The sequence below is a fragment of the Micromonospora sp. NPDC049274 genome (genome assembly GCF_040678875.1).
Taxonomy (GTDB): Bacteria; Actinomycetota; Actinomycetes; order Mycobacteriales; family Micromonosporaceae; genus Micromonospora.
Genome location: NZ_JBFAQS010000002.1, coordinates 298,330 through 409,351, shown reverse-complemented (window position 1 = coordinate 409,351; position 111,022 = coordinate 298,330). Strand labels below are relative to the sequence as shown.

Annotated in this window: 113 protein-coding genes and 2 tRNA genes (2 of these 115 running past the window's edge); 63 read left to right on the top strand and 52 right to left on the bottom strand. The window is 71.5% G+C overall.

What is annotated here, in order from left to right:
- Nucleotides 1-908: the 3' portion of a redox-regulated ATPase YchF gene (gene ychF / locus AB0K10_RS05480; RefSeq protein ID WP_363680220.1), read on the top strand. It extends 178 nt beyond the left edge of the window; only the last 908 of its 1,086 coding nucleotides appear in the window; the start codon falls outside the window, past its left edge; it ends in the stop codon at nt 906-908.
- A gap of 140 nt (nt 909-1,048) precedes the next feature.
- On the opposite strand, the gene AB0K10_RS05475 is transcribed toward ychF, so the two are convergent.
- Both AB0K10_RS05475 and AB0K10_RS05470 read right to left on the bottom strand, forming a co-directional pair.
- Nucleotides 1,049-1,336 (bottom strand): hypothetical protein, encoded by a 288-nt coding sequence (locus AB0K10_RS05475; protein ID WP_363680218.1) that lies wholly within the window; start codon nt 1,334-1,336, stop codon nt 1,049-1,051.
- Between the two features lie 50 nt (nt 1,337-1,386).
- Nucleotides 1,387-2,052 carry a GAD-like domain-containing protein gene (locus tag AB0K10_RS05470; RefSeq protein WP_363680216.1) on the bottom strand — a complete coding sequence of 222 codons (666 nt, stop codon included), beginning with the start codon at nt 2,050-2,052 and terminating at the stop codon, nt 1,387-1,389.
- A 261-nt stretch (nt 2,053-2,313) separates the two neighbouring features.
- On the opposite strand from AB0K10_RS05470, the gene AB0K10_RS05465 reads away from it, so the two are divergent.
- Nucleotides 2,314-3,075 (top strand): class I SAM-dependent methyltransferase, encoded by a 762-nt coding sequence (locus AB0K10_RS05465; protein ID WP_363680523.1) that lies wholly within the window; start codon nt 2,314-2,316, stop codon nt 3,073-3,075.
- Between the two features lie 12 nt (nt 3,076-3,087).
- Here the strand turns inward: AB0K10_RS05465 and AB0K10_RS05460 are convergent, their stop codons facing one another.
- Nucleotides 3,088-3,459: a hypothetical protein gene (locus AB0K10_RS05460; RefSeq protein ID WP_363680214.1), complete on the bottom strand. Its 372-nt coding sequence runs from the start codon at nt 3,457-3,459 to the stop codon at nt 3,088-3,090.
- 192 nt (nt 3,460-3,651) lie between these two features.
- Here AB0K10_RS05460 and AB0K10_RS05455 point away from each other — a divergent pair, with 192 nt between their 5' ends.
- On the top strand, nt 3,652-4,095 hold the full coding sequence (locus AB0K10_RS05455) for an SRPBCC domain-containing protein (protein WP_363680212.1): 444 nt from the start codon (nt 3,652-3,654) through the stop codon (nt 4,093-4,095).
- Here the strand turns inward: AB0K10_RS05455 and AB0K10_RS05450 are convergent.
- A complete protein-coding gene (locus tag AB0K10_RS05450) occupies nt 4,079-5,338 on the bottom strand; it encodes an MFS transporter (RefSeq protein WP_363680210.1) in 1,260 nt (419 codons plus the stop codon). The genes AB0K10_RS05455 and AB0K10_RS05450 overlap by 17 nt on opposite strands.
- Nucleotides 5,339-5,478: 140 nt before the next feature.
- Between AB0K10_RS05450 and AB0K10_RS05445 the strand changes: the two genes are divergently transcribed.
- Nucleotides 5,479-6,225: a hypothetical protein gene (locus AB0K10_RS05445; RefSeq protein WP_363680208.1), complete on the top strand. Its 747-nt coding sequence runs from the start codon at nt 5,479-5,481 to the stop codon at nt 6,223-6,225.
- 102 nt (nt 6,226-6,327) lie between these two features.
- Here the strand turns inward: AB0K10_RS05445 and AB0K10_RS05440 are convergent, their stop codons facing one another.
- The 3 genes from AB0K10_RS05440 to AB0K10_RS05430 all read right to left on the bottom strand — a co-directional run bounded on the left by AB0K10_RS05440 (nt 6,328) and on the right by AB0K10_RS05430 (nt 8,012).
- On the bottom strand, nt 6,328-7,059 hold the full coding sequence (locus tag AB0K10_RS05440) for a class I SAM-dependent methyltransferase (protein WP_363680207.1): 732 nt from the start codon (nt 7,057-7,059) through the stop codon (nt 6,328-6,330).
- 236 nt (nt 7,060-7,295) lie between these two features.
- Nucleotides 7,296-7,658 carry a PH domain-containing protein gene (locus AB0K10_RS05435; RefSeq protein ID WP_007464929.1) on the bottom strand — a complete coding sequence of 121 codons (363 nt, stop codon included), beginning with the start codon at nt 7,656-7,658 and terminating at the stop codon, nt 7,296-7,298.
- 45 nt (nt 7,659-7,703) lie between these two features.
- Nucleotides 7,704-8,012, bottom strand: a complete 309-nt coding sequence (locus AB0K10_RS05430) for a 4a-hydroxytetrahydrobiopterin dehydratase (protein ID WP_007464924.1) — start codon at nt 8,010-8,012, stop codon at nt 7,704-7,706.
- A gap of 183 nt (nt 8,013-8,195) precedes the next feature.
- Here AB0K10_RS05430 and AB0K10_RS05425 point away from each other — a divergent pair, with 183 nt between their 5' ends.
- Nucleotides 8,196-8,636 (top strand): (deoxy)nucleoside triphosphate pyrophosphohydrolase, encoded by a 441-nt coding sequence (locus AB0K10_RS05425; RefSeq protein WP_363680204.1) that lies wholly within the window; start codon nt 8,196-8,198, stop codon nt 8,634-8,636.
- A 156-nt stretch (nt 8,637-8,792) separates the two neighbouring features.
- Here the strand turns inward: AB0K10_RS05425 and AB0K10_RS05420 are convergent, their stop codons facing one another.
- From AB0K10_RS05420 to AB0K10_RS05395, 6 genes are all read right to left on the bottom strand, one after another.
- Entirely contained in the window at nt 8,793-9,860 is a 1,068-nt protein-coding gene (locus AB0K10_RS05420) for a succinate dehydrogenase/fumarate reductase iron-sulfur subunit (RefSeq protein ID WP_344354645.1), read from the bottom strand.
- Complete coding sequence (locus tag AB0K10_RS05415; protein ID WP_363680202.1) at nt 9,857-11,785, bottom strand: fumarate reductase/succinate dehydrogenase flavoprotein subunit; 1,929 nt, start codon at nt 11,783-11,785, stop codon at nt 9,857-9,859. The genes AB0K10_RS05420 and AB0K10_RS05415 overlap by 4 nt, the downstream gene beginning before the upstream one ends.
- 12 nt (nt 11,786-11,797) lie before the next feature.
- Nucleotides 11,798-12,604 carry a hypothetical protein gene (locus tag AB0K10_RS05410; RefSeq protein ID WP_363680200.1) on the bottom strand — a complete coding sequence of 269 codons (807 nt, stop codon included), beginning with the start codon at nt 12,602-12,604 and terminating at the stop codon, nt 11,798-11,800.
- A gap of 247 nt (nt 12,605-12,851) precedes the next feature.
- Nucleotides 12,852-14,258: a metallopeptidase TldD-related protein gene (locus AB0K10_RS05405; protein ID WP_363680198.1), complete on the bottom strand. Its 1,407-nt coding sequence runs from the start codon at nt 14,256-14,258 to the stop codon at nt 12,852-12,854.
- Nucleotides 14,255-15,691, bottom strand: coding sequence for a TldD/PmbA family protein (locus tag AB0K10_RS05400; RefSeq protein WP_363680196.1), 1,437 nt, complete (start codon nt 15,689-15,691; stop codon nt 14,255-14,257). The genes AB0K10_RS05405 and AB0K10_RS05400 overlap by 4 nt, the downstream gene beginning before the upstream one ends.
- 32 nt (nt 15,692-15,723) lie before the next feature.
- Nucleotides 15,724-16,275 (bottom strand): Uma2 family endonuclease, encoded by a 552-nt coding sequence (locus AB0K10_RS05395; protein ID WP_363680194.1) that lies wholly within the window; start codon nt 16,273-16,275, stop codon nt 15,724-15,726.
- 301 nt (nt 16,276-16,576) lie between these two features.
- On the opposite strand from AB0K10_RS05395, the gene AB0K10_RS05390 reads away from it, so the two are divergent.
- The 8 genes from AB0K10_RS05390 to AB0K10_RS05355 all read left to right on the top strand — a co-directional run bounded on the left by AB0K10_RS05390 (nt 16,577) and on the right by AB0K10_RS05355 (nt 25,893).
- A complete protein-coding gene (locus AB0K10_RS05390; protein ID WP_363680192.1) occupies nt 16,577-17,620 on the top strand; it encodes an ABC transporter ATP-binding protein in 1,044 nt (347 codons plus the stop codon).
- Nucleotides 17,617-18,735: a dipeptide ABC transporter ATP-binding protein gene (locus AB0K10_RS05385; RefSeq protein ID WP_363680190.1), complete on the top strand. Its 1,119-nt coding sequence runs from the start codon at nt 17,617-17,619 to the stop codon at nt 18,733-18,735. Before AB0K10_RS05390 ends, AB0K10_RS05385 begins: the two co-directional genes overlap by 4 nt.
- Nucleotides 18,732-19,739, top strand: a complete 1,008-nt coding sequence (locus tag AB0K10_RS05380) for an ABC transporter permease (protein ID WP_363680188.1) — start codon at nt 18,732-18,734, stop codon at nt 19,737-19,739. The genes AB0K10_RS05385 and AB0K10_RS05380 overlap by 4 nt, the downstream gene beginning before the upstream one ends.
- A 10-nt stretch (nt 19,740-19,749) precedes the next feature.
- Complete coding sequence (locus AB0K10_RS05375) at nt 19,750-20,736, top strand: ABC transporter permease (protein WP_363680186.1); 987 nt, start codon at nt 19,750-19,752, stop codon at nt 20,734-20,736.
- Between the two features lie 145 nt (nt 20,737-20,881).
- Nucleotides 20,882-22,624 (top strand): ABC transporter substrate-binding protein, encoded by a 1,743-nt coding sequence (locus AB0K10_RS05370; RefSeq protein ID WP_363680184.1) that lies wholly within the window; start codon nt 20,882-20,884, stop codon nt 22,622-22,624.
- A gap of 1,200 nt (nt 22,625-23,824) precedes the next feature.
- Nucleotides 23,825-24,283: a hypothetical protein gene (locus tag AB0K10_RS05365; protein ID WP_363680182.1), complete on the top strand. Its 459-nt coding sequence runs from the start codon at nt 23,825-23,827 to the stop codon at nt 24,281-24,283.
- A 468-nt stretch (nt 24,284-24,751) separates the two neighbouring features.
- Entirely contained in the window at nt 24,752-25,126 is a 375-nt protein-coding gene (locus AB0K10_RS05360; RefSeq protein WP_363680180.1) for a DUF805 domain-containing protein, read from the top strand.
- Nucleotides 25,127-25,254: 128 nt separating this feature from the next.
- On the top strand, nt 25,255-25,893 hold the full coding sequence (locus tag AB0K10_RS05355) for an ATP-binding protein (RefSeq protein ID WP_363680178.1): 639 nt from the start codon (nt 25,255-25,257) through the stop codon (nt 25,891-25,893).
- Between the two features lie 212 nt (nt 25,894-26,105).
- Here AB0K10_RS05355 and AB0K10_RS05350 read toward each other — a convergent pair whose 3' ends face one another.
- Nucleotides 26,106-26,462: a nitroreductase family deazaflavin-dependent oxidoreductase gene (locus AB0K10_RS05350; RefSeq protein WP_363680176.1), complete on the bottom strand. Its 357-nt coding sequence runs from the start codon at nt 26,460-26,462 to the stop codon at nt 26,106-26,108.
- Nucleotides 26,463-26,547: 85 nt separating this feature from the next.
- Here AB0K10_RS05350 and AB0K10_RS05345 point away from each other — a divergent pair, with 85 nt between their 5' ends.
- Complete coding sequence (locus AB0K10_RS05345) at nt 26,548-26,904, top strand: VOC family protein (protein WP_363680174.1); 357 nt, start codon at nt 26,548-26,550, stop codon at nt 26,902-26,904.
- A 118-nt stretch (nt 26,905-27,022) separates the two neighbouring features.
- Nucleotides 27,023-27,391 carry a nuclear transport factor 2 family protein gene (locus tag AB0K10_RS05340; protein WP_363680521.1) on the top strand — a complete coding sequence of 123 codons (369 nt, stop codon included), beginning with the start codon at nt 27,023-27,025 and terminating at the stop codon, nt 27,389-27,391.
- Nucleotides 27,392-27,419: 28 nt separating this feature from the next.
- Here AB0K10_RS05340 and AB0K10_RS05335 read toward each other — a convergent pair whose 3' ends face one another.
- The 3 genes from AB0K10_RS05335 to AB0K10_RS05325 all read right to left on the bottom strand — a co-directional run bounded on the left by AB0K10_RS05335 (nt 27,420) and on the right by AB0K10_RS05325 (nt 30,994).
- On the bottom strand, nt 27,420-27,632 hold the full coding sequence (locus tag AB0K10_RS05335) for a DUF1737 domain-containing protein (protein ID WP_363680172.1): 213 nt from the start codon (nt 27,630-27,632) through the stop codon (nt 27,420-27,422).
- Nucleotides 27,633-27,841: 209 nt separating this feature from the next.
- Nucleotides 27,842-28,762, bottom strand: a complete 921-nt coding sequence (locus AB0K10_RS05330; RefSeq protein ID WP_363680170.1) for an alpha/beta hydrolase — start codon at nt 28,760-28,762, stop codon at nt 27,842-27,844.
- A gap of 87 nt (nt 28,763-28,849) precedes the next feature.
- Nucleotides 28,850-30,994 carry a prolyl oligopeptidase family serine peptidase gene (locus tag AB0K10_RS05325; RefSeq protein ID WP_363680168.1) on the bottom strand — a complete coding sequence of 715 codons (2,145 nt, stop codon included), beginning with the start codon at nt 30,992-30,994 and terminating at the stop codon, nt 28,850-28,852.
- An 86-nt stretch (nt 30,995-31,080) separates the two neighbouring features.
- Between AB0K10_RS05325 and mshB the strand changes: the two genes are divergently transcribed.
- The 3 genes from mshB to AB0K10_RS05310 all read left to right on the top strand — a co-directional run bounded on the left by mshB (nt 31,081) and on the right by AB0K10_RS05310 (nt 33,006).
- The gene (gene mshB / locus AB0K10_RS05320) at nt 31,081-32,007 is read left to right on the top strand and encodes an N-acetyl-1-D-myo-inositol-2-amino-2-deoxy-alpha-D-glucopyranoside deacetylase (RefSeq protein ID WP_363680166.1); all 927 of its coding nucleotides are present in this window, start codon (nt 31,081-31,083) and stop codon (nt 32,005-32,007) included.
- 17 nt (nt 32,008-32,024) lie between these two features.
- Nucleotides 32,025-32,462 (top strand): hypothetical protein, encoded by a 438-nt coding sequence (locus AB0K10_RS05315; RefSeq protein WP_363680519.1) that lies wholly within the window; start codon nt 32,025-32,027, stop codon nt 32,460-32,462.
- A 79-nt stretch (nt 32,463-32,541) separates the two neighbouring features.
- A complete protein-coding gene (locus AB0K10_RS05310) occupies nt 32,542-33,006 on the top strand; it encodes a hypothetical protein (protein ID WP_363680164.1) in 465 nt (154 codons plus the stop codon).
- 121 nt (nt 33,007-33,127) lie between these two features.
- Here AB0K10_RS05310 and AB0K10_RS05305 read toward each other — a convergent pair whose 3' ends face one another.
- Entirely contained in the window at nt 33,128-34,081 is a 954-nt protein-coding gene (locus tag AB0K10_RS05305) for a GNAT family N-acetyltransferase (RefSeq protein ID WP_363680162.1), read from the bottom strand.
- A gap of 79 nt (nt 34,082-34,160) precedes the next feature.
- On the opposite strand from AB0K10_RS05305, the gene fdxA reads away from it, so the two are divergent.
- From fdxA to AB0K10_RS05280, 5 genes are read left to right on the top strand one after another with little or no spacing between them, the layout of a single operon-like run.
- Nucleotides 34,161-34,487 (top strand): ferredoxin, encoded by a 327-nt coding sequence (fdxA, locus tag AB0K10_RS05300; RefSeq protein ID WP_091422126.1) that lies wholly within the window; start codon nt 34,161-34,163, stop codon nt 34,485-34,487.
- Entirely contained in the window at nt 34,484-35,590 is a 1,107-nt protein-coding gene (gene dapC, locus AB0K10_RS05295; RefSeq protein ID WP_363680517.1) for a succinyldiaminopimelate transaminase, read from the top strand. The genes fdxA and dapC overlap by 4 nt, the downstream gene beginning before the upstream one ends.
- A 15-nt stretch (nt 35,591-35,605) precedes the next feature.
- The gene (locus AB0K10_RS05290; RefSeq protein WP_363680160.1) at nt 35,606-36,694 is read left to right on the top strand and encodes a prephenate dehydrogenase/arogenate dehydrogenase family protein; all 1,089 of its coding nucleotides are present in this window, start codon (nt 35,606-35,608) and stop codon (nt 36,692-36,694) included.
- A 10-nt stretch (nt 36,695-36,704) separates the two neighbouring features.
- Nucleotides 36,705-37,349 (top strand): SIMPL domain-containing protein, encoded by a 645-nt coding sequence (locus AB0K10_RS05285; protein ID WP_363680158.1) that lies wholly within the window; start codon nt 36,705-36,707, stop codon nt 37,347-37,349.
- On the top strand, nt 37,349-37,996 hold the full coding sequence (locus AB0K10_RS05280) for a nucleoside/nucleotide kinase family protein (RefSeq protein ID WP_363680156.1): 648 nt from the start codon (nt 37,349-37,351) through the stop codon (nt 37,994-37,996). Before AB0K10_RS05285 ends, AB0K10_RS05280 begins: the two co-directional genes overlap by 1 nt.
- A 13-nt stretch (nt 37,997-38,009) precedes the next feature.
- Here AB0K10_RS05280 and AB0K10_RS05275 read toward each other — a convergent pair whose 3' ends face one another.
- Complete coding sequence (locus AB0K10_RS05275; RefSeq protein ID WP_363680154.1) at nt 38,010-38,642, bottom strand: dihydrofolate reductase family protein; 633 nt, start codon at nt 38,640-38,642, stop codon at nt 38,010-38,012.
- A 9-nt stretch (nt 38,643-38,651) separates the two neighbouring features.
- Entirely contained in the window at nt 38,652-39,209 is a 558-nt protein-coding gene (locus tag AB0K10_RS05270; protein ID WP_363680152.1) for a sugar O-acetyltransferase, read from the bottom strand.
- 137 nt (nt 39,210-39,346) lie between these two features.
- On the opposite strand from AB0K10_RS05270, the gene AB0K10_RS05265 reads away from it, so the two are divergent.
- On the top strand, nt 39,347-42,697 hold the full coding sequence (locus AB0K10_RS05265) for a S8 family serine peptidase (RefSeq protein ID WP_363680150.1): 3,351 nt from the start codon (nt 39,347-39,349) through the stop codon (nt 42,695-42,697).
- A 51-nt stretch (nt 42,698-42,748) separates the two neighbouring features.
- Here AB0K10_RS05265 and dapD read toward each other — a convergent pair whose 3' ends face one another.
- On the bottom strand, nt 42,749-43,708 hold the full coding sequence (dapD, locus tag AB0K10_RS05260; protein WP_363680149.1) for a 2,3,4,5-tetrahydropyridine-2,6-dicarboxylate N-succinyltransferase: 960 nt from the start codon (nt 43,706-43,708) through the stop codon (nt 42,749-42,751).
- A 78-nt stretch (nt 43,709-43,786) separates the two neighbouring features.
- Between dapD and dapE the strand changes: the two genes are divergently transcribed.
- Entirely contained in the window at nt 43,787-44,860 is a 1,074-nt protein-coding gene (gene dapE, locus AB0K10_RS05255) for a succinyl-diaminopimelate desuccinylase (RefSeq protein ID WP_363680147.1), read from the top strand.
- A gap of 51 nt (nt 44,861-44,911) precedes the next feature.
- Here the strand turns inward: dapE and AB0K10_RS05250 are convergent, their stop codons facing one another.
- Complete coding sequence (locus AB0K10_RS05250) at nt 44,912-45,088, bottom strand: hypothetical protein (RefSeq protein WP_363680145.1); 177 nt, start codon at nt 45,086-45,088, stop codon at nt 44,912-44,914.
- 154 nt (nt 45,089-45,242) lie between these two features.
- On the opposite strand from AB0K10_RS05250, the gene AB0K10_RS05245 reads away from it, so the two are divergent.
- The 7 genes from AB0K10_RS05245 (at nt 45,243) to AB0K10_RS05215 (ending at nt 56,362) form a co-directional block, all read left to right on the top strand.
- Nucleotides 45,243-46,106, top strand: coding sequence for a TIGR00730 family Rossman fold protein (locus AB0K10_RS05245; protein ID WP_363680143.1), 864 nt, complete (start codon nt 45,243-45,245; stop codon nt 46,104-46,106).
- Nucleotides 46,106-46,651, top strand: coding sequence for a TIGR00730 family Rossman fold protein (locus tag AB0K10_RS05240; protein ID WP_363680141.1), 546 nt, complete (start codon nt 46,106-46,108; stop codon nt 46,649-46,651). The genes AB0K10_RS05245 and AB0K10_RS05240 overlap by 1 nt, the downstream gene beginning before the upstream one ends.
- A gap of 131 nt (nt 46,652-46,782) precedes the next feature.
- On the top strand, nt 46,783-50,520 hold the full coding sequence (locus tag AB0K10_RS05235; RefSeq protein WP_363680139.1) for an ATP-dependent DNA helicase: 3,738 nt from the start codon (nt 46,783-46,785) through the stop codon (nt 50,518-50,520).
- Nucleotides 50,517-53,945, top strand: coding sequence for a UvrD-helicase domain-containing protein (locus AB0K10_RS05230; RefSeq protein WP_363680137.1), 3,429 nt, complete (start codon nt 50,517-50,519; stop codon nt 53,943-53,945). Before AB0K10_RS05235 ends, AB0K10_RS05230 begins: the two co-directional genes overlap by 4 nt.
- Before the next feature lie 226 nt (nt 53,946-54,171).
- The gene (locus AB0K10_RS05225) at nt 54,172-54,375 is read left to right on the top strand and encodes a cold-shock protein (RefSeq protein WP_007464836.1); all 204 of its coding nucleotides are present in this window, start codon (nt 54,172-54,174) and stop codon (nt 54,373-54,375) included.
- 222 nt (nt 54,376-54,597) lie between these two features.
- Nucleotides 54,598-55,911, top strand: a complete 1,314-nt coding sequence (locus AB0K10_RS05220) for a DEAD/DEAH box helicase (RefSeq protein ID WP_363680135.1) — start codon at nt 54,598-54,600, stop codon at nt 55,909-55,911.
- Nucleotides 55,912-56,161: 250 nt separating this feature from the next.
- A complete protein-coding gene (locus tag AB0K10_RS05215) occupies nt 56,162-56,362 on the top strand; it encodes a hypothetical protein (RefSeq protein ID WP_363680133.1) in 201 nt (66 codons plus the stop codon).
- 108 nt (nt 56,363-56,470) lie between these two features.
- Here AB0K10_RS05215 and AB0K10_RS05210 read toward each other — a convergent pair whose 3' ends face one another.
- Genes AB0K10_RS05210 through AB0K10_RS05195 form a run of 4 tightly spaced genes read right to left on the bottom strand, consistent with a single transcriptional unit; the run spans nt 56,471 to nt 59,651 of the window.
- The gene (locus tag AB0K10_RS05210; RefSeq protein ID WP_363680131.1) at nt 56,471-56,935 is read right to left on the bottom strand and encodes an Rrf2 family transcriptional regulator; all 465 of its coding nucleotides are present in this window, start codon (nt 56,933-56,935) and stop codon (nt 56,471-56,473) included.
- A gap of 1 nt (nt 56,936) precedes the next feature.
- Nucleotides 56,937-57,821, bottom strand: a complete 885-nt coding sequence (locus AB0K10_RS05205) for an ABC transporter permease (RefSeq protein ID WP_363680129.1) — start codon at nt 57,819-57,821, stop codon at nt 56,937-56,939.
- A complete protein-coding gene (locus tag AB0K10_RS05200) occupies nt 57,811-58,590 on the bottom strand; it encodes an ABC transporter ATP-binding protein (RefSeq protein WP_363680127.1) in 780 nt (259 codons plus the stop codon). Before AB0K10_RS05200 ends, AB0K10_RS05205 begins: the two co-directional genes overlap by 11 nt.
- Nucleotides 58,587-59,651, bottom strand: a complete 1,065-nt coding sequence (locus AB0K10_RS05195) for an ABC transporter substrate-binding protein (protein WP_363680125.1) — start codon at nt 59,649-59,651, stop codon at nt 58,587-58,589. Before AB0K10_RS05195 ends, AB0K10_RS05200 begins: the two co-directional genes overlap by 4 nt.
- 141 nt (nt 59,652-59,792) lie before the next feature.
- On the opposite strand from AB0K10_RS05195, the gene AB0K10_RS05190 reads away from it, so the two are divergent.
- The 4 genes from AB0K10_RS05190 to nudC are packed head-to-tail and all read left to right on the top strand — an operon-like array spanning nt 59,793 to nt 64,548.
- Nucleotides 59,793-60,908, top strand: a complete 1,116-nt coding sequence (locus tag AB0K10_RS05190) for an LLM class flavin-dependent oxidoreductase (RefSeq protein WP_363680123.1) — start codon at nt 59,793-59,795, stop codon at nt 60,906-60,908.
- A gap of 10 nt (nt 60,909-60,918) precedes the next feature.
- Nucleotides 60,919-62,229, top strand: coding sequence for a pitrilysin family protein (locus AB0K10_RS05185; RefSeq protein WP_363680121.1), 1,311 nt, complete (start codon nt 60,919-60,921; stop codon nt 62,227-62,229).
- Entirely contained in the window at nt 62,226-63,551 is a 1,326-nt protein-coding gene (locus AB0K10_RS05180; protein WP_363680119.1) for a pitrilysin family protein, read from the top strand. Before AB0K10_RS05185 ends, AB0K10_RS05180 begins: the two co-directional genes overlap by 4 nt.
- Before the next feature lie 37 nt (nt 63,552-63,588).
- A complete protein-coding gene (gene nudC, locus AB0K10_RS05175; RefSeq protein ID WP_363680117.1) occupies nt 63,589-64,548 on the top strand; it encodes an NAD(+) diphosphatase in 960 nt (319 codons plus the stop codon).
- A 126-nt stretch (nt 64,549-64,674) separates the two neighbouring features.
- Here the strand turns inward: nudC and AB0K10_RS05170 are convergent, their stop codons facing one another.
- The 3 genes from AB0K10_RS05170 to AB0K10_RS05160 form a co-directional block, all read right to left on the bottom strand.
- Entirely contained in the window at nt 64,675-64,950 is a 276-nt protein-coding gene (locus AB0K10_RS05170) for a hypothetical protein (RefSeq protein ID WP_363680115.1), read from the bottom strand.
- Between the two features lie 212 nt (nt 64,951-65,162).
- Complete coding sequence (locus tag AB0K10_RS05165; protein WP_363680113.1) at nt 65,163-65,402, bottom strand: DUF397 domain-containing protein; 240 nt, start codon at nt 65,400-65,402, stop codon at nt 65,163-65,165.
- A gap of 74 nt (nt 65,403-65,476) precedes the next feature.
- On the bottom strand, nt 65,477-66,457 hold the full coding sequence (locus AB0K10_RS05160; protein WP_363680111.1) for a helix-turn-helix transcriptional regulator: 981 nt from the start codon (nt 66,455-66,457) through the stop codon (nt 65,477-65,479).
- A gap of 217 nt (nt 66,458-66,674) precedes the next feature.
- Between AB0K10_RS05160 and AB0K10_RS05155 the strand changes: the two genes are divergently transcribed.
- The gene (locus tag AB0K10_RS05155; RefSeq protein WP_363680109.1) at nt 66,675-67,973 is read left to right on the top strand and encodes an MFS transporter; all 1,299 of its coding nucleotides are present in this window, start codon (nt 66,675-66,677) and stop codon (nt 67,971-67,973) included.
- Nucleotides 67,974-68,040: 67 nt separating this feature from the next.
- On the opposite strand, the gene AB0K10_RS05150 is transcribed toward AB0K10_RS05155, so the two are convergent.
- Entirely contained in the window at nt 68,041-68,283 is a 243-nt protein-coding gene (locus AB0K10_RS05150) for a mycoredoxin (RefSeq protein WP_363680107.1), read from the bottom strand.
- 93 nt (nt 68,284-68,376) lie between these two features.
- Between AB0K10_RS05150 and AB0K10_RS05145 the strand changes: the two genes are divergently transcribed.
- From AB0K10_RS05145 to AB0K10_RS05135, 3 genes are all read left to right on the top strand, one after another.
- The gene (locus tag AB0K10_RS05145) at nt 68,377-70,542 is read left to right on the top strand and encodes an ATP-dependent DNA helicase UvrD2 (RefSeq protein WP_363680105.1); all 2,166 of its coding nucleotides are present in this window, start codon (nt 68,377-68,379) and stop codon (nt 70,540-70,542) included.
- A 122-nt stretch (nt 70,543-70,664) separates the two neighbouring features.
- Nucleotides 70,665-70,916 carry a hypothetical protein gene (locus tag AB0K10_RS05140; protein ID WP_363680103.1) on the top strand — a complete coding sequence of 84 codons (252 nt, stop codon included), beginning with the start codon at nt 70,665-70,667 and terminating at the stop codon, nt 70,914-70,916.
- Nucleotides 70,917-71,045: 129 nt separating this feature from the next.
- Nucleotides 71,046-71,411, top strand: coding sequence for a WhiB family transcriptional regulator (locus AB0K10_RS05135; protein ID WP_007464802.1), 366 nt, complete (start codon nt 71,046-71,048; stop codon nt 71,409-71,411).
- A 307-nt stretch (nt 71,412-71,718) separates the two neighbouring features.
- Here the strand turns inward: AB0K10_RS05135 and AB0K10_RS05130 are convergent, their stop codons facing one another.
- From AB0K10_RS05130 to AB0K10_RS05120, 3 genes are all read right to left on the bottom strand, one after another.
- Complete coding sequence (locus AB0K10_RS05130; protein ID WP_363680101.1) at nt 71,719-73,065, bottom strand: AarF/ABC1/UbiB kinase family protein; 1,347 nt, start codon at nt 73,063-73,065, stop codon at nt 71,719-71,721.
- Nucleotides 73,062-74,174 carry a hypothetical protein gene (locus tag AB0K10_RS05125; RefSeq protein WP_363680099.1) on the bottom strand — a complete coding sequence of 371 codons (1,113 nt, stop codon included), beginning with the start codon at nt 74,172-74,174 and terminating at the stop codon, nt 73,062-73,064. The genes AB0K10_RS05130 and AB0K10_RS05125 overlap by 4 nt, the downstream gene beginning before the upstream one ends.
- A gap of 208 nt (nt 74,175-74,382) precedes the next feature.
- Complete coding sequence (locus tag AB0K10_RS05120) at nt 74,383-74,550, bottom strand: DUF5679 domain-containing protein (RefSeq protein WP_007464795.1); 168 nt, start codon at nt 74,548-74,550, stop codon at nt 74,383-74,385.
- A gap of 526 nt (nt 74,551-75,076) precedes the next feature.
- On the opposite strand from AB0K10_RS05120, the gene AB0K10_RS05115 reads away from it, so the two are divergent.
- Both AB0K10_RS05115 and AB0K10_RS05110 read left to right on the top strand, forming a co-directional pair.
- The gene (locus tag AB0K10_RS05115) at nt 75,077-75,607 is read left to right on the top strand and encodes a M48 family metallopeptidase (protein WP_363680097.1); all 531 of its coding nucleotides are present in this window, start codon (nt 75,077-75,079) and stop codon (nt 75,605-75,607) included.
- Nucleotides 75,608-75,759: 152 nt separating this feature from the next.
- Nucleotides 75,760-76,368 (top strand): hypothetical protein, encoded by a 609-nt coding sequence (locus AB0K10_RS05110; RefSeq protein ID WP_363680095.1) that lies wholly within the window; start codon nt 75,760-75,762, stop codon nt 76,366-76,368.
- Between the two features lie 188 nt (nt 76,369-76,556).
- Here the strand turns inward: AB0K10_RS05110 and AB0K10_RS05105 are convergent, their stop codons facing one another.
- Nucleotides 76,557-77,789 carry a zinc-dependent metalloprotease gene (locus tag AB0K10_RS05105; protein WP_363680515.1) on the bottom strand — a complete coding sequence of 411 codons (1,233 nt, stop codon included), beginning with the start codon at nt 77,787-77,789 and terminating at the stop codon, nt 76,557-76,559.
- A gap of 184 nt (nt 77,790-77,973) precedes the next feature.
- Here AB0K10_RS05105 and AB0K10_RS05100 point away from each other — a divergent pair, with 184 nt between their 5' ends.
- The 6 genes from AB0K10_RS05100 (at nt 77,974) to AB0K10_RS05075 (ending at nt 84,025) form a co-directional block, all read left to right on the top strand.
- Complete coding sequence (locus tag AB0K10_RS05100; RefSeq protein ID WP_363680093.1) at nt 77,974-78,987, top strand: PDZ domain-containing protein; 1,014 nt, start codon at nt 77,974-77,976, stop codon at nt 78,985-78,987.
- A 96-nt stretch (nt 78,988-79,083) separates the two neighbouring features.
- Nucleotides 79,084-82,074, top strand: a complete 2,991-nt coding sequence (locus AB0K10_RS05095) for a UPF0182 family protein (protein ID WP_363680091.1) — start codon at nt 79,084-79,086, stop codon at nt 82,072-82,074.
- 187 nt (nt 82,075-82,261) lie between these two features.
- Nucleotides 82,262-82,771: a SigE family RNA polymerase sigma factor gene (locus tag AB0K10_RS05090; RefSeq protein ID WP_363680089.1), complete on the top strand. Its 510-nt coding sequence runs from the start codon at nt 82,262-82,264 to the stop codon at nt 82,769-82,771.
- Complete coding sequence (locus tag AB0K10_RS05085; RefSeq protein WP_363680087.1) at nt 82,761-83,690, top strand: hypothetical protein; 930 nt, start codon at nt 82,761-82,763, stop codon at nt 83,688-83,690. The genes AB0K10_RS05090 and AB0K10_RS05085 overlap by 11 nt, the downstream gene beginning before the upstream one ends.
- A gap of 60 nt (nt 83,691-83,750) precedes the next feature.
- A tRNA-Met gene (locus AB0K10_RS05080) sits at nt 83,751-83,824 on the top strand.
- A gap of 124 nt (nt 83,825-83,948) precedes the next feature.
- Nucleotides 83,949-84,025 (top strand) — tRNA-Met (locus AB0K10_RS05075).
- Nucleotides 84,026-84,145: 120 nt separating this feature from the next.
- Here AB0K10_RS05075 and AB0K10_RS05070 read toward each other — a convergent pair.
- Nucleotides 84,146-84,631 (bottom strand): hypothetical protein, encoded by a 486-nt coding sequence (locus AB0K10_RS05070; protein WP_363680085.1) that lies wholly within the window; start codon nt 84,629-84,631, stop codon nt 84,146-84,148.
- Between the two features lie 69 nt (nt 84,632-84,700).
- On the opposite strand from AB0K10_RS05070, the gene AB0K10_RS05065 reads away from it, so the two are divergent.
- Nucleotides 84,701-84,955, top strand: a complete 255-nt coding sequence (locus AB0K10_RS05065; RefSeq protein WP_363680083.1) for a hypothetical protein — start codon at nt 84,701-84,703, stop codon at nt 84,953-84,955.
- A gap of 149 nt (nt 84,956-85,104) precedes the next feature.
- Here AB0K10_RS05065 and AB0K10_RS05060 read toward each other — a convergent pair whose 3' ends face one another.
- Nucleotides 85,105-86,436: an extracellular solute-binding protein gene (locus AB0K10_RS05060; protein WP_363680081.1), complete on the bottom strand. Its 1,332-nt coding sequence runs from the start codon at nt 86,434-86,436 to the stop codon at nt 85,105-85,107.
- A 134-nt stretch (nt 86,437-86,570) separates the two neighbouring features.
- Here AB0K10_RS05060 and AB0K10_RS05055 point away from each other — a divergent pair, with 134 nt between their 5' ends.
- Nucleotides 86,571-87,404 carry a phosphoribosylaminoimidazolesuccinocarboxamide synthase gene (locus AB0K10_RS05055; RefSeq protein WP_363680079.1) on the top strand — a complete coding sequence of 278 codons (834 nt, stop codon included), beginning with the start codon at nt 86,571-86,573 and terminating at the stop codon, nt 87,402-87,404.
- 22 nt (nt 87,405-87,426) lie between these two features.
- On the opposite strand, the gene AB0K10_RS05050 is transcribed toward AB0K10_RS05055, so the two are convergent.
- Together AB0K10_RS05050 and AB0K10_RS05045 are read right to left on the bottom strand one after the other, a co-directional pair.
- Complete coding sequence (locus AB0K10_RS05050; protein WP_363680077.1) at nt 87,427-88,323, bottom strand: hypothetical protein; 897 nt, start codon at nt 88,321-88,323, stop codon at nt 87,427-87,429.
- Nucleotides 88,324-88,340: 17 nt separating this feature from the next.
- Complete coding sequence (locus AB0K10_RS05045; RefSeq protein ID WP_363680075.1) at nt 88,341-88,634, bottom strand: hypothetical protein; 294 nt, start codon at nt 88,632-88,634, stop codon at nt 88,341-88,343.
- A gap of 104 nt (nt 88,635-88,738) precedes the next feature.
- Here AB0K10_RS05045 and AB0K10_RS05040 point away from each other — a divergent pair, with 104 nt between their 5' ends.
- Nucleotides 88,739-89,182 (top strand): hypothetical protein, encoded by a 444-nt coding sequence (locus tag AB0K10_RS05040; RefSeq protein ID WP_363680073.1) that lies wholly within the window; start codon nt 88,739-88,741, stop codon nt 89,180-89,182.
- 24 nt (nt 89,183-89,206) lie between these two features.
- On the opposite strand, the gene AB0K10_RS05035 is transcribed toward AB0K10_RS05040, so the two are convergent.
- The 3 genes from AB0K10_RS05035 to glpK form a co-directional block, all read right to left on the bottom strand.
- The gene (locus AB0K10_RS05035) at nt 89,207-89,656 is read right to left on the bottom strand and encodes a YbaB/EbfC family nucleoid-associated protein (RefSeq protein WP_363680071.1); all 450 of its coding nucleotides are present in this window, start codon (nt 89,654-89,656) and stop codon (nt 89,207-89,209) included.
- Between the two features lie 71 nt (nt 89,657-89,727).
- Nucleotides 89,728-90,150, bottom strand: coding sequence for a DUF3592 domain-containing protein (locus AB0K10_RS05030; RefSeq protein WP_363680069.1), 423 nt, complete (start codon nt 90,148-90,150; stop codon nt 89,728-89,730).
- Nucleotides 90,151-90,197: 47 nt separating this feature from the next.
- Nucleotides 90,198-91,682 carry a glycerol kinase GlpK gene (gene glpK / locus AB0K10_RS05025; protein WP_363680067.1) on the bottom strand — a complete coding sequence of 495 codons (1,485 nt, stop codon included), beginning with the start codon at nt 91,680-91,682 and terminating at the stop codon, nt 90,198-90,200.
- A 77-nt stretch (nt 91,683-91,759) separates the two neighbouring features.
- Between glpK and AB0K10_RS05020 the strand changes: the two genes are divergently transcribed.
- Nucleotides 91,760-92,698, top strand: coding sequence for a ribose-phosphate pyrophosphokinase (locus tag AB0K10_RS05020; protein WP_344358057.1), 939 nt, complete (start codon nt 91,760-91,762; stop codon nt 92,696-92,698).
- Between the two features lie 45 nt (nt 92,699-92,743).
- Here AB0K10_RS05020 and AB0K10_RS05015 read toward each other — a convergent pair whose 3' ends face one another.
- The gene (locus AB0K10_RS05015) at nt 92,744-93,199 is read right to left on the bottom strand and encodes an ATP-binding protein (RefSeq protein WP_363680065.1); all 456 of its coding nucleotides are present in this window, start codon (nt 93,197-93,199) and stop codon (nt 92,744-92,746) included.
- 118 nt (nt 93,200-93,317) lie between these two features.
- On the opposite strand from AB0K10_RS05015, the gene AB0K10_RS05010 reads away from it, so the two are divergent.
- Entirely contained in the window at nt 93,318-94,442 is a 1,125-nt protein-coding gene (locus AB0K10_RS05010; RefSeq protein ID WP_363680063.1) for a DUF5931 domain-containing protein, read from the top strand.
- 14 nt (nt 94,443-94,456) lie between these two features.
- Nucleotides 94,457-95,104, top strand: a complete 648-nt coding sequence (locus AB0K10_RS05005; RefSeq protein ID WP_363680513.1) for a response regulator transcription factor — start codon at nt 94,457-94,459, stop codon at nt 95,102-95,104.
- Between the two features lie 5 nt (nt 95,105-95,109).
- Here the strand turns inward: AB0K10_RS05005 and AB0K10_RS05000 are convergent, their stop codons facing one another.
- The 3 genes from AB0K10_RS05000 to AB0K10_RS04990 form a co-directional block, all read right to left on the bottom strand.
- Entirely contained in the window at nt 95,110-95,682 is a 573-nt protein-coding gene (locus AB0K10_RS05000; RefSeq protein WP_266245898.1) for a DUF5709 domain-containing protein, read from the bottom strand.
- Between the two features lie 89 nt (nt 95,683-95,771).
- On the bottom strand, nt 95,772-96,578 hold the full coding sequence (locus AB0K10_RS04995) for an ATP-binding protein (protein ID WP_363680060.1): 807 nt from the start codon (nt 96,576-96,578) through the stop codon (nt 95,772-95,774).
- A complete protein-coding gene (locus AB0K10_RS04990; protein ID WP_363680058.1) occupies nt 96,578-97,573 on the bottom strand; it encodes an SDR family oxidoreductase in 996 nt (331 codons plus the stop codon). Before AB0K10_RS04990 ends, AB0K10_RS04995 begins: the two co-directional genes overlap by 1 nt.
- Nucleotides 97,574-97,802: 229 nt before the next feature.
- On the opposite strand from AB0K10_RS04990, the gene AB0K10_RS04985 reads away from it, so the two are divergent.
- On the top strand, nt 97,803-99,002 hold the full coding sequence (locus tag AB0K10_RS04985) for a glycosyltransferase (RefSeq protein WP_363680056.1): 1,200 nt from the start codon (nt 97,803-97,805) through the stop codon (nt 99,000-99,002).
- Nucleotides 99,003-99,117: 115 nt separating this feature from the next.
- Here the strand turns inward: AB0K10_RS04985 and AB0K10_RS04980 are convergent, their stop codons facing one another.
- The 4 genes from AB0K10_RS04980 to aroA are packed head-to-tail and all read right to left on the bottom strand — an operon-like array spanning nt 99,118 to nt 103,335.
- On the bottom strand, nt 99,118-99,972 hold the full coding sequence (locus AB0K10_RS04980) for a hypothetical protein (RefSeq protein WP_363680511.1): 855 nt from the start codon (nt 99,970-99,972) through the stop codon (nt 99,118-99,120).
- Nucleotides 99,973-100,031: 59 nt separating this feature from the next.
- Nucleotides 100,032-100,850, bottom strand: coding sequence for a histidinol-phosphatase (gene hisN, locus AB0K10_RS04975; RefSeq protein ID WP_363680054.1), 819 nt, complete (start codon nt 100,848-100,850; stop codon nt 100,032-100,034).
- A 28-nt stretch (nt 100,851-100,878) separates the two neighbouring features.
- On the bottom strand, nt 100,879-101,991 hold the full coding sequence (gene rsgA / locus AB0K10_RS04970; protein WP_363680509.1) for a ribosome small subunit-dependent GTPase A: 1,113 nt from the start codon (nt 101,989-101,991) through the stop codon (nt 100,879-100,881).
- Between the two features lie 45 nt (nt 101,992-102,036).
- Entirely contained in the window at nt 102,037-103,335 is a 1,299-nt protein-coding gene (aroA, locus tag AB0K10_RS04965; protein WP_363680052.1) for a 3-phosphoshikimate 1-carboxyvinyltransferase, read from the bottom strand.
- A 102-nt stretch (nt 103,336-103,437) separates the two neighbouring features.
- Between aroA and AB0K10_RS04960 the strand changes: the two genes are divergently transcribed.
- The 5 genes from AB0K10_RS04960 (at nt 103,438) to rsrA (ending at nt 106,733) form a co-directional block, all read left to right on the top strand.
- Nucleotides 103,438-104,148: an SOS response-associated peptidase gene (locus tag AB0K10_RS04960; protein WP_363680050.1), complete on the top strand. Its 711-nt coding sequence runs from the start codon at nt 103,438-103,440 to the stop codon at nt 104,146-104,148.
- Between the two features lie 197 nt (nt 104,149-104,345).
- Nucleotides 104,346-104,738, top strand: a complete 393-nt coding sequence (locus tag AB0K10_RS04955) for a WhiB family transcriptional regulator (protein ID WP_358104262.1) — start codon at nt 104,346-104,348, stop codon at nt 104,736-104,738.
- A gap of 53 nt (nt 104,739-104,791) precedes the next feature.
- Complete coding sequence (locus AB0K10_RS04950; RefSeq protein ID WP_363680048.1) at nt 104,792-105,409, top strand: alpha/beta family hydrolase; 618 nt, start codon at nt 104,792-104,794, stop codon at nt 105,407-105,409.
- Between the two features lie 207 nt (nt 105,410-105,616).
- A complete protein-coding gene (locus AB0K10_RS04945; RefSeq protein WP_363680046.1) occupies nt 105,617-106,444 on the top strand; it encodes a sigma-70 family RNA polymerase sigma factor in 828 nt (275 codons plus the stop codon).
- A 1-nt stretch (nt 106,445) separates the two neighbouring features.
- Nucleotides 106,446-106,733 carry a mycothiol system anti-sigma-R factor gene (gene rsrA, locus AB0K10_RS04940; RefSeq protein WP_030490399.1) on the top strand — a complete coding sequence of 96 codons (288 nt, stop codon included), beginning with the start codon at nt 106,446-106,448 and terminating at the stop codon, nt 106,731-106,733.
- 123 nt (nt 106,734-106,856) lie between these two features.
- Here rsrA and AB0K10_RS04935 read toward each other — a convergent pair whose 3' ends face one another.
- The gene (locus AB0K10_RS04935; RefSeq protein ID WP_363680044.1) at nt 106,857-107,081 is read right to left on the bottom strand and encodes a hypothetical protein; all 225 of its coding nucleotides are present in this window, start codon (nt 107,079-107,081) and stop codon (nt 106,857-106,859) included.
- A gap of 71 nt (nt 107,082-107,152) precedes the next feature.
- Here AB0K10_RS04935 and AB0K10_RS04930 point away from each other — a divergent pair, with 71 nt between their 5' ends.
- Together AB0K10_RS04930 and AB0K10_RS04925 are read left to right on the top strand one after the other, a co-directional pair.
- The gene (locus tag AB0K10_RS04930) at nt 107,153-107,374 is read left to right on the top strand and encodes a biotin/lipoyl-binding carrier protein (protein ID WP_007464729.1); all 222 of its coding nucleotides are present in this window, start codon (nt 107,153-107,155) and stop codon (nt 107,372-107,374) included.
- Nucleotides 107,371-107,880 carry a GNAT family N-acetyltransferase gene (locus AB0K10_RS04925; RefSeq protein ID WP_363680042.1) on the top strand — a complete coding sequence of 170 codons (510 nt, stop codon included), beginning with the start codon at nt 107,371-107,373 and terminating at the stop codon, nt 107,878-107,880. The genes AB0K10_RS04930 and AB0K10_RS04925 overlap by 4 nt, the downstream gene beginning before the upstream one ends.
- Before the next feature lie 85 nt (nt 107,881-107,965).
- Here the strand turns inward: AB0K10_RS04925 and AB0K10_RS04920 are convergent, their stop codons facing one another.
- Nucleotides 107,966-108,577: a helix-turn-helix domain-containing protein gene (locus AB0K10_RS04920; RefSeq protein ID WP_363680040.1), complete on the bottom strand. Its 612-nt coding sequence runs from the start codon at nt 108,575-108,577 to the stop codon at nt 107,966-107,968.
- 112 nt (nt 108,578-108,689) lie between these two features.
- On the opposite strand from AB0K10_RS04920, the gene AB0K10_RS04915 reads away from it, so the two are divergent.
- Nucleotides 108,690-110,276, top strand: coding sequence for an MDR family MFS transporter (locus AB0K10_RS04915; protein WP_363680038.1), 1,587 nt, complete (start codon nt 108,690-108,692; stop codon nt 110,274-110,276).
- A 58-nt stretch (nt 110,277-110,334) separates the two neighbouring features.
- Here AB0K10_RS04915 and AB0K10_RS04910 read toward each other — a convergent pair whose 3' ends face one another.
- On the bottom strand, nt 110,335-111,022 hold the 3' end of the coding sequence (locus AB0K10_RS04910) for a tetratricopeptide repeat protein (RefSeq protein ID WP_363680036.1). It continues 1,142 nt past the right edge of the window; the window shows 688 of its 1,830 coding nt (coding positions 1,143-1,830); its start codon lies beyond the right edge, outside the window; its stop codon occupies nt 110,335-110,337.

The following is a 111,022-nucleotide window of genomic DNA, read 5'->3' as shown; positions in this document are numbered from 1 at the left end:
CGCAGAAGGTGCTGCCGGCCCCGGTGTCGTTCGTCGACATCGCCGGCCTGGTTCGCGGCGCGTCGAAGGGGCAGGGCCGAGGCAATGCCTTCCTGGCGAACATCCGCGACGCCTCGGCGATCTGCCAGGTGGTCCGTGCCTTCTCCGACCCGAACGTGGTGCACGTCGACGGCAAGGTGTCCCCGGCCGACGACATCGAGACGATCAACACCGAGCTGATCCTCGCCGACCTGCAGACCCTGGACAAGGCGCTGCCCCGGTTGGAGAAGGAGGCCAAGCTCCGCAAGGACCGCTCGGCCGCGGTCGCCGCCGCGAAGGCCGCCATCGAGGTGCTCGACGGCGGCACCACCCTGTACTCTGGGGCCGCCGCCGCCAAGATCGAGCTGGAGCACCTGCGCGAGCTGCACCTGCTCACCACGAAGCCCTTCCTGTACGTCTTCAACGTCGACGAGGCCGAACTGGCCAACGAGACGTTCCTCGACGAGCTGCGCGCCCTGGTCGCCCCCGCCGAGGCCGTCTTCATGGACGCCAAGATCGAATCCGAGCTGGTGGATCTGCCCGAGGAGGAGGCCCGCGAGCTGCTGGAGTCGATCGGGCAGAACGAGCCCGGCCTCAACCAGCTCGTCCGCGTCGGTTTCCGTACGCTCGGCCTCCAGACGTACCTCACGGCCGGCCCCAAGGAAGCGCGCGCCTGGACCGTCCCGGTCGGCGCCACCGCGCCGGAGGCCGCGGGTGTCATCCACTCGGACTTCCAGCGCGGCTTCATCAAGGCCGAGGTGGTCTCCTACGCCGACCTGATCGAGCACGGATCGATGGCGGCGGCCAAGGCGGCGGGCAAGGTCCGCATCGAGGGCAAGGAGTACGTCATGCAGGACGGCGATGTGGTGGAGTTCCGCTTCAACGTCTGACCCCCGCCCGCTTTGCCCGAAACAGGCCCTAACCGTTGATCGTCAAGATGATCAGTACCGGCAGGGTCAGTAGGTAGGCGCTGCCGCGGACCCGGAACGCCTGGTCCATGGCACGACCTGACGGTCCACGACTACCGCGGTCACCCTTCCACTGCCTCATCGCGTACGGCGAGCTGGTCAAACCTGATCCGCGCAGTCGTCGGCGCGGCGTCCCCATCGGTCCGCACCTTCAGAGTGGCTGTCGGACTGACAGCGTCCTCGACGATGACCACTTCCGTCGCACCGGCGGGCAGATCCGCCGGCCATCCCGCGTCGTCGGTCGGCTCGCTGGTCAGGAGACGCGCGGTACGTCCATTCAGGCCCGTGTCGGTGGCCCGCACCGGCCGCCACGCCGCCGACGTCGGCCTTGCCGGCTGTTCGACGGGCACGCGCCGGTGGTGCTCGCTCGCCGGCCGGTCTTCGGCAGCGCCTGGGCCGGTCACTGGCCGATCCACATGTGCAGGAGGTCTTCTTCGTTCACGATGCGACGCTCGGATAGTTCGGCGAGCAGCTCCAGATGGACGGGTCCGTCGACGATCTCCGCCCGGTCGGGAAGCAGCGCCCCGCCGAGACCCAGGGCCGGGACGAAGCCGTAGATGGTGTCGGGTCCCACCGGGCCACGCAGTGCGAGGATCCGGTCGAACAATGGCTTCTTGTCGGCGCCGTGCAGGTCGACACTGCGGCGGTCCTGGCACATCAGCATCGCGTAGAGCCGGTCATTGCGGCCATCGTCCGTCAGCACGCGGTCCGGCCGATCCGTGTGGACCACCCACCCGTACTGCGCGGTGATCGTCAACCGTGAACCCGTCTGCTGCCCCCACACCTGCAGATCGCCGAACGCGCTGCGGCTCACCGCAATCCATCGTTCCTCTCTCGGCAGGGCAAGGCCGTTCGTACAAACGTCGACCGCCGGCTGCCACACCTCGGGATCGCACAACCAGAACAACCCGTTACCGAAGCCGGCGAAGCCGTACCTACGCCAGTACGCCAGCAGCAGATCGGGCACCACACCTGCGAACTGAGCCAGCCGGCTGGCATGGACCGGAGTGGAATGGGTTGGAGGCCCCCACCTCTCAGCCAATTCCGCTACGTCGTCCTGCGCCATCGCCGCGCCCTCCCCTCGTGTCACGAATCAACTTCCTGCCCGATCAGAGCGCCGCAGTCCACTCGCCGAGCCCGGGCCGGCGACGGTCGAGGTACGCGACCAGTTGCCGGTCTCCCACGACGAGTCGGTGGTGGTGCGGGAGACGAACCTGGCATCGTAGCCGGGCCTGATCAACTCGGATTCCTGGAAAGCGGGTTCTCGGGGCGGCCGGGACACCGCGACATCCAGAAATCCGAGAGGATGGGCGCCGTGGAGGAACGGATGTCGCTCAGCTCGTCGTTCGGTTCGGCGGCGTCCGCGTACGCCCGGCATCGCCCGGATTACGCGCAGGCCGCGGTGCGGTGGGCGCTTGAGTTCGCGCCCGGCCCGCGAGTGCTCGACCTTGGTGCCGGCACCGGCAAGCTGGCCGCCACGTTGGTCGCCGTTGGCGCGGACGTCGTCGCGGTGGAACCCGACCCTGCGATGCTCACCGAGCTGCGCCGCGCGATGCCGGCCGTTCGTGCCCTGCCGGGGAGCGCCGAGGCGATCCCGTTGCCGGACGCGTCCGTCGACGCCGTGGTTGCCGGCAACGCCCTGCACTGGTTCGACATGGCCGTCGCGGGGCCGGAAATCGCCCGGGTCCTTGCGCCCGGAGGTGTCCTGGCAGGCCTGTGGAACATCATGGACGACCGGATCGGCTGGGTCGCCGACCTCGAACGGGTCAGCGGAAGTGCGGCGATCGGCCCGCGGGACACCCTCACCAGGTGGCGCGCGGCGACCGCCGGCATGCTCATTCCGAGCGATGGCGTGGCGGTCCGGTTCGGTTCGGCGGAGCAGGCCGACTTTCCGCACGGACAGTGCCGCACCGCGGACTCCCTCGTCGCGACGCTCGCAACCCGGGCCGGCATGCTGGTCATGCCGGAACCGGAGCGGGAGGCGACTCTCGGCCGGATTCGCGACTTCCTCGGGAGCAGGCCCGAGACCGCCGAGGGCGAGTTCACCCTGCCGATGCTGACCGGCGTGCTGCGCGCCCGCCGGCGGTGACGATCGGCAGCTCTACTCGCGGTCGACGGGCTTGTCGGCCATCCACAAGGGATCGGCTGAGCCCTGCGTTGCGTGTTCACTCCTGACTCGCCCCTCCCGTTGGCGTTCCCGCACCCGGCGCAGGTCGTAGATGGCGGCGAAAGGGCCGAGCACACCGAGGAGGACGAACAGAGGCCCCACTCGGTATTCACCGTCGACGGGGTTCAACCGAAGCAGGCCCACCGCTGCCCACAGTCCCACCACGGGCAGGAGCATCGTCCCTACGATCTTGACGCCGCGAGCAACGCCCGAGCGGACGGCGAGGACGCCGGTCGGGATCGCTACCAGCGCGGCGAAGAGCATGCCGCCGACGACGACGAGGAAAACGGGATAACTGACCGACACGCGCGGCAGTCTAGCGAGCACCGCTCTCGTTCAATGCCCCGTTGTCGACGGCTCCCATCGGCTATGGGGGACAGCCCCCGCGGGTCACGACACGATCGTGACACGCAACTAAAGGTTGCGCTGGAGAGGTGGTCGTCGTACGTTTAAGCAACCAAAGGTTGCACGTCGGCGCAGGCGACAAGGGAGTCTGAAATGGTGGACATTCTGCATCAGGTCGGCGTCGTCGCCCCGCTCGCCGACGTCTACCGGGTGGTGGCGACTCCCGAGGGCGTCACGGGCTGGTGGTCGATCGACGCGACCGGAGAGAGCGAGGTCGGCGGGCGGTTGGCCGTGCGGTTCGGTGCCGACGGTGGGTTCGACCTGAAGATCCTGGAGCTGGATCCGGCCGGGCGGGTGCGGTGGCGGGTCGTCGGTGGTCCCGACGAGTGGATCGGCACCGAGGTCGACTGGCGCTTCGACTCGCGTGGGACGTACACGATCGTTGATTTCACGCACGCGGGTTGGCGCGAGCCGACCGCCCTCATGCGCGAGTGCAGCACCAAGTGGGCGATCTTCCTGATGAGCCTCAAGGAGCTCGTGGAGACCGGGCGCGGCAGGCCGGCGCCGGACGACGTCCAGATCAGTGACGGGCACTGACCTCTGTGGCCCCCGAGCTCTGCGCGTTCCGCCGCGCCACCCTGAACCCGGCGGCGGCCAGGCCAAGGACAACTATCGCCACGGCGCAGAGCAGCAGCGTCGGGCGTGCGCCGATGGCACCGACCAATGGGCCGCCGACCATCGTCCCGAGCGGCACCGCGAGCACGAGGACTGCGCCGTTCGCGGCGAGCACCGCGGGGAGCTGCTCGGTGGACGCGGTGCGTTGGAACAGCGCCATCGACACGGACATGTACGGCGCCCAGATCAGGCCCGCCAGGGCGAACCCCGGCAGGGACAGGCCGACAGGTGCGCCCAGGCCGAGAGGCAGCATGGCGACGCCGAATCCGATGACGATGCCGATGGTGGTGGCGCGTAGCGGCCAGCGGCGGAGATGCCCGGCCACCACGCCGCCGACGAGGCCGCCGACGCCGAAGGCGGTGTAGTAGACGCCGAGCAGCGTCGCGGACGCGTGCAGGTCGTCGGTGATGTGAATCGGCATGGCGACGTACACCGGGCCGAAGAGGAAGAAGAACCAGAGGCTCAACACCAGCAGGCCCAACAGCGCGGGCTGACGGCGGATGACCGTGAAGCCCGCGCTACGCGAGGCGCTGCGCTCGTACCGCTGGATTGTCTGGGTGCCGGGTAGGGCGAGGCGATAGGTGAGCGCCAGCACGGCGAACGTCGCGGCATCGATGGCGATGACCCATACCGGCCCCGCCCAGCCGATCAGGATGCCCGCCAGCGGCGGGCCGACGATCGTGGCGAACCCGGAGATGGTGGTCAGCACCGCGTTGGCCGGCAGGTGGTGGCGCTCGGGCAGCAGCTCGGCGATCAGGGTGAACCGCCCGGCCGAGCCCCACGAGTGCAGCAGCGCGGAAGCGGCGAGCAGGACGACGTACAGCCCGATGGTGAGCATGCCGGCGACGTGGGCGATCGGGATCGCCGCGAGCGCGGCGGCCCGCAGGATCGCGTCCCAGCCGGCGAGCTGGGCGCCGCCGCGCCCGCGCAGCCACCGACCGAAGATGACCGTCCCGGCCGCGCTGGGCAGGGTGTACGCGGCCACCGCGAGCGCGATCCACAGGCCGCGCTGGTCCTGCGGCGCGAGCTGGATGGCCAGCCAGGTCACCGCGACCACCGCCATGCCGTCGCCCAGGGCGGACACCGCCAGCCCGGGCAGCACGCGCCGCAGCAGGGGATGACTCACCACCGGCCAGTAGGGCGAGGTACGCGGGAAACGAGGCATGCAGACAGTTGACCCGGCGGGGGTCCGGTCGGCCAGCGAAGACTGCCGACAGCAGAATCAGCCCGGAGCGAAAGGTCGCCGGCTCGCACGTCCGGCTGACCATCGACCGCCATTTGATCGGCTGGGATAAATTCCCTCTCGTGGCGAGCCGAGGGTTGAAACGACAGCCGAACCCGATGTACGTCAGGGATTATGTTCGGCTGATCGTCTCCGACACGGAGATGGATGCGGACATGACGCGGGAGTTGCTGTGGCGCCTGCTGGACGCGCGCCATCGGATGGTCTCGTTGATGAACCGCGCGTTGATCGGCACTCTCGCCGCGGGTGCCGCCTTCGAATTCCTCAACCGGGGCCTGATCTCCGAAGTCTCGGGCGTTGGCATGACACTGGCCAAGCTGGACCCGCTACGGCTCCTGCTGCCGGCGGTGTTGGCGTATCTGTTCCTGCGCGCTTCGGTGCTCTCGCGGGAGGCCAAGCTGCTCGACGAGTGTTTTCAGGAACTCGTTCGTCAGCGCTATCCCGGCTTCTTCTCCTCGAACGTCAGCTTCCTGTTGAGCCCGTCGGCCGGCTTCGCGGTCGGCGAGTTCCCCGCTGAACTGGCCAGCATGAGCGCACGGACACGGGCGGTTCATCAGGCGGTGGTGGGCGTGGAGCTCGTCATCATGAGCTTCGCGCCACCCGTGCTCATCATCTACATGTACGTTCAGCTCTTTCTGCACGTGGGGCCGGCCAATCCAGCGGTGTGGATCGGGCTTGTCGTCTCGACCCTCGTGCTCGGCGCGACCTACGCGACGCTGTTCATCGAGGCGAATTCCGGAAGGACAGGCACCCCGGCGCAGCCCTGCAATCCGGAGCCGGCCCCTCCAGCGCCGCGCACCCCTCGGTAGCGCACCGAACAGGCCCGGTGATCGACTCGGGTTCCGGGAAGGTGGGGTGTCAGACGCGTCTGGACACCACGGAATCCCGGAACCCGAGTCGATCGGCCGCCGCTACTCCGCCCGATAGACGGAGATGTGGGACGGGCTGTCCGCCGTGAACGGCCGTCGGTGCCAGTCGGCGTACCGCTCGGTGAGCCGGAGCCCCGCCTGCCGCGCCATCTCGTCGATCTGGTGCGGCCAGGCGTACCGCATGGCGAACGGCTTCAGGTGCACACCGTCACCGTCGAAGGTGATGGTCTGGCGGATGAACCGCTGCGCCGGCCGGTCGTACCGATGCAGTCGGATCGTCGCGGAGTCCTCGGTCACCTCGCGGACCTGCACCTGCTCGTCGGCGTCGAAGCTGCGCGGGTCGGGCACGAACGTCTCGATGACGAACGCTCCGCCCGGCGTCAGCACCCGGGCGACGTTGCGGAAACAGTCCGCCTGCCGCTCGGCGTCCACCAGGTTGAACAGTGTGTTGAAGACCAGGTACGCCAGGCGGAACGGACCCGCCACCTGCACGTCGGCCATGTCGCCGACGACCACGGGGATCTGGTCGCCGCCGGGCTTGGCCCGCATCTGCGCCACCATCTCCTCGGACGCCTCGATGCCCTGCACGCTGAGACCGCGCTCGGCGAGAGGCAGCGCGACCCGGCCGGTGCCGATCGCCAGTTCGAGGACCGGGCCACCGTCGGCCAGATCCGCAAGGAAGTCCACGGCCGGCGCCGGGTCGGGGTTGCCGGGGCTGTCGTAGCCGGCGGCCCACAGCCGGCCGAACAGGCCGGGATCGTCGAAGACCGACATCAGCGGCCTCCGGGGTTGGTCAGGGGGTCAGCGGCGCACTCCCGCGCCGCGATGGTCGGAGCAGAGCTGCTCACGAAGCCTCGTTTCCTCAGGTCGGATGACGTTCGGTCGGGGGGACTTCGTCGAGTACGGCATGGTGGCTGCTCCTTCCGCGCGGCTGTGGCCTGAGCACACCAGAGACGCCGTGAGCCCGGCAAGGCAATAAACGCCCACCGGGCCCGCGGTCGTGGGGGTGATCAGGAGATGTGGTGCAGGATCACGTTGTGTACGTGGTGACTCTTCTGCGCGCCGCGGAACTCCACCTCGTAGGTGTGCGTGCCGACGTGGATCGCGATCGCGCCGGTGGAGAAGAACGTGCCGCCCCACGACTTGTTGCTGACCACGCTCACGCTGGTGATCTTCGAGTACGGGATGCTGGTGATCGCATGCCGCTTGCCGACGAAGGAGCGGTCCTGGATGATCACACGCCGGTCGGTCAACCCGATGAACCCGGTGCCGGTGCCGACGGCGTCGTAGACGGCGATGATCTGCTCGCCGTCGAGCAGCCCACTTTCGATCTGCTGGACCTGCTCCTTGCGGTCGTACGCGATGTTCGCCATGCCACCCAGGCTAGAAAACCGGTGCCAACGTCCCCGGGTCGCTGGTCAGGATTCGGTGACCGCGCGGTACGCGTCCTCGATGCGGGCGGCCAGCAGGACCTCGCCCTCGGTCAGCGGCTCGTCGTTGCCATGCCCGACCCGGATCTGGGTGCTGTCGGACCGGCGACTGATCTCGGGACGCAGGTGCAGAGCGTCGGCGACGACCTTGACCCGTTCAGTCAGCGCCGCGTGTTGGGTATCGTCGATCACGAGCGTTCGCCGGATCTGTTCACCTTCCCGCGTCCAACCGGTTAGCAAGGTCAACGCGTCGGACAGGTAGTCGTGCTTGGCTCGGCTGTTGAACAGCACGCGCATCACCGCACCCCCCAAGCGCCGTTGCCGGCTTGTGGCCAAATCGTCGCCATCCCGTGTCTTGTCGGTGCCTTCTAGTCTGTCGTCGCTCGTTAGGGGTGTCCACGCCCACACTTCCGTGTTCTATTGGCCTAGCGGATGGCGTCGGTACCCAAACCGCCGATTGATCTGGCACCCTGGACGCCCGTGCAGACCGAACGGGCTAATGGTGGCGGGCAGGCCGAACGACGGGACCTGAAGGTGATCGTGGGGGCGGCGATCATCCGGGACGGACGGGTGCTCGCCTGTGCGCGCTCCGCGCCGCCGGAGGTGGCCGGCATGTGGGAGTTCCCCGGCGGGAAGGTCGAGCCGGGGGAGGGGGAGACCGAGGCGCTGATCCGGGAGTGCGCCGAGGAGCTGGCCGTACGCGTGGAGATCGGCGACCGGGTCGGCCGCAACGTCCGGATGGCGCACGGCCGCTCGGTGCTCAAGGTGTACGCGGCCCGCCTCCTGCACGGCGACGAGCCGCAGGCGTTGGAGCACCAGGCGCTGCGCTGGCTGGCGGCCGACGAGCTGAACGAGGTCACCTGGCTCCCCGCCGACGCCCCGATAGTGGCAGCCCTACGCCCCCACCTGCTCGCCGGTTGATCATGAAGTTATTGCCGCGACACGCCGGTCGGCAGGGCAATAACTTCATGATCACCGACGCGAGCCGGGGGCCGGGACGAGCCGGGGGCCGGGACGGGGGTGGAATGGAGACGGGGGCCGCGGCGTCAGCCGCGGCCCCCGTTCGGGTGGTCTTGCTCAGTGCTTGTCGTCCTGGTCCGGGTGCGCGAAGTTGAGGTGCTCCGGAGGCAGCGGGAAGGTCACGTCGTCGCCGAACGGCGACGGCGCGGCGGCCCGGTCGAAGGTGAGCTCGGTCAGCGGCAGGCGGCCCCTGTCGTCGACCGCCGGCGCGGTCGGGTGGGGCACCTCCCGGTGCCAGTTGACGCCGCTCTGCGCCTGCGCCTCGGCCTGCGGGTCGTGCGAGCCACCCGCGTGCGAGTGCACCCCGCCCCGGCTCGTGCCCGGCAGGCTCGCCGAGCCCTGACGGGCGGTGGTCACGCTGGTCTGGGGCGTCTCGCCCCGACGGAAGATCTTGCTACCAAGCCACACAAGGGGATCGTACCTGCGGTCGACGACGCGTTCCTTCATGGGGATGATCCCGTTGTCGGTGATCTTGATGTGCTCGGGGCAAACCTCGGTGCAGCACTTGGTGATGTTGCAGAAACCGAGGCCCTGTTCGGCCTGCGCGTACTCCTTGCGGTCGGTCCGGGCGTCCAACGGGTGCATGTCCAGCTCGGCCGCCCGGATGAAGTACCGCGGGCCGGAGAACGCCTGCTTGTTCTCCTCGTGGTCGCGGATCACGTGGCAGACGTTCTGGCACAGGAAGCACTCGATGCACTTGCGGAACTCCTGCGAGCGCTCGACGTCGACCTGCTGCATCCGGTAGTCGCCCGGGGCGACGTCCGCCGGAGGGGCGAACGCCGGGGTCTCCCGCGCCTTCTCGTAGTTGAACGAGACGTCGGTGACCAGGTCCCGGATGACCGGGAACGTCCGCAGCGGGGTGACCGTGACGGTCTCCTCGTCGCCGAAGGTCGACATCCGAGTCATGCAGCCCAGCCGCGGCTTGCCGTTGATCTCCATCGAGCAGGAGCCGCACTTGCCGGCCTTGCAGTTCCACCGGCAGGCCAGGTCGGGCGCGTCGGTGGCCTGCAGGCGGTGGATGACGTCGAGGACGACCTCGCCCTCGTTCACCTCGACCATGTAGTCCTGCAGGTCGCCGCCGGTCTCGTCGCCCCGCCAGATCCGGAACTGACGCTTCGCGCTCATCGGTTGTCCGCCTCTCCAGCGTCGGCGACGAGAGCGTCGAAGTCGGCGAGCTCCTCGTCGGTGAGGTACTTGGCCAGCTCGGCCCGGTCGAAGAGGCCGATCAGCTCCGGCCGCATCTTCGGCAGCGGCTTGCGGGTCAGCCGTACGCTGTCGCCGTCCAGCGAGCAGACCAGGTTGACCTGCCGCCACTTCGGCTCCATCGCCGGATAGTCCTCCCGGGTGTGCCCGCCGCGCGACTCCTGCCGCTCCAGCGCCGCCTTCGCGGTGCACTCCGAGACCACAAGCATGTTGCGCAGGTCCAGGGCCAGGTGCCAGCCCGGGTTGTAGCGCCGACCGCCGGCCGCGCTCACCTTGGCGACGCGCTCGCGCAGCTCCGCGAGCCGCACCAGGGCGTCGGCCAGCTCACCCTCGCGCCGGATGATTCCGACCAGATCCCCCATGACCACCTGGAGGTCCTGCTGCAGGGTGTACGGGCTCTCGCCGGTGTCCCGTTGCAGCGGAGCCAGGGCGGTCTCCACGGCGGCCTCGACCGCGTCCACTGCCACCTTCGGCCGGGCGGTCAGCCCGTCGGCGTAGCTGGCCGCGTGCCCACCCGCCCGCTTGCCGAAGACCAGCAGGTCGGACAGGGAGTTGCCGCCGAGGCGGTTGGAGCCGTGCATACCGCCGGAGACCTCACCGGCGGCGAACAGCCCACGGACGTGGCCGAAGGCGGCGCCCGAGTCCGGGTCCACCTCGACGCCGCCCATCACGTAGTGACAGGTCGGCCCGACCTCCATCGGCTCGGCCGTGATGTCGACGTCGGCCAGTTCCTTGAACTGGTGGTACATCGAGGGCAGCCGGCGGCGGATCTCCTCGGCGGAACGTCGGCTCGCGATGTCAAGGAAGACGCCACCGGCGGGGGAGCCCCGGCCGGCCTTGACCTCACTGTTGATCGCGCGGGCCACCTCGTCGCGGGGCAGCAGCTCCGGTGGACGCCTGTTGTTGTCCGGGTCGGTGTACCAGCGATCCGCCTCCTCCTCGGTCTCCGCGTACTGCTTGCGGAAGACGTCGGGGACGTAGTCGAACATGAACCGCTTGCCCTCGGAGTTCTTGAGCACGCCGCCGTCGCCACGAACCGACTCGGTGACCAGGATGCCCTTCACCGAGGGCGGCCAGACCATGCCGGTCGGGTGGAACTGGAGGAACTCCATGTTGATCAGCGTCGCCCCGGCGCGCAGCGCCAACGCGTGCCCGTCCCCGGTGTACTCCCAGGAGTTCGACGTGACCTTGTAGGAGCGCCCGACGCCGCCGGTGGCCAGCACCACGGCCGGGGCCTCGAAGAGGATGAACTCGCCGGACTCGCGGTAGTAGCCGAAGGCGCCAGCGACCCGGTCGCCGTCGAGCAGCAGCTCGGTGATCGTCGTCTCGGAGAAAACCCGGATCCGGGCGTCGTACGAGCCGAACTCGCGCTTGTCCTCCTGCTGGAGCGAGACGATCTTCTGCTGGAGGGTACGGATCAGCTCCAGGCCGGTCCGGTCGCCCACGTGCGCCAGGCGGGGGTACTCGTGCCCGCCGAAGTTGCGCTGGGAGATCTTGCCGTCCTTCGTACGGTCGAAGAGCGCGCCGTACGTCTCCAGCTCCCAGATTCGCTGCGGCGACTCCTTCGCGTGCAGCTCGGCCATCCGGAAGTTGTTGAGGAACTTGCCGCCGCGCATGGTGTCGCGGAAGTGCACCTGCCAGTTGTCCCGGCTGTTCACGTTGCCCATCGCGGCGGCCGCGCCGCCCTCGGCCATCACCGTGTGCGCCTTGCCGAACAGCGACTTGGAGATGATCGCGGTCTTCTTGCCGGCGAGCCGGGCCTCGATGGCCGCGCGCAGACCGGCGCCGCCGGCCCCGATGACGACGACGTCGTAGTGGTGTCGTTCGATGCGAGTGGTAGTGGTCATGTCAGGGGCCCTTTAGTTGATGAACCGCAGGTCGGAGAACCACTCGGCCGCGAGCGCCATGATGTAGAAGTCGGCCAGCGCGAGGGTGCCGAGGGTGATCCAGGCGAGCTGCATGTGCCGGACGTTCAACGCCGAGACGAACGTCCAGGCCCTGTACCGCACCGGGTGCTTGGAGAAGTGCTTGAGCCGCCCGCCGATGATGTGCCGGCAGGAGTGGCAGGAGATCGTGTACGCCCAGAGCGCCACCACGTTGACCAGCAGGATGATGTTGCCCAGCCCGAAGCCGAAGCCCTTCGGCGAGTGGAAGGCGAGAATCGCGTCCCAGGTGTTGATCAGCGAGATGATCGCGGCGGCGTAGAAGAAGTAGCGGTGCAGGTTCTGGCCGAGCAGCGGGAAGCGGGTCTCACCGCCGTACTCCTTGTGGCCGTCGGGGACGGCGCAGGCCGGCGGCGACAGCCAGAACGACCTGTAGTACGCCTTGCGGTAGTAGTAGCAGGTGAGCCGGAACAGCAGCAGGAACGGCAGGGTCAGCGCCGCGTCCGGGATGATCCACCAGCCGGGCAGGAACCGGCCGAAGTGCGAGGCCTCCTCGACACACCGATCCGTCACGCACGGGGAGTAGAACGGGGTCAGGTAGTGGAACTGGTCCACCCAGTACCACTTGTGCATGAAGACCCGGACCGTCGCGTACGCCACCCAGGCGCTGAGCCCGATCACGGTGATCAGCGGGGCGAACCACCAGCGGTCGGTACGCAACGTCTTCGCCGCGATGGCGGCGCGCGCCCGCGCTCCCCGCGGCCTCGTTGCCGTTGAAGTCATTCGAGTCGTCTCCTCGACGGGCCCGTACGGGCGGGCTGGTCTCTCTCTCCGGTCGGCACGCGGACCGGCGAACCCGCACCCGCTGCCACGTCATGCGCACACCAACGACCACGCCGGATCGACCGACGCAGCTAAGTGACACACGTTACGCCGATCTCTGCGAGCCGTCCCCGCAAGGGAGTGTCCCGTGTGTCTGGCCTGCGGAAAAGCCCTCGACGCGCCGGTTTGCGGCGCCTCGTCGAGATCGTCAGCCGGAGGCGCCACCGGTGAAGTGCCAGGACGCGAGCCGCACCGACGGCGCCGCCCACCAGGCGCCGTCCACCCGGTCCGGTTGACGCATCGCCCGCGAGCCCAGCCCGAGCACCGCGCCCGGCCCGAGCGCCCGCGGGTACGACTCGGTGAACCGCAGGTCCCGGACCGCCCGGACGACAGTGCCGTCCTCGATCAGCCAGACCCCGTTGCGGGTCAACCCGGTGACGACAAGGCTCTTCGGGTCGAGCACCCGCGTGTACCACAGGTCGGTGACCAGCAGCCCGCGTCGTACTCCAGCGACCAGCGCTGCGGTGTCCGCGTCGACCACCGCCCCGGCCGCCGCGCCGGTGGTGCTCCGGCCCGTCGCGCTGGCCGGGCCCGCCACCGCTGGAGCGAGCCGCAGGTTGCGAGCCATCGGGCCCCAGGTGGCGCCGCCCGCGACCGCGTGCCCGGTGGACTCCGCGCCCGCCTCGGCGGCGGTCCGCCGGTCGTGCACGACCGCCCGCGTCGTGCCCGCCTCGACCACTGTCACCGCCCGCCGGCCGGTGCCCTCGGCGTCGAACGGCAGACCCGACGCGCCAAGCGGGTCGTCCACCAGCGTCACCTGTCGGTCGAACTGGGCCGCGCCCGGCTCGGCGAACGACTGCCGCTCGGCGTAGCGCTTGCCGTTGAAGCCGTACCAGGAGAGATTCTGTAGCAGGTCTGCCACGGCGGCCGGCTCGAACACCACCTCGTAGCGCCCCGGCGGCAGCTCGACCGGGTCGACTGCCGCCTGCGCCTTCGCTGCGGCGTGCGCGCCCAGCTCCGCACCGTCGAGGTCGGACAGCCGGTCGGTGCAGCGTCGGGCCACCCCGTCCGCGCCGTCGCGCCGGGCGATGCCGTCCATCGCGGCCTCCGCGGAGCGGCCGTACGCGGTGTGCCCCGCCGAGTTGGCGAACGCCGACGAGCGGTGCGCGGTACGGCAGTAACCCGCACTGGTGAGGCCCCCGGCGGCGGCCACGAACGCGCCGACCCGATCGGCCCGCTGCTCCGGCTCGGCGTAGGCGGTGGCCTCGTCGACGGGCGGGGCGGCCGGCGCGGGCGTCGGCGGCGCGAGCCCCGGCCAGCCCGGGTCGGGCGGGCACAGTCGCGCCGCCGCCAGGGTGCGCTCGACAAGCGCGCGCAACCCGTCGGTGGTGACCACGCTGCCGCTGCCGGAGGCCGTCCGCCCGTCCACGTGTAGCCGCAGCCGGACGCCGACGGTGGACTCGGCGACGTTCTGGTGGATGGCCGAGTTGGCGAACCGGGTCAGCGCCAGGTCGGCCCGGGTCACCACCGCCTCGGCCTGCGCGGCCGGCCCGCCGAGACGCCGAACCAGCTCGATGACCTGCCCCGCCAGCTCCAACTCACTCCTCGCGCTCACGCCGACACCCCCACCCGGACGTTGCGGAAGCGGGCCGGCGCGGCCGGATGGCCGGTGTGCCCGATCTGGCCCGGCTGGCCCTTGCCGCAGTTGGGCGTGCCCCAGGAAACCGTCTCACCGGAGAGCATGTCCATCGAGCGCCAGAAGAGCGGGCCGATCCCGGTGTACGTGGGATTGCGCAGCATCCGCCCACGCCGCCCCTTCTTGATCTCCCAGCCGACCTCGCAGCCGAACTGGAAGTTGAGCCGCTTGTCGTCGATCGACCAGGACCGGTTGAGGTCCATCAGGACGCCGTCGTCGGTGGCCGCGATGATCTCTTCCAGGGTGTGCGGGCCGGGTTCCAGGCCGACGTTTGTCATCCGCACCATCGGCAGCCGAGCCCACCCGTCGGCCCGTACGCTGCCGCCGTAGTCGAGGCTGGCCATCGCCGCCGAGTCCCGGCCGGCGAGCACGCCCACCCAGCGACCGTCGCGCACCGCGTCCCGCTTGACCGCGGGGGAGCCCTCGTCGTCGAAGCCGAAGCTGCCCAGCGCGCCCGGGATCGTCGGGTCGATGGTGATGTTCATCAGCTCCGAGCCGTAGCGCAGCGAGCCGAGCTGGGCCAGGTCCAGCCAGGACGTGCCGGCGAAGGCTGCCTCCCAGCCGAGGATCCGGTCCAGCTCGATGGCGTGCCCGACCGACTCGTGGATCTGCAGGGCGAGCTGCTCACCGCCGAGGATCAGATCCGTCTCGCCGGCCGGGCAGGGCGGCGCGGTGAGCAGCGCCCGGGACTCCTCGGCGATCTGCGCGGCGTGCGCGGCCAGGTCGAGTGACTCGACCAGCTCCCAGCCTGTGGTGCCGTACTGCCCCCGGTAGCTCGGCCAGGACCGTCGCTGCGTCTCGCCGTCTCCGATCGAGGTGGCCGAGATCCCACCGCCGCACTCGCGGATCCGCTGGTCGATGCGGTGGCCTTCGCTGGACACGAACCACTTCGCGGTGTCCCAGATCTGGTAGAGCCCCTCCGCCAGATCCGCGCCGTGCTCGGCCATCGTGCGGGTCGCGCCGACCAGCAGGTCGCCCTTGTCCGACAGGGGCACCCCGAGTGGGTCGATCTGGCAGCCGGAGGCCCAGCTCGCCGTGACCGCCTCGACAGCCACCAGGTCGACCGGGGGGCCTGGCACCCGCGCGCTCGCCATGGCCGTCCGGGTCGCGCGCCGTCCGGCGTCGCGGGCGGCGGTGTCCGACAGATCGGGTACGGCGTGGAAGCCCCAGCTCGCGCCGACAAGCGCCCGGACGCCCAGCCCGATGCTCTCGTCCTGGGTCAGCTCCTCCACGTCGCCGTTGCGCGCGGTCATCGACTCGTAGCGGCGGTGCATCACCCGCGCGTCGGCGTACCGCGCTCCCGCGTCGAGGGCGGCCTGGACGGCGGCGGTGGCCGCGTCGAACTCGGTCATGGACCGACCCTAGGCCAGGCGACCGACACCCGTCAGGGGACGAGTTCCTCCGGCCGGATCGTGGCCTTCACCGGCTCGGTCAACTCCAGCACCTCGCCGCGCTTCGTCGTTGCTCTCTCGACATAGTGGCCGCCCTGTCGCTGATAGAGGTGCAGGGTCAGGGACTCCTGCTCGACGAGCAGGTACCACTCGATACCGGCCTCGGCGTACAGGTGCGGCTTCAACACCCGGTCGATGGTGGCGCTGTGTGGCGCGGCGACCTCGCCGACCAGGAGGACCGCGTCTGCCGGTACGCAGAGCCCCGTGAAATCCAGCTCCGAAGTCACCACGAGGTCGGGATTGAGGATCCGCGTGGCGTTCAGCCGCAGGTTGATGACCGGAAGCACCGTGCGATTCGTCGTGGCGCAGCCTCGTTCGAGAGCGACTATCAGGCCACCGACGATCACCTGGTGTCGAACGGACGGCGATGGTCCGATGAGCAGTCCGCCGTCGAGGAGTTCGATGCGCTGGGCCGTCTCACCGAGGGCGAGGTAGTCCGACTCGGTCCACGGCAGCGCGCGGCTGTGAACGCCAGGGGTAATCACGCGTCCCATTGCAACTGGCGGTGAGTCGCTGCGGTCGCACCCGACGTGCGAGCACGAGATGAAACGCCCGCTCAGGGCGCGGTGATCGCCAAGGTTGAGTCACCAAGATCGCGCTCGAGCGTAGATCTTGACGCGGGGCGCGGGGCGCGGGCCATGAACGGGTGTGGATGGCGAGGTGACGGGGGTGCGGGGTCGATGCCGACTCGTTACGCTCGGGCCCGCTGACACGTGCCGACTTTGTAGCTTATTTTCACCCTCGAAAGTTTGATGTAAGTTCTCTTCGTCACTGAGGGAGGCGGCCGTGGACAGTTCGGATGCCTACCTGCGGGTGCGCGACCTGCGGGTCCGGTTCGACACCTCGGACGGCGTGGTGCGCGCGGTCGACGGGGTGTCGTTCGCCGTCGAACGGGGCCGCACCCTCGGAATCGTCGGCGAGTCCGGCTCCGGCAAGAGCGTCACCTCACTGGCCATCCTCGGGCTGCACGACGCGAAGCGGGCCACGATCACCGGGGAGATCTCCGTCGGCGGTCGGCAGCTGGTCGGCCTCCCCGATGAGGAGGTACGCCGGCTGCGCGGCCGGGACATGGCGATGATCTTCCAGGACCCGCTGTCCGCGCTGCACCCCTACTACAGCGTCGGTCGGCAGATCGCCGAGGCGTACCGGGTGCACCACCCGAAGGCCAATCGGCGCGAGGCTCGCCAGCGGGCTGTGGACATGCTGGACCGGGTCGGCATTCCCCAGCCCGCCCGCCGCTTCGACCAGTACCCGCACGAGTTCTCCGGTGGCATGCGCCAACGGGCGATGATCGCGATGTCCCTGGTCAACGACCCCGCGCTGCTGATCGCCGACGAGCCGACCACCGCGCTGGACGTCACCGTGCAGGCGCAGATCCTGGACCTGCTCGCCGACCTCCAGGCCGAGTTCCACTCCGCGATCATCCTGATCACCCACGACCTCGGTGTCGTCGGCCAGGTCGCCGACGAGGTACTGGTGATGTACGGCGGGCGGGCCGTCGAGCACGGCAGCGTCGAGCAGGTGCTCCGCTCGCCGCAGCATCCGTACACCTGGGGGTTGCTCTCCAGCGTGCCGTCGTTGCACGGCGACGCGGACGCGGACCTCGTGCCCATTCCCGGCAACCCACCCAGCCTGATCAACCTGCCGTCCGGCTGCGCGTTCCACCCGCGCTGCCGCTACGACGACCGCGTCGGCGACCGGTCCCGCACGGAGGTGCCCGAGCTGCGCGCGGCCGGGGCGGACGGCCACCTGGTGGCCTGCCACCTGAGCGCCGAGGAGCGCGCATCGATCTATGCCGAGAACGTGGCATCCGTGGGGGTGGCCCGATGAGCGACGAACCACTGCTGCGCGTACGCGGGTTGACCAAGCACTTCCCGGTCCGCCAGGGCCTGCGCGGCACCGGCCTGGTGCGGGCGGTCGACGGGCTCAACTTCGACGTGCGCCCCGGCGAGACGCTCGGCCTGGTGGGGGAGTCGGGCTGCGGTAAGACCACCACCGGCCGAATGCTGGTGCGGCTGTTGGAGCCGACTGCCGGCACCATCGAGTTCGACGGGCGGGACATCACCCACGCCGGTCGACGGGAGCTGCGCCCGCTGCGGCAGGAACTTCAGATCATCTTCCAGGACCCGTACGCGTCGTTGAACCCCCGACACACAGTGGGTCGGATCGTGGCGATGCCGTTGCAGGTCAACGGGATCAAACCGCCGGGCGGAATCAAGGCGCGGGTGCAGGAGCTGCTGGAGCTGGTCGGGCTGAACCCGGAGCACTACAACAGGTATCCGCACGAGTTCTCCGGCGGTCAGCGCCAGCGCATCGGCATCGCCCGCGCGCTGGCCCTGCGGCCGAAGCTGATCGTCGCGGACGAGCCGGTGTCGGCGCTGGACGTCTCGATCCAGGCGCAGGTCGTCAACCTGCTGCGCGACCTGCAACGGGAGTTGGGCCTGGCGTTCGTGTTCATCGCGCACGACCTGGCCGTGGTCCGGCACTTCTGCCAGCGGGTCGCGGTCATGTACCTGGGCCGGATCGTAGAGATCGGCGACCGGGCCGACATCTACGAGCGCCCGCAACACCCGTACACCCGGGCTCTGCTCTCGGCGATTCCGGACGTGACGCAGCTCGGCCCGGCGGGCCGGATCCGGCTGACTGGCGACGTGCCCACTCCGCTGGACCCGCCGTCGGGCTGCCGGTTCCGCACCCGGTGCTGGAAGGCGCAGGACATCTGCGCCACCGAGGAACCGGCGCTGATCCCCCGCGACGGCGGCAACCAGGCCACCGCGTGTCACTTCCCCGAAGGGGAAGCGGCCAGCGCGGGCCCCGAAGGGGAAGCGGCCAGCACGAGCCCCGAAGGGGAAGCGGCCAGCACGAGCCCCGAAGGGGAAGCGGCCAGCACGAGCCCGGAGGTCGCGGGGTCGATCACCCAGACCGTCGAGGAGGTGTCGTCGTGAGCCTGTCCCCTGTGGAGGGCGTGGCGCTGGCCGAGATCGAGTCCGACCCGGACGCGATCGCGCCCGCGGCGAAGGGCGTCGTCGGTCGTTCGCCCGGTCAGCTCGCCTGGCTGCGGCTGCGCCGTGACCGGACGGCGGTGGTCAGCGGCGTACTCCTGGTGTTCTTCCTGATCCTGGGGTTGTCCGCCCCGCTGATCGAGATGGTCTACGGGATCGGGCCGCGCGAGCAGTTCCAGAACCTGCTGGACGGCTTCGGTATGCCGCTGGGCTACGCCGGGGGCGTCGCCGGGGACCACTGGTTCGGCCTGGAGCCGAACCTGGGTCGGGACATCTTCATCCGGTTGATCTACGGGCTGCGGACGTCGCTGTTCATCGCGTTCGCCGCCGCGCTGATCACCGCCACGATCGGCATCGTGCTCGGCGCGCTCGCCGGCTACCTCGGCGGCTGGCTCGACGCCGTGGTCAACTGGATCACCGACCTGACGCTGGCGATGCCGTTCCTGATCATCGCGCTGGCGCTCACCCCCACGATCACGCTGCGCTTCTACGGGGAGCGGGGGCAGGTGTCGTCCGCCTTCGGGGTGGGCGTGCTGATCGCCGTGTTCGCGATCTTCGGCTGGACCAGCACGGCACGGCTGGTCCGCGGGCAGGTGATCGCGCTGCGCGAGCGGGAGTTCGTGGAGGCGGCCAAGGCCAGCGGCGCCGGGTTGGGGCACATCATCTTCCGGCAACTGCTGCCCAACATCTGGGCGCCGATCCTGGTGTCGTTCTCGCTGGCGGTGCCGCAGTTCATCACCAGCGAGGCCGCGCTGTCGTTCATCGGCGTCGGGCTCAGCGACGAGACGCCGAGCTTCGGCCGGATGATCTACGACAGTCTGGACTTCCTCCAGACCGACCCGGCGTACGTCTTCTTCCCGGGCATCACGATCTTCGCGCTGGTGTTCGCCTTCAACCTCTTCGGCGACGCGTTGCGGGACGCGCTCGACCCGAAGTCGTCCCGGTAGGGGTGGACTCATGTTCCGGTTTCTGATCAAGCGGCTGTTCTCCGCCACGCTGACCCTGTTCGCGGTGAGCGTGCTGACCTTCCTGATGTTCTTCGCCCTGCCGCGTGACCCGGTCACCAGCATCTGCTCGAAGAACTGCAACCCGGAGCGCCTGGAGCGGGTCCGCGACGACCTGGGCCTGAACGACCCGCTGATCAGCCAGTACGCCGGTTACATGAAGGGCATCGTCACCGGCCGGGACCTGGGCAGCGCGCAGGGCGGCAGGTGTGACGCGCCCTGCCTGGGCTGGTCGTACGTCTCCAACGAGGCGGTCTCGGACACCATCGGCCGGGTGCTGCCGGTGACGCTGAGCATCGTGATCCCGGCGGCGATCCTCTGGCTGGTGCTCGGGGTGGGGCTGGGCATGGTCTCGGCGCTGCGCCGGGGCACCTGGCTGGACCGCCTGGCCATCGGCTTCTCGCTGACCGGCGCGTCGTTGCAGCTCTACTTCGTGGGCGCGGTGCTGCTGCTGGTGTTCGTCTACAACCTGCGGTTGCTGCCGGTGCCCAGCTACACGTCCCTGTTCGACAATCCGGCGAAGTGGGCCAGTGGCCTGGTGCTCGCCTGGGTGGCGCTTGCCTTCCTGTTCTCGGCCATCTACGCCCGGCTGTCGCGGGCGCAGATGCTGGAGACGCTCTCCGAGGACTTCGTCCGGACCGCGCGGGCGAAGGGCCTGGCCAAACCCATGGTGTACGGGCGTCACGCGCTGCGCGCGGCCATCACCCCGGTGGTGACCATCGCCGGCCTGGACGTGGGCGGGGCGCTGGGCGGCACGGTGATCACCGAGACGACGTTCGGCATTCAGGGGTTGGGGCGTACGGCGGTGGACGCGGTGCGCTCGGGTGATCTGCCGACCATCATGGCGACCGTGCTGATCGCGGCCGTCTTCGTGGTGCTGGCGAACGTGCTTGTCGACCTGCTCTACGCGGCCATCGACCCGCGGGTCCGGTTGCGCTGAGCGGGTCGATGTGAAGCGCGTGGCCGGTGGCGAAATTTATCGACAACTGTTACACAACTCGTAGGTTTTCTTCCTTACGATCCTCGGGACGTCGGCGGTTCTCGCCCCGGCGAACCGCACGGCACATGGGTGAAGGGGGTACTTCATGCGACTACGCGTGGCGGCTGCCGCAGGCAGCGCGATCGCTCTGGCGGTGACATTGGGTGCGTGCTCGAAGAACACGGGCGAGGGCACCACTGTGGACACCGAACGGCAGCAGACCGGGGTCATCGCGACCGACCCGAAGGACTCACAGGGGCCGGCGGCCGAGGTGAGCGGCGCCGCGAAGGGCGGCATTTTCAGCGTCATCCGGGAGTCGCCGATCTCCCACCTCGACCCGCAGCGGACGTACTCGTTCGCCGGTCTGATGGCGAACCCCCTCTGGTCGCGCTACCTGACCACCTGGAAGGACGACGGCAAGGGCGGCCTGGTCCTCGTCGGTGACCTGGCCGAGACGCCGGGCAAGAACGTCAACAACGACTGCAAGGTCTGGGAATTCACCGTCAAGGACGGGGTGAAGTTCGAGGACGGCCGGCCGATCACCTCCAAGGAGATCGCGTACGGCATCGCCCGCTCCTTCGACCCGGACCTCGCCGGCGGCCCGACCTACATCCAGGAGTGGCTGGCCGACACCCCGCAGTTCGACACCAAGTGGGACTTCAAGAAGAACAAGACGTCGCTGCCGCCCGGCCTTACCACGCCGGACGCCAAGACGCTGCGCTTCGAGTTCGCCAAGCCGCGCTGTGACCTGCCGTTCGCGGTCTCGCTGCCGACCACCGCGCCGCTGCCCGCCGACAAGGACACCGGCGTAGACATGGACAAGCAACCGTTCTCGTCCGGCCCGTACAAGGTCGCCAAGAACCAGGTCGGCGTGCAGATCACCCTGGACCGCAACCCCAACTGGGACCCGAAGACCGACCCGATCCGGCACCAGTACCCGGACCAGATCGTCTGGAGCTTCGGCCCGACCGCGGACGCCGCCAGCAACCGGGTGATCGCCGACAACGGCGCCGACCAGAGCGCGCTCGCCTTCAACAGCGTGCCCGCCTCGCTGGTCGCGAAGGTCGCCGGGGACGCCTCACTCAAGGCGCGCACCATCCTCTCCCCGACGCCGAGCGCCAACCAGCTCGTCATCAACAACCAGCGGGTCACCGACCTGAAGGTGCGTCAGGCGCTCAACTACGCCATCGACCGCGAGGGCCTGATCAAGGCGATGGGCGGTCAGACCGTCGCCGCGCCGCTGACCACGCTGATGCCGCCGGCCACCATCGGCTACAAGGCGTACGACGCGTACCCGGCGGGCGCCAACGGCAACGTCGACAAGGCCAAGGAGCTGCTCGGCGGCAAGACGCCGGAGCTGGTCCTCGGTGTCGCCGACAACTCGACCGAGCAGCAGCAGGGCGCCCAGCTCAAGGCCAACCTGGAGCGGGCCGGCTTCAAGATCACGCTGCGGAACATCTCGGACGACGCCAAGCTCGACGAGATCAAGAAGAAGAACAACCCGTGGGACCTCTACATCGGTAACTGGGCGGCGGACTGGCCGAGCGGGGCGTCGATCCTGCCGGTGCTCTACGACGGCCGGACCATCAAGCCCGAGGGCAACAGCAACCAGTCCTACTTCAACGACCCGGCGATCAACGCCGAGATGGACCGCATCCAGGCCATGCCCGCCGCCGACCAGGGCCCGGAGTGGGCCAAGCTCGACGAGCGGATCATGAAGGAGTTCGCGCCCGTGGTGCCGCTCTTCGTCGACGTGGCCTACCACGTGCACGGGTCCAAGGCGGGCGGGGTCTTCATCTCCAGCGTCTTCGGCTACCCGTCGTTCGTCAACGCGTACGTCAAGCAGTAGGTCGCACCGCAGGCCAGCAGGGCCCTCTCCCGACAGCGTCGTCGGGAGAGGGCCCTTCTGTTTCTGTAGGAGGTGCCACTGGTGCGAGCCAACTTTGATCTCGATAGTCCAGCCGTGAGCAGGCCAACGCGGTCGGGCATGCAGCGCGGATTGCGGCAGATGAGCAAATGATCGTGAGGAGCGAATCATTGATAAATCGCCCCTTTCTCAGGGGGCGACTATCTATTGGGGTGAAATCGAGTGTCTGGTACTAGACACTCGCTTGCAGCCTGGCGCCGAACGCGAGCAACGTAGCGCGCGTGTTATTTCGCCGCAGCAACTCGACGCCGCCGGTGAGTCATCCTGACCTGGTTCGACTCCGGCAGTGGATCGACGAGCTGGCGGTCTCGCTCGATGAACAGATCGCAGATACCTCTCGTTCCTCACCGAAGCGAACCTCTCGACGCCACCGGAAACGCCTCACGGAAGTGCAGGCTGCGCTCGCGGCGACCTCAACCAGCGGAGGTAAGGAGCGCTTGCGCAGCTTGATCGCTGCCGGAGTGGTCAGGTGTGGTGCGGGGCTCGCAACCTTGCAGGCGGAGCCGCCCCCGCCACGAATGACGCTAGAAATTGCAACATTCGCGTTGTGGCCAGTGGTGTTGGCTCCCCGTCTTCCCGATTCATGGTTCGATGATCTCCAAGAAATAACTTCGCCGCGAATTGCCCGCCTCGTCGCGCACGCAAGGTTGTCCGGGGCGGACGCAGACGGTCCAGATTTGCAAGGGTTCGCTGCGGCTCTCGCGCAGACCTCATACGCGTTCGGTGTTCGAAACCTAATCGCCGATTTGTCTGATCCAAGACGAGGCGGCGCCGCGCTTACGGCCGTCGCCGTAGCGAGTTCGCTGGGCGCTCCACCGGATAGGCGCGGGGGTCTGTTCTTTGTTACCTGGCTGCTCGGTGGTGCGGCCGCCGGCGTTGTAGGAAATCGGACCGACGCGATGGCCGTAGACGTCTGGAACTGGATCGAGGAGAACGCTTCTGGTGGTGGTGGTTCACCGGGCACGTCCTCCGGCTCGAGCGGAAATGACAGCGATCCATTTGGGCCTGGATCGGGAGGCGCACATCATTCTGCCGGTCTTCTAGGAATTGTCGACGACCTTTTCTCATGAATGGAATGGGTGTCCCGTGTTGCACGGAATTCTTGGGTGGATTATTGCGGCAGTGCTGCTCGGTGTTGTCGCGCTCGTACTTAATGCGGTCCTTCTCCTGCTGAAGTTTGGAAGTATCAGGACCTTGCTGTTCCTGCGTAAACTGAACATCGCGCTTCGCGGTATTCCAGGCGACACGCTTCTCTCCTGCACCGGTAACAAGGTGTCAGTGCTGGCGTACGCTTCCCGTGGGGGAGGCGAGCAGCTCCTGCCGTTTTATACCGGCGTGCTGACATGGAAAGGTGGCCCGAAGCTTGCGGTGAAGTTGAAGAAGCGAGCTGCGAGGCAGATTGCGATAAGGTCTGTCATCTTCTTCGTCTTGTTCGTTCCGCTGGTGGCCGGTAGTGCATGGCTGACGATGTTCAGATCATGGCACGCGGTTTGGTTGTTGGCTCTGCTCGGAATTCACCAAGTGTGGCCGTTCCGGATCTGGGCTTGGCCGGGGCTGATGTCCACTCTCGACCGAGATTGAAGCCGGCTAAGTGCGTGGGCTGGAATCCCGCTTTGCCGCCACGTCCGGGTGATATCCCCCCGCCAACGCCGACCATCGAGGCAATTTTATTGACCGCGAAACGTGTGCTGGCGCGTCACTCTCGACTCACTATGGCGACGGACAGGACCGTCACCGGACGGCGTTCGGGCCGACGGCCGCCGAGTTGGCGCGGGTCGCTGCTGCCGTGGAGTTGAACGACGCGCTGCGGGCGGTCGCCCAGCACGAGAAGGCGATTGGGCGGGACGGCTGGCGGTGGCCGCCGATCGAGCACCGCGCCGCACACCTGATCGACGCGGCGCGCCTACCTTCAGACGAGCCGGACAAGCCGCGGACAGCGGCAGATGCGTGCGGAGAAGATCGGCCAATTAGCCGTTGACCCCGCGACATCGATCTGTTTGGCTGCCTTCGCGATGACCTTGAAAACCCCTCAATTAACGGGAGATAGCTGTGTCCTTCGGTGACGCAATCAAGTCGGCTTTTAGCCAGTATGTCGGCTTCAAGGGTCGGGCTCGCCGGTCTGAGTACTGGTGGTTCGTCCTGTTCACGTTCCTCGTCATTCTTGCCGCTGCCATCCTGGACAACGTGCTGGGGCTGACCGTCGGGGAGGACTCGTCGACCGGTTACATCACTCTCGTCGCCTACCTGGCACTCCTGCTGCCGACGCTGGCGATCGCGGTGCGACGCCTGCACGACACCGACCGGGCAGGGTGGTGGTTGCTGATCGGCCTGGTGCCGATCGTGGGTGGCATCGTCCTGCTCGTGTTCTACGTGTTGGACAGCACGCCCGGAGCGAACCGATTCGGCCCCAACCCCAAGGGCTGAGCGCCGGCCGCGCCCAGCCTCGCGTGAACATTGCGAACGCGTACGTCTGGCGGTAACTCGATCGCAGGCAGGGGTCCCTTCCCGACAATCCTGTCGGGAGGGGACCCTTACGCTCACGGTTCCTGACCTTGGAGCGCAGACCGCTGACCTTCGCCGGCGCGAGCGTTGTGCCACCTGCGGCCTGGGCGGATGTCAGCGATGATGAGGCGTTCGGTCGGAAGCGGGTGGCGATGAGGCAACCAAAGCTGTTCCTGACTGTGGGGCTCCCGTGCACAGGCAAGACCACCGCTGCTCGGCGCATCGAGAGCGAGGAGAAAGCCCTTCGTCTCACCAAGGACGAGTGGGTGAAGGCTCTCTACGGGCACGAGAATCCGCCCTCGGCCACGGACGTGATCGAGGGCCGGCTCATCCATATCGGGCTGCGCGCCCTCGAAATCGGCAACAACGTTGTGATCGACTTCGGCCTCTGGAGTCGGGACGAACGCTCGGCGCTACGGCAGGCGGCAGCGGACGTCGGCGCGACGGTGGAGATGCGCTACTTCGAACTCACCCCCGCCGAGCAGCGCGAACGAGTCGATCGACGCCAGGCCGAAGCGCCACACACGACGTGGCCCATGTCCGACGAGGAGTTGGCCGAGTGGGCTGCCAGCTTCGAGATCCCCACGTCGGCCGAACTGGACGGCACCGAACCCATTGACGACCCGCCGGCCGGATTTGCCACATGGGACGAGTGGCGCACCCACCGCTGGCCCCCGTCGGTCTCGTGACGTCTGCTCCGCGCAGCGCGCCACGACCGCTCGTCGACATGATCAACGCTGCGCCGCTGCCCGGGTCGGATCCAAGGTCACGCTCGATCCTGGATCGAGGGGCCATCCGGGCGCTGGGATACCACTCGATCCAGGATCGAGCGCGATCTCGGGGGTCCGGCCGCGCGCAGCGGAGACGGCGCCCAGAAGTCCTCAGCGCGACCCCCAGGCCATCAGCTCAGCTCGATCTCCACCAGCGGGCTTCCGGCAATCCAGCTTTCCAGGCTTTCGGCCCAGTCCAGGGTGGGGACGATCTCGCCGAACACGAGTGCCCGCTCGTCGGGATCGGTTACGGGACGGGCCCGCGCCTGAAGATCCCGGTCGGCCAGATGCAGCGTGAACTCGGGATGAGCGAGCACGTTGGCGTACCAGTCACGGGAGCCAGGGCTTCCCGTGAGCCAGTAGCGGCCACCGGCTCGATAGCGCCACGTCTCGGTCCTCCTCGGCTGACCGCTCCGTCGTCCGGTCGTGGTGATCTCAATCGTTCGCTGCCGTTCCAGCAACTGCCGCGTCTCGTCCGTCGCCGTCATGCACTCATGCTCCGGCCTCAAGTGAGCTTCAGGTCAAGGCAGAGGCGGATGATGCCGAGCGGCGGAGCTCTGTCAGGATCAATACATGGCGAACGCCTGGTCCGGTGTGACGATCGATTGCCTCGACCCCGAGCGGGTGGCCCGGTTCTGGAGCAGCCTGCTCGGTCGCGAGCCCGGTCCGTCGCAGGGAGGTTGGGTCTACCTGGGCGAACGAGGTGATCCTCAGCCACGGCTGGTGTTCCAGCCGGTGTCGGAAGCCAGGACCGGCAAGGTGCGGATTCACCTCGACATCTCCGTCGACCAGATCGACGAGGCCATGTCCCTGGTCGTCGATCTCGGTGGCCGGTTCACCGGTGAGCGGCACGACCACGACGAGGGCGTGGTTGTCGTCATGGCCGACCCGGAGGACCACGAGTTCTGCCTGGTCCAGTACTACCGCTGACGGTGGCCGCACTACTTTCGGGACGAGCGGTCGGCGGATTCTGTCGGTCCCGCAGGTACGGTCTCTGACGTCCGCGCGGTGGCGGAGGCTAGGGTCCAGCGTCGTGGACGACACCTCGATGGTCCGGCAGACCGCCCATGCCTACGTAGACGTTCTGGAGCGCCGCGACTGGTCAAGACTGGCCGCTCTGCTCACCGATGACGTGATCTACGAGATGCCGCAGACTCGGGAGCGCATTCGCGGCAGGGACGCGTTCTTGCGGTTCAACACCGAATATCCCGGCGACTGGCACCTGCGGCCGCGACGGGTGATCGCCGACGGCCGCATCGCTGCCCTGTTGCTCGACGTCCGCGTCGGCGACGAGCAGCAGGACGCGTGCGTCTGGCTCGAGACGTCCGACCATGGCCTGATCAGCAAGATAATCGACTACTGGCCCGAGCCGTACGATCCACCACAGGGCCGGGAACACCTTGTGGAGCGTTGGTGATCGGGCGTCGGCACCAGCGGCGTGGTCTCTATCCGGCGCTTCCCTCGGCCGCCTCGGAGCCGACGGAGCGCGGCAGCACAATCGCCTGAGCGGCGATGACGCGGTCGCCGTCGAAGGTCAGCGCCGGCGATCCGTGCAGTTGATAGCCCTGATCGAGGAGGGCGCTGACGCGGGCGCAGAATTCGGCATCATCGGGCCCTGTGATGAGGCGGTAGCCGAGTGGCTTGGAGAGATCCGACACCGGCTCATTGTCCCTGCTGCGATGCCGGAGCCCAGTCCCCGGCCACCCTCGGGCCAGCCCTCGCGAGCGCCAGCCACTCGTCCCTTCTCCCTCAAGGTCATGCTCGATCCAGGATCGAGTGGCCATGTGGCGACCGGAAAGCCACGTGATCCTGGATCGAGGGCGGTCTTGAAAGTGCCGCCGCGTCGACCGGCGAGCGGTCCCGGACTTCAGGAACGACCGATGGAGCGGTCCAGGAAATCGTGGATCATCGGCGCGGCGACGTCGAGCTTGTCCTCCAGCAGGAAGTGGCCGGTGTCGAGCAGATGGAACTCGGCCGACGGCAGGTCCTGCCGATAGGGGTGCGCGCCGGCGGCGGGGAAGACCGGGTCGTTCTGGCCCCAGACGATCAACGTCGGTGGTTGGTGGTCGCGGAAGAAGGCATGGAATTCCGGGTACAGCGTGACGTTGCTGCCGTAGTCGTAGAACAGATCCAGTTGGATGTCCGCGTTGCCGGGCCGACCGAGCTGCGTGTCATCGTGGAGCCACCTGTCGGGGTCGAGCCGACTGAGGTCCTGCACACCCGCCGTGTACTGCTGCTTGACCGTGTCCGAGTTGAGGATGAACGCGATGGCCTGACGGCGCTCGTCGGTCTTCTCGGCCCAGTACGCCTTGATCGGATCCCAGAACTCGCTCAGGCCCTCCTCGTACGCGTTGCCGTTCTGCACGATGAGCGCGCTGACCCGCTCCGGCCGCTTGAGGGCCAGCCGGTAGGCGGTCGGCGCCCCGTAGTCGAAGCAGTAGAGCGCGTAGCGATCCACGCCGAGCTGGCCGAGCAGACCGTCCATCAAATCGGCGAAATTGGCGAAGGTGTAGTCGAACGTCGACCGGTCCGGACTGGCGCTGTGGCCGAAACCCGGGAAGTCCGGCGCGATCACCCGGTACCGATCCGCGAGCAGGGGAATCAGATGGCGGAACTGCGAGGACGCCGTGGGAAATCCGTGTAGCAGCAGAACGGCGGGGCCGTCGGCCGGGCCTGCCTCGCGGTAGAAGATGTCGATCCCGTTCACTGTCGCGGTGCGAAAGTGCGTGATCGGGAACTCGCCTTCCCCAACGGCGGCGACCGACGGTTTTTGCGCAATGCCCACCATGCTGGAATCCTTTCGGCACAAGGAAAATCCGGGTCCCGCTTCCGTCAGCATGGCACGCGGCGAAGGGCCCGGTCCGCCGAATGCCGCTCAGCGCAAATGCGTACGGAGGAAATCCAGTTCCAGCGGGAGCAGGCGCTCGGCGGTGCCGTTCGCGGCCATGTGCGTGGCGCCGGTCAGCGGGAGCACGGCGTGCGGGCGGCCCGTGCTCAGCAGCGCCGCCGAGAGTCGCAGGGTGTGCGCCGCCACCACGTTGTCGTCGGCCAGGCCGTGCACCAGCAGCAACGGGCGGGCCTGGTCCGGGCCGATGACCGGCTCCGCGGCCAGCTCGATGAGCGAGTGGTGCGCGTACACGTCCATGCCGTCCTCCGGCAGGCCGAGATAACGCTCGGTGTACGCGGTGTCGTACAGCGCCCAGTCGGTCACCGGGGCGCCGGCGATGCCGCACTTGAACAGCTCCGGATGGCGCAACACCGCCAGACCGGCCAGCCACCCACCGAACGACCAGCCGCGCACGGCCACCCGTTCCAGATCCAGGTCCGGATGCTTGCCGGCGAGCGCGGTAAGCGCGTCGATCTGGTCGGTCAGGATCACGTCGGCCAACCGCCGGTGGATCGCCTTCTCGAACGACGGCGCGACTCCCGGCGTACCCCGATTGTCGATGGTGACCACCGCGAACCCGGCGTCGGCCCACCACTGCCGCTCCAACCACGCGGCCCGGGCCGCCACCACCTCCTGGTGCCCCGGGCCGCCGTAGATGTCCAGCAGCACCGGCAGCCGCCGGCCCGTCACGTGGTTGTCGGGGTAGAGCACCGCAGCCGGCAGCCGCCGGTCGGTCACCCGCTCCAGCAGGGGCAGCGGGGAGTACGGCGGGTTCGCGGCCAGCGACCGCAGCGCGGCCAGCTCCTGGCCACCGCGCGACACCGTCCACCGCACGCCCGCGTGGTCCAGCGACGCCGACCCCACCACCAGCACATCCCCGCCGACGGCCGCCGTGTGCCAGCCCGAGTCGGTGGTGAGCCGCCGGGCGTCCACCCCGCCCCCGATGGTCGTACGGACGCGGAACAGGTGCCGTTCGCTCGGTTCTCCGTCGCTGGCCTCCACCAGCAGGTCGGCCGGGCCACTGACGGCCGGCAGTCGACCCACGACCCGCCGCACGTACAGCGACGGGGGAGTGAGCAGGGTGCCGTCGGCGAACAGGCACCGCGCGTCGTACCCGTCGTGGGCCAGTTCGCCGCCGACCAGCACGCGGCCGTCGGGCAGGTGCGCCGGGGTGCCGGCGATCGGCTCCACCCAGCGCGGGTCCGCCAGCTCGGCGTGCACCTGCGTCTCACCGGTTCGCGGGTCCACGGCGAGCACCAGCCCGTGCTGCTGCGAGCGGCGTAGCACGGTGATCAGCGGGCTGCCCTCGCCCCAGCTCACCGCGGTCAGGTACGGGTAGGTCTCCCGGTCCCAGTGCACGTCGACCCAGCCGTCGTCCAGGTCCAGCAGGTGGAGGCTGACCTCGGCGTTCGGGCCGCCGGCCCGGGGGTACGCGACGGCCGTCGGAGGGCTGGCCGGCTCTGCCGGGTCGTGCAGGTGCCAGCGGTCCAGCCGGGACTCGTCCACCCGGGCGGCGAGCACCATCCGCCCGTCCGGCGCCCACCAGTAACCCCGGAACCGGCCGAACTCCTCGGCCGCGATGTGCTCGGCCAACCCCCAGCTCACCCCGGCGTCCTCGCCGGCCAGCAGGGTGTCCGTGCCATCCGCCTCGATGATCCGCAGCTCACCCCGGCGCACACCACCGGCCGCGTCGGTCACGTAGGCCAGGCGTTCCCCGGTCGGATCCGGTCGAGGATCCAGCACCGGGCCGACGGCGGCCACCTCCACCACGTCGCCGTGCACCAGGTCGGCCCGGAACAGTCGACCCGCCAGCGCGAACACCGCCACCCGGCCGGCGCCGTCCAACGCGTACGAGCCGATGCCGGCGGCGGTGAGCCGCAGTCGCTCCCGCAGCGCCCGCTCACCCGGCGAGAGCACCCGGACGTCACCGTCCGCGCCCAGCAGGGTCGCCGGGTCGGCCACCAGGCGTTCCTCGCCTGTCGCCACGTCCAGCAGCCAGAGCGCGTCCGCCGGGTCCTCCGGACCCGCCGAGCGCAGGAAGATCACCCGGGAGCCGTCTTCGGCCACGGAGACAGCGCGCGGCGCGCCGTGGCTGAACCGGCGGGTACGGGCGGCCAGCTCCGGAAAGTCCACAGGCCAAATCGTAGAGCCGCGCCGGGCGTGATGTGGCCGACCTGGGCGGACGCGTCGACGACTCCTGGGGAGAACGGCCAGTTAGAGTGACCGTCGTGACGACGTTGCCCGACCGCCGCCTGCTGCTGGTCCACGCGCACCCCGACGACGAGTCGATCGGCACCGGCTCGACCATGGCCCACTACGCCGCCGCCGGCGCACACGTCACGCTGGTGACCTGCACCCTCGGCGAGGAGGGCGAGATCCACGTACCGGCGCTCGCGCAGCTCGCCGCCGCCGAGGCCGACCAGCTCGGCGGGTACCGGATCGCCGAGCTGGCCGCCGCCTGCGCAGCGCTCGGCGTCAGCGACCACCGTTTCCTCGGCGGCGCCGGCCGCTACCGCGACTCGGGAATGATGGGCCTCGCGACGAACGACCACCCCCGCGCCTTCTGGCAGGCCGACCTCGACGAGGCCGCCGGGCACCTGGTGGAGATCATGCGGGAGGTACGCCCGCAGGTGCTGATCACGTACGACCCGAACGGCTTCTACGGCCATCCCGACCACATCCAGGCGCACCGGGTGGCGATGCGCGCCGTCGAGCTGGCCGCGGCCGAGGGCTGCGCTCCGCTCAAGGTCTACTGGACGGCCATGCCGCTCAGTGTGCTGGAAGCCGGCATGGCGCACTTCGCCGAATCCTCGGACAACCCGTTCGCCGGCATCCAGGATCTGGCCGAGCTGCCCTTCGGCACCCCGGACGACCAGATCGCCGCCCGGATCGACGGCACCGACCAGCACACGGCGAAGGAGGCGGCGATGCGGGCGCATGCCACCCAGATCCCGGCCACCTCCTGGCTCTACTCGATCGCCGGCAACTTCGGCGGCGAGTTCATGGGCGTGGAGTTCTTCACCCTCGCGGTCGGCACGAAGGGCCCGGGCGTCGGCCCGTACGGCTGGGAGAGCGACCTCTTCGCCGGGCTCCCCGGGGAGGCCATCGCGGACCGGTCCCCGGTCGCGGCGGCCGGTTCCCGGTGACGCTCCCCGCCGCGCCGATGTCGGTAGTCGACGATCAGGACTCCCCACCCGAGGCGGGGCCACCGCCGCGACTGCTGGACCTGGGTCTGCGGGTGAGCGGCGCGATCGTCGTGATCGTGGCGGGGGTCGTGACCGGTGTGCTGGAGCTGCTGCTCGCCACCCTCCGGGTCGGCGGGCAGCTCATCGGGGTCTCGGCGCTGCTCGCCGTCGGTGCCAACATCGTGCTGAGCTGGTTCGCGCACGAGGCGGTCGGCCGACGCTGGGCGGTGGCGCTGCCGGCGGTGCCGTGGTTCGCCCTGATGGCGGTGGCCGCCATCCGCACCACGGAGGGCGACCTGCTGCTGGCCGGCGACAACTGGGTCGGCCTGGCGATGATCGTGGCCGGCGCGATGACGTTCGCCGTGATGGGTTTCCGGCAGGTCCTCGCACCGCCGCCCACGCTCGGCAACTGGTGACGGCACACAGGTAAGAGTGGTAGATATTCCTGCCAGGGATGGGGCCCCGCGCACGGGGCGTACGGCAGGAGGTCGTGCGATGGACAAGCGGTGGGGGACCATCGGGGTGCTCGCGGGTGGGCTCTTCGCGGTCAACGTGGTCGCCCGGCTGATCATCCGGTTCGGTTTCGACGGTGACGACACCGCCGCCGACCGGGTGTCGCTGGTGATGTTCGTGGTGATCGGGCTGACCCTGGCGGCGGTCGCCTTCCGCTGGGGGCGCCTGCGGCCGCTGGCCGTGTGGGCGGGCGACGTGGCCGTCGTGGTGCTGGTGGCCATGGCCCTGACCGTGCTGGTCGGGCCGCTGCTGGTCGGCCACAACCCGTTCGCCGGCGGCGCGGGCACGTTCTTCGCCCAGATCTGGCTCTACCTGCTCACCACCCTTCTCGGGGCCATGATCGGGTACCTGGTGGCGACAGCCCTCGGTCTCGACCACCGCTCACAGCAGCTCAAGCGGTACGCCGAGGTCAAGGCCGCCAAGCCCCGCCGCGTCGTGCGCCGCTGAACGGGCCGCGCCGCGGCCTGGCGGAGCGGTGATCGACTCGGCTTCCAGGAAGTCGCGGTGTCGGGGCAACTCGGATGCCACGGTTTCCTGGAACGCGAGTGGATCACCTCGGGGCGTCCGGTCAGTGCGGCGCCACCCGGGTCAGGTAGGTGTGGTGGGTGGTGAAGCCGAGCGTTCGGTAGAGCGCCACCGCTGCGGCGTTGTGCTGCTCCACCTGGAGGAACGCGTGTGTCGCCCCGGTCGCGGTGCCCCACTCGACAAGCGTGTCGATCACGCGCCGGGCCAGCCCCTGTCGGCGTAGCGGCGGCAGCACCTCGATGAGGCTGAGCCCCAACCAACGCCCCTGACCGGTCACCGCGCCCCGCCCGATCGCCACCAGCGTGCTGTCGACGTACGCGTGGGCGAAGCGGACCTGGTCGACGGCGGTGAGCACGTGCCGGGCGGCATCCGGCAGGCCGCCCTTGCGGCCGGCGGCGACGGCCAGCCACTCGTCGGTCGGCGCGGTCGCCAACTCGACGACCCCGCCGACGGAGGCGAGACCGGGCGTCGCCAGTGGGAGTGGCGCGGTCTGTACGAGTGTCGGTGGGCGGCTGCTCCAGCCGCGTTCGTCCAGTTCGGCGCCGACCGGGGCGGCGAGCGGCAGCGGTGTGTTGATCATCGCGGGTCGGCCCTGGTCGGCGTACCAGCGCTCGACCGCGTCCACCGCCGCCGGCAGCGGCCGGTCCGGGTCGCCGATCGGCAGCGCCGAGTTCGCCCGGCCGGTCCACCCCTCGGCCGACCGCAGCAGCCAGTCACCGAGCCGCCCGCGCGTCGGCGCCGGCCAGGCCTCGTCGGCGGCCCGTTCGAGCGCCACCACCGCGGCGGCCGTCGGCCGGCGGGTCGGCGGCACCCGCTTGGCCCGGTGCACCTGCGCCACCGGAACCCGCAGCGGGCCCTGGGCCGTGGCGAGGGTGAGATGAGTCTCGCTCAACTCCACCAGCTCGCCGAGGGCATCGGAAAACAGCGGGCGGCCTTCGCGAATCCCCACAATCCGGCGGACCACGATCCGGTGTCCCACATCCTGCTGTCGGAGCACGATCGACCCCCTCCCCGGCGAGATACTAGGCTCTTACCGTCGCGGGAGATCGCGGCGCGTCTTGCGGAGGAGAAGACCGGTGACCTACATCATCGCCGAGCCGTGCGTGGATGTGCTCGACAAGGCATGCATCGAGGAATGCCCGGTCGACTGCATTTACGAGGGCAACCGGATGCTCTACATCCACCCCGACGAGTGCGTCGACTGTGGTGCCTGTGAGCCTGTCTGCCCCGTGGAGGCGATCTTCTACGAGGACGACGTCCCGGAGCAGTGGAAGGACTACACGGGCGCGAACTACGAGTTCTTCGAGGAGCTGGGCTCGCCCGGTGGCGCCTCGAAGATCGGCAAGGTGGAGAAGGACGCCACCTTCGTCGCCGCGCAGCCGCCGCGCGGCGAGGGCCACTGAACCGGCCCGCGCCGGTCTCGGCACGGCTGCCCGAGTTCACCTGGGACACCCTGGACGCCGCGGCCACGCTGGCCGCGGCGCATCCGGAGGGCCTGATCAACCTCTCCATGGGTACGCCTGTCGACCCGGTTCCGGCGGTGATCCGTCAGGCGTTGGCGGACGCGTCCGACGCCCCGGGTTACCCGCTGACCGCCGGCACACCGGCTCTGCGCGACGCGATCACCGCGTGGGTCGCCAGGGCCTGTGGCGCCGGCGTCGACGGTCTCGGCGTGCTGCCGACCATCGGCTCCAAGGAGTTGGTCGCCTGGCTGCCCACCCTGCTCGGCATCGGTCCCGGCGACGTGGTGGTCGTGCCGTCGATCGCCTACCCCACCTACGAGGACGGGGCCCGGCTGGCCGGTGCCACTGTGGTGCGCGCCGACTCGCTCACCGCGGTCGGGCCGACGTCGCGCGTCCGGCTGGTGTGGGTCAACTCGCCCGGTAACCCGACCGGGCGGGTGTTGCCGGCGGCGCACCTGCGCAAGGTCGTCGACTGGGCCCGGGAACGCGGCGCGGTGGTCGCCAGCGACGAGTGCTACCTCCCGCTTGGCTGGTCGGCCGAGCCGGTCTCGGTGCTGTCCCCGCAGGTCTGCGGCGGCGACTACACCGGGGTGCTCGCCGTGCACTCGCTCTCCAAGCGGTCCAACCTCGCCGGCTACCGGGCCGGGTTCGTGGCCGGCGATCCGGCTCTCGTCGCCGAGCTGTTGAAGGTCCGCAAGCACGCCGGCATGATCGTGCCCGCGCCCGTGCAGGCCGCCATGGTGGCCGCGTTGCAGGACGAGCGGCACGCCGCGGAGCAGCGGGAGCGCTACCGCGCCCGACGCGAGGTGCTCGCCGCCGCGTTCACCGGCGCCGGCTTCACTGTCGAGCACTCGGAGGCGGGCCTCTACCTCTGGCTCACCCGCGACGAGGACTGCTGGCAGACGGTCGACTGGCTGGCCCGGCGCGGCATCCTGGTCGCGGCGGGTGTCTTCTACGGCCCCTCCGCGCAGCGGCACGTCCGGGTCGCGTTGACCGAGTCCGACGAGCACGTCGCGGCGGTCGCCGGCCGGCTGCGGGCCTGACCCCGGCGGGCGGCGATGACCGACGGCACGACCGTCCCGACGCCGGATGCCGGGGCCGGCACGTCGACCGGTGGGCCACGCCCGGCGCCGAACGGGCCGTACGCCCGGGTGCGGGCGGCGGTCGTCGGCACCGGCCTGATCGGCGGTTCGGTGCTGCTGCGGCTGCGCGACGCGGGCCTCGACGTGACCGGCTGGGATCCCGACCCGACCACCCGGGAGCACACGCGGTCCCGAGGCGTGTCGGCGCCGGACACCGTCGAGCAGGCCGTCGCCGGGCGGGACGTGGTCTTCCTCTGCGGTCCGCTGCCCACCCTGCCCGGAACGCTGGCCCAGGTGGCCGACCTGACCGCGCCGGGTTGTGTGTTGACCGACGTCGGCAGCACCAAGGCCGAGGTCGCCGCGGCCGCCGATCGGCTGGGGCTCACCGACCGTTTCGTGCCCGGGCACCCGATGGCCGGCGCGGAGTCCGCCGGCCTGACGGCGGCCTCCCCGACGCTGCTGACCGGCGCCGCCTGGGTGCTCTGCCCGGCGACGGGCACGGCGACGGTCGCCTTCCGCTGGCTGACCGGCCTGCTGGTGGAGCTGTTCGGCGCCCGGGTGGTGCCGATGTCCGCGCCGTCGCACGACTCGGTGGCCGCGCTCGCGTCGCACGTGCCGCACGTGTTGGCCGGCGCGCTGGCCGGGGCGGTGCAGCGGTCGCCGCTGCGCGACGCGGTGTTGGCGCTGGCCGCGGGCAGCTTCTCCGACGGCACCCGGGTCGCCGGCACACCGGCCGAGCGGACGGCGAACATGCTGCTCGGCAACCGCGAACGGGTGCTGCACGAGTTGGCCGAGGTGCGCGTACTCCTGGATGAGCTGGCGGACGCGTTGCGGGCCGGCGACACCACGGGGTTGACCGCCCGGTACGCGCAGGCCGGCGCTGCGCGGTCGGCGTTGCGGGGCCGCCGGTTCGCTCCGGCGGACCGCGAGTTCCCGGCCGGCGGCGACCATGCCGCCGAGGTGGCCTGGCTGCGCGGGCTGGGCGACGCCGGTGGCCATCTGACGGGCTGCCGGATCGACCCGGACGTCGTCTCCTACCCGGCGTGGCTGCCGGTGGCTGACTAGGCTGGCAGGCATGGCGACGGACGGCCCGGTGGTGCAGGTGCGCGGCGAGGTGACCCGGGAGGTGCCGCCCGAGCTGGCGCGTTTCGCGGTCGTCGTGACGGCCCGCGGTCGGGATCGGGAGGCGACGCTGACGCAGCTCGCCGAGCGGGCCGCCGCCGTCCGGGTGCTGCTGGACGGTTCCGAGCCTGCGGTGGCCGGGCGGGAGGCCGGCGACCTGTGGGTCCGGCCGCAGACCAAGCGCTCGGGCGAGCGTGTGGTGGGCTGGCTCGGCAGCGTCACCACGACTGTCACCGTCACCGATTTCACAGCTCTCGGTGAGCTGATGCTCCGGCTGGCCGACCAGGACCAGGTCTCGGTGACCGGTCCCTGGTGGGAGCTGCGCCCGGACAGCCCCGCGTACCGCGAGGCGCGGCACGCCGCGATCAGCGACGCGCTGCTGCGCGCCCGGGAGTACGCGGAGGCGCTCGGCGCCCGCGTCACCGCGCTGATCGAGCTGGCCGACGCCGGTCCGGGGGACCGGCCGATGTTCGCCCGCGCGGGGTTCGACGTCGGCGCCGGTGGCGGGGTGCCCGAGCTGGAGCTGGACCCCCAGCCGCAGACCGTGCAGGCCGCGGTGCAGGCCCGGTTCACGATCAGCGATCCGGTGCTGGGCTGATGCCTCCGGCCCGGGTGCTGGCCGTCGACGAGCTGGTGGCGCGGGCGCGGGCGCTGGCCGACGCCGGTCCGCGACAACTGCTCGGCATCACCGGGGCGCCCGGCGCCGGGAAGTCCACCCTCGCCGAGCGGATCGTCGCCGAGGTCGGGCCGAGCGCCCGGCTGGTGCCGATGGACGGCTTCCACCTGGCGCAATCGCAGCTGGTCCGGTTGGGCCGCGCCGACCGCAAGGGCGCGGTCGACACCTTCGACGCCAACGGGTACGTCTCGCTGCTGCGCCGGTTGCGCCGGCTGGAGCCGACCTCGGTCTACGCGCCGGAGTTCCGCCGGGAGATCGAGGAGCCGGTGGCCGGGGCGATAGAGGTGCCGCCGTCGGTCCGCCTGGTGGTGACCGAGGGCAACTATCTGCTGGTTCCGGACTTCCCGTGGCAGGAGGTCCGGACGCTGCTGCACGAGGTGTGGTTCCTCGACCTGGACGCCGAGCTGCGCCAGCGCCGGTTGACCGCCCGGCACGAGGCGTACGGGCGGTCACCGGAGCAGGCACGGACCTGGGCGTTGGGCAGCGACGAGGCGAACGCGGCCCGCGTCACTCCCACGGCGGACCGGGCGGACCTGGTGGTCCGCCTGCCCGATCCGTCGGTGGGCTGAGCGGGCCCCGCTCTCACTGACCTCGGTCGTCGCGGGTCATGTCCCCGGTCGCGGGCGTCCCCTCGTCGAGGCGGTAGCGCAGGAGCACCGCGCCCGTGGTGGAGGTGGCGGCCGGCTCGACGAGGGTCAGGTTGGCGGGTACGGCCCCGCCGTCGAACACCTTCTTGCCGACTCCCAGCACGATGGGGAAGATCCACAGGTTGAGCCGGTCGAAGAGGCGCTCGCGCAGGAGCGTCTGGACCAGGTTGAGGCTTCCGATCACGTGGATCTTCTCGTGCCTGTCCCGCAGCTCACGCACGGCGCTGCCCAGGTCGGGGCCCAGCTGGGTCGAGCCGGCCCAGCCCAGGTCCGGGTTGCCCCGTGAGGCGACGTACTTCGGGATGCGGTTGAACAGGGTGGCGATGTCGCCGTCGATCCCTTCGCCCTGCTGCGGCCAGTACCCGGCGAAGATGTCGTACGTCCGGCGGCCCAGCAGCAGCGCGTCCATGCCCTGCATGCCCTCCATGACCTGTTGGCCGCCCGTCTCGTCGAGCAGCGGCGCCTGCCAGCCCCCGTACGGAAAGCCCTCCGGGTCCTCGTCCGGGCCGCCCGGTGCCTGGGCCACCAGGTCGAGTGTCGCGAACAGGTCGATGTGGATCGTGCCCATGCGGTTCTCCTAGTCGAGTTCGCGGACCGGTCGGGCCGGGTTGCCGACGGCGACCACGTTGGCGGGCAGGTCGCGGGTCACCACCGCCCCGGCGCCGACGACGGTATTTGCGCCGATCGTCACGCCCGCGAGCACTATCGCGCCGCCGCCGAGCCACACATTGTCGCCGATGGTGATCGGTTTGGCGGCCTCCCACTTGGCGCGGCGCGGGTCGGGCTCCACCGGGTGGGTGGGCGTGAGCAGTTGGACGCTCGGTCCGATCTGGACGTCCGCGCCGATGGTGATCGCCGCGACGTCGAGGAAGATCGCGTTGTAGTTGACGAAGCTGCGCGGGCCGATCCGGATGTTCCAGCCGTAGTCGCAGGAGAACGGTGGGCGGATCGAGGTGTCCTCGCCCAGGTCGCCGAGCAGGTCGCGCAGGGCCGCGAGCCGTGCCCCCGGATCAGCCGCCGAGCTGGTGTTGAAGCGTTCCATCAGCCGGGCGGCCCGGTCCAGGTCGGCGACGAGCTCGGGATCGTCGGCCAGGTAGGGCTCGCCGGCGAGCATCCTGTCCTTCATGGAGGTCACTGCTCGATCATGCCGGCTTGCGTAGTCGACTTGTGGCGGGTCCGTCATCTTTCGGCCTTCTTTTTGCATACCCGGTATGCAATTCTGGATTGTCAATGTGACTCCCGTACATCAAGACGCTTGACGAGGAGGATCCGTTGCACCAGGCAAGAAGATTGGCCGCTCTCGGCCTCGTGTCCGCGCTGGCGCTCTCCGCGCCGGTCCCCGCAACCGCCGCACCCGCCCCGCCGGGTCACGCCGGCAAACAGTCCACTTCGGGTGGGCCCATCGCCAACCGCTCGACCACCGTCACGCTGATCACCGGTGACCGGGTCACGGTCACGGCTGCCGGCGCCTCGGTCCACCGCGGCCCCGGCCGCGAGGGGGTGCGGTTCCTGGTCCAGCGCCAGCACGGGCGCCTCTCGGTGACACCGACGGACGCGCTGCCGCTGCTGCGCTCGGGCCGGGTGGACCGGCGACTGTTCGACGTCACCGGGCTGGTCGAGGCGCGCTACGACGACGCCCACCGCGACACCCTGCCGCTGCTGGTGTCGTACGGCTCGACGGGCACCACCTGGCGTACCCCGGCCGCGCTGCCCGGCACGCGGGTGACCCGTGACCTGCCGGCGATCCGCGGCGCCGCCCTGAGCACCGGAAAGTCCTCCCTCGGCGCGGTCTGGGCGACGGTCACCACCGCTCCCGCCGGTGCCCGCGTCGACGCGGCGGGGGGCGTCGAGCGGATCTGGCTGGACGGCCGCCGTCGGGTGACCCTCGACCACAGCGTGCCGCAGATCGGCGCGCCCGCCGCCTGGGCGGCCGGGTTCACCGGCAAGGGAGTGTCCGTCGCGGTGCTGGACACCGGCGTCGACGCGACCCACCCGGACCTGGCCGGCAAGGTGGCCGAGGCACGCAACTTCAGCGAGGCCCCCGACGCTCGGGACACGGTCGGCCACGGCACCCACGTGGCCTCGACCATCGCCGGCACCGGCGCGGCCTCCGGCGGTAAGTACCGGGGCGTGGCGCCGGACGCGACGCTGCTGGACGGCAAGGTCTGTGAGGACCAGGGCTGCAGCGACTCGGCGATCCTCGCCGGCATGCAGTGGGCCGCGGTGGAGAAGAACGCCGCGGTGGTCAACATGAGCCTCAGCGGCTGGGACACCCCGGAGGTCGACCCGCTGGAGGAGGCGGTGCAGACCCTGACCGCCCAGACCGGCACACTGTTCGTCCTCGCCGCCGGCAACGACGGCGCGGACGGCTCGGTCGGCTCCCCGGCCAGCGCCGACGCCGCCCTCGCCGTGGGCGCTGTGGACCGTGACGACAAGCTGGCCGACTTCTCCAGCAGGGGCCCGCGGATCGGCGACGACGCGCTGAAGCCGGACATCACCGCCCCCGGCGTCGACATCGTCGCCGCACGGTCCGCCACAGGTGTCATCGGCGACCCGGTGGGGGACCGCTACGTCACCCTCTCCGGCACCTCGATGGCCACTCCGCACGTGGCCGGTTCCGCCGCGCTGCTGGCCCAGCAGCACCCGGGATGGCAGGCCGACCGGCTCAAGGCCACCCTGATGGCCGCCGCCAAGCCACACCCGGAGCAGACCGCCTACCAGCAGGGCGCCGGGCGGGTCGACGTCGCGCACGCGATCACCGAGCAGATCAGCACCGACCCGGTGAGCGTCTCGTTCGGGCGTACGCTCTGGCCGCACGGTGACGACACCCCGATCACCCGCACGGTGACCTGGCGCAACGACGGTCCGGCCCCGGTCACCGTGGACCTGGGCGTCGAGGGCGCCGGCCCCGACGGTCGCGCGCTACCGGCCGGCCTGTTCGTCCTGGGCACCAACCACCTCACCGTGCCGGCGGGCGGCACGGCCGCCACGACCGTCACCGCGAACACCCGGCTCGGCGACGCCGACGGCTACTGGACCGGGCGGATCGTGGCCCGATCCGGTGCGGCGGTCGCGGTCACCCCGCTGGCCGTGCACCGGGAGGTGGAGAGCTACACGCTGACCGTGGAGCACCTGAACCGTTCCGGCGACCGCGCCGCGGAGCATTCGAGCAGCCTGGTCGGCCTGGACAGCTTCGCCTGGTGGGACCTCTACGGCCCCGACGGGGTGGCCACCGTGCGGGTGCCCAAGGGGCACTACGGGCTGACCAGTCTCATCTTCGAGCCCGCACCGGACGATGAGCCGGGTGCGATGTCGGTGCTGGCGCAGCCCGAACTGACAGTCGACCGGGACACCCGGATCGTGGTGGACGCCCGTCGGACCAGGCCGGTGCGGACGACAGTCCCCGAGGGGGGCGCCATCCCGGAGCTGGTCGACGTCAGTGGCAACTTCACCGCCGACGACGGCAGCGGATACACCATCGGGATCTGGGCGGACACGTTCACCGGCCTGACCAGCGGTCAACTGGGCAAGCCGGTCTCCGACGAGCGGTTCGTCGCCACGATCAGCAGTCAGTGGATCAAGCCGGACACGGCCAGCAGTCCCTACCTGTACGCGCTGGCCGAAGCGATCCCGGGCCGGCTGCCCACCGGGTTCGTCCGCAACTACTCCCGACGGGACCTGGCCACCGTCGTGCACCAGTTCCGCGGTGGCGATCCCGGGCTGGAGGCCGAACGGACCGTGTACCCCGTGCTGGAGTACAACGTCGGCGGTTCCGCTCTGGTCCTGCCCACAGCCGTTCCCGGTCAGCGGGTCGAGCACTACAACACCAGGGGCGTGAAGTGGGAGTCCGACATCTACTTCGGAACGCGGGACGAGGACGGCTGGTTGAACCCGCAGACGGCGCTCTTCTCCGTCCCGACCGCGTACCGGGCGGGGCGGACCGTGCAGGAGACCTGGAACCAGGCCCCGTACGGGCCGTCGTTCCCGGCTCCGCGCTGGCCCGAGGACAGCGTCACCCGCATCGGTGACACCATCCTGGTCAGCCTGCCGATGTTCAGCGACGCCGCCGGGCACCCGGGCGCGTCGCTCGTCGACAGCGAGCGGACCGAGCTCTGGCGCGACGGCAAGCTGGTCGGCGAGAGCGAGTACTCCGGCTTCGGCGAGTTCACCGTGCCACCCGGTACGGGGAACTACCGGCTCGTCACGTCGGCGAAGCGCAGCGTCACCGACCTGAGCACCGAGGTGGAGTCCACCTGGACCTTCCGGTCCGGGCACGTCGCCGGTGACACGCCGGCCCGGCTGCCCCTGTCGGCGGTGCGCTTCGCGCCGCCGTTGCGCGTCGACAACAGCGCTCCGGCCGGTCAGGGCTTCGTCGTTCCGGTGCGCGTGCAGCGGCAGCCCGGCGCTTCGGCCGCCCGGGTGGAGAAGCTGACCGTCGACGTCTCGTACGACGGCGGGAAGACCTGGCGCAACGCGACGCTGGTCCGCGCCTCCGGCGATGGCTGGTTGGCAGTGCTGCGCCATCCGGCGGGTGCCGGCCACGTGTCGCTGCGGGCCACCGCTCGGGACACCGCCGGCAACACGGTGACCGAACGGATCATCCAGGCGTACCGGTTGCGCTGAGGCGTACCCCTGTCGGGTCCGCGGCCGAGTGCCGCGGACCCGGCGGGGCCGTCAGTCGTTGGCGTGCAGGGCGGCGTTCAGCTCGATGCCCCGGCCGGTGCGTGGCCGGGCCTCCAGCGCGCCGGTGACCGAGTTGCGCCAGAACAGCAGGCCGTCGACGCCGGACAGCTCCCGGGCCTTGACCACCCGGCCGTCCGGGAGCGTGACCTTCGAACCGGCGGTCACGTAGCAGCCGGCCTCGACCACGCAGTCGTCGCCCAGCGAGATGCCGATGCCGGCGTTCGCGCCGACCAGGCTCCGCTCGCCGATGCTCACCTTGTCGGTGCCGCCGCCGGAGAGGGTGCCCATGATCGATGCGCCCGCGCCCACGTCGGAGCCGTCCCCGACCACCACGCCCTGCACGATCCGCCCCTCGACCATCGAGGTGCCGAGCGTGCCGGCGTTGAAGTTGCAGAAGCCCTCGTGCATCACTGTGGTGCCGGCGGCCAGGTGCGCGCCCAGGCGGACCCGGTCGGCGTCGGCGATCCGCACACCGGAGGGCACCACGTAGTCGGTCATCCGGGGGAACTTGTCCACCCCGTACACCGCCAGGTGGCGACCCGCCGCCCGCTCGATCACCCGCAGCTCGTCCACCCGCTCCGGCGGGCACGGCCCGGCGGACGTCCAGGCCACGTTCGCCAGCTTGCCGAAGATGCCGTCGAGGTTGAGCTGGTTGGGTCGCACCAGGCGGTGGGAGAGCAGGTGCAACCGGAGGTACGCGTCGGAGGCGTCCTTGATCGGGTCGTCCAGCGAGCCGATCACGGTGACCACCTGGACGGTACGCAGACCGGGCAGCGGTCGGTCGCCCAGCGCGCCCGGCGGCAGGTCCAGCACGTCCGACTCGCCCTCACCGGCGACCAACGGCAGCTCGCCCAGGCCCAGCTTGCCGGTCGGATACCAGGTGTCGAGCACCTGCCCCTCGGCGGTGACGGTGGCCAGGCCGATGCCCCAGGCGGAATCTGCGGACGTCACTGTTACACCTCTCGGTCGCGGCCGGGCCGGCCTCGGCTCGCTCCTCGCGCTGACAGACCTGAAGGTACCGTGCGAGCCATGGAGAACCCGCTGACCCCCGAGGTCCTCGCCGATCCGGTGCAGCTGACCCGCGTACTGGTTGACATAGAGTCCGTGTCCCTCAACGAGAAGGCGATCGCCGACTGTGTCGAGGAGGTGCTGCGGGGCGTACCGCACCTGTCCACGTACCGACACGGCAACACCGTGATGGCCCGCACCGACCTCGGCCGGTCGCAGCGCGTCGTGCTCGCCGGTCACCTGGACACCGTGCCGCTCAACAACAACTTTCCGTCGACCATGCGCGGCGACCTGATGTACGGCTGCGGAACCTCCGACATGAAGTCCGGCACCGCGTACGCCCTGCACCTGGCCGTGACGCTGCCCGAGCCGCGCTACGACGTGACGTACTTCTTCTACGAGGCCGAGGAGATCGAGTCGCGCTACAACGGGCTGAACCTGGTCGCCCAGGCGTTCCCGGAGTGGCTGGAGGCGGACTTCGCGGTGCTGCTGGAGCCGACGTACGGCATCGTCGAGGCGGGCTGCCAGGGCACCATGCGGTCGGTGGTCACCACGACAGGCGTACGCGCCCACTCGGCGCGCTCCTGGCACGGGGTGAACGCGATCCACGCTGCCGGTGAGGTGCTGCGACGCCTCCAGACGTACGAGGCGCGCCGGGTCACCATCGACGGCTGTGACTACCGTGAGGGCATGAACGCGGTACGGATCAACGGCGGCGTGGCCGGCAACGTGGTCCCCGATCTCTGTGAGATCGAGGTCAACTACCGGTTCGCTCCGGACCGCACCCCCGCCGAGGCGGAGGCGCACCTGCGTGAGGTGTTCGCCGGCTTCGAGGTGCGGGTGACCGACACCGCGGCGGGTGCCGCGCCGGGCCTGGAGGCGGCCCCGGCGAAGGAGTTCCTGGCGGCGGTCGGCGCCGCGCCGATCGGCAAGCTGGGCTGGACGGACGTGGCCCGGTTCGCGGCCATGGGGATCCCCGCGCTGAACTTCGGCCCGGGCGACCCGAACCTCGCCCACCACCCCGACGAGCACGTCGAGATCAGCAAGATCCGTGACGGCGCGGCGACCCTGCACCGCTGGCTCGCCCCGGCCTGACCCGGTCGGAACCGCTCCGGTCGGCCCGTTCCGGCGATCAAGAGGTTCGCGTCAGCCTGGCCCGTTGTCGGCGGCGCGAACCTCTTGATCGGCTCCGGATCCCGTGGTGGCGGCGGCGGGCGACAGGGCGGGGTCGTGATCGCGGGTGCGGCGGCGCTCGGCCACCACGTCGTGGATCCGCCGCTGCATCTGTCGACGGATCCGGATCATCTCGCTGTTGCTGATCACGCTGTCTCCTCCCCCGAAGGCGCGCGCCGGGGCATACCCGGTATGTGAATAGTAAGACGTACGGGGAAGCCAAATAGTTGCCCTTGATCGCGAACTATTTCCCGGCGTCCGTAGCCCGCGCCCCCGGCGTGTGCGGCTCCACTACGGTTGCTGCATGAGCCAGAACAACGGGCGGGAGGCCGGCCGCAGCCCGGGGCGGGAGCGGCACCGGGGCGCCGTCACGCTGCGCCGGGGGGCGATCCCGAGCAGCACCGCCGACCAGCGGCTGCTGGACTCGCGCGGGCGCGAGGACTGGAAGACCAGGGATGCCTGGCGGGCGCTGCGGATCCTCTCCGAGTTCGTCGAGGGCTTCGACACCCTCGCCGACCTGCCGCCGGCGGTAAGCGTCTTCGGTTCGGCACGCAGCGGCCCGGACACGGCCGAGTGCAAGCTGGCCGAGGAGATCGGCGGCGCGCTCGCGCGGGCCGGTTACGCGGTGATCACCGGGGGTGGCCCTGGCGTGATGGAGGCCGCCAACCGAGGCGCCACCGAGGCCGGCGGGCTCTCCGTCGGGCTCGGCATCGAGCTGCCGTTCGAGCAGGGCATCAACGACTGGGTCGACCTGGCCATCGACTTCCGCTACTTCTTCGCCCGCAAGACCATGTTCGTCAAGTACGCGCAGGCGTTCGTGGTGCTGCCCGGCGGGTTCGGCACCATGGACGAGCTGTTCGAGGCGCTCACCCTGGTGCAGACCGGCAAGGTCACCCGGTTCCCGGTCGTGCTGATGGGGGTCGCCTACTGGCAGGGACTGCTCGACTGGTTGCGCGACACCATGGCCGCCAGCGGCAAGATCGGCCCGGTGGACCTGGATCTGATCTGCCTCACCGACGACGTCAACGCGGCCGTCCGACACATCGTCGAGGCCGAGGCGGCGCTCTCCGTCAAACAGGACGCGGTCCGTGACGAGGCAGTCGCCCGCACCGGCGCCGACCAGCAGGCCGCCGCCGAGCAGGCCGCCGACCGGTCCCGGGAGGGCTGATGGCGGCGGTCTGCGTCTTCTGCGCCTCGTCCCGTACCCTCGACCAACGCTGGCTCGACCTCGCCGCCGAGACCGGCGCTGAGCTGGCCCGGCGCGGGCACACACTGGTCAGCGGCGGCGGCTGCGTCGGCATGATGGGCGCGGTGGTCGACGGCGCCCGCGCCGCCGGCGGGCGCACCGTGGGCGTCATCCCGCAGGCGCTCGTCGATCTGGAGGTCGCCGACCTCGCCTCGGACGAGCTGCTGGTGACCGACTCGATGGCCAGCCGCAAGACCCTGATGATCGACAGGTCGGACGCCTTCCTCGCCCTGCCGGGCGGGCTCGGCACACTCGACGAGCTGTTCGAGGTCTGGACCACCGCCACCCTCGCCCTGCACGCCAAGCCGATGGTGCTGATCGACGCCGACGGCTTCTACCGGCCTCTGCTGGACTGGCTCACCAGCCTCACCGACCAGCACTTCCTCAAACCCGCCGGCCGCAACCTGCTGACCGTGGTCGCCACGGTCCCCGAGGCCCTGAAAGCGCTGGAGGCCGCCCTACCCTGACTCCGGACCACCGATCATGCGGTTGGCGGCAGGGCCGTCGGCGTGTCGTGCCGCCAACCACATGATCGACGGGGGTGGATGGGGTGAGGTTGGGGCGGATGGGTGTCGTATGGGCGTGATGGGATTTGGTGATGCAGGCGTACCGGTTGGTGCGACGGTCCGGCGGGCCGGCGCGGGGGGACGGGGCCGGCACCCTGCCCGCTGGCGGCGGTGCGTCCGTCGGCGGCGGCGCCTCCCTCGCCGCTGAGCCGGACTCCGTCGGCGGCTCAGGGCCGGCGAGCGGTGACCCGGGCTTCCGGGCCGATCCGGTGCAGGCCGAGGTCGTCGGGCACACCGACGGGCCGATGCTGGTGCTCGGCGGTCCCGGCACCGGCAAGACCAGCACCCTCGTCGAGGCGGTCGCCGCCCGGGTCGCCGAGGGGGTCGATCCCGAACGCGTCCTGGTGCTGACCTTCGGCCGTCGTGGTGCCACCGCGCTGCGTCAACGCATCGAGGCCCGGGTCGCGCAGGACGGCTACCGGGTGCTGCGCGAGCCACTGGTTCGCACCTTCCCGGCGTACGCCTTCGGGCTGCTGCGCCGGGCCGCCGCCGAACGCGGCGAGCCGTCGCCCCGCCTGCTCACCGGCCCCGAGCAGGATCTGATCATTCGCGAGCTGCTGGACGTGGTCGGCGAGGAGCCCGAGGACGACCCGGTCGGCTGGCCCACCGATCTGCGCCCGGCGCTGCGCACCCGGGCCTTCGCCGGTCAGTTGCGCGACCTGCTCATGCGCGCCGCCGAGCGCGGGGTGGGCCCGGTCGACCTGGCCCGGCTGGGTGAGAAGCTCGGCCGCGCCGACTGGCCGGCCGCCGCCCGCTTCCTGCGGGAGTACGTCGCGGTGCTCGCGCTGCGCGACGTCAGCAACCGGGGCTCCATCGCGTACGACCCGGCCGAGCTGGTCCGTGCCGCCACCGGTCTGCTGCGCGATGACGAGGAGCTGCTGGCCGCCGAGCGTCGCCGCCTCGCCCACGTGTACGTCGACGAGCTGGCCGACACCGATCCCGCCCAGCTCGAACTGCTCTCGGTCATCGCCGGCGGGGGCAAGTCGCTCGTCGCGTTCGCCGATCCCGACTCCTCCACGTACGCCTTCCGTGGTGCGGACCCGGCCGGGGTGACCACCTTCGGGCACCGCTTCCGGACGGCTTCCGGCGCGCCGGCCGCCCAGGTGCTGCTGAGCACCTCCTATCGGGCCGGCCCGGTCCTGCTCGCCGCGATGGCCCGGCTGGGCCGCCGGCTGCGCGGTCCGATGGCGCACCGCCGGCTGCACCCGCTGCCGGAGGCGCCGGCCGGTGTGGTCGAGGTGCACACGTTCCGGTCGGCGACCAGCGAGGCCGCCTGGCTCGCCCACGCGCTGCGCGCCGCGCACCTGCTCGACGGCGTGCCGTGGTCGCGGATGGCGGTGCTGGTGCGATCCACCGCGTTGCAGTTGCCCACCCTGCAACGCGCGCTGCACGCCGCCGGTGTCCCCACCGTGGTGCACGGCGAGGACCTGCCCCTGCACCTGCAACCGGCGGTCGCGCCACTGCTGCTCCTGCTGCGCTGCGCGCTGGAGCCGGCCCGTCTGGACGAGGAGGCCGCGGTCGCGCTGCTGCACTCGCCGCTGGGCGGGGCCGACCCGCTCGCCGAACGGCGGCTCCGGCAGGGCCTGCGTGCCCTGGCGCTGGCCGGCGGTGACCGCCGCCCGTCCGGTGAGCTGATCGTCGAGGCACTGCAGGACCCGACGGAGCTGGCCGGCATCGACAGGCGGTGGGCCGAGCCGGCGCAGGCAGTGGCCGGTCTGCTCGCCACCGCCCGGGACGCCGCCGCCCAACCCGGCGCGACCGCCGAGACCGTGCTCTGGGAGGTCTGGGACGCCAGCGGGCTGGCCGAGCGCTGGGCCGGCGCGATCACCCAGGGACGGCCGGCGGCCGGCGAGGGCGACCTGGCCCGCCGCCGGCGAGCCGAGGCGGCCGACCGGGACCTGGACGCCGTGCTGGTGCTCTTCGACGCGGCGGCCCGCTTCACCGACCGGCTGCCCGGCGCCCGCACCGAGGTCTTCCTCGACCACGTGCTCGCCCAGGACCTGCCGGCGGACACGATCGCACCGACCGCCGACCGGGGCGCGGCGGTCCGACTGCTCACCGCGCACGCCGCGAAGGGCCTGGAGTGGGACCTGGTCGCGGTCGCCGGGGTGCAGGAGGGCATCTGGCCGGACCTGCGCCTACGCGGCAGCCTGCTCGGCTCGGAGCGGCTGGTCGACGTGCTGGCCGGCCGATCCGTCGGCGGCGCCCGGGCGGCCAACGTGGTGGGGCAGACCTCTGCCCTGCTCGACGAGGAGCGCCGGCTCTTCCACGTCGCCATCAGCCGGGCCCGGCACCGCCTGCTGGTCAGCGCGGTGGCGTCGGCGGCGGTCGGCGGTGACGACCACGAGGAGCAGCCCAGCCGATTCCTGCACGAGCTGGGCCCGAGCACGCCGCCCACCGCGCCTCCGAGCGCGCCGCCCACCCCGCCGAGCACGCCGCCCGGTCCGCGTTCCGGCCCTCCGGGGGGCGAGTCGGTCGCCGGCTCGCCGAGCGACACGACCGCCGCCGACGGCGCGACCGGCAACGGCGCGACCCGCGGCGACGAGGCCCACGGCGGCGCGACCGGCAAGGGCGTGGCCGCCACCAGCGCGACCGGCAAGGGCGTGGCCGCCACCAGCGCGACCGGCACCAGCGCGACCGGCAATGGCGCGACCGGCAATGGTGCGACTGGCAATGGCGCGACCGGCGGCGGTGTCGCCGCCTCCGGCAGCGAGGGTGGGGCCGAGGAGGACGGCGAGGACCAGCCCGGCGCGCTGCCCGTCACCCGGCCGCCCCGGGCGCTCACCCTGCCGGCGTTGGTCGCCGAACTGCGTACCGCCATCACCGACCCCGCCGCGCCGGCGGCCCGGCGGCGCGCCGCGGCGGTCGAGCTGGCCCGGCTGGCCGCCGCCGGTGTGCCCGGCGCGCACCCCGACGACTGGTGGGGGCTGCGGGCGCTCTCCGACGACCGGCCGCTCGTCGACGAGGGAACGCCGGTGCGGGTCACTCCCTCGGCGATGGAGAGCGCGCTGCGGTGCAGCCTGCGTTGGCTGCTGGAACGGCACGGCGGCAGTGGCCCGACCAGCACCGCGCAGGGGGTGGGCAACCTGGTGCACGCCGCCGCGATGCTCGCCGAGGACGCCAGCGCCGACCGGGGCGCCCTGCTCGACTACGTGGCCGCCCGGTTCGACGCGATCGAGTTGGCCGCCAGGTGGATGGCCGGCCCCGAGCGGGAGCGCGCCGAGGCGATGGTCGACAAGCTGCTGCGCTGGCTGGCCACCAACCCACGCCGGCTGCTCGCCATCGAGCACGAGTTCGCGGTCCGCCTGGACGATCCGCAGCGGCCCGTCGACCTTGCCGGGCGGGTCGACCGGCTGGAGGTCGACGAGGCCGGCCGGCTGGTGGTGATCGACCTCAAGACCGGCAAGTCGACAGCGGTGACCGGCTCCGAACTGGCCGAGCACCCGCAGCTCGGCGCGTACCAGGCGGCGGTGGAGGCGGGCGCGTTCGCCGAGTTCGGCGACGAGTCCGGCGGCGCGGCGCTGGTGCAGCTCGGCACCTCCGCGAAGGATGCGCGGGAGCAGAACCAGCCGGCGGCGGGCGAGGGCCCGGCGGCCGGCTGGGCGACGGCGCTGGTCCGGCGAACCGCCGATACGATGGCAGCCGCCACGTTCGCCGCGGTGGCCAACTCGAAGTGCCGGGTCTGCCCGGTGCGCACCAGCTGCCCGGTCTCCGGGCAGGGGCGCCAGGTGGTCGAGCCGCCGACCGTCCGTCCTCCGGAGAATCCATGACCCAGCCCACCCTGTTCGGCGCGGCCCCCGCGCCGACGCCCCGGCTGGCGGACTCCGGGCCCCGGTACACCCCGGTGGAGCTGGCGAAACTGCTGCGGTTGCCGGCGCCCACCCGGGAGCAGGCCGCGATCATCGCCGCCCCGGTGGAGCCGCTGCTGGTGGTGGCCGGGGCCGGGTCGGGCAAGACCGAGACGATGGCCGCGCGGGTGGTCTGGCTGGTGGCCAACTCGTACGTGCGCCCGGAGCAGATCCTCGGGCTGACCTTCACCCGCAAGGCGGCCGGCGAACTGGCCCACCGCGTCCGTACCCGGCTCGACCAGCTCATCCGCCGCCTCGGCCGGCAGGGTCGCGACCCGCTGGACGACCCGCTCGCCGGTGAGCCCACCGTCTCCACCTACCACTCGTACGCCGGCCGGATCGTCACCGAGCACGGTCTGCGGGCCGGCTACGAGCCGTCCACCCGACTGCTCACCGAGGCGTCCCGCTGGCAGCTGGTCGACCTGCTGGTGCGCAACTACGACGGCGACATGTCCGAGGTGGACCGGATGCCGAGCACCATCACCGACGCGGTGCTGGCGCTCGCCGGGGAGCTGGACGAGCACCTGGTCGCCCCGGACCAGCTGGCCGCCTGGACCGGGCGGTTCTTCGCCGAGGTGCAGTCGCGGCCCGGCCGGGTGTACGCCGACGTGCGCAAGGCACTCACCCTGCAACAGACCCGGCTGCGCCTGCTGCCGCTGGTGCGGGCGTACGCCCGGCGCAAGGCGGACTTCGAGGCGATGGACTTCGCCGACCAGCTCGCCCGGGCGGCGCGGGTGGCCCGGGATCATCCGGGGGTCGGCGAGATCGAGCGGGACCGTTTCCGGGTGGTGCTGCTCGACGAGTACCAGGACACCAGCCACGCCCAGGTGGTGCTGCTCAACGCGCTGTTCGGCGGCGGGCATCCGGTGACGGCGGTGGGCGACCCGTGTCAGTCCATCTACGGCTGGCGGGGGGCCAGCGCGGGCACCCTGGACCGGTTCCCCACCGAGTTCGCCCGCGCCGACGGTGAGCCGGCCCCGGCGCTCGGGCTCACCACCAGTTGGCGTAACCGTCCGGAGATCCTCCGGGTGGCGAACGCGCTCTCCACCCCGCTGCGCGCGGCCGGCGCCCGGGTGCCGGAGCTGCGCTCCGCGCTTACCGTCCGCGACCCGATCCCGCACCGCAGCCCCGGCGGGGCGGCCGGCGGGACAGTGCACTGCGCGCTGCTGCCCACGTACGCCGACGAGGCTGCGTGGATCGCCGACAGCGTGCTCGCCGCCTGGCGCGGCGCGGCCCGGATGCCCGGCGCGGCGCCCGAGCACATACCGGTGGCGCAGCGACCGACCACTGCCGTGCTGGTCCGGGTCCGCAGCCAGATTCCGGCGATCGAATCGGCGTTGCGGGAGCGTGGCCTGCCGGTGGAGGTCGTCGGGCTGGGTGGTCTGCTGGACACTCCCGAGGTCCGCGACGTGGTCTGCACGCTGCGGGTGCTTGCCGATCCGACCGACGGGGCCGCGTTGCTGCGGCTGCTCACCGGGGCCCGCTGGCGGATCGGGCCACGTGACCTGGTGTCGCTGCACCGGCGGGCCCGGGCCATCGCCAACGCTCGACGCCAGGTGGCCGCCGACGAGAACGCGGAGATCAGCCCCGATCTGCTGGACGAGGCGACCCTGGTGGAGGCGCTGGCCGACCTCGGCCCGGCGCAGGCGTACTCGGCGGAGGGGTTCGCGCGGCTGCGCGCGTACGGCATGGAATTGGCCCTGTTGCGGTACCGCCTGGACCAGGCCCTGCCGGATCTGATCGCGGACATCGAACGCACGATCGGCCTGGACGTGGAGGTCGCGGTGCGCGCCGGCCGCGAGGGCGCCGGTGACGCCGGCCTGGCCCGGGGGCACCTGGACGCCCTGGGTGACGTGGCGGCCCGCTTCAGCGGGGAGACGCCCGGCGCGACGCTTTCCGGTTTCCTGTCCTACCTGGCCGCCGCCGAGGACGAGGAGCGCGGTCTCGCCCCGGGCGAGGTCGAAGTGGTGGAGGGCGCGGTACAGGTGGTCACCGCGCACGCCGCGAAGGGGCTGGAGTGGGACGTGGTGGCGGTCGCCGGGCTGTGCCGTGGGTCGTGGCCCGGGCCGGTGCGCAACTCCGACCACTGGCTCGGCGGGCTCGGTGTGCTGCCGTTCCCGCTGCGCGGCGACGCCGACGGGTTGCCCGAGCTGGCGCTCGACGAGGCGGCCGACCAGCGGGCCGTGGCCCGGGCGGTGAGCGACTTCACCGACGCCTGGCGGGCCCACGACGAGCGGGAGGAGCGCCGGCTGACGTACGTGGCTGTCACCCGGCCGCGCCGGCTGCTGCTCTGCTCCGGGTACTGGTGGGGGGAGGGGACGAAGCGGCCGCGGGGCCCGTCGGTCTTCCTGCGCGAGGTGTACGACGCCTGCCTGGACGGCGGCCCGGGGCACCTGGTCGACGCGTGGGCGCCGGAGCCCACTCCGGACGCCACGAACCCGACGGCCGAGGTGGTGCTGCGCGCGGAGTGGCCGGCTGACCCACTGGGTGGCCGTCGGCCGGCGCTGGCCGAGGCGGCCGGGCTGGTGCGTCGCCTGATGACCGACGGCCCGGCCTCGGTGGGCGTCGGCCCGGTCGGCTCGGTGGGCGTCGGGCCGGTCGGCCCGGTGGTCGCGGGGCCGATGGTGACCGTCGAGCCGGAGGTGGACCCGGAGGTGGCGCGCTGGCGTCGCGAGGCGGATCTGCTGCTGGCCGAGCGGGCCGAGCTGACCCGTCTCTCCGGCGCGGTCGAGGTGGCCCTGCCCGGGCAGTTGAGCGTCACCCAGTTGGTGGCGTTGCGCCGTGACCCGGCGGCGCTGGCCCGTACGCTGCGCCGTCCCGTGCCCACCGAGCCCAACCCGTACGCACGCCGGGGCACCGCCTTCCACGCCTGGCTGGAGCAGCGTTTCGGCGCGGACCGCCTGCTCGACCTGGACGAGCTGCCCGGCGCGGCGGATGCGGACGCCGCACCGGACGAGGCGCTTGTCGAGTTGCAGGAGCGGTTTCTGGCCAGCGAGTGGGCCAACCGCGTGCCGGTCGAGGTGGAGGTGCCGTTCGCCACGGTGATCGCGGGCGTGGTGGTCCGGGGGCGGATGGACGCGGTCTTCGCCCGCCCGGGCGACCGGTTCGACGTGGTCGACTGGAAGACCGGCGCGCAGCCGACCGGGCCGGCGGCGGACGTGGCCGCCGTGCAATTGGCCGTGTACCGGCTGGCGTGGGCCGAGCTGGCCGGCGTGCCTGTCGACCGGGTCGGGGCGGCCTTCCACTACGTCCGGCACGGCGTGACGGTTCGGCCCGCCGACCTGCTGGACGTGACCGGGCTCACGGCGATGATCGCCCGATTGCCCGAAGATTCCGCCCAAGATTGACCGCTGGCGGGAAAACCATGATACGTTGACCGGGTTGCAGTTTTGGTTACCAGAGACTCTGTGTGCGCCTGGCGGGATTGTGGCCCCAGGCGCTCTTTGTTGTGTCCGGAGTTCTCCGGGCGGGGCGACCAGAAGCGACAGGCGATTCGCGCATTCCCGCGCGGAGCGCTCCTCTTCGGGCACGCAACACGTGCGTGTCCGACGTTCCGTCAAGGAGACGAAACACATGGCTATTGGCACCGTGAAGTGGTTCAACGCTGACAAGGGCTTCGGCTTCATCACCCCGGACGGCGGCGGCGCTGACGTCTTCGCCCACTTCTCGGCGATCCAGTCCTCCGGCTACCGGAGCCTGGACGAGAACCAGCGGGTCGAGTTCGAGGTGACCCAGGGCCAGAAGGGCCCGCAGGCGGAGAACATCCGTCCGCTCTGATCTTCGGATCGGTCAGTAGTACCCGTCGCGCCCTCCGGGTGTGACGGTGACGGGACCGGCCCGCCCCGCCGTCGACCTGCCCAGCAGGCGGCGGCCCGGCGGCGGGCCGGCCCGTACCCTAATCGGTTCGTGCTTGTGAGTCCTGGCGGCCTTGTGCCGCTGGTGACAGCGCCGACATCGGCGCCCTCCCTCGACACGTGCCGCGTCGAGGAAGGCTTCTGCGTGACCACAGTTATTCCGTCTTTCGCCCATACCGGTCTGGCGCCGGCGCTGCTGAGCGCGCTGACCGCGCAGGGCATCATCGAGCCGTTCCCGATCCAGTCGGCCACCCTTCCGGACTCGCTCGCGGGTCGGGACGTGCTCGGCCGGGGTCGTACCGGCTCGGGTAAGACCCTCGCCTTCGGGCTTCCCCTGCTGTCCCGCACCGCCGGCCGCAAGGCCCGGCCGGGTCGTCCGCTGGCCCTGGTGCTGGTGCCGACCCGTGAGTTGGCGCAGCAGGTGACCACCGCACTCGCTCCGTACGCCCGGGCCGTCGGTCTGCGCTGCGCCACGGTCGTCGGCGGGCTGTCGTTGCAGCGGCAGGCGGACGCGCTGCGTGCCGGCGCCGAGGTGGTCGTGGCGACCCCCGGCCGGCTGCACGACCTGATCAACCGTGGCGACGCCCGGCTCGACCAGGTCGAGATCACCGTGCTGGACGAGGCCGACCAGATGGCCGACATGGGCTTCCTGCCGCAGGTGACCAAGCTGCTGGAGCAGGTCGCACCACAGGGTCAGCGGATGCTCTTCTCCGCCACCCTGGACGGCGGCGTGGACCGGCTGGTCCGCCGCTTCCTCAGCAGCCCGGTGACCCACTCGGTCGACCCGGGCACCGCCACGGTCACCGCGATGACCCACCACGTGCTGCACGTCGACGCGCTCGACAAGCCCGACGCGTTGACCCGGATCGCCGCCCGTGAGGGTCGCACCATCCTGTTCATGGGCACCAAGCACCGCGCCGACCGGCTCGCGCGCCAGTTGCTCTCCAAGGGCGTACGCGCCGCCGCGCTGCACGGTGGCAAGTCCCAGCCGCAGCGCACCCGCATCCTGGAGCAGTTCCGCAACGGCCAGGTGACCGCCCTGGTCGCCACGGACGTGGCGGCTCGGGGCATCCACGTCGACGGCCTCGACATGGTGGTCAACGTGGACCCGCCGACCGAGGCCAAGGACTACCTGCACCGCGGTGGTCGGACGGCCCGCGCCGGCGAGTCCGGCTCCGTTGTCACCCTGGTCCTGCCGGAGCAGCGCCGGGACGTGTCCCGGCTGATGGCCACCGCTGGCATCCGGCCGCAGTCGGTCCAGGTGCGCTCGGGTGACGAGGCGCTGGCGCGGGTCACCGGGGCACGCGAGCCGTCCGGTGTGCCGGTGACGATCGCCGCTCCGCCGGTGGCCGTCAACCGGGGCCGCGCGGCCGGTGGCTCGGCCACCGACGGCGGTGCACGACCGGCGCACCGCGCGTCGGGCCGCTCCCGTCGTCCGCGTCGCCCGCGTACCGTCTGATCCCGCACGCACGTCACCGACCCGTCCCGCTTCGGCGGGGCGGGTCGTTTCGTCTGCGGGATGGTTCGGGTTCCGCCCGGGTCGGCCGCCCCGACGGTCGTGGCGGCCGGCCGCCCGCGCCGCCCGGCCGCTGACCCGAGTCGAATATCAGCCGTGGGTTGGTCGGCTGGCCGACTGTGCCCCGGCCCGGTGTGGTCGAAGCTGGCCACCGGGGGGAGCCGGGCGGGGGCCCGGTTCGGGAGGGGTGACCATGGCGGGCGAAGCCGGCTCGGGGGCGCTGCGCGAACTGATCCTGGTCGTCGCGGTCGGGCTCGCCGGGTTGCTGCTCGCGATGGTCGCGGCCTTCGCGCCCTGGCACGCCACCCCGGCGGGCAATGCTCCCGCCGGTCTGGTGGAGCTGCGCAGTCCCGGCGACCCGGGCTCCGGCCCGGCGGTCGAGCCGCGGGGCTGAGCAGCGACCGGTCGACCGGCGCCGGCGGAGCGGCAGGCCCGGTCCGGATCGGTACGAGGGTGTGGTCGGGGCCGGCGGGGCACCGACCCGACCACACCGCCCCGGTGGTCAGGACGTCGTGGACGCCCGGTCGGTCGTGGTGCGGTTGAGCAGGTCGGCGAGGCTGGTGCTGTCCACCACTGTGGCGATCGCCCCGTGCACCGCCAGCCAGACGTCGGTGAGCCCGGCAGCCACCCCGTGGTAGCCGGCGCGTTCGGCAGGCAGTCCGCGAACCGTGGTCAGCGAGCCGCCGACCGCGCGCAGCACATCCCCGACGGTGATCTCCTCGGGTGGCCGGGTCAGCGCGTATCCGCCCTCCGCGCCCCGATGGCTGAGCAGCAGACCGGCCCGGCGCAGGTCGAGCAGGATGCCCTGCAGGAAGCTGAGCGGAATCTCCTGCACCTCGGCCAGGCTGCCCGCCTTCACCAACTCGCTGGTGCCACCACCGCCCGCGTCGCCGCCGCCGCCGCGGACGGCGGCGGCGACGGCGAGCATCGCCCGGAGCGCGTAGTCGCTGCGCGCGGAGACGTACACGTCACTGACCAGCCTGGTCCAGTACGCCCCAGCGACGGCGGATCGCCTTGTCGGCCGCGCCGAACGCCGCGTCGACAGCCAGACCGACGACCAGGATCACGATCATGATGGCCATCAGCCGTTCCGCGTCCGAGAAGTCCCGGGCGTAGGTGAGCTGAGCGCCGATCGAGGTCCGGGATGCGATGACCACCAGCAGTTCGCCAGCCATCAGGCTGCGCCAGGCGAAGGCCCAGCCCTGCTTCAAGCCGGCCACGATCGCGGGCAGCGCCGCGGGTGCGATGACATACCGGTAGAGGTTGAGCCCGCGCGCGCCCAGGTTGCGGCCGGCTCGCTTCAGCAGCGGCGGCACGTAGTCCACGCCGTGGATCACGCCGTTGGCGATCGACGGCGCCGCGCCGAGCACCACCACGAAGAAGATCGCCTGCTCGCTGAGCTGGAACAGCAGGATGGCCAGCGGGAACCAGGCGATCGACGGCATGGTCTGCAACGCGGTGATCATCGAGCCGATGGCGGCCCGGAGCACCCGGGACTGGGAGACGCCCAGCCCGAGGAGCAGCCCGACGGCGACCGCTGCGGCGAAGCCCACCACGGCACGTCGGGCGGTGGTGGCCAGGCCGTCCCAGAGCGCAGAACTCAACGCATAGTCGGCGAGGTCGGAGAAGACCGGGCCCGGGCCAGGCAGGGCCCACGGATCCTTCCATCCACTCCAGACCACCACCTGCCAGATGCCGACGGCGATGGCGAGTGCGGCCAGCTTGGGCCAGGTGGCAGCCCACAGCCGGGCAACCCGGGAGGCTTCCTTCTCCTGACCGGCGATCTCCAGCGCGTCCAGGCCGGAGATCTCCGCGTCGGAGCGCGCGGTGCTGGCGAGGGTGTCACTGGCCATGACGGCTCACCTCCGTACGGAGTCGCTCGGTCACGTCGGCGGCGATGGCGGCGACCTCGGGGGAGTCGATCCGCCGGGGCCGCGGGATGTCCACCTCGGTGGAGTAGATGATCCGGCCGGGGCGGCTGGACAGCAGGATGATCCGGTCGGCCAGCCGGGCGGCCTCGCGGACGTTGTGCGTGACGAAGAGCACCGAGAGTTGGCGTTCGGACCAGATCCGTTCCAGCTCGTCGTGCAGGATGTCCCGCGTCATCGCGTCCAGCGCGCCGAACGGCTCGTCCATCAGCAGCACCGGAGTGTCCAGGGCCAGGGTGCGGGCCAGCGCGACCCGCTGCCGCATGCCGCCGGACAGCTCGTGCGGTCGCTTGCGACCGAACTCGGCCAGGTGCACCGTGCGCAGCAGTTCGGCCACCCGTTCGCGGCGCTCGGCCCGGGGCAGCCCGCGCAGCTTGAGCGGCACCTCGACGTTGCCCTCGACTGTCAGCCAGGGAAAGAGCGCCGGCTCCTGGAACATCAGCCCCGGATTCGCGCCACCGGCGATGCCGATCTGCCCGCCGGTGGGCCGGTCCAGGCCGGCGACCAGGTTGAGCAGGGTGCTCTTGCCGCAGCCGGACGCGCCGACGAGGCAGACGAACTCGCCCGGCGCGAGGTCCAGCGAGACCCCGTCCAGGGCCAGTACGGCGTTCGCCCCGCGTCCGTACACCTTTGTCACGCCGGAGAGCGCGACCGCGGTGGTCGCGCTCTGCGGCGTCGTCGTGGTCGACGTCATGGCTGGACGACCTCGGGCTTGCCCTGCGCCTTGAGCGCCTTGTTGAGGTAGGTCAGGTCGTACAGGCCCTTGAGGTCCACCGGCTCGGTCAGCTTGACCTCGACGGCGTGGTCGAGCCCGGCCTTGAGCGAGGTGGGGATCGGGTCGTTCGTGAACTCCAACGTCGGCCACGCCTGCTTGATGAGCTTGAGGTCCAGCGGCTTGCCGGTGATCTTGCCGATGGCGTCGGAGATGGCCTGCTGGGCCTCGTCCGGCTTGGTGTTGACGAACTCGTTCGCGGCGACCTGGCCGTCGACAAGCTTCTGTACCACGTCCGGGTGTGCCTTGAGGAACTTCGTGCTGACCAGCAGGTTGGTGATGACGAACTTCTTGTCCGGCCAGAGGTCGCGCTCGTCGACGAGCACCTTGCCTCCGGCGTTGACCAGCCGGGAGACGAACGGCTCGGGCACCCAGGCGGCGTCGATCGCACCGCTGTTGAAGGTCTCCACCGTCTGGGCGTTCTCCTGCGGCACGATCTTGACGTCGCCGCCGCCCTCCTTGGTGGTGGTCAGCCCCTGCTGCTTGAGCCAGTAGCGGACCGCCACGTCCTGGGTGTTGCCGAGCTGCGGGGTGGCCACCTTCTTGCCCTTGAGGTCCTGCGGGCCGGTGATGCCGGGCTTGACCACAAGCGCCACGCCTCCGGAGGCGGCGCCGGAGACGACCCGGACGGCCTCGCCCTTGGACTTGGAGAACGCGTTGACTGTGGGGTTCGGGCCGATGTAGGTCGCGTCCAGCGCGCCGGAGAAGACGGCCTCGATGGCTGCCGGGCCGGCGTTGAAGGTCTTCGGTTCGAGTTTGACGTCGGCGCCGAGCTTCTCGGCGAAAATGCCCTTCTCCACGCCGACGACGGCCGGCGCGTGAGTGATGTTGGGGAAGTAACCGAGCCGCAGGGTCACCGGGCCGGAACCGCCCTCCGCGCCCTCGCTGTCGTCGCCGCACGCGGCGGTGGTGCCCAGGGTCGCCGCGCCGAGGGCGGCGAGGGTGGCCAGGGTGACCAATCGGCGCAGGGGATGCCGTCTCATCGTCCATCCAATCCGCAGTATTCCTACTTAGTTGGTAGGAAGAGTGGGCCAGAGCAGGGCCAGCGTCAAGGCTCATCCACATGCCGGGAAGGGGCGTCTCAGTTATGTCGGTAATTCCTACCAACTCGGTAGGGTGATCGAATGATTTTCCACTGGTTCCTGCCCACCTCCGGCGACGGCGACCAGGTCGGCGCCGCCACCGTCACCGCCGGCGCCGCCCGCCACGATCGGGCCGCAACCGTTGCGTACCTGGCCGAGGTCGGCCGCGCCGCGGAGGCGGGCGGCTTCGCGGCAGTGCTCACCCCGGTCGGCGCGGGCTGCCCCGACCCGTGGATCGTCTGCGCGGCGGTCGCCCAGCACACCGAGCGGCTCGGCATGCTTGTCGCCGTCCGGGCCGGCTTCGCGTTGCCCACCCTGATCGCCCAGCAGGCCGAGGCGTTCCAGGCCGTCTCCGGCGGCCGCCTGTCGCTCAACATCGTGACCGGGGGAGACCCGGCCGAGCAGCGCGCGTACGGCGACTTCCTGGGCCACGACGAGCGCTACGCGCGTACCGGGGAGTTCATCGAGGTCCTGCGGCGCGCCTGGGCCGGCCGGCCGTTCGACCATGCCGGGACGCACTACCGGGTCGACGGCGGCGGGCTCGCCACCCCGCTTGCCGATCCGCCGCCGATCTACTTCGGCGGCGCGTCCCCGGCCGCCGAGACGGTGGCCGCCCGGCAGGCCGACGTGTACCTGATGTGGGGCGAGCCGCCGGCGGCGATCGCCGCCCGCGTCACCCGCATCCGGGCGCTCGCCGCCGAGCAGGGCCGCACCCTGCGCACCGGCCTCCGGCTGCACGTCATCGCGAGGCCCACCAGCGCCGACGCGTGGGCCGAGGCCGACCGGCTGCTGGCCGGCATGAGCCCGCAGCGGATCGCCGCCGCCCAGGCGCGGTTCCGCCGGATGGACTCCGTCGGCCAGGCCCGGATGGCCGCGCTGAACGCCGGCCGCACCGACGGGCTCACCGTCGCACCGAACCTCTGGGCCGGGGTGGGCCTGGTCCGCGAGGGCGCCGGCACCGCGCTCGTCGGCAGCTACGCCGAGGTCGCGAGCCGGATCGACGAGTACGCGGCACTCGGCGTCGACGAGTTCATCCTCTCTGGTTGGCCGCATCGGGAGGAGGCCGAGCGGGTCGGCGCCGAGGTCCTGCCCCGGCTCGCCAACCCGGTGACGGTGGCTCCGCGGAGGTCGCCGGTGGCGGAGGTGTCGACGCGCTAGGGTCGATCCCGTGGCGGCGCGGAGATCCAGAATTCCAGCGACGAAGTATCCGGTCGAGCGGTTCACCCTCGACAACGGCCTGCGGGTGGTCCTGACCCCCGATCGCAGTGCCCCGGTGATCGGGGTGGCGGTGGTCTACGACGTCGGCATCCGCTCCGAGCCGGAGGGGCGCACCGGCTTCGCCCACCTCTTCGAGCACCTGATGTTCCAGGGCTCGGAGAACCTGGAGAAGCTGGCCCACTTCCGGCACGTGCAGGGCGCCGGCGGCACGTTCAACGGCTCCACCCACCTGGACTACACCGACTACTTCGAGACGCTGCCGAGCAACGCGCTGGAGCGCGCGCTGTTCCTCGAGGCGGACCGGATGCGCGGGCCCCGCCTGACCGAGGAGAACCTGCGCAACCAGGTCGACGTGGTCAAGGAGGAGATCCGGGTCAACGTGCTCAGCCGGCCGTACGGCGGCTTCCCCTGGCTGACCCTGCCGCCGGTCATGTTCGACACCTTCCCGAACGCGCACGACGGCTACGGCTCGTTCGACGACCTGGAGTCGGCCACCGTCGCCGACGCCGCCGACTTCTTCCGCCACTACTACGCCAGCGGCAACGCGGTGCTGGCCGTCAGCGGCGACATCGACGTGGCCGAGGCGACCGAGCTGGTCAACAGGCACTTCGGCGACGTGCCGTCCCGCCCCGCGCCGCGGCGACCGGACTTCACCGAGCCCGACCTGACCGCCGAGCGGCGCAGCTCGTACACCGACGCCCTGGCGCCGTTGCCGGCGGTGGCCGGCGCGTGGCGGGTGCCCGACCCGATCGACGACTTCGCCGGCTACCTGCCGTACGTGGTGCTGGCCGAGGTGCTCACCGACGGCGAGGCATCCCGGCTGGTCGAACGACTGGTCCAGCGCGACCGCACGGTGACCAGCCTCGGCGGCTACCTCGGTTTCATGGGCGACCCGTTCGACGTCCGCGACCCCACCGCGCTGCTGCTCCAGGCGCACCTGCCGCCCGGCGGCGACGTGGACAAGGTGCTGCGCACCGTCGACGAGGAGTTGGACCGGCTGGCCACCGACGGGCTGACCGACGGTGAGCTGGCCCGCACCCAGGCCCGGATGGCCACCCACCTGCTGCGCGACACCGACGCGGTGCTCGGCCGGGCGCTGCGGATGGCGGTCCTGGAACAGCAACGTGGCGAGCCAGGCCTGCTCAACGACCTGCCCCGACTGGTAGGCGACGTCACCGAGGAGCAGGTCCGGGCCGCCGCGGCCACCCTGCGCCCGGAGCGCCGCGCCGCCGTCGAGGTCATCCCCGGAGGTGCCCGATGAGTGTGCGGACGCTGCCCGCGCTCGGCCCCACCCGCAAGCTCAAGGTGCCCAAACAGTCCGAGCGGACACTGCGCAACGGGCTCACCGTGATCGCCGTACGCCGGCCCGCCGTGCCCCTGGTCGAGCTGCGGCTGTGGATTCCGTTCGGCCGCGCCCACCTCGCGCGCGGCGCGATGCTCTCGCAGACCATGCTCTCCGGCACCGAGTCGATGACAAGCGTGCAGTTGGCCGCCGAGCTGCAGAAGGTGGGCGGCGGGCTGTCCGCGGGCGTCGACCCGGACCGGCTGATGCTCTCCGGCGCCGGCCTGGTCACCGGCCTGGACCGGATGCTGGAGCTGCTGGCCGAGGTGCTGACCGCCGCCAGCTACCCCGGCGACGAGGTGGCCGCCGAGCGGGACCGGCTCATCGACCGGATCCAGGTCGCCCAGAGCCAGCCGGCGCACCTGGCCCGCGAGGCGCTGCTGAAGCGGATCTACGGGCGACACCCGTACGCCACGCAGACCCCGGAGCCGGGCCAGATCCGTGCCGTCCGACCGGCGGCCCTACGCAGCCTGCACGCCGAGCGGGTGCACCCGGCCGGGGCGCAGCTCGTGGTGGTCGGCGACGTGCAACCGGAGAAGGCCCTGGACGCGGCCGAGCGGGCGCTCGGTGGGTGGGCCGGCGCCGGTCGTACTGCCACCCTGCCGGCCACCCCGCCGCTGGAGCCGGGACCGCTGCTGCTTGTCGACCGGCCCGGCTCGGTGCAGTCCTCGCTCCGGGTCGCGCTGCCCGCCGTGCCGCGTACCGACCCTGACCACGCTCCGCTGCAACTGGCCAACCTGATCTTCGGTGGTTACTTCTCGTCGCGCTGGGTGGAGAACATCCGCGAGGACAAGGGCTACACGTACGGCCCGCACTCGGTGATCGAGCACTCCGTGGCCGGGTCGGTCCTGGTCGCCGGCGCCGAGGTGGCCACCGAGGTCACCGGCCCGGCGCTGCTGGAGACCACGTACGAGCTGGGGCGGCTGGCGTCGCTGCCGCCGAAGCCGGAGGAGCTGGAGCAGGCCCGCCAGTACGCCCTGGGCACCCTCCAGCTCGGCATGTCCACCCAGGCCGGTCTGGCCGCGCTGACCAGCGCGTACGCCGGCAACGGCCTGCGCCTGGAGTTCCTCGCGGAGTACGCGGCCCGCCTGGCGAAGGCGACGGTGGACGACGTGGCGCGAGCTGCCGCCCACTACCTCGCGCCCTCCCGGGCAGCGGTGGTCGTGCTCGGTGACGCCGAGCGGATCACCCCCGGGCTGGCCGCGCTGACGCCTGTGCACACCGAGCCGGTGCAGCCGTGAGGCACCGCCGCGACCCGCTAGATCGCGGAGCCCGGACGTGAGCGGGGAGACGGCGCCGCCGCTGGCACGGTCCACGCTGGATCGCGCGGCGCACCGCCGGGGCGACGCGCAGTGGTTGACCGAAGCGTGGCTGCGCGGCCGGATACTGCTGCTCGACTCGACCGACGGTGGGCGGACGCTCGCCCGTACCGACGCGTCGCCTCCGACGCTTGTGCTGTTCGGCGCGGCCGACGTGCCGGCCGGCGCCGAGTCGACGGCTATGTTCCTCGGCGTCGAGCCGGACGGGGTGCCGGTCTTCGCGCTCGACGCGCCGCTGCCGGCGGTGCCGGGCACCCGGCCGGTCAACCTGCGGGAGGTGGGCCACCTGCTCGGCGACCGGGAGGCCGGCATCTTCACCACGGCGCTGGCGCTGCTCAACTGGCACACCCGGCACGGCTACTCGACGGCGACCGGTGCGCCGACAGTGATGGACGAGGCCGGCTGGTCCCGGGTGGATCGCGACGGCGGGCGGATCTGGCCGCGTACCGACCCGGCGATGATCGTGCTGGTGCACGACGGCGTGGACGGCCCCGAGGGCCGCTGCCTGCTCGGCAACAACGCCGGTTGGCCGGGCACCCCGGGCGGTCGGCGCTACTCGTGCCTTGCCGGGTACGTCGAGCCGGGGGAGTCGGCGGAGGCCGCCGTACTGCGCGAGGTCCGCGAGGAGGTGGGCATCTCCGTCGAGCGGATCGGGTACGTCGGCAGCCAGGCCTGGCCGTTCCCGGGCTCGCTGATGCTGGGCTTCCTGGCCACCGCGGACCCGGCGGATCCGGTGCGGGTCGACCCGTCCGAGATCGCCTACGCCCGGTGGTTCACCCGTGCGGAGATCGGGGCCGCGTGTGCGGGGAGAGCCGTGGACGTGGGGGACGGGGCTCGGCTGATCCTGCCGCCGCCGTCGTCGATCGCGTTGTTCCTCGTCCACCGTTGGCTGGACGGGTGGGTGGACGCCGACCGCTGAGCACGGTCCCGGCCCGTGGCTGCCGTTGCCGCGGCGGTCACGGGCCGGGAACACGGGCCGCCGTGGTCGGTGGGAGCGAATGACGCGGCGGGGGAGCCGAGCCGACCACGACGGACGTCTGGTGGGTCAGGTGCCGGTGCGGCCGGGTCTGCGCCGGAACGCGGGCCGCGGCTCGCGGAGCGGCAGGACCTTGACCCGTTGCTTGCCGGCTCGCACCGCGCCGACCGAAGACAGTGCCCGGGCCAGCAGCAACGCGGCGTCCCGGTCCTCGGCGTGTACGGTCTGCCGGCGCGGCTCGGGCGTGGTCGTCTCGTCGCGGAGGCGATGGCCCTCGGCCCACGCGGCGGCGATGTCCCCGTCGGCGACGGTGCGGATGTCGGTGCGAACGATCAGGAACCGCATAAGGGTCTCCGGATGAACCGCGACGAATGAGCCAGTGTGGAAGTTCCACGTTCTCGTGGGTCATGTTACGCCCCGTGTTCATCCCAGCAAGTGAAACGCGCCTATTGGTTCCGAGCCTCGTCCGATCGGCGGATGCCTGGTCAGCGGGGTCGTCGTCGGACACGACGACGGGGCCGCCGGCACATGCCGACGGCCCCGCCCGGTCGGGAGGATCAGTTCAGATCGAACTGGCCCGTCTTCGCTCCGGTGATGAAGCCGAGCCAGCCGGCCCGGTTGAACAGCAGCACCGGGCCGCCCCGGTCCTTGCTGTCGCGCAGCGCGACAGCCGACGGGCCGGTGCCCAGGGGGGCCACCTCCACGCAGTTGGAGGTCTGGCTGCGTGTGCTGGTGCGCCACGGGGCGTCCGCCAACAAGCTGGCGGAGACGGACGGCGTGTTGTGGATGTCGTTCATGGCTCTGCTCCTGGTGTGAACCGATCCGATGGGACGAGTGGTGCCGCACGCCCCGACGGAGGGTCCCCCGTGGATCACCGATCCGTCAGTCGCCCCGAATCCCTGCGGCGTTGGGTCGGCGCCGTTGCCGGCCCGAACGCCACTGTGGATGGGGGTGTCGCCCCGGTCGGCCGTCCCGTCGCCTCGATCAGCCAGGAGAGGGTGTCCGAGGCGTCAAGTGCCGCCGTGCATAGCCACTCGAACACCACTTTATAGCGATTTAGCGTGATTGACTCGGTCGACATGACGTCCTTGAACCCCCCTTCGATGGCCAATGTCTCCGGATCGAGCGGATCGGCGAACCGATAGAGGGAGAAGGCGGTCGGCGGAAGGTACCAATCGCCGATCTGCGTGTCCCGCAGAAGCAGATGCAGCGTCACGTTGGGCAGCTGGGCCAGCTCACACAACTGGACCAACTGCTCGTGCAGCACCTCGGGTGGGCCGGCCCGGCGACCGAGGGCCGCCTCCTCCAGCACGGCGGTGTAGCTCGGCGCGTGCGGCTCCCGGGTCAGCAGCAACTGGCGGGCCAACCGGGCCTGCACCTCGGTCTCCGGCTCCTCGGCCGGGTCCGGTTCGCCGGCGCCCTCGCTCACCTGGCGGGCCGAGAGGATCCGGACCTGCGCGTACCCGGCGGTCTGCAGCAGGCCCGGCACCAGAACCGGGTTGTACTCGGAGATCTCCGCGCAGCCCGCCTCAAGCTCGGCCCAGCTGCGCTGCTGCTGTGTCATCACCGGGAAGTTCTTCAACCAGCCACGCATGTCGCCGGCCCCACCGGTGATCCCGAGCAGCTCCTCGCGTAACGCGGCGTCGGCCCCGTAGAGGTCGAGCAGAACGCCGACATCCTGCGGATCCGGACGGCTGCGGCCATTCTCCAGGCGGGACAGTTTGGACGCGGACGCCCAACCGATCCGTTCGATAACCTGGTCGCCGGTGAGGCCTGCGGCTTCGCGCAGGCTGCGCAGTTCGATGCCCAACCGTCGACGACGCATGATCGGGCTGGGTGCGGCAGGAGGCACAGTGTCCTCTTTCCCGTCGACCGCCGCAGACGCGACGGTAACTGTATGAAATTCGCCCCCCACGGTCAGTATGGACGGCGCGACCGGCGTCGGAGGTCCGGCGGGGGCGTGTCTTACCCAAAAAATGAACCATGGGATTCCCGGACGACGACGGACCCGTGGTCCCAGCCCCGTCGACCGCGCCCAGCCGGGCATGCCATCCCGCCGGAGTGACCCCATGCGTACCGTCCTGCGCCGCCCCGACTTCCGCCTGCTGTTCGGTGGCCTGCTGGCCAGCATGACCGCCGAGTCGATCCTGCTGCTCGCGCTCGCCATCTGGGTCAAGGATCTGACCGGCTCCAACGGGCTCGCCGGAGGCATCATCTTCGCCGTCGTCGCCCCGATGACGTTGGCGCCGCTTGTCGGCTGGTTCGTCGACCGGTACCCGCGCCGTCCCTTCTTCGTGACCGCGAACGTGGTCACCGCACTGCTGCTCGTCCCGTTGTTCACGGTCCGCGACGCGGGCGACGTCTGGCTCGTCTACCTGGTCGCCGCCCTGTACGGCCTGTCGTCCATCACGCTCGGCGCGGCGCTCAGCGGGTTGATCCGACAGTTGGTGCCTGTGGAACTGCTCGCCGAGGCGAACGGGGTGTTGCAGACCGTACGCCAGGGGCTGCGGCTGGTCGGCCCGCTGGCCGGCGCGGCGCTCTACGCGGCGCTCGGCGGGTGGGTGCTGGCCGGGATCGGCATGGTCGGCTTCGTGACGGCGGCCGCGGTGGTGACCGCGGTGCCGAGCCCGGCGCCGACGACGCCGACCGTACGGCTGCGTTGGCCCGCCGAGCTGGGCGCCGGCCTGCGGCACCTGACCGGTGAGCCGGCGCTGCGCCGGGCCCTGCTCGGCTACGGGCTCGGATCGCTGGTGATGGGCTTCAGCGAATCGCTGATCTTCGCCTACGTCGACCAGGGGTTGGATCGGGACGCCGCGTTCGTGGGCGTGCTGGTCATGGTGCAGGGCGTCGGTGGACTGCTCGGCGGGCTCTGCTCACCGACGCTGGTCCGCCGACTGGGTGAGATCGGCACGCTGGCCGCCGGGGTGGCCTTCTTCTCGCCGGCCGCGCTCGCGCTCGCGTACCCCGACCTGCGCGTCGGGTTCGTGGCGGTGCTGCTGGCCGGCGTCTCGCTGCCGCTGACGATGGTCGGCCTGCACACGCTGATCCAGCGCCGTACGCCTCCCGGGCTGGTCGGACGGGTCGCGGCGGCAACCCAGGCGCTGGTCAGCGGCCCGCAGGCGCTCTCCATCGGCACCGGCGCCCTGCTGGTCGGCGTCCTGGACTACCGGGCCCTGTTCCTGCTGGTAGGGGTGGCCACGCTGGCCGCCGGCGTCTATCTCTGGCGCGGCCGGCACCTGAGCGCGCCGGCCGGCGGCCGTGGACCGACGCCGCCGCCCCGCCCGACGCTCCCCGCGCCGCGCCGCCCGGTCGACGCCGACATCGACGCGCCGGTGGCCACGGGACTGCGGCGGCAGCCCCGGCAGTGACGGATGTCGGACACGACGAACGGCCGCCCGGATGGGGCGGCCGTTCGTCGAGAGGTGACCCGGCCGGTCAGGCGGTGAGGGTCGCCAGGTGCTGCTTGACCTGTGTGATCGAGGGGTTGGTCAGGGCGCTGCCGTCGTCGAAGCGCAGCGTGGGCACCGTCTGGTTGCCGCCGTTGACGCTCATTACGAACTCCGCGGCCTCCGGGTCCCGCTCGATGTCGACCACCTCGTAGCCGATGCCCTCCCGGTCGAGCTGCGACTTCAGCCGGTGGCAGTAGCCGCACCAGGGGGTGGAATACATCGTCAGCATGGTCGGATCCTCCAACTCCTCTGACCGCCGGCTTGCGGATCAAGCCGAGGCTGTTCGCTACAACGTCCGGAGGAGCTGAGATGATTCCTGGTTGTGGTGGTTCACTCAGCGTCGGAACAGGTGCTCGCCGGGCTCGACCCGGAGCAGCGCTCCGCGGTGACCGCACCCGCCGGTCCGGTCTGCATTCTCGCCGGCGCCGGCACCGGCAAGACCCGCGCGATCACCTCCCGGATCGCCCACCGGGCGCTCTCCGGGGAGATCTCCCCCCGGCACGTGCTCGCGGTCACCTTCACCGCCCGCGCCGCCGCCGAGATGCGTAGTCGGCTCACCGTGCTCGGGGTGGGCGGCGTCCAGGCGCGGACCTTTCACGCCGCGGCGTTGCGGCAGGTGCGGTACTTCGCCCCCCGCCTGCTGGCGGGCCGGGCCATGCCCGAGCTGCTGGACAGCAAGGTGCGGCTGGTCACCCTCGCCGCCGCCCGGGTGGGCCTGCGGACCGACCGGGCGGCCGCGCGGGACCTGGCCGGCGAGATCGAGTGGGCCAAGTCGTCGCTCGTCGAGCCGGGGGACTACGTCGTGTCGGCGGCCCGGGCGCTGCGCGACACCCCGCACGAGCCGGCGAAGGTCGCCGAGGTGTTCACCGCGTACGAGCAGCTCAAACGCTCCAACGGGGTGATCGACTTCGAGGACATGCTGCGGGCCGCGGTGTGGGGCATCGAGGAACACCCGGACGTCGGCGAGCAGATCCGCACCCAGTACCGACACTTCGTGGTCGACGAGTACCAGGACGTCAACCCCCTCCAGCAGCGGCTGCTGGAGGCCTGGCTGGCCGGCCGCGACGACCTGACAGTGGTCGGCGACGCCAGCCAGACCATCTACTCCTTCACGGGGGCGACCTCGGCGTACCTGGTCGACTTCCCCCGCCGGCACCGCAACGCCACTGTCGTCCGGCTGGTCCGCGACTACCGCTCCACCCCGCAGGTCGTCGGGCTGGCCAACGCGGTGATCTCCCAGGCCCGGGGCACCGAGGCCCGGCTGCGGCTGGAGCTGAGCGGGCAGCGCCCCCCGGGACCGGAACCCGACCTGCGGATCTTCACCGACGAGCCGGCCGAGGCGAACGCGGTGGCCGCGCGCTGCCGGTCGCTTGTCGACACGGGCACCCCGGCGAAGGAGATCGCCGTGCTGTTCCGGGTCAACGCGCAGTCCGAGGCGTACGAGAAGGCGCTCACCGAGGCCGGCGTCCCGTACGTGGTGCAGGGCGCGGAGCGGTTCTTCGAACGTGCCGAGGTGCGCCAGGCGATGGTCGCCCTGCGGTCGGCCACCCGCTCGATCCCGGGGGAGACGCCGTTGCCGACCGCCGTGATCGAGGCGCTCACCGCTGTCGGCTGGGCCCGCGACGCGCCCCCGGCCGGCGGCGCCGCCCGCGAGCGCTGGGAGGCGCTGTCCGCGCTGGTCCAGCTCTCCGAGGAGTACGCGGCCACCCCCGAGGTGGTGCCGATCGGCGAGGCCGCGTCGGTGGAGCGCCCGGTCACCCTCACCGACTTCACCGAGGAGCTGGCCCGGCGGGCCGCCCAGCAGCACGTGCCGACGGTGGACGGGGTCACGTTGGCGTCGCTGCACTCGGCCAAGGGGCTGGAGTGGGACGCCGTCTTCCTGGTCGGCCTCGCCGAGGGCACCCTGCCCACCACGTACGCCAAGACCGTCGAGCAGGTCGAGGAGGAGCGCCGGCTGCTCTACGTCGGAATCACCCGCGCGCGGCAGTGGCTCTGGCTGTCGTACGCCGCCGCGCGCTCGCCGGGCGGGCGGGCCCGGCGGCCGTCGCGGTTCCTGCCCCAGCTGGACCGCTCCGGCGGCACCGAGCGGGCCGGCGCCTCCGCCGGTCCCGCGCGCCGTCCCGAACGACGCCGGACGCAGATCGTGTCCTGCCGGATCTGCGGCGCCACCCTGCTCGCCGGCCCCGACCGCAAGCTGGGTCGATGCCCCACCTGCCCGTCCGACATCGACGATGAGCTGCACGAACGACTGCGCGAGTGGCGGCAGCGGGTGGCCGGCGCGCAGAAGGTCCCGGCGTACGTGGTGTTCACCGACGCCACATTGACCGCGCTCGCGGAGCGGCGTCCCGGCCGGCCGGAAGAGTTGATCGCCATCGCCGGTATCGGCCCTCGCAAACTGGGCCTCTACGGGGAGTCGGTGCTGGCGCTCGTGCAGGGCGCGGGGGTGGACGACGTCTGCCCGGAGAAAACTTTCGAAATCTCGTCGTAAATTCGTTTGCCCTCGCCCCGGGGCGAGGAATAGCCTCAGAACACACCACGCGAGCGGCGCCATTCCGGCTGCTCACGGGGGTTGGTCCAGTCGATTCGAGGAACGTGAGGGAGGTGGCCACCGTGGAGATCTTCACCTATGAGCGTCTGACGGCGATGCCGTCTGTCCACGCTCCGCTGTCGGCTGTCCGGGTGGCCCTCGCGGCCGCACGACCGTCGGTTCCGCAGGTGCACCAGGTTCAGGCCGAGCTGATCCTGGCCGTCGCACCGAATGCCGGAGTCGAGGGGACCAGTGGCAGCACGGGCATGGACATCAATGGCGCCAAGAAGCGTACGGATGTCCGCGGCGTTCCACCTCGAGGTAGACCAGTCTGATTCTCAGACACCGGCTCACCTCGAGGCCGCGGAACCCGCTACCGGGATCCGCGGCCTCAGTTTTTTGCCCCGCCGAAGTACGTCGGAATGCGATCCACGAGATCGAAGTGAGAGAGAGGTGACCGGGAGATGAGTCTGGCGTTGGCCCCCCTCGATGTGAGCGTCGAGCTGGAGGCGAACCTGCCCTGCCGGAAGTTCGACCCCGACCTGTGGTTCTCCGACTCGCCTGCCGAGCTCGAGCTGGCCAAGTCGCTCTGCGGGGACTGCCCGCTGCGCGTCGAGTGCCTGGCCGGGGCGGTGGAGCGAGCGGAGCCGTGGGGCGTCTGGGGCGGCGAGATCTTCGAGCGTGGCGCGGTCGTCCCGCGCAAGCGGCCCCGTGGCCGTCCGCGCAAGGAGGACGTCGCTCGTGACGCCGAGCTCCGGGTCGAGGCCGAGGCGCGCCTGGCGGCCAGTGGGCTGTCCGAGGTGCGTGGCGCGGTCCGGCTGGCAGCCTGACATGTTCCCGACCCGTACCAACTACGCCGGTGGCACACCGGCAGTGAGTGAGAAAACGATGTTGAACGTTCCGAGTGGAGCCTTCGAGATGCAACTACTCCACGAAGCGTTGACCAGGGCTCGAATGCGCCGGCCTCAGGCCGGTCGTACCACCACGAGCACTGAGGCAACCCGATCCGCCCGTACCGTCGCCATGAACAGCCGCAACCAGTCGGCGCGCGACCTGGGCGTTCTCTAGTACCACCCCAACTCAGAAGGGCGGGTGCCGACCGGCACCCGCCCTTCGTGACGTCCCGACCCGGCCCGCTCAGGCCACCGGCGCGAAGCCCGGCAGCCAGCGCTCCAGGATGCTCCGGTACGGCGCCTTCGCCTCCAACTGGCAGAGCACACCGATGGACCCGAGCGTCACCCGGTGGATGAGCAGGTACGACGGTGGCAGGTTGAGCTGCCTGCTCAGCTGGTAGGTGGGGGAGCGAGGGCTGGCCAGTCGACCCGCCTCGGCCCGCAGCCAGGCCCGGGTGAAGCGGAACCCGTCGGCCGCGATGGGCTCCAGCATCGGGCGGAGGAAGTCGAGGACACCCTCGGCGTCGATCTCGTCGGTGGCACCGATGAACCCCTCGTCCCGCAGGCCCGCCACCACCCCGTCCGCGTCGCCGCGCAGGGCACGCCCGGCGATGCGGCCGATCGGCTCCGGAGTGCCCTCGGGCATCCGGGCCACCGCACCGAAGTCGATCACCCCGAGCCGGCCGTCGGGCAGCAGCCGGAAGTTTCCCGGGTGCGGGTCGGCGTGCAGGAGGCCGGCCCGCTGCGGCGCGGAGAGGTGCAACGTGGCCATGAGTCGGCCGGCCTCGTCCCGCTGCTCCTCGGTGCCCTCCCGGATGATGTCGGCGAGCGGTGTGCCCGTCACCCACTCGGTGACCAACACCCGGGGCGACGCGGAGACCACCTCCGGGATGAAGATCTCCGGATCGTCGGCGTACGCGGCGGCGAAGGTGCGCTGCGACTCGGCCTCGAGCTCGTAGTCCAGCTCCTCGGTGATCCGCTCCCGCAACTCGACGAGGAGGGGCTTGACGTCGAGGCCGGGCTGGATCGCCCGGAACATCCCGCCCAGCCGGGAGAGCTGCTTGAGGTCGGAGAGCAGCGCGTCACCGGCGCCCGGATATTGGATCTTGACGGCCACGTCGCGGCTGTTCGGCTCGCCGGACGGGCCGTACCCCGGCTCACGCCACCGCGCCCGGTGCACCTGACCGATGCTGGCCGCCGCCGCCGGAGTGTCGTTGAACTCGACGAACCGATCGCGCCAGTCCGGGCCGAGCTGCTCGGCGAGCACCTTGTGCACGCTCGCGGCCGGCAGCGGCGGCGCGGCCTCCTGAAGTTTGGTCAGCGCCTGCCGGTACGGCGCCGCGATCTCCTCCGGCAGTGCGGCCTCGAAGACCGACAACGCCTGGCCGAACTTCATCGCCCCGCCCTTGAGCTGGCCCAACACGCTGAACAGCTGCTCGGCGGTACGCTGCTGGATCTCCGCGGAGATCACGTCGGAGGCGAGCCCGGTGACGCGCTTACCCATGCCGAGGACGGTCCGGCCGGCGAAGCCGAGCGGCAGAGCGGCGAGCTTGGCGGTCCGGGACACGGCCCGGCGCGGGATGTCGGTCACTTCGCCATTGTTACCGACCGGAGGGCTCCGCTGCTGCTCTGCGGCCGGGCTGGTGCGTACACCCGGCTCGTCGAGCACCCGCACGCCGGGTGCGGCGGCCAACCTCGGCGGCGGAACCGGCCCGCTCCGGTGATCTCCATGGCGCCGCCCAGCGTCTCGGGGTGACCGCCGTCGAGGTGCGCCAGAGCCTCCGCCACCGCGTACCCGATGGCCGCGAGCAGGGTGCCGGTCGAGCCAGCGGCCACCGGCTCGGCCGCGGCGAGTTGGGCCGCGAGCCCCGGCCAGGCCGGGTCGCGGTCGGCGCGATGCAGCTCGACGCAGCGCAGACAGGGGCCGGCAGGTGGGCGGACCAACGGCCCGATGACCGGTACGCCCTCGCGGAGGGTCACCAGCAGGTGCGGTTGACGGCGCTGGGCGAGACCGGCGGCGAGCAACGCGGGCGGACGGTCCGCGCCGAGCTGGACCACCAGGTCAACCCGGGTGGCCCGGACCGGGTGGGTGCCGGTTCCCGGTGCCGCGCGGTCGACCGCCGTCCGGATCGCCGGGGCCAGCGGCCGGCCCAGCTCGGTGGCGGGGATGCCCGTCCCGACCAGGTCGACTGGCCGCACCGGGCCGGTGAGCTGTGGGATCACCTGCCCGACACCGGCCTGGGCCAGCGCGATCGCCAGCGGGCCGCCGAGCGCACCGGCGCCGGTGAGCAGCACCCGGGCCGCCCGTCGGCGACGCAGGACCTGTGCGGGAGTGCCGGGCAGCCGGGCCGCGACCAGGGCCAACGCTCCGGCTTCGCCGGCGAGCCGGGCGCGGACCGGCCCGGCCAGGTCGCGGGGGAGCAGGCTGTGCGCCGGCACCAACAGGCCCGCCGACCGCAGGGCGTCCAGCAGCGTACGTGCGTCGTCGGTGGCGACCTGGGCCACGCTCGCCTGGGTCAGCACGTCCCGCTCGCTGCGGGTGCCGTCCAGCAGATCGAGCACGGCGGCGGTACGCGGATTGGCCAGCTCCACCAGCACTGCGGGCCCGGGACCGACACCGATCTGGAGGGTGTGCCGATCCCGCCAGAGCCGGCTGAGGCCGGGAAGAAGCGTGGGGCGGGGCAGCGCGCTAGGGCTCATGGTGACGAATCGTGACCGCTTCCCTGCGCTCGGTCGATCGTTGTCCACAGGCCTTCGAGGCCGTATCCAGCCTTGTCCACAGGATCTGCCGGGTTATCCACAGGCCGCCGGATGTGGTGTCGCGCACCCGACAGGTCGCCTGCCCCGGGACGTCAACGGGGGGCGGGACGGCCGTGCGGCCGTCCCGCCCCCCGTTGATCCGTACGGGTCAGACCTTCGCCTTGCCGAGAATCCGGTTCACTGTTGTGCCGCAAACCGGACACTTGCCTTTGGCCATGTTCATACCGGTCTTCGAGACCTCCACGTGCCCCTCGAAGTCCCGCTTCTCCTTGCACTTCACGCAGTAACCGTTGTAGGTCTGGGCCTGGTCGGCCACGGTGCCCTCCTCGTCTCGTCCGCCGGTCAATACGGTCCCGGCGGGTTGCCCTGCGGCGGGCCACACGGGGCGCCGGCGCTGGGTCTCACTCCACGGCCACCTTCGTGACCGCTGGTCCGCGGACCCTACCCAGGTCTGGGCGGTTCCATGTCAGCTGTGCATCGACACTGTGAGCAAGTCGACGTCGAGAGTGTGCATGGCGAAATAGGTCGGATAAGTCAGTTTGGCGGGGACACGCCGACCAAACCCTCACAGCCACCCGTGCGAGTGCCCCTGCGGCTGCACCGAGGACGGTGATCACCTACGGTGGAGGGGTGCCGCCCGGCATCGCTCCACCGCCGTACACGGTGGGTGACGAGACGGCCCGGCGGCGTCCCGGTGACCGCCGGCCCAAGAAATTTTCGGGACGGTGGGCGACCAATCACCATTTTTTGGGCGCGTGTCGTGCGGTTGACTCTTGCGGACCCCTGGTCAGTACGCATTAGCTTTCCTTCGTGACACGTAGCCGAGGCTGCGCGGGCCAGTGATGGCGGGGACGCGTAAGCCGGTCGTCGAGGTGCGGCGCAGCCAGCGTCGGCGACGCACGGTGTCTGCGTACCGTGACGGTGAGCGGGTGGTCGTCCTCATCCCCGACCAGTTCTCCCGAGCCGAGGAGAGCGAGTGGGTCGACCGCATGTTGGCGCGACTCGCCGCCCGCGAGGGCCGGCTCGCCCGGTCGGACGACGAACTGGTCGCCCGCGCCACCCGCCTGATCGACCTCTACCTCGGCGGGTACGGCGCGAAGGCGGTGCCCGCCAGCGTCCGCTGGGTCACCAACCAGAACGGCCGCTGGGGCTCCTGCACCCCCGCCGACCGCAGCATCCGCATCTCGCACCGTGTCCAGGACATGCCCGACTGGGTCATCGACTACGTGCTGCTGCACGAGCTGACCCACCTCATCGTGCCCAGCCACAACGCCCGCTTCTGGGCGCTGGTCGGTCGCTACCCCAAGTCGGAACGCGCCCGCGGCTACCTCGAGGGCGTCGCCGCCGCCTCCTGCGCCCCCGTCCCCACCTGATCCACAGACCCCGAGTCTCCAGCACGTGATCGGCCTAGATCGACTCGTGTTCCTGAAAACCGCGCTGTCGATGCCTTCCGAATACCACGATTTCAAGGAAGGCGAGCCGATCACCGTGCGGCTGTGGTCGGGGTGGGCGCTAGGGTCGGGGGGTGGCACGACGGGTGGTAGTGGCGTTGCTCGGGCCGGTTTCCTGGTCACCGCCGGGCGTCGACCGGGCCGAATGGCGAGCGGCTCTCGCAGAAGACGTCATCGACCTGTTCGCCACGCTCAACGAGGTGGAGGTCGCGGTCGCGGTCACCCCCGCCGACCGAGCCCTCGCCGACGCGTTGGTCTGGCCCGGCACGGCGGTGTACGAGGTGGCCGAGCCGACGCCGAACGCCGTGTTCGCCGCGTTGGACGGCTACGACCAGGCGGCCGTGCTCTCCGCTGACGTGCCCGACCTGCCCGCGCTGACCGTCGGCAAGCTGCTGCGTCCGCTCACCACCCGGTCGGTGGCCGTCGCTCCGGTGGAGGGCGGCGGCCCGGGTCTGCTCGGAGTGGCCGTACGACTGCCCGTGCCGGAGTGGCTGCCCCCGCTCGACCTGGACACGGCGACGCCGGCCGACGCCCGAGCCGGTGCTCCCGCGCCCGGGGACGTCGCCGTCACGGCCGGCTGGCGGCGGCAGCGCGGCCCGGCCGACCTCGCCGCTCTGGATCCGGCCTTCGAGGGCTGGGAGGCCACCCGCGCGCTGCTGTCCGGCTCGGGCCGCCCGACCTGACCAGGCAACACGCGCTCCTCCCGCTGGTCGGCGGTTCGGGCTGGTCGGCGGCGGCGCGCTGCGCCGGCGTTCCGGCTGGTCGGCAACCGAGCGCCCCACTCGATCAGCCGCTTCGCTGATCGGCAACCCGGGGGCGGACGCGCGCCGGATGCCCGCCACCGCGTGGCGCGGGCACCCGGACGTGTGCGTCAGGCCTTGCTGTCGCCGTCGGAGTTGGTGTCGCCCTCGGTCTCGTCGGGCTGGCCCGGGGCCTTCTCCGGGGCCCCACCGGGCGCCGTGAAGTCGAAGCTGTCGAGCTCGCTCAGGTCCATGTCGTTCATCGCGAAGGCCACCGGGTCGGCGAAGTCGTCGTCCGACGGGAGCAGGTCGGGGTGGCCCCAGACGGCGTCCCGGCCTTCGATACCGCGGTGCTCGGTGAGCGCCGCCCACAGGGCCGCCGCCTCGCGCAGCCGGCGCGGACGCAGCTCCAGGCCGACGAGCGCGGCGAAGGTCTGCTCGGCGGGGCCGCCGGCGGCCCGGCGGCGACGGAACGCCTCGCCCAGCCGGACGACGTTGGGCAGGCGGTCCTTTGCCGCGCTGTCCACCACGTGGCACACCCAGCCCTCGACCAGGGCCAACGCGGTCTCCAGCCGGGCCAGCGAGGCCTTCTGCGCCGGGCTGTCCTCAGGGGTGAAGATGCCTTCCAGGGCGATCGCCTGCATCGACTCGGGGTCGGTCGGGTCGACGCGGCCCATCGCCTCCTCGATCGCCTCACGGTTGACCCGGATGCCCGAGGCGTACATCTCCACGGCGCTGAGCACGTGCCCGCGCAGCCACGGGACGTGCTGGAACAGCCGCTGGTGGGCGGCCTCGCGCAGCGCCACGTAGAGGCGTACCTCGTCCTCGGGCAGCTCCAGGCCCTCGCCGTACGCGCGGATGTTGGCCGGGATCAGCGCGGCCGTGCCGGCCGGGCCGAGCGGCAGCCCGATGTCGCCGGCGGAGAGCACCTCCGCGGCGAGCGAGCCGAGGGCCTGGCCCAGCTGACCGCCGAAGAGCGCGCCACCGAGGCTGGCGACCATCGACTGCATCGGGCCGAGCTGGGCGCGCGCCTCCGGCGGCACCAGGTCACCCATCGCGCCGACCATCCGGCTGGCCACCGGATCGCAGAGCTTGCGCCACACGTCGAGCGTCTTGAAGATCCACTCATTGCGGTTCCAGGCGACCGGGGACTGGATGCCCGACGGCCAGGACGAGGCCGGCTCCAACCACAGGTCGGCCAGGCGCAATGCCTCCTCGACCGCGTTGCGCTCGTACGGGGAGACCGCCGGGTCGCCTGCGGCGGCGAGTTGACTGGCCGCCACCTGCCGGGCCAGGTCCCAGTTGACCGGCCCGCTGCCCGGCGCCGAGAGCAGGTGCTGCAACTGCGACATGAACTGCTGCATCTGCGCGGGATCGTTGGGGTCTGGTGGTTGACCACCCGGGAGCGCGAAACCGAACGGAATATCAGGCACGACGTCTACGGTACGCGGGCCGCGCCCCAGGTAGCCGCCGCTGGCGTTGCGCTGAGGGCGAAGTCGCACGCCGCATCCGTCGGGCGGGACCCGAGCAATCGGTACGCTCTGGCGCATGAGACGTCGCGGCCTGACGGTCCTGCTCGGTGCCCTGTTCACCGCCCTGCTGAGCATCGGGGTGCTCCGGGTGCCGATCCCGTACGTGGTGCTCGGCCCGGGCCCGACGGTCAACACCCTCGGCACGGCCGACGGCAAGGAGGTCATCCAGGTCACCGGCCGGGAGACGTCCACGTCGGCGGGCCAGCTCCGGCTGACGACCGTGGGGGTGCAGCCAACGGTGCGGCTCCGCTCGGCGATCGCCGGCTGGTTCTCCGACGACGAGGCGGTGGTGCCGCGTGAGCTGGTCTACCCGCCGGGGGAGTCGACCGAGCAGGTCGAGCAGCGCAACGCCGAGGACTTCAAGGTCTCGCAGACCAGCGCCGAGACCGCCGCGCTGCGTGAGCTGGGCTTCCCGGTGCAGGTGGTGATCAAGACGGTCGCCGCCGACGGTCCGTCCGCCGGGGTGCTCAAGGTCGGCGACGTGGTCACCTCGGTGGACGGCCAGCCGGTGCCGGTGGCCGCCAAGGTCACCGAGTTGATCCGGGCCAAGCCGTCCGGTACGGCCCTGCGGATCGACTACACGCGCGACGGCGCGGCGGCCACCGCGACGGTGACGAGCCGCGAGCAGGACGGCCGGCCGCGGATCGGCGTCGAGATCGACCAGCAGCAGCCGCACCCGTTCACGCTCGGCATCGACCTGGGGGACATCGGTGGCCCGAGCGCCGGCCTGATGTTCGCCCTGGGCATCGTGGACAAGCTGACACCGGCCGACCTCACCGGGGGGAAGGTCATCGCGGGCACCGGCACCATCGACGACGAGGGCACTGTCGGCCCGATCGGCGGGATCGCCCAGAAGCTGGTCGGTGCGAAGCATGCCGGGGCCAAGGTCTTCCTCGTGCCGGCCGACAACTGCGCCGAGGCGGTCCGCAATCCGCAGCCCGACCTGCCGTTGCTGAAGGTGGGCTCGCTGGACGAGGCGCTTACCGCTCTGGAGACGCTGCGCGCCGGTGGTCAGCCGACCCGCTGCTGACCCGCCTGACCGTGCCCCGACACGTTCAGAAACACCCCGTACTCTGGGTGCCTGATCGGAGCCGATCACATCGAGCGTGCGGAGCCAACAGTGGTAATGCGTAGCAGCAGCCCCCTGCCGAGGATGAGCCGGCGCGGCCGCGTCACCATCGCTGTCCTGGTCGGGGTGTTCGTGCTCTTCACCCTGCTCGGCTGGGGTGTCCAAGCCTGGACGGACTGGCTCTGGTTCGACGAGGTCCGCTACACCGAGGTCTTCACAGGTGTGCTTGTCACCCGGCTGATGCTGTTCCTCGTCATCGGTCTCGGCATGGCGGTGATCGTCGGCGGCAACCTGTGGCTGGCCTACCGGCTGCGTCCGCGGCTGCGGCCGCACTCGGTGGAGCAGGCCACCCTGGAGCGTTACCGGATGGCGCTCAGCCCGCGCCTCGGCACCTGGATCGCGCTTACCGCCGCCGTGGTCGGGATCTTCGCCGGCCTGTCCGCGCAGAGTCGGTGGAACCAGTGGCTGCTGTTCCGCAACGGTGGTGACTTCGGGGTCAAGGACCCGGAGTTCGGGGTGGACATCGGCTTCTACGTCTTCCAGCTGCCGTTCTGGCGCTACCTGCTCGGTGTCGGCTTCACCGCCGTGGTATTGGCCCTGATCGGCGCGCTGGCGGTGCACTACCTCTTCGGCGGGGTTCGCCTGCAGGGCATCGGGGACCGGATGAGCAACGCGGCCCGCGCTCACCTGAGCACCCTCGTCGCGGTGTTCGTGCTGCTCAAGGCCCTGGCGTATGTGCTGGACCGTCGCGCGATGCTGCTTGAGTACAACGAGGGCGCCAAGCTGTACGGCGCCGGCTACGCCGACGTCAACGCGTTGCTGCCGGCGAAGGAGATCCTGGCGTACATCTCGATCGTCGTGGCGATCGCGATCATCGTGTTCTCCAACGCCTGGATGCGGAACCTGGTCTGGCCGGGCATCTCGCTCGCTCTGCTCGGCGTCTCCGCGGTGGCGATCGGCGGCATCTACCCCTGGGCGGTGCAGACCTTCGAGGTGAAGCCGAGCGCCAAGGACAAGGAGGCGCCGTACATCCAGCGCAGCATCGACGCCACGCGGGCGGCGTTCGGGTTGGGCGCCACCGAGACCACCCCGTACGCGGCGAGCAACCTCACCCCACCGGGGAACCTGGCCACCGACACGTCTGTGGTGTCGAACGTGCGGCTGCTCGACCCGCAGTTGGTGAGCGAGACGTACACGCAGCTTCAGCAGGTGCGGGGCTTCTACGACTTCGGCCCCAAGCTGGACATCGACAGGTACGGGGTGAACGGCAAGACCTCCGACTACGTCGTCGGCGTCCGGGAGATCAACTACGGCGAGCTGACCGACCAGCAGAACACCTGGATCAACAGGCACACCGTCTACACCCACGGATACGGCCTGGTGGCCGCCCCGGCGAACCAGGTGGTGTGCGGCGGGCAGCCGTTCTTCGTCTCCGGCTTCCTCGGCGAGAAGACCCAGGAGGCGTGCTCCTCGCAGACCGAGCAGATCCCTGCCAAGCAGCCGCGCATCTACTACGGCGAGCGGATGGCGGCCGACGACTACGCGATCGTCGGGCAGGCCGACCCGAACAAGAAGGCCGAGTTCGACAGGCCGGTCGGCGATGGTGGCGGCGAGTCCTACACCTACACCGGCGAGGGCGGCGTCAAGATCGGCTCCTTCACCCGGCGGCTGCTGTACGCCATCAAGGAGCAGGAGTCGAACTTCCTGCTCTCCGAGGCGGTGAACAAGGACTCCAAGCTGCTGTACGTGCGTAACCCGCGGGACCGGGTGGAGAAGGTCGCGCCGTTCCTCACCCTGGACGGCGACCCGTACCCGGCGGTGGTCGGCGGCCGGGTGCAGTGGATCGTCGACGGCTACACGACGGCGGCGACCTACCCGTACGCCGAGCGGGTCAACCTCCAGGTCGAGACGACCGACGAGCTGACCAACCGGGGCACCTTCCAGTTGGCCCGGGAGAACGTCAACTACATGCGCAACTCGGTGAAGGCAACCGTCGACGCGTACGACGGCACCGTGACGCTCTACGAGTACGACGACACCGACCCGGTGCTGAAGGCGTGGAACAAGGCGTTCGGCGGGGACCTGATCAAGCCGAAGGCGGACATCCCGGTCGAGCTGACGGAGCACCTGCGCTACCCGGCCGACATGTTCAAGGTGCAGCGCAACCTGCTCACCAAGTTCCACGTGACCAACCCGGGCGACTTCTACTCCGCGCAGGACTTCTGGCAGGTGCCGAACGTGCCCGACGCGCCGGACAGCGGCCAGAAGCAGCCTCCGTACTACCTGTTCACCCAGTTCCCCGGCCAGGAGAGTCCCCGGTTCCAGCTCACCTCGGCGGTCACCCCGAACGGCCGGCAGAACCTGGCCGCGTTGATCTCCGGGTCGTACATCGACGGGAAGCCCCGGCTGGAGGTGCTGGAGTTGCCGGACCAGACCCGGATCTCCGGGCCGGTGCAGGTACACCAGCAGATGACCAACAACGCGAACATCCGCCAGCAGCTCAACCTGCTCTCCAGCAACCAGGCGCAGGTGCAGTACGGCAACCTGCTCTCGTTGCCCTTCGCCGACGGCATGCTCTACGTCGAGCCGGTCTACGTGAAGAGCAACCAGCAGGACGCGTACCCGCTGTTGCAGAAGGTGCTGCTCTCCTACGGTGACGGCGGCTCGTTCGTGGCGCTCGCCGACAACATCAACGACGGCATCAAGCAGTTGGTCGAGCAGGGTAAGAAGGCCGGGCAGGGCACCTCGCCGCCGCCGACCACCGGTGGGAACCCGACCAACCCGTCGCCGACGGCGACCCCGAGCGCGACGCCGACGCCGGGCAGCACCAACCCGCCGCCGACCGGCCCGCTGGCCACTGCCGCGGACCGGGTGCAGGCCGCCATCACCGAGGTCCGCGCCGCGCAGACCTCCGGCGACTTCGAGCGGTACGGTCGCGCGCTCAAGGCGCTGGATGAGGCGCTCACCGCGTTCCAGCAGGCGCAGCAGGCCGCCAACCCGAGCGGTAGCGCGCCGCCGCCGTCGCCGAGCGCCACCCCGGGCGGCTGATCGGCCGCCCGAGGAGCACCCCGGAGCCCTCGTCGTCGGACCTGCGCGGTCCTGACGTCGGGGGCTCCGTCGCGTCCGTACGTTATGCCGGCCTGTCGCCTCTCCGACACGTTTTGTCCGGCTGAACCGCAACCCGCGACCGCCTCCCGCCGTCCTTCCTGCAACGGGGGCGGACAAGGGGGCAGGCGTGAGGCACGCACAGAGCTTCGACGAGTTCTACCGCAGCACCGCCCGGCGGATGATGCGGTACGGCTACGCGGTGACCGGTGACCACACCGAGGCGCAGGACCTCGTGCAGGAGGCGTTCGCGCGGGCCTGGCGGCAGTGGGGGCGACTGTCCGAGCATCCGGCGCCCGAGGCGTGGCTGCGGTTGGTGGTGTCCCGGCTGGCGAACGACCGTTGGCGGCACCTGCACCGCTGGCGGGTGATGGTGAGCCGCAGCGGGCCTCCGGCGACCGCGCCCCCGCCGAGTGAGAACGGAGTGCTGCTCGTCCGCGCGCTTCGTCAACTGCCGGCGACGCAGCGGCAGGCGCTGGCCCTGCACTACCTCTTCGACATGCCGGTCGAGGAGATCGCCCGGGAGGCCGACGTCCCGCTCGGCACCGTCAAGTCCTGGTTGTCCCGCGGTCGGTCCCGGCTGGCCGTGCTGCTGCCCGACGTCCACATCGACGAGCTGGAGGCGAACGATGTCAACTGAACTTCCCGACCTGTACCGGTCGCTCACCGTCGTGGCCGACGGTGTGGAGGTGGCCCACCCCGAGCTGGTCCGGCGGCACGCCGACCGGCGAGCCTGGGTCCGGGTGGCCGGTAGTGCGCTGGCGGTGGCGGTGCTGCTCGGCGGGGTGGCCGTCGGTGGGCGGCTGGCGTTCTCCGCCGACGGGTCCGCGCCGCTGCCACCACCGGCCGGCGCGACGGCGTCCGCACTGCCGACCGGGTCTGCCCTGCCGCCGTCCCCGTCGCCGTCCGCGCCCACGGTGCCCCCGCCCCCGTCGCGCGCCACACCGAGCGGTACGCGGTCGGCCGGGCCCACCGGGGCGGCGACCGCCCACCCACCGACCTCGATCCCGGACCGCGCCTTCTTCGTCCTGGCGGCCGCCAACCGGACGGGCCTGGAATCGACAGCGGCGGGCCCGGTCCTGCCGGCGCTGTGCGGAACCCGGTATCTCAGCGAGTCGGCGGTGGTGCAGCGCCGCGCCCGGTCGATCGCCTACAAGCGACCGGAGACCAGGGTGGGGAGCGTGCCGGACGGCAGCTACCGGCACAGCATCACGATCTACCGACCCGGCCGCGCCGACGACGCGCTGCGGGAGCTGCGGCAGGCCGTCCGCGCCTGCCCGGAGCAGAGGATGCCCGACGACAGCAGGACCTGGCGGCAGCGACTGCTCGACCCGGGGGCGTACGGCGACGAGTCGGTGCTGTTCGAGCTGCGTGCCCCGTACCCGCAGGGCATGGGCGATCCGGGCGCGTACGAGGTGCGACTGGTCCGGGCGGTCCGGGTCGACGACGTGGTGACGGTGCTCTGGGAGCAGGGCTGGGAGTACACGGCGGCCGAGCGTGCGCAGGTCGACGCCGACAGCCGCCGGGCGGTGGCGGCGATCGAGAAGTGGCTCGGCTGACGGCGGTATCGGAGTCGTTTTGCGGTGCCCCGGGTCGGTGCGCTACGGTTAACGAGCCGACGCGGGGTGGAGCAGCTCGGTAGCTCGCTGGGCTCATAACCCAGAGGTCGCAGGTTCAAATCCTGTCCCCGCTACGACTGAAAGCCCGTCTCCGGTTCGCCGGAGGCGGGCTTTCGCCATGTCCGGGACTCGTGTCCCGCCCCGACGGGGACCCCGCTGATCATCGTCGGGGCGGATGCGCTACGGTTAACCAGTCGACGCGGGGTGGAGCAGCTCGGTAGCTCGCTGGGCTCATAACCCAGAGGTCGCAGGTTCAAATCCTGTCCCCGCTACCACGGAAAGTGCACACCGAAGCCCGGTCCCAGATCATGGGGCCGGGTTTTCTGGTTCCCGGTCGTGTCGACCCCCGGTGCGCGCGGGGGTCGGCGCCAGACGGGCACCGACCCCCACGGCTGTCACCTGAGGCCGAAGGCCCGCATGACGGTCTGGGTGACGCCACCGCCGTTGCGCTGCGCGGCGGTGACACGGATGGACACGTACTCGGCCTGGCTCGGCGCGTTCACCGACGCCGTCCAGGTGCCCCTGCGTTCCTTGAGGCCCTGCCGCTGCCAGGTGCGTCCGTCGTCGTACGAGACCTCCAGACCGAGCGAGGAGACCCCGTCCCGGGCGGCGGCACTGCCCACCACGACCGGCGTGATGGCGAGGTCGCTCCGACGCGGCGCGCGGCCCGCCAGGTCCACGTCCGTCTCGTAGTCCAACTGGACCAGCGGAATGGCCTGCACGTCTGGCACCGCGCCGGAGAGGAAACTCCAGTCGGTGCGTGTGGTGGAGGAGTACGGGCTGTACTCGGGCTTGGTCTCGGTCTCGACGACCAGCCGGTACGGCAACTTCTCCGGTGCCAGCTCACCGGCGAACAGCTCCGGCCAGCCCTCGAACTGCACCAGTTGTGTCGGCGTGAATTCGGCGTGGACCGACGTGCCGAGGTTGCGTCCTTCGGCGAGGATGGGCGCATGTCTTCATTCGGGAAGTGGTGGGGCCGGCTCAGCGCGGTCCTCGGTGCGGTTGTCCTGGCGGTCTTCGTGCCGGTCGCGGCGTGGGCGTCCACGGGCGCCGGCGAGGTGGTGGTGGAGGCCGCCCGGCGGCGCTCCCGTGGCGGCGGCGGCTTCGGTTTCCTCGGTCTGCTCTGCTGCCTCGTGGTGGTGGCGATCATCGTGTTCCTGGTGCTGCGTCTGACGCGCAACCGGCGCGGCGGCCCTCCGCGCTGACCGCCGCCCAACCGGCCGGCCGCCGACGACCACCGGTCGGCGGCGGCCCGGGGCGGGCGGCAGCCATGGCCCGGGGGCGGGCGGCGGCCGGGGCGGCCGGCAGGTGTGGCGGGTGGTAGCGGGCAGCAGGCGTGGCTGGCGGTGGCGGGTCAGGCGGCCAGGGCGGCGTTGGCCTGGGCGAGGAACCGTGCGGTGGCCGCCCGCGTGCCGGCCCGCTTGGCGCGGAGACTCTCCGCGGCGGCGACCAGCAGAGACCGCACCCTGGCATGGCCCTTCGGCGGTGGCGCGGGAGCCGGCCCCAGTTGGCCGGCGATGCTGGCACCGAACTCGGCGGCGCGCTGCTGAGCCGGGTCGGTGATGCTGCCCTCGGTGTAGCGGCGTACGGCGAGACTGGCGTTGAGGCCCCGCTCGTGGCCGAGGAGGGTGCCCGCCTCGCCGTTCGTGGTCAGAAAGTTGATCACGTCGACCACCGTGTCCGGGTGGCGAGTCCCCCGGAACCCGGCCCAGAACATCGAGGCCCGTGGCCACTGGGCGCCCGGGGGGCCGGGAAGGCCCACCACACCCAGCTCGGATTTGGTGAGTCGTTGCAGCTCAGGCAGTTGGTGGGACCAGGCGAAGGACGCGGCGGTCAGCCCGGTGACCACCAACTGTCGGGTCGGCTCCCCGCTGTCGGCCTGCTCGACGAGGGCCGCGCCCGGGGTGGCCCGCCCGGTGCGGGCGCGCTGCCACAGCTCGAACCAGGCGATCAGCTCCTCGGCGCCGAAGCCGAGCTGTCGCCCCCGGTAGAAGTCGCTGCCCTGGGACCGGAGCCAGAGCCAGAGGGCGCGGTAGTCGCCGGACGCGTCCACCGTGCCGGCCACCTGGCCGTCGCTGGCCTCGGTGACCTGCTGCGCCCAGGCGATGTAGTCCACCCAGGACATCCCGCCGCGCGGTTCGGGCACCCGCAGCTCGCGCAGCAGGTCCCGGTTGAATACCACGGCCGCGAGGGTCTGCCCGGCCGCCACGGCCATCGTCCGCCCGTCCACCGTGCCGTAGCGGATCAGCCCGTCCGGCAGGCCGCGCAGGTCCAATCGGTGGTCGGCGGTCCGTTCGGTGAGGTCGAGGATGATCTGGCGTTGGGAGTATTCGGTAAGCATGGAGTCGTCGAGCTGGATCAGGTCCGGAATGTTGCCGCCGGCCGCCTGGGTGGCCAACCGCTCGTAGTAGCCGTCGGCGCCCTGCCAGGTGACCCGGAAGCTGACCCGTGGGTTGCGCTCCGAATACAGCCGAAGGGCCTTCTCCGTCAACTCGGCCCGCTTCGTCGTGCCCCACCAGAAGACGGACAGCTCGACCGGCCCGTCCTGCGTCGAGGTATCGGCGCCGTCGCTGCATCCGGCCAGCCCACCGGTGGCCAGCAGGGGAGCGCCGAGCAGCGCGGTAAGCACTCGGCGTCGGCCCGGGTCGGCGCCGAAGCGGGCGATCGGGGGACGGGCAACGGGCACGGGGGCTCCTGGCACGTACGGAAGGGTCGGACCATTCACGCAGGCGGCGCAGGAGGGTGTCAACGTCCATCCGGTCAGCCCCGACCCCGGTGGTCGAATCGGTCCTTCCGATATCGCGTGATGTACTAGGGCGCGTGGAACTTCTGCACTCGGGCAAGGTTCGGGACATCTACGCCGACGGCGACGACCTGATCCTGGTCGCCTCGGACCGCATCTCGATCTACGACGTGGCGCTGCCGACGCCGATCCCGGACAAGGGTCGCCTGCTCACCGCGCTCTCCCTGTGGTGGTTCGAGCAGCTCGCCGACCTGGTACCGAACCACGTCATCTCGGCCACCGACGTGCCGGCCGAGTTCGCCGGGCGGGCGATCCGCTGTCAGCGGCTGGACATCATCCCGGTCGAGTGCGTCGCCCGGGGTTACCTCACCGGCGGCGGCCTGCGGGAGTACGAGCGCACCGGCGCCGTCTCCGGCGTGCCGCTGCCCCGCGGGCTGGGCGAGGCGTCGATCCTGCCCGAGCCGATCTTCACGCCGTCGACCAAGGCGCCGATGGGCGAGCACGACGAGCCGATCACGTACGCCGAGGTGGTGGACAAGGTGGGCGCGGAGACCGCCGAGCGGCTGCGGCAGATCACCATCGACGTCTACCGGCGCGGGGCGGAGCTGGCCGCCGACCGGGGCATCCTGATCGCCGATACCAAGATCGAACTGGGGTGGGCGCCGGACGGCACCCTGGTCCTCGCCGACGAGCTGCTCACCTCCGACTCGTCACGGTTCTGGCCGGCCGACTCGTACCAGCCGGGCCGGGTGCAGTTCTCCTACGACAAGCAGTACGTGCGGGACTGGGCCACCGGCAGCGGCTGGAACAAGCTGCCTCCGGCACCGGACGTGCCCGCCGAGGTGGTCGAGGCGACCCGCGCCCGCTACGTCGAGGTCTACGAGAAGCTCACCGGCAACCGCTGGGAGTGAGCGAGGCGACGCCCGAGGCCCCTCAGTGGTTCCAGGCGTCGCCTCCGAACAGCCGCGCCCACAGGTTGTCGACCACGCCCGACGTGCCCCAGACGGTGTCCCCGTCGCCGTCCGTCCCGGCCGGGGCGAGCTGGGTCCCACCGCCGTAGACCAGGTAGCCCGGTCCGGTCGGCGAGCCGACCGCATGCCGTGCGCCACTGTGGATGCCGTACCCCACGAAGTCGCGCTCCCACTTGGACAGGAACCCGGCGGCCACGTTGTCGAGCCCGTCGACGGTGGCCTGGACCAGGTCCTTCAGCACCCCGACGTCGCCGCTGCCCAGGTGGGCGCCAACGTCGAACGCCGCCGCGCCGGCGATGGCCGCCGCTCCGCCGGTGGCGACGGCCTCGGCCATCGTCTCGATGCCCTTCAGGAAAGTGAGCGCCGACGCGGCGAAAGAGTTCGCAGTCGCCAGCGCGGACGCCGCGGCCGGTGCGCCGACGACGGTCGCCGAGGCCGCCGCGATGAAGCCGGCGAACACCGCCAGGATGGTGGACACCACCGCGTACGCCACGACGAGACAGAGCAGGACCCCGCCGACGCAGAGCATGGTGACGCCCACGGTCACCGTCAGCACCTGGGTGCCGACGACCTGGGTGCCGTACGCGTTGATGTGCGCCCCGAACGCGTCGCGGTCCTGGCCGCTCCACTGGGCCGCGGTCAGGGTCGCGATCGCGTCGTCGAGGTTGCCGTGGGCGGTGCCGAGCTGGTCGTACATGGCCAGCCAGTCGCCGCCCTTGCGCATGATCGTCTCGGGGTCGCACTGGTTGAAGTAGACGATCTGGGCGATCGGCCAGGCGGCGGGGATGACCGAGGCGGCCAGGCTGATCTCCGCCATCGCGATCTTCGCGGCGGCCGCGGGGTAGGTAGGGTCTGCCATGTCGGTCTCCGGCGTCGTCAGCGGGGAACGATGGTGCTGGCGGTCTCGGCGGCTTCCCAGTTGTCCGCCGTACGGCCCAACCGGGACCGGACCTCGGCGAGGTGCTCGCGTTTGGTGCGCAGTTGTTCCTCGACGAACTCGATCGCGCCGACGTAGGCGACCGCGAGTTGTGGCACCACCGAGGTGAAGTTGCTGTGTTCGATGGCGCGGGCGGACGTCAACAGCTCGGCGCAGGCGTCCAGGGGCGGCCCGACCTGACGTTCGATCGTCTCGCCCAGCGCGCGGATCGCCGGCGGGTCAACCTCGATCATCGACTCTCCCCGTGTGCGTGATCGATGTTCATGGTGCCGGAGCGCGGACAGCCTAACAGGATCATGGATGGGTGTGAGTGCCCGTCGCTGGTAGCCTGCGACCCATGCCAGCCGGATCGTCGACGCCCCCCGACAACTACGTGACCCGGATGGCCCGCCGACCGCGCTGGCAGCGGATTCTGGTGCCGATCCTCATGCTCCTGGTCCTCCTGGTGCTGCCCATCGGCCTCGGGCGCAATCTGATCGGCGCCGAGCGGGTCAGCATCCAGGTCGAGTCCTGCGACCTCGGTGGTGCGAAGGCGACCCAGCGGTGCCGGGGCACCTGGAGCATGTCCGACGGGCGGGTGGTCACCGGCCCGGTGGGCGGCGGTGCCCCGCACGCCGGGGACCGGGTCGACGGCTGGGCCAACGGCGACCGGGCCACCATCAGCCTGATGGCCTGGCTCATCGCCCCGCTGATGGTGGGCGGAGTCCTGCTGGCGGTGACGGTGGCGCTCGCCGTCGTCTTCCTGCGGGCGGGCGTGCAGCGGGTGCGGCGCGGCCGCTGACCTCCCGCTCCGAGCCGGCGCCTGTCAGACCCCCAGTTGGCGCCGCAGCCGTTCCAGCATCTCCGTGCTCTCCCGGATCGGCCCGCTCACCATGTCGTTGAGCTGCGCCAGCTTGGCCTGCGCCGCTGCCGGGTCGTGCAGCAGCGCGGAGGGACCGGCCGGCCCGCCCAGCTCACGCATCACCTCGGTGGTCGCTCGCTGAAGGTCGGCCCGCGCCGCCCGGAGGAGACCGGCGACCAGTTCCGACAGCTCGGCCGCGGGCATGCGCAGCGCGCGCGGATCGATGTGCAGCTCCTGGGCGGGGTCCTCGGCGGTGCAGGTGACCCGGACCAACCCGTTCTCGCTCTCCGCCTGGCCGGTCAGGCCGGCCAGGCGACCGCGCAGCTCCTCGCCGCGGCCCAACTGCTCCCGCATCCGCGCCGCCAGCTGCGCCATCGCGTCCGGAGTTGGTGTGGTCCCGATCGGCCCGCTCATCGTGCCCTCCCGCTGTCGTCTGTCTGAGCGGCCGACGGTACCCACCGCGGCCAACCACTGTGGAGGGCGGATCAGCTCAGGCTCAGGAAGACCACGATGCCGACGACCAGCACGACCACGCTGGCGGCGAGCAGCGAGACGAAGGTAACGACCACTGAGGAGGTCGAGCCCGTATCGGCTGCCTCGACGAGGATCCGGGTCGGGTTGGCGGGTTCGTACACCACGGTGACCGGCCCGGGCGCCGCCGACAGGGGGGTCTGCCGGAAACGTCCCGGCGTCGCGGTCACGACGGAACCGTCGACTGTCTGGTAGCGCACGACCGGGTAGTAGGTGCGTGGGCCCTGGCCCAGGGTGACCGGTCGCAGCTCCACCACCTCGCCCGGCACCCGGACACCCCGGCGCAGCAGGCCGAGGTCCCGCACGAAGCGGCCGACCGCGTACGCCATGCCTGCCACACCGAGGCTCGCCATGATCGTCAGAACCAGGTACGGCATCTCGTCATCCTCTCGGGTCGTGCCGGAGATCGATCACCGACGCGTGCTCAGTCCACCCAGTCCAGCGTGCGCTGCACGGCCTTACGCCAGTTGTGCAGCTCCCGCTCGCGCAGCTCGGAGGCCATGGCCGGTTCCCACTGCGCGTCCGAGCGCCACTGGGCGCGCAGGGTGGCGAGGTCCGGCCAGAAGCCCACCGCCAGGCCGGCGGCGTACGCGGCGCCGAGGCAGGTGGTCTCGGTGATCCGGGAACGGACCACCGGCACATCGAGCACATCGGCGAGGAACTGCATGAGCAGGCTGTTGGCGGTCATCCCGCCGTCCACCCGGAGTCGGCGCAGCGCCACGTCGGAGTCGGCGTTCATCGCGTCGACCACCTCGCGGGTCTGCCACGCCGACGCCTCCAGCACCGCCCGGGCCAGGTGCCCCTTGGTGATGTAGCCGGTCAGGCCGGCGATCACGCCCCGCGCGTCGCTGCGCCAGTGCGGGGCGAAGAGCCCGGAGAACGCCGGCACGACGTAACAGCCGCCGTTGTCCTCCACGGTGCGGGCCAGCTCCTCCACCTCAGGGGCCGTGGAGATCAGCCCGAGGTTGTCGCGCAGCCACTGCACCAGTGAGCCGGTGACGGCGATGGCGCCCTCCAGGGCGTACGCCGGTGGTTGGCCCTTGATCTGGTACGCGACTGTGGTGAGCAGGCCGTGCGCCGACGGCACCGGGCTGGCGCCGGTGTTGAGCAGCAGGAAGCTGCCCGTGCCGTAGGTGCACTTCGCCTCGCCCGGCTGGAAGCACGTCTGCCCGAACAGGGCGGCCTGCTGATCGCCGAGCGCGCTGGCCACCGGCACTCCCGCGAGCACGCCGGAGGCCGTGCCGTACACCTCGGCGGAGCAGCGGATCTCCGGCAGCATCGCCGCCGGCACGCCCAGCGCGTCCAGCAGCTCCGGATCCCAGTCGAGGGTGGTGAGGTCCATCAGCATGGTCCGGCTGGCGTTCGTCACGTCGGTGACGTGCTCGCCGGTCAGCTTCCAGATCAGCCAGCTGTCCATCGTGCCGAAGAGCACCTCGCCACGTTCGGCGCGCTCGCGCAGACCGTCGACCTCGTCGAGCAGCCAGCGCACCTTCGGGCCGGCGAAGTAGGTGGCCAGCGGCAGGCCCGTGCGGGCACGGAGGCGCTCCTCGCCGTACGCCGAGGCCAGCTCGCGCAGCAGCGGCCCGGTGCGGGTGTCCTGCCAGACGATGGCGTTGGCCACCGGGCGGCCGGTGGCCCGGTCCCAGACGACTGTGGTCTCCCGCTGGTTGGTGATGCCGACGGCGGCCAGTCCGGCCGCGTCGGTACCGGCGGCCCGCAGCGCCTCGGTGATCACCTGCTGGACGTTGTCCCAGATCTCCTCGGCGTCGTGCTCCACCCAGCCCGGCCGGGGAAAGATCTGCCGGTGTTCGCGCTGGGCCGCGGCGACGATGTCCCCGGCGGAGTCGAAGACGATGCACCGCGAGGAGGTGGTGCCCTGGTCGATGGCGGCGACGTACTCGGGGGTCACGGCAGCACCGTACCCAAACCGGCGGCGCGGAGCGACCGACGTCACGTTGGCCTCCGCGTCGCCTACGATGTGCGAACGTGCGCGACATCGCCGTTTTCAGTGGAACCGCCCATCCCGACCTGGCTGCCGAGATCTGCGCCCACCTGGGGGTGCCGCTGCATCCGGTGCGGGTCTCCCGGTTCGCCAACGACTGTCTGGAAGTGCAGTTGCAGGCCAACTGCCGGGAGCGGGACGTCTTCCTGATCCAGCCGCTGGTGCCGCCGGTCCAGGAGAACCTCGTCGAGCTGTTGCTGATGATCGACGCGGCCCGGGGCGCGTCCGCCGGTCGGATCACCGTGGTGCTGCCGCACTACGCGTACGCCCGCTCGGACAAGAAGGACGCGCCGCGTATCTCGATCGGCGCGCGGCTCGTCGCTGACCTGCTCACCTCGGCGGGGGCGGACCGGGTGCTCGCGATGACCCTGCACTCGCCGCAGGTGCACGGCTTCTTCAGCGTCCCCGTGGATCATCTGCACGCGCTGCGCGAGTTGGCCACCCACTTTCGGCGCTACGACCTCAGCGACACGGTGGTGGTCTCGCCGGACCTGGGCAACGCCAAGGAGGCTGCCGCCTTCGCCCGGCTGCTCGGCACGCCGGTGGCGGCAGGTGCGAAGCAGCGGTTCAGCGACGACCTGGTCAAGATCAGTGCGGTGATCGGCGAGGTCACCGACCGGGACGTCATAGTGCTGGACGACGAGATCGCCAAGGGCAGCACTGTGGTCGAGCTGATGGAGCACCTGCGCGGCCTGAAGGTGCGCTCGATCCGGCTGGCCTGCACGCACGGTCTGTTCTCCGGAGACGCGCTGCGGCGGCTCAGCGACCAGGACGGCGTGTTGGAGATCGTCTGCACCAACACGGTCCCGATTCCGGCCGAGAAGCGGGTCGGGAAACTCGAGGTCCTGTCGGTGGCGCCCGCCCTGGCCGAGGCCATGCGCCGGATCCACAACGGGGAGTCGGTCTCGGCCCTCTTCGGCTAGGGCCTGCTCCATAAGAACTGGCCGGCCCGCGTGCCGGGCCTGGTCTCAGCGCTGGGTGCGGTCGGTGACGGCGAGAGTGGCGGCGATTCGGACGGTGGTGCCGGCGGCGCTGGTGGCGATCTCCATGTCGTCGGTCAGCTCCCGGGCCAGCCAGAGACCCCAGCCGCCGGCGGTGTCCGGGGCGGGACGGGTCCGGTCGCCCAGCCGCTGCGGGGTGATGCCCTGCCCGTGGTCCGCCACCTCGCAGAACAGCGCGCCCGGCTCCCGCCAGAGCCGCAGCCACCCGCGCCCGCCGCCGTGCCGCACCGCGTTGGTGATCAGCTCGTTGACCGCCAGCACGAAGTCGTCCAGCCGTTGGCCGTCGAGGCCGGAGGCGTGCGCGCAGGAGGTGACCGAGTGTCGAATCTCGGTCACCTGGGCCTGCTCGAAGGCCTCGGCGATCAGGAGGGAGGTTTCGATGGGCACAACCGTACGCGGTGCGTGCGGATCTGCATTCGTCATGGCCCGTCCCGACGGCGGATCTCGGAGTATTTCGCGGCTTTTCCACCGTACGTCAGGGTTCCCCGAGGCGCACTCCGTGGCACCGCGCCGCCGGCCCGGCTGTGGCATCCTGACCGCCATGCCGTCGCCACCGGGTGGTTTCGAGGTGCCGCTCTGGCGGGCCCTCACGGTGTTCCGGGTGGCCTCCCTCGTGTACGTCTGCGCGCTCGCCGTGCGCGACGCCGACCGGTACGACCACCCGTTCGCCGTCGCCGCCCTGATCCTGACGATGATCCTCTGGACCGGGGCGACCGCCGTCGGGTACGCCCGGCCCGCCCGGCGCCGCTGGCCGCTGCTGCTGGCCGACCTCGGGGTGGTGGTCGCCATCGTGCTGTCCACCCCCTGGGTGGTCGGACGGGAGGCGCTCGGGCACGGCGTACCCACCCTGGGGGTCGCCTGGATGGCCGGCCCGGTGCTGGCCTGGGCCGTCTCCGGCGGCCGGCGGCGGGGCACGGTGGCCGCGCTGCTGGTGGCAGGCGCGGACCTGGCCACCCGGGAGCGGATCGGCCAGTCCTCGTTCACCGGGGTGATCCTGCTGCTACTCGCCGGGGTGGTGGTCGGGCACGTGGCCCGGCTCGCCGTGGCCGCCGAGGAACGCCTGCAACACGCGGTGGAGCTGGAGGCGGCCACCCGGGAGCGGGAACGACTGGCACGCGACATCCACGACTCGGTGCTCCAGGTGCTGGCGCTGGTGCAGCGGCGCGGCGCGCACCTGCCCGGCGAGGCCGGCGAACTGGCCCGGCTCGCCGGTGAGCAGGAGGCCGCCCTGCGGGCCCTGATCGCGGGCACCGCACCGGCCGCTGCCGCCGGTACGGACGCGGTGGACCTGCGCAGCCTGCTCGGCAGGTACGCGTCGGCGGCGGTGTCGCTCTCGGCCCCCGCCACCCCGGTCACTCTGCCCCGGCAGGTGGCCGGCGAGTTGGCGGCCGCCGCCGGGGCGGCCCTGGACAACGTGGGCCGCCACGCCGGCGGGCGGGCCTGGGTGTTGATCGAGGATGAGGGGGAGACCGTGACCGTGTCGATCCGTGACGAGGGGCCGGGCATCCCGGACGGCAGGCTGGTCGAGGCCGCCGCGCAGGGGCGGCTCGGCGTGGCCCGGTCGATCCGCGGGCGGGTGACCGACCTCGGGGGCACCGTCCGGATCCTGTCGATCCCCGACGCCGGCACCGAGATCGAGCTGACCGTGCCGAGGACGCCGCGGTGACGGCCGTGCGGGTGATGGTCGTCGACGACCATCCGATGTGGCGCGAGGGTGTGGCCCGCGACCTGGCCGAGGCCGGCTTCCTCGTGGTGGCGACAAGCGGCGAGGGGCGGCAGGCGATCCGGGTCGCCGCCGCCGTCCGACCCGACGTGGTCGTCCTCGACCTGCAACTACCGGACATCTCCGGCGTCGAGGTGGTCGTCGGGCTGCGTGCCGCGCTGCCCGACGTCCGGGTGCTGATGCTCAGCGCCAGCGGCGAGGAGCAGAGCGTGCTCGACGCGGTCAAGGCGGGCGCCACCGGCTACCTGGTGAAGTCGACGGCGCCCGCCGCGTTCCTCGACGCGGTCCGCCGCACCGCCGCCGGTGACCCAGTCTTCACGCCCGGCCTGGCGGGGTTGGTGCTGGGGGAGTACCGGCGGCTGGCCGCCGGGCCGGGGCAGGGCACGACCGGGGACGCGGAGCCGGGAATGCCCCGCCTCACCGACCGGGAGACGGAGGTGCTGCGCCTGGTGGCCAAGGGGATGTCGTACAAGCAGATCGCGCAGCGGCTCGGCCTGTCCCACCGCACCGTGCAGAACCACGTGCAGAACACGCTGGGCAAGCTGCACCTGCACAACCGTGTCGAGTTGACCCGGTACGCGATCGAGCGTGGCCTGGACGACTGACCTGCTCAGACCGAGCGCGGCGGCTCGGTCTCGTGGATGGCCAGCTCCTCAGCGGTCGCCCCACCGCCCGCCGAGCCGGCGTCGTACGCCACGGAGTCGGTCTCCTGGTCGGTGTGCGCCCCCTCGTCCGGTTCCACCAGCCGACCCACGGTGTGGTCGGCGGGCGTGCCGAGCTGACCGTGGTCGTAGAGGGAGACCGGCGAGTTGGGGTCCGAGGTGGGCCCCGGGTCCATCACGTCGGCGTCCAGCTGGGCCTCCGCCGCGGCCTCCAGATTGTCCGCCTCGAAGGCGATCTTCGGGTCGATCGTCCCGGCCAGCGGATCGTCCGCCGGACGCTCATAGACCTCCCGGTCGAGCTTGTAGTCCAACGACTCCCCGTCGAGTTGCTCCTCGGCGGTCGTCCCGAAGCGGTCCACCGCCACCGGCGTCCGGTCGCCGGGCAGCTGGGCTGGCTCCGGGCCGTCCGCCTCGCGCCCGGTGAGCACGTCGTCGTTGGCGGTCGAGTCGTCATCGGCGGTGTCGGGCAGCCCCTCCGCCTCGGTGTCGGACACGGGGGTCGGGTACTCGTTGTCGCGCATGTCTGATCACTACCCGCTGCCCTCCCGCCGTAACCGGAGCACCGCCCGGTCATGCCGCGCCGAACCGGACACGGGGTGCGGGAGGCCCGTCAGCCGTGCGCTGCCTCGTCGTCCGGGTGCAGTACGCACCAGACGACCTTGCCGTCCGGCACGATGCTGGTGCCCCACCGACGGGCCACGGTGTCGATCAGCAGCAGGCCCCGGCCACCCACACGGCTCGGCGGGGACAGGCCGGCGAACGTGGGCCGGCGCGACGAGTGGTCGCGAACCGCCAGGTGCAGGGCGTCGTCCTGCGGCGCCAACCGGACGTTCATCGGCGTCCGGGCATGTACGACCACGTTGTTGACCATCTCGGTGACCACGATCTGGGCCGGTTCGGTCAGGGCCGGCATGCCCCAGCGCGCACAAGCGGTGGCGACCAGCTCGCGGGCCTGTCGGGCGGACTCCGCGGTCGGCGGCAGCTCGGCGGTCAGCACCGCCGCCAGTGGGGCCGCGGCGACCGCTGCCAGCGCGGCGTCCAGGGTGGGCCAGGCCGGCACACCCGCCAGGACGGCGTCACGGCGACCGGACCCGGAGATCGCCGGGTCGCAGAGCAGCAGGTCCGCGGCGGGCCAGTCGGCGACCTCCCGACGGACCTCGGCGAAGACGCTTCGCCCGGCCGGATCGGTGACCAGCAGCGCGGTCACGTCGGCGACCACCGGGCCGGGTCGGTCGCTGAGCCGTGCGAGCAACACGTCGTGGATCCGGCCCGCCTCGACGGCATCGAGCACGCCGCTCAACCGGACGACCGGAGACGACTCGTCGACCTCCACCCGACAGCGCTCCGCCACCGGGGTGGTCGCCTTCAGGTGTGGCACGCCGACGAACGGCGCGTCCGGTCGGTCGATGCCTGTCATCAGCGATCCGATCGGGATCGGCGGTTCATGGCCATCGTGCCCACGGCGGTGCCGGCCGCGGCGAGACCGAACGCGGCGGTCATCCGCACCAGCTGACGCCGCCGACCGTGCCAGCCTCCGCTGCGGTCGGCCTGCCCATCGGCGTGGAAGACGTTGCCGGTGCTGTCCATCCGCGCACCCGGGCCGAACTGGGTGCGGTGGACGTACCAGCCGAGGGTGCGCTCCACCAGAGCCGGCGCCAGCCGCCACTGCAGGCCGACCAACCGGGCGGCGCCACCGGCGTACGCCTCGCGGCGCGGCCGGCGCAGCAACCGCACGATCGTCTCGGCGACCACCTCCGGCGGGTAGACCGGCGGGGGTGGCACCAGCTCCCGACCGCTGTGGTTGGCCGCGTGCCGGAAGAAGGGGGTGTCGATGGTGGCCGGCAGTACGGTGCAGACGGAGATCTGCCCCCGGCCGGTGACCCGCAGCTCCTGTCGGACGGTGTCGGACAGCCCGCGGATGCCGTGCTTGGCGGCGTTGTACGCCGACTGGTACGGCATCGCCACCTCGGCCAGCACCGACGCGTTGTTGACAAGCACGCCGCCGCCGGCCGCGCCGAGGTACGGCAGCGCGGCCTTGATGCCGTGCACAGTGCCCAGCAGGTTGACCTCCAGCACGCGCCGGAACTCGGCGACCGGGATCTCGTCGAACAGACCCACAGCGCTCACCGCGGCGTTGTTGACCCAGGCGTCGATGCGGCCGAATTCGCCCACCGCGCGGTCGGCCAGCCGCTGCACCGACTCCAGGTCGGTCACGTCGGTCGGGACGGCCAACGCGCGGCCGCCCAGTTCCCGGCAGCGCTGCGCGACCTGTCGCAGCGCGGGCTCGCTGCGGGCGGCGAGCACCACGGCGGCGCCCCGGCGGGCCAGCGCGTACGCGGTGGCCGTGCCGATCCCGCTGGACGCGCCGGTAATCACCACGGTCGAATCGTCGAGGGTGCGGGTCAGCGGCATTCCTGTGCGGTACCCCAGGTCGGGCCCGGTCATACCACCGGCCGCCGGCGGATCATCGACGATGTGCCCAACGCGCGGCGGGAGCGGGGCCACTGTGATTGCCGTGGCGCAAGTGTCGGTGGCACCTGCGGTGACTGTTCCCGATCTGCCAGGTTTCGGCTCCGGGTCCACAGGTTAATGGGACGCTCTGACCGGGACCGCCGAGGAAAAGATCGCAGGGAGGTGACCCATGCGCGTCGGCCTCGTCTGCGCGCACACCAGTTCGTACCGGCACGCCGACGGCCCGCCGGTCGGCACCCAACAACACATCGAGCGGGTTGCCGCCGAGCTGGCCGGCAGAGGCCACGACGTCCGCATCTACGAGCGCCGGGACGATCCGGGGCTGCCGGCGACAGCGGAGGTCGACGGCTACCAGGTGCACCGGGTGCCCGTCGGCCCGGCGACCGCCCTGCCCACCGCCGGGCTGATCCCGCACGTCACGGAGTTCGGGCGGTGGCTGACCGACGAGTGGAGCGGCGCCTGGCGTCCCGAGGTGGTGCACGGGCACTACTGGATCGGCGGCTTGGCCGCCGCGCACGCCGTCCGGGAGACGGACATCCCGGTCGTGCAGACCTTCCACTCGCTCGGGGTGGAGCAGTTGCGCCACCTGGGCGGCGAGTACGACGGCCCGGGCGAGCGGATCCCGCTGGAGCGGGCGCTGACCAGGGCGGTGGACATCGCCGTCGCCCAGTGCAACGACGAGGTGGACGAGCTGACCCGGATGGGTCTGCAACGCACCTCGGTGGCGATGGTGCCGGCCGGGGTGGACATCGCGCAGTTCCACCCGGACGGCGAGGCGGCACCGCGCGAGCAGCGCGCCCGCATCCTCTCCGTCGGCGGCCTGTCCCCGGGGCACGGCCAGGACGACCTGATCCGGGCGATGCGACTGGTCGGCGACGCCGAGCTGGTGATCGCCGGCGGCCCACCGGCCGGTGACCTGGCCAACCACGCGGAGGCGCGTCGCCTCCGCGAGCTGGCCGAGCGGGCCGGGGTAGCCGACCAGGTGCGCCTGGTCGGGGCGGTTCCGCACGACCAGATGGCCACCTGGTACCGGTCCGCCGACGTCGTGGCCTGCACCCCGCACTACTCGTCGGCAGGTCGGGTCTCACTGGAGGCGATGGCCTGCGGCGTGCCCGTGGTCGGCTATGCGATGGGTGGCCTGGCGGACGCCGTGGTCGACGAGGTCACCGGCCGCCTGGTGCCCCCCGGGGACGTGCGGACGCTCGGGGTGTCCCTGCGCCGGCTGCTCGCCGACAACGCCGGCCGGTTCGCCTACGGGCACGCCGCCGTGGACCGGGTCCGCAGCAGCTACACCTGGGAACGGACCGCCGGGGCGCTGGAACGCCTCTACGAGCGGGTGGTGAGTCGCCGCAAGCCCGTCGAAGCCTGAACCGAGAAAGCCCACGCCGCGCCCTCTACCGGGCGGCGTGGGCTCTACGGTCGGACGGGCCGGCCGGCGCCGACCACGCTGGCCTGGACGGGCCGGCCGGCGTCGAACATGCCGCTCAGACGGGCCGGCCGGCGCCGACCATGGCCCGGTCGCGGCGGTGGGTCACCGAGCGGTGCTGCTGCGGCTGGGCGTAGCGGGTCAGGCCGATCACGGCGGCCAGGGTGACCAGGAAACCGGCGGCGGCCAGCCACTCCCGACCCGGCCAGATCTTGTCGTTGAGCAGCAGCAGGCCGACGATGGCCGCCGGCACCGCGCCGGCGGCGTCCATGGCGGCGACCGCGGCGGTCGTCGAGCCGCGCTGCATGGCCAGGCCGAGCAGCAGTTGGCCGACGATCGAGTGGGCGATCAGCAGGTAGAACAGCGGGTTGGCGAGGAACGCCTCGGCCGACGGCGCGGACGCCAGCGGCCGGGCCGCGACCGCGGCCGAGGAGAACGCCAGCCCGGCCAGCGAGCCCAGGGCCACCGACCCGGGCGCTCCGTGCAGTCGGACGGCGAAGACGCCGAGCACCGCGATCACCCCGAGCGCCACCAGCAGGGCCACCGAGCCGGCGGTGCCGAGCTGCTTCGACGGTGCCGGCCGCGCGGCCAGCACCAGCGCGGTGATCCCGGCGAAGAGCAGCGCCAACAGGGCCACCTCCGCCATCGGCAACCGCCACTTCAGCACCAGCACCCCGATGATGGCTGTCACCCCGAGCCCGGCCGCAACGCTCGCCTGCACCAGGAACAGGGGCAGGTCCCGCCGGGCCAGGAAGGCGAGCACGAAACCGCCGATCTGGCAGCTCAACCCCACCAGGTACGACCGGTGCCCGGCCAGTCGCAGCAACAGACCCGGATCGAACGAGTGGTGCACTGTGGTGCGAGCCGCGGCCACCGACTGGAGCAGGTTGGCGAAGCCGTACGCGACGATCATCGCCGCGAGGAAGCACCAGCCGGAGGAGACCACTTGGCGAGGATAGAGGTTGCCGGGGGTCAGCGCTCGGCTGGCCGATTCAGCCGGGCGAGGATGTCGGCGTGCAGCACACCGTTGGTGGCCACCACGCTGCTCTCGGTGCCCGGCTCGCCGGTCGGGGACGGTCGGCCATCCAGATCCGTGATCGTGCCACCCGCCTCCGTGACGATCGGTACCAGCGCCGCCACGTCCCACAGCGACAACTCCGGCTCGGCCATCACGTCCAGGGCACCCTCGGCCAGCAGCATGTAGCCGTAGAAGTCGCCGTACGCCCGGCTGCGCCAGCCGGCGCGCAGCAGGTCGAGCAGCGCGTCGAGCCGCCCGGCGTCCTCCCAGCCGGTCAGCGACGAGTAGCAGACGCTCGCGTCGGCGACCCGGCGCACCGCCGAGACTCCGATCCGGTCGCCCGCGGCGGGACCCGGCCCGGCGTACGCGCCCGCGCCCGCGCTCGCCCACCAGCGTCGGCCCAGCGCCGGCGCCGACACGACGCCCACAGCGGGCCGGTCGCCGTCGTACAGCGCGATCAGGCTGGCCCATACCGGCACGCCACGGACGAAGTTCTTGGTGCCGTCGATCGGATCGACGATCCACCGCCTGCCGTTCCTGTCGACGGACGGCTGCGCGCCGTACTCCTCGCCGAGCAGCCCGTCGGCGGGCCGGTGCTCGGCGAGCAGCGCGCGGATCTCCCGCTCCACGGCGGTGTCCGCGTCGGAGACCGGCGTCAGGTCCGGCTTCGTCTCCACCCGCAGGTCGAGCGCCCGGAACCGGTCCATGGCGATGGCGTCGGCCCGATCGGCGAGCAGGTGGGCGAGGGCGAGGTCGTCGGCGTACCCGGTCATGCCGGCAACCTAGCCGACGCCCGACGGGTCACTCGTCGGGCCCGCGCCGGTCACCCTCGCCCGGCCCGCGCTGGTCGCTGTCGCCGCGCGCGTCACCGTCGCCGGCCCGCGAGGCGAGCAACCGGCGGTACGACGCCAGCCGGCGCGGGTCGGCCTTGCCGGCGGCCACCCAGGCGTCCAGCCCACAGTCGGCCTCGTCGGCCGTGTGTGGGCAGTTGGGCGGGCAGTCGACGGTGCCCTCCACCAGGTCGGGGAAGCCGTGCAGCAGGCTGTCGGCGGAGACGTGCGCCAACCCGAAGCTGCGGATGCCGGGGGTGTCGATGATCCAGCCCGGATCGGTGTCGACCCCGGGCACCGGCGGTAGTCGCAGCGCCACCGCGCTTGTCGACGTGTGCCGGCCGCGACCTATCGCGCTGACCACCCCGACGGCGCGCAGCGCGTCCGGGACGAGGCGGTTGACGAGCGTCGACTTGCCCACCCCGGAGTGCCCGACCATGACCGACACCTTGCCGCTCAGCAGCGCGCGCAGGGCACCCAGGTCGGAGTCGGGGCGGTTGAGCACGTACGGCAGCTCCAGCTCGGTGTAGTAACCCAGCACCTCCTCCGGCCCGGCCAGGTCGGCCTTCGTGAGGCAGAGCAGCGGCTCGACATCGGCGTCGTACGCGGCCACCAGGCAGCGGTCGATGAACCCGGTGCGCGGCGGTGGGTCGGCCAACGCGCTGACGATCACCAACTGGTCGGCGTTCGCCACCACCACCCGTTCCAGCCGACCCTCGGCGGTGGTCTCGTCGTCGTCGGCGGTGCGGCGCAGCACCGAGCGGCGCTCGGCGATCCGGACGATGCGGGCGAGCGCCCCCTCGGCGCCGGAGGTGTCGCCGACGAGGCTGACGCGGTCACCCACGACCACCGACTTGCGGCCCAGCTCACGGGCCCGCATCGCGGTCACGGTGGGCAGCTCGGCCCCCACCACGCCGCGTTCGGCGCCGGCCAGCACGCACTGGTAGCGCCCCCGGTCGACGGCTATGACGAAGCCGTCCACCGCGTCGCTGTGCTGGGGTCGGGTGCGCGTACGCGGACGCGAGGACTTCCCGGGCCGGACCCGTACGTCGTCCTCGTCGTACTCCCGCCGTTTGGTCGCCAGGACCTGTCCTCTTCTCGCGTCAGCTCTCAGTGAGCGTCCGGACGCTCACTTGCCGGTCACCATCGCTGACCATAGTGCCGGGAACTCGGGCATGGTCTTGGAGGTACACCCGACGTCGTCCACCTCGATGCCCGGAACGGCGAGCCCGACCACCGCTGCGGCGTGCGCCATCCGGTGATCGTGGTAGGTGCCGAACATCCCGCCGCGCAGCGGCCGGGGCCGGATCTCCAACCCGTCCGGCCTCTCGGTGATGTCGGCCCCGAGGGCGGCGAACTCCCGTGCCAGCGCGGCCAGTCGGTCGGTCTCGTGGCCGCGGATGTGCGCGACGCCTGTGAAGACCGACGGCGAGTCGGCCAGCATGGCCAGCGCGGTCAGCACGGGGGTCAGCTCGCTGACGTCGGACAGGTCGGCGGTCAGGCCGTGCACCACGCCGGTGCCCCGGACGGTCAGCCCGGCGGTGGTGAGGGCGACCTCGCCGCCCATCCGGTGCAGCAGCGAGCGGAGCTGCTCGAGCGGCTGGGCGCTGCTGTGTGGCCACCCCGCGAGGGTGACCTCGCCGCCGGTGACCAGGGCGGCGGCGAAGAACGGCACCGCGCCGGAGAGGTCCGGCTCGATCTCCCAGCCGCGCCCGGTGAGCGGGCCGGGCTCGACGGTCCACACGTCGGGCGTGGTGTCGTCGACGGCGGCGCCGGCGGCGCGCAGCATCCGCACGGTCATCCGCAGGTGCGGTGCGGAGGGCACCGGCGGGCCGACGTGGCGGACTACGACGCCCCGGTCGAAGCGCGGGGCGGCCAGCAACAACGCGGAGACGAACTGGCTGGACACGGACGCGTCGATCACCACCTCACCGCCGGCGACTCCACCGGTGCCGAGCACGGTCAGCGGCAGGCTGCCCGTGCCTGTGACGTCGATCCGGACGCCCAGCGAGCGCAGCGCGCCGACCAGTGGACCGAGCGGGCGGGTGCGGGCGTACGGGTCGCCGTCGAAGGTGACCTGCCCGTCGGTCAGCCCCGCCACCGGCGGCAGGAACCGCATCACGGTGCCGGCCAGCCCCACGTCCACGTGCGCCGGGCCGACCAGCGGGTGCGGCCGGACCAGCCACCGCTCGTCGTCGCTGATCGAGACGTGCGTGCCCATCGCCCGCAGACCGGCGGCCATCAGTTCGGTGTCGCGGGCCCGCAGCGGCTCGGCAAGCGTCGACGGCCCGGCGGCCACGGCGCTGAGCACCAGGGCGCGGGCTGTCATCGACTTGGAGCCGGGCAGGCGCAGTGTCGCCGCCACCGGGTCGGACGCGGTCGGTGCGCTCCACGGCTGCGGTGGCCGGGTCGCGGTCAGATTCCCCACGGTTACATTCTGCCGTGTCGGCCGATGGGTGACGCCCCCCGGCCGTCGTACTCCCGGTTGGCGGGACAGCAGGCCGGACCCCCGACGGGTTAGCGTGAGGGTATGTGCGGCAGGTACGCCACGACCCGTGGCTCCGGCGAGTTGAGCGCGCTGTTCGAGTCGTCCGACGACACCGACGGCGCGATCCGGCCGGATCACAACCTCGCGCCCACCGATCGCGCGCCGCTGGTCCGGCTCAGCCCGGAGGGGCACCGCAGCCTCTGCGTCGCCCGTTGGGGGTTCCTGCCGCACTGGTCCCGGTCCGCCGCCGGTGCGGCTCGCATGATCAACGCCCGTGCCGAGACGGTGGCCACCAGCCGGGCGTACGCCGGCGCGTTCGCCCGCCGCCGCTGCCTCGTTCCGGCCGATGGCTGGTACGAGTGGGTCCGCCAGCCCGAGGGCGCCCGGCAGGCGTACTTCATGACCCCGGCCGACGGCTCGGTGCTCGCCCTGGCCGGCATCTGGTCGGTGTGGGAGTCCGACGCCGAGAGTCGGCTCACCTTCAGCGTGCTGACCACCGCGGCGCTCGGCGAGTTGGCCGAGGTGCACGACCGGATGCCGGTGCTGCTGCCGCCCGATCGGTGGTCGTCCTGGCTGGGGCCGTGCGACGAGCCCGAACGCCTGCTCGCGCCCGCGTCGCCCGATCGGCTGGCCGGGTTGGAGATCCGCCCGGTCGGGCCGGCGGTGGGCGACGTCCGCAACGACGGCCCGGAGTTAACCGCACGGGTCTCCGTCCCGCCGTTGTCGGCGCCACCGGAGCTGACCCTGTTCTGAAAATGACAGGCATCGTCGAGCTCCGATTTGACGGGGTTCTGATCGATTCGTCGCCTGGCCGTTCAGCCATGTTCTCGGTAGACCCTTGTCCCGGTGTCCGGAAGTGCGATACAACACAGCGCCGGTAGTGGCTGTCGATTCGCACGGGGCGGACGACATCCACCGATCTTGCCGGTCCCACGGGGGAGGTGGGTGGAATGACACGGGCGCGTATGCCCCGCCCGCACGAGGTGGCTGCGGCACGGAGAGATCCGCGGCTGCTGCGGGCCTTGCGAGAACGCCGACAGGACGACGCGTGGCGCACCAGAGGAACGTGCCAGAGCGTCGATCCGGAGACGTTCTTTCCGGCACCTAACGAACCGGCGGACTCCGCCGTCGCGCTGTGCCGCAGTTGTGACGTGCAGGGGTCCTGCTTGGCATGGGCGCTGGAGGTGGGCGACTGCCACGGCGTGTGGGGCGCGACCACGCCCCGCGAGAGGCGGGCGATGCTCGTCGCCTGGCGCGGCGAGGTCGAGCCCGATCCGGACGCGGCCGACGACGCCGGCCCTCCGGTACGCGACCGCCTGCTCACCCTGGTGCCGCTGAGCTGACCGCCGGGGTGAACCCATCCCGGTGACCGGCGGGGCCGGCGCAGAATGGGTCGGTGCTGCCCAGCGAAGAGATCGACACCCCACGCGGCCCGGCGCGGATCGACACCGACCTGCCGGCCCGGTCGCCGTCCGCCCTGCTCGTGCTCGGGCACGGGGCGGGCGGCAGCGTGGACGCGCCCGACCTGCTCGCGGTGCGGGACGCTGCGGTCGCGGCCGGCCTGACGGTGATTCGGGTGACCCAGCCCTACCGGGTCGCCGGCCGGCGCGCGCCGGCACCCGCCGGGCACCTCGACGAGGCATGGACGGCGGTGCTCACCGCGCTGCGCGCTCGCCACGACGAGGTGCCGACGGTGCTTGTCGGGGGTCGTTCCAGCGGCGCGCGGGTGGCCTGCCGGACGGCCCGCGCGGTGGGCGCGGCAGGCGTCGTCGCGCTGGCCTTTCCGCTGCACCCGCCCGGCCGACCGGAACGCTCCCGGGCCGCCGAGCTGGCGACCGGCCTGCCGACGCTTGTGGTCAACGGCGACCGGGACCCGTTCGGGGTGCCGGCGTCGGGGCCGGCCGTGCAGGTCGTGACCCGGCCGGGTGAGACGCACGACCTACGGCGGGACCCGGCCGGCACCGCGGACGTGGTGCGGGACTGGCTGCGCCTGCACCGCTGGGCGACCGCCTGACCGTTTCCGCTGCCCGGCGCGGGTCGTTGCATCCGATGGTGCCGCCGGCTCGATCCGGACGGGCGACACCAGTCCTCCCAGGCCCTTCCTGGTCCCAGCGCCGGCGCCACCGGGGCCGGGACCAGGAACGGGAGAGCCGGGCGGAATGCCTCACGGGTCAATCCGCGTTACTAACCCCGGACGACTTATCTGCGAGGGGGGTGACCGGTGCCGACCGAGACACGAAGCCTGGAACGGGACGAGCGGGACGCCCGGCAGCTGCAGCGGCTGTTGGATGGTCCGGACTGGCCCGTGACAGCGGGACCGGGCGGGGTGGGTGCGGTGAGCACGGGCACACCGGCCGGAAGTGAATCTGTGGGCAGGTCCGTGCGCGTATCCTCGGCGGGAAAGCATCCGACGCGAGGGGATGTGCGGTTGACCACCGAGAAGACGGACGAGCGCAGGGCCCGGTTCGAGCGGGACGCGATGCCATTCGTCGATCAGCTCTACGCTGCTGGGCTGCGCATGACGCGCAACCCGGCGGATGCCGAGGACCTGGTCCAGGAGACCTACCTGAAGGCGTACGCGGCCTTCCACCAGTTCGAGCAGGGCACGAACCTGAAGGCCTGGCTCTACCGGATCCTGACCAACACCTACATCAACTCCTACCGCAAGCGGCAGCGCCAGCCGATCCAGGCGCCCACGGAGGAGATCACCGACTGGCAGCTCGCCGAGGCCGAGTCGCACACCTCCAGTGGTCTGCGGTCGGCCGAGACCGAGGCTCTGGACCGGCTGCCGGACAGCGACGTGAAGGAGGCCCTCCAGCAGTTGCCGGAGGAGTTCCGCCTGGCCGTCTACCTGACCGACGTGGAGGGCTTCTCCTACAAGGAGGTCGCCGACATCATGGGCACGCCGATCGGCACCGTGATGTCGCGTCTGCACCGTGGCCGTCGTAATCTGCGCAAGCTGCTCGAGCAGTACGCCGGGGAGCGGGGCTTCAGTGCGGCTCGCTCATCGAAGGGCTCGACCGCTGCCGCTGCCGGCCGGGAGGTGTGACGTGAGCTGTGGAGAGCCGCACGAGACGGACTGCCGCGAGGTGCTCGCGGAGGTCTACCTCTACCTGGATCTCGAGTGCGCCGACGAGCGGCGCTCGCTGATCCGGCACCACCTCGACGAGTGCGGGCCGTGTCTGCGCGAGTACGGGCTCGAGCAGGAGGTGCGGGCACTTGTCGCGCGTTGCTGCGGCAACGAGACGGCGCCCGATCAGCTGCGTGAGCGGCTGCGGGTCAAGCTCACCGAGCTGGTGGTCTTCGAGACCAGCGATTCCCGTGAGCTGGCCGACTGAGCGTCGGCGTACCGAGACGGTGAAACACCGGTGGCCCGGGTCGATCTCGACCCGGGCCACCGGCGTACCCGGCCTTCGCCGGGTCGGACTGACCGGTGACGGGCCGTCGGCCCGTCGGCGCGTTCAGGAGTTGGGACGCTTGCCGTGGTTCGCGGCGTTCTTCTTACGGGCCTTCTTCTTGCGGGACTTCTTCGCCATGCTGACCTCCTCGTGATGGGTCGGATCCGTGCTGCGCGCGGCCTCGCGCCGGTGCACCCACCGGCCGCCCGGCGTCGGGTCCGACCCGCTGATGGTAGTGCGCTCGACACCCGACGCCTTCCCCCGGGGCTGCCCGGCGGTGGGCCGCACCGCTCCGCACCCACGTCCCACCCTCGCGTGATTGGATACGTCGGCAGGCACATCGCGAAAAAGGGAGGGCCGTGGACATGGCCGAGGAGATCCGCGCCGAGATGGTGGCGAACGTCTGGAAGGTCGTCGCGTCGGCCGGCGACACCGTGTCCGAGGGCGACACCCTGGTGATCCTCGAGTCGATGAAGATGGAGATTCCGGTCGTTGCTGAGGCCGACGGCGTGGTCCAGCAGCTCGCCGTGCACGAGGGCGACGTCGTGCAGGACGGCGACCTGATCGCGGTGATCGGTTGAGCGGCCTGCTGGTCCGGCTCGCCGACGCGGCCGACTTCCCGGCGGTTGCCCGGCTGACCGTGGCCGCGTACGAGGCGGATGGGCAGCTCAAGGGCGAGCACGGGTACGGGGCGGTGCTGGCCGACGTGTCGACCCGGGCCGCCAGCGGCGAGGTGCTGGTCGCGGTCGACGAGGCGACCGGCGCGGTTCTCGGCTCGGTCACCTTCGTGCTGCCGGGCACCCCGTTCGCCGAGTTGTGCGGCCCGGGTGAGGCGGAGTTCCGCATGCTGGCTGTCGATCCGGCCGTGCAGGGGCGGGGGGTCGGCGCGGCGCTGGCCCAGGCGTGCGTCCGCCGGGCGGCCGAGTTGGGCTGCGCGGCGGTCGTGATCTGTGTCCGCGCGGGGATGGCCGTTTCGGCCCACCGGCTCTACGAGCGCCTCGGGTTCGTCCGCATGCCGGAGAAGGACTGGTCGCCGCTGGAGGGCGTGGCCCTGCTCGGTCTGCGGCTGGATCTGCCCCGCACCTGACCGGCTGGCTCGTCGAGCCGCCTACGTGCCGAGCTGGCTCGTGCCCGGCTGGCTCGTCGCCCCGACTGCTGGCGAGCTGGGCTCGTCAGCCCCGCGCGCCGGCGGCGTTGGCCGAGGCCGCGTCCTCGTCGGGCTCCGCGCCGATCGCGGCCAGCAACTCGTCGGCCACCTCCAGGGCGAGCCGGCGGCGCTCAGCGTCGGTGATGTCCGGTGCGCGCACCGCGAACCAGCTGGTGTGCACGGCGAACAGTGACAGGGTGGCGCGCAGTTGCGCCCGGGGAGAGTCGTCGCCGCGGCAGAGCGCGCTGGCGAGCCGCATCATCCGGCCACGCATCTGCTGGCCGGAGGAGAGGCTCTTGAGCACTGTCTGGTTCTGCTCGAAGAAGCGCATCACCGACGGCATGTCGCCGCCGAACATCGTGTCGGCGTAGCGGGAGATGAGCGCACGGCGGGTGGCCAGGGTCGCCGGCTGCGAGTCGGCCCAGGCGGTCAGCGCGTCCATCTGCTCCAGTCGGTCCTCCACGAAGCTGGCGACGATGTCGTCCTTGCTCTTGAAGTGGTAGTAGAGCGCCGCCTTGGTGACATTGAGGCGTTCGGCGATCTCCCGCAGCGAGGTCTTCTCGTACCCCTGCTCGGTGAAGAGCTCCAACGCGACGGCCTTGATCCGCTCTCGGGTGCCGCCTGTGCTCTCCCTCACCCACGCCCCCTAATTCATTTGACCGCCAGTTGGTACCCAACTTACCGTGCGGCTAGTAAGGTGACTAGCCGGGCGGCAAGTAAGTACGGCAATTCTCGGGGGGAGCTTACCCATGACTCAGGCAACACAGGCCGGCGCACGACCCAACGTACGGGTCGTGCTGTTCGGGCTGATGATCGCGATGATGCTCGCGATGCTCGACAACATGATCGTCAGCACCGCGCTGCCGCGGATCGTCGGCGAGTTCGGTGGCCTCGACCACTTCACCTGGGTGGTCACCGCGTACGTCCTGGGCACCACCGTCTCCACCCCGATCTGGGGCAAGCTCGGTGACCTCTACGGCCGCAAGTCGGTCTTCCTGACCTCGGTGGTCATTTTCCTCGTCGGCTCCGCCCTGTGCGGCATGGCCGGCTCGGGGATGTTCGGCGGCCCACAGGACGGCATGGTGCAGCTCATCGCCTTCCGCGCCGTGCAGGGCCTGGGTGCCGGCGGCCTGATGGTCGGCGTGATGGCGATCATCGGCGACCTGGTTCCGCCGCGCGAGCGTGGGCGTTACCAGGGCATGATCGCCGGCATCATGGCCATCGCCATGGTGGCCGGCCCGCTGGTCGGTGGCTTCATCACCGACAACCTCTCCTGGCGCTGGGCCTTCTACGTGAACCTGCCGCTGGGCGGCATCGCGCTGCTCGTGCTGATCACCACGATGCACCTGCCGAAGTACCGCACCGAGCACCGGATCGACTGGCTCGGCGCCGGCCTCCTCTCGGTCGGCATCACCGCGATCGTGCTGATCACCACCTGGGGCGGCAACGAATACGACTGGACCTCGCCGCAGATCCTCGGCCTGGCCGTGGTGGCGCTTGTGGCGCTTGTCGCGTTCGGCCTGGTGGAGCGCCGGGTCCCGGAACCGATCCTGCCGCTGGCGCTGTTCGCCAACCGCAACTTCGCGCTGATCTCGCTGATCGGCTTCCTGCTCGGCTTCGCGATGTTCGGCGCCATGAACTTCCTGCCGCTCTACCAGCAGACCGTGCAGGGGGCCTCGGCCACCAACAGCGGCCTGCTGCTGCTGCCGCTGATGTTCGGCATGCTTGTCGTCTCGCTGGTCATCGGCCGGGCGATCACCAAGACCGGCAAGTACCGGGCCTACCCGATCATCGGCGGCGTGGTGATGACCGGGGGCATGGCACTGCTGGCCATGCTCGACACCGACACCAGCAAGCTGCAGTCCTCGCTCTACATGGTCGTGCTCGGCGCCGGCATGGGCTTCCTCATGCAGACCTCGATGCTGATCGCGCAGAACAGCGTGGAGCAGAAGGACCTCGGCGCGGCCAGCGGCGCGGCCACCTTCTTCAGGTCGATCGGCGGCTCGTTCGGCATCTCGCTGTTCGGCGCGATCTTCGCCAACCGGCTTGCCGACTCGGCCGCCGGCAGGGCGTTCACCGGCGGCGGCGAGGGCGGGGGGATGGACCTGGAGAAGCTCAAGCAGCTGCCCGCCCAGGCGCGTGAGCTGGTCCTCACCGGTCTCTCGGACGCGATCTCGCACGTGTTCCTCTGGGCCGTGCTCTTCACCATCGTGATCCCGGTGCTCGCCTGGTTCATCAAGGAGATCCCGCTGCGCACCGCCAACGAGGCGCCGGCCGCGACGGCCACCCCGGAGGAGGAGGCCGAGATCGCCCTCGGCAAGGCGCCGGTCGCCTGACTCCGACCGACAGCGCGCGCCGCGTCGTCCCCCCGAGGGGGAGGCGCGGCGCGCGTTTTCACCGGCGGTGGGTCAGGCGGTGCCAGATGCGGCGTAGCGGGTTGCGGGGACGGGGGAGCCGGGGGGTTCGCTCGCCGAGCATCCGGGTGGCCAGTGCCGTCGTGTCCGGGTCCAGGGCGGGGGCGGCCAGCGCGAGGTGGGCCAGCGAGACCGCTATCGGCACCGGCCGGGCCTCGGCCACCGTCGCCGCGTCGGCCAGCCGCTCGGCCACCACGCGTGCCACGTCCGATCGCACCGCCGGGTCCACCCAGGCGGCGGTGATCAGGGCGAACAGCGCCGCCTCGGTGACCCAGTCCTCCACACCCCAAACCAGGTCCAGCAGCACCCGGCGTCGGGTCGAGTCCGCCCAGGGCTCGTCGGTGCGCTGGTGCAGCAGCCCCAGACAGGCCCACACCTGCACCCCGCGAACCCAGATCGACGGATCCTGGACGGCCAGCAGTCGTCCCAGCCCGCTCGCCGGCGCCGCGGGCGGGTGCACCAGCAGCCCGAGCAGGTCGTCGACCTCGAGGCCGGCCAGGCCCACCGCAGCGTCGTAGGCCGCCGGCGGGTGCGGCCACGCCGGGTGGGCCACCTGTGCGATCCGTTCGACGGCCGTCGCCGAGGGTGCCGGCAGCGCCGGCGTCGGCACGTCCTCCGCGAAGTGCCACAGCCGCTGCGCGGACGGGCGTCGGGGCTCACGCGGGTCA

Coding starts and splice junctions, on each gene's coding strand:
- AB0K10_RS05235 (WP_363680139.1), top strand. CDS start 46,783: ATGCAGGCGTACCGGTTGGTGCGACGGTCCGGCGGGCCGGCGCGGGGG.
- dapE (WP_363680147.1), top strand. CDS start 43,787: ATGGAGAACCCGCTGACCCCCGAGGTCCTCGCCGATCCGGTGCAGCTG.
- AB0K10_RS05150 (WP_363680107.1), bottom strand. CDS start 68,283: ATGCTGACGATGTATTCCACCCCCTGGTGCGGCTACTGCCACCGGCTG.
- AB0K10_RS05455 (WP_363680212.1), top strand. CDS start 3,652: ATGGTGGACATTCTGCATCAGGTCGGCGTCGTCGCCCCGCTCGCCGAC.
- AB0K10_RS05170 (WP_363680115.1), bottom strand. CDS start 64,950: ATGCGGTTCCTGATCGTTCGCACCGACATCCGCACCGTCGCCGACGGG.
- AB0K10_RS04915 (WP_363680038.1), top strand. CDS start 108,690: ATGACTCAGGCAACACAGGCCGGCGCACGACCCAACGTACGGGTCGTG.
- AB0K10_RS05115 (WP_363680097.1), top strand. CDS start 75,077: ATGGCGGGGACGCGTAAGCCGGTCGTCGAGGTGCGGCGCAGCCAGCGT.
- AB0K10_RS05065 (WP_363680083.1), top strand. CDS start 84,701: ATGTCTTCATTCGGGAAGTGGTGGGGCCGGCTCAGCGCGGTCCTCGGT.
- AB0K10_RS05315 (WP_363680519.1), top strand. CDS start 32,025: ATGTCGGTAGTCGACGATCAGGACTCCCCACCCGAGGCGGGGCCACCG.
- AB0K10_RS05415 (WP_363680202.1), bottom strand. CDS start 11,785: ATGACCACTACCACTCGCATCGAACGACACCACTACGACGTCGTCGTC.
- AB0K10_RS05285 (WP_363680158.1), top strand. CDS start 36,705: ATGGCGACGGACGGCCCGGTGGTGCAGGTGCGCGGCGAGGTGACCCGG.
- AB0K10_RS05030 (WP_363680069.1), bottom strand. CDS start 90,150: ATGCCGTACCTGGTTCTGACGATCATGGCGAGCCTCGGTGTGGCAGGC.
- AB0K10_RS05135 (WP_007464802.1), top strand. CDS start 71,046: ATGAGTCTGGCGTTGGCCCCCCTCGATGTGAGCGTCGAGCTGGAGGCG.
- AB0K10_RS05230 (WP_363680137.1), top strand. CDS start 50,517: ATGACCCAGCCCACCCTGTTCGGCGCGGCCCCCGCGCCGACGCCCCGG.
- AB0K10_RS05180 (WP_363680119.1), top strand. CDS start 62,226: ATGAGTGTGCGGACGCTGCCCGCGCTCGGCCCCACCCGCAAGCTCAAG.
- AB0K10_RS04955 (WP_358104262.1), top strand. CDS start 104,346: ATGACACGGGCGCGTATGCCCCGCCCGCACGAGGTGGCTGCGGCACGG.
- AB0K10_RS05095 (WP_363680091.1), top strand. CDS start 79,084: ATGCGTAGCAGCAGCCCCCTGCCGAGGATGAGCCGGCGCGGCCGCGTC.
- AB0K10_RS05450 (WP_363680210.1), bottom strand. CDS start 5,338: ATGCCTCGTTTCCCGCGTACCTCGCCCTACTGGCCGGTGGTGAGTCAT.
- AB0K10_RS05330 (WP_363680170.1), bottom strand. CDS start 28,762: ATGGTGGGCATTGCGCAAAAACCGTCGGTCGCCGCCGTTGGGGAAGGC.
- AB0K10_RS05205 (WP_363680129.1), bottom strand. CDS start 57,821: ATGGCCAGTGACACCCTCGCCAGCACCGCGCGCTCCGACGCGGAGATC.
- AB0K10_RS05005 (WP_363680513.1), top strand. CDS start 94,457: ATGGTCGTCGACGACCATCCGATGTGGCGCGAGGGTGTGGCCCGCGAC.
- AB0K10_RS05015 (WP_363680065.1), bottom strand. CDS start 93,199: ATGACGAATGCAGATCCGCACGCACCGCGTACGGTTGTGCCCATCGAA.
- AB0K10_RS05010 (WP_363680063.1), top strand. CDS start 93,318: ATGCCGTCGCCACCGGGTGGTTTCGAGGTGCCGCTCTGGCGGGCCCTC.
- AB0K10_RS05435 (WP_007464929.1), bottom strand. CDS start 7,658: ATGGCGAACATCGCGTACGACCGCAAGGAGCAGGTCCAGCAGATCGAA.
- AB0K10_RS04980 (WP_363680511.1), bottom strand. CDS start 99,972: ATGATCGTCGCGTACGGCTTCGCCAACCTGCTCCAGTCGGTGGCCGCG.
- AB0K10_RS05280 (WP_363680156.1), top strand. CDS start 37,349: ATGCCTCCGGCCCGGGTGCTGGCCGTCGACGAGCTGGTGGCGCGGGCG.
- AB0K10_RS05195 (WP_363680125.1), bottom strand. CDS start 59,651: ATGAGACGGCATCCCCTGCGCCGATTGGTCACCCTGGCCACCCTCGCC.
- AB0K10_RS05155 (WP_363680109.1), top strand. CDS start 66,675: ATGCGTACCGTCCTGCGCCGCCCCGACTTCCGCCTGCTGTTCGGTGGC.
- AB0K10_RS05000 (WP_266245898.1), bottom strand. CDS start 95,682: ATGCGCGACAACGAGTACCCGACCCCCGTGTCCGACACCGAGGCGGAG.
- AB0K10_RS05385 (WP_363680190.1), top strand. CDS start 17,617: ATGAGCGACGAACCACTGCTGCGCGTACGCGGGTTGACCAAGCACTTC.
- hisN (WP_363680054.1), bottom strand. CDS start 100,850: ATGACCGGGTACGCCGACGACCTCGCCCTCGCCCACCTGCTCGCCGAT.
- AB0K10_RS05050 (WP_363680077.1), bottom strand. CDS start 88,323: ATGGCAGACCCTACCTACCCCGCGGCCGCCGCGAAGATCGCGATGGCG.
- AB0K10_RS05035 (WP_363680071.1), bottom strand. CDS start 89,656: ATGAGCGGGCCGATCGGGACCACACCAACTCCGGACGCGATGGCGCAG.
- AB0K10_RS05310 (WP_363680164.1), top strand. CDS start 32,542: ATGGACAAGCGGTGGGGGACCATCGGGGTGCTCGCGGGTGGGCTCTTC.
- AB0K10_RS05465 (WP_363680523.1), top strand. CDS start 2,314: ATGTCGCTCAGCTCGTCGTTCGGTTCGGCGGCGTCCGCGTACGCCCGG.
- AB0K10_RS04960 (WP_363680050.1), top strand. CDS start 103,438: ATGTGCGGCAGGTACGCCACGACCCGTGGCTCCGGCGAGTTGAGCGCG.
- AB0K10_RS05275 (WP_363680154.1), bottom strand. CDS start 38,642: ATGGGCACGATCCACATCGACCTGTTCGCGACACTCGACCTGGTGGCC.
- AB0K10_RS05215 (WP_363680133.1), top strand. CDS start 56,162: ATGGCGGGCGAAGCCGGCTCGGGGGCGCTGCGCGAACTGATCCTGGTC.
- AB0K10_RS05420 (WP_344354645.1), bottom strand. CDS start 9,860: ATGAGCGCGAAGCGTCAGTTCCGGATCTGGCGGGGCGACGAGACCGGC.
- AB0K10_RS04985 (WP_363680056.1), top strand. CDS start 97,803: ATGCGCGTCGGCCTCGTCTGCGCGCACACCAGTTCGTACCGGCACGCC.
- AB0K10_RS05400 (WP_363680196.1), bottom strand. CDS start 15,691: ATGACCGAGTTCGACGCGGCCACCGCCGCCGTCCAGGCCGCCCTCGAC.
- AB0K10_RS05345 (WP_363680174.1), top strand. CDS start 26,548: ATGGCGAACGCCTGGTCCGGTGTGACGATCGATTGCCTCGACCCCGAG.
- AB0K10_RS05190 (WP_363680123.1), top strand. CDS start 59,793: ATGATTTTCCACTGGTTCCTGCCCACCTCCGGCGACGGCGACCAGGTC.
- AB0K10_RS05200 (WP_363680127.1), bottom strand. CDS start 58,590: ATGACGTCGACCACGACGACGCCGCAGAGCGCGACCACCGCGGTCGCG.
- AB0K10_RS04995 (WP_363680060.1), bottom strand. CDS start 96,578: ATGACAGGCATCGACCGACCGGACGCGCCGTTCGTCGGCGTGCCACAC.
- AB0K10_RS05225 (WP_007464836.1), top strand. CDS start 54,172: ATGGCTATTGGCACCGTGAAGTGGTTCAACGCTGACAAGGGCTTCGGC.
- AB0K10_RS05040 (WP_363680073.1), top strand. CDS start 88,739: ATGCCAGCCGGATCGTCGACGCCCCCCGACAACTACGTGACCCGGATG.
- AB0K10_RS05045 (WP_363680075.1), bottom strand. CDS start 88,634: ATGATCGAGGTTGACCCGCCGGCGATCCGCGCGCTGGGCGAGACGATC.
- AB0K10_RS05240 (WP_363680141.1), top strand. CDS start 46,106: ATGGCGGCGGTCTGCGTCTTCTGCGCCTCGTCCCGTACCCTCGACCAA.
- AB0K10_RS05340 (WP_363680521.1), top strand. CDS start 27,023: ATGGTCCGGCAGACCGCCCATGCCTACGTAGACGTTCTGGAGCGCCGC.
- AB0K10_RS05125 (WP_363680099.1), bottom strand. CDS start 74,174: ATGAGCCCTAGCGCGCTGCCCCGCCCCACGCTTCTTCCCGGCCTCAGC.
- AB0K10_RS05350 (WP_363680176.1), bottom strand. CDS start 26,462: ATGACGGCGACGGACGAGACGCGGCAGTTGCTGGAACGGCAGCGAACG.
- AB0K10_RS05375 (WP_363680186.1), top strand. CDS start 19,750: ATGTTCCGGTTTCTGATCAAGCGGCTGTTCTCCGCCACGCTGACCCTG.
- AB0K10_RS05470 (WP_363680216.1), bottom strand. CDS start 2,052: ATGGCGCAGGACGACGTAGCGGAATTGGCTGAGAGGTGGGGGCCTCCA.
- AB0K10_RS05440 (WP_363680207.1), bottom strand. CDS start 7,059: ATGTCGGTCTTCGACGATCCCGGCCTGTTCGGCCGGCTGTGGGCCGCC.
- AB0K10_RS05100 (WP_363680093.1), top strand. CDS start 77,974: ATGAGACGTCGCGGCCTGACGGTCCTGCTCGGTGCCCTGTTCACCGCC.
- AB0K10_RS05105 (WP_363680515.1), bottom strand. CDS start 77,789: ATGCAGCAGTTCATGTCGCAGTTGCAGCACCTGCTCTCGGCGCCGGGC.
- AB0K10_RS05165 (WP_363680113.1), bottom strand. CDS start 65,402: ATGAACGACATCCACAACACGCCGTCCGTCTCCGCCAGCTTGTTGGCG.
- AB0K10_RS05290 (WP_363680160.1), top strand. CDS start 35,606: ATGACCGACGGCACGACCGTCCCGACGCCGGATGCCGGGGCCGGCACG.
- AB0K10_RS05245 (WP_363680143.1), top strand. CDS start 45,243: ATGAGCCAGAACAACGGGCGGGAGGCCGGCCGCAGCCCGGGGCGGGAG.
- AB0K10_RS05085 (WP_363680087.1), top strand. CDS start 82,761: ATGTCAACTGAACTTCCCGACCTGTACCGGTCGCTCACCGTCGTGGCC.
- AB0K10_RS05370 (WP_363680184.1), top strand. CDS start 20,882: ATGCGACTACGCGTGGCGGCTGCCGCAGGCAGCGCGATCGCTCTGGCG.
- AB0K10_RS04990 (WP_363680058.1), bottom strand. CDS start 97,573: ATGCCGCTGACCCGCACCCTCGACGATTCGACCGTGGTGATTACCGGC.
- AB0K10_RS05410 (WP_363680200.1), bottom strand. CDS start 12,604: ATGACTTCAACGGCAACGAGGCCGCGGGGAGCGCGGGCGCGCGCCGCC.
- AB0K10_RS05430 (WP_007464924.1), bottom strand. CDS start 8,012: ATGCGCGTGCTGTTCAACAGCCGAGCCAAGCACGACTACCTGTCCGAC.